Genomic DNA, 113,906 nt, shown 5'->3' with positions numbered 1-113,906 from the left:
TAGGCGGCGCGCTCGTCGGGGTGCGGCGCGAGATCGGCGTGGGGGAACGCCTCGGCGAGATACGCGCAGATCGCGGCGCATTCGGTGACGGTCTGGCCGTCATGGACGATCGTCGGAACCTTGCCCATCGGATTGATCGACACGAACGGCTCGGCCTTCATCGTCGACGCGTAGTCGAGGACTATGGTCTCGTATTCGGCGCCGACCTCCTCAAGCATCCATCGGGCGATCCGGCCGCGGGACATCGGGTTGGTGTAGAGCGTTAGCGTCATGCGACTCTCCTGAGAACGGATCGTGAACGAAAGTCGCATGGAGAGGAGCCGTGGTCAAGCGACTGGCTAGTGCAGCGAGCTTGTTCTCCAGCGAAGGCGGGAGAACAAGGACGCGGAATGCCGGGTTCGGTACAGGCCCCTCACCCTCCCCCGTTAAACCAGCGCCTTGTCGAACAGCGCGAGCATGCGGGCCCAGGCCTTGTCCGCCTGGACGGCGTTGTAGACCTTCGAGTCGGGCGGGCACCAGCCGTGCATCGTGCCGGCGTAGACCTCGATCTCGGCAGGGAGTTTCGCGGCGGCAAACGCCGTGCGGAGCGTGTCCTTCTCGGTCGGGGCGCGGGCGTCGTCGTTGGCGGCGATCGCGATGAGGTATTGCGCCTTCATCTGCGGGATCAGGAGGTGCGGGCTGTCGGGCTTGTCGGTGACGAAACCGCCGCCATGGAACGTCGCGCCTGCGCGGATACGGTTCGCCACGGCTGCAGCGGTGCGCATGACCATCGGGCCGCCCATGCAATAGCCGGTGGTGGCCATGCCGCGCTTGCGATCGACCTGCGGTTGCGCGTCGATGAAGGCGGTGAAGGCTTTCGCGTCGCGGACCGTGCCTTCGGACGTGAGCGCGTCGCGGAACGGCGCGATACGGGCGCGGACGGCGGGCTGGTCGTAGGACTCGCCGGGGGCGAGGAACGGTGCCTTGGTCGAGCGATAGAACTGGTTGACGACGAGCACCGCATAGCCCGATTGCGCGAGCCGGTCGGCCATCTGGCGGAAGGCGGGGCGGAGGCCCATGATGTCGGGCCAGACCAGCACGCCGGGATGCTTGCCGGTCGCGGGTGCGACGAAATAGGCGTCGGCCTTGCCGTCGGGCGTCGTGATCGACACGTCGCGGCCCTTGATGACGGCAGCGTTCGCGGGGGCGGGCAGCAACATCGTCAGCCCCATCGCGCCGGTCATCACGCCGAACTGGCGGCGCGAGACGCCGGCCAGATAGGCTTCGTTATCGTCTGCGGTATGCTCGTCGCACATGGGCCTATCCTCTTGAATTTGGCCGCATGCTAACTCAGGCCGCGCGCCACCACCATACGCCATCTTCGGTGTGCCGGGTTGCTCGACCTTCGACTTCGAGGCGGCGGAGATGGGCTAGGGCTTCGCCGGTCGCCATGCCGAGCACGTCCTGCCCGATCGCGCGGCGGAACAGGCGGCCGAAACAGTCGACGGCGCGTCGCGGTTCGGCGAGGAAGACGGCGAGTTCGTCGAGACGCTCGCGGTGTTCGCGGTCCATCGCCTCGAGGCGGGTGTGGAGGCCGGTGAACGGGTCGCCGTGGCCTGGGAGGACGAGCAGGTCGGCGGGCAGCGTTTTCAGCTTGGCGATCGACGCGAACCATTCGCCCAAAGGATCGGCGTTCGGTTCGGTGACGCCGAGCGAGACGTTGGGGCTGATGCGCGGGAGGACCTGGTCGCCGGCGATGAGGATGCCGCCGGCTTCGTCGTACAGGCACGCGTGTTCGGGGGAGTGGCCGGAGCCGGTGACGATGCGCCAGTCGCGCGCGCCGATGGTGAGCGTGTCGCCGTCTTCGATGCGGGTGTAGCTGAGCGGGAGCGGCGTGATGATCTTGCGGAAGCCGGCCCAGCCCTTGGCGGTGGCGTGGTCGATCTGTGCGGCGTCCCAGCCTGCGCCGCGCCAGAAGGCGAGCATTTCGTGGGGGACCGAGTCGCGGGCGTCGGCGGCGAGCATGCGGGCGGTCAGCCACTCGGCTCGGGTCATGATCAAGGGGGCGGAATGATGATCGCACATCCAGCCGGCTAGGCCGATATGGTCGGGGTGGAAGTGGGTGCCGATCATTTGCGTGATGCGGGTGTTGGCTTTGGGGCCGCTGAAGATGGCTTTCCACGCGTCGCGCGCGGCCGCGGTGTTCATGCCGGTGTCGACCAACGCTTCGCCGTCGGTGTCGGTGAGGAGCCAGCAGTTTACGTGGCGTAAGGGGCCAGGGATGTGGAGGCGGACCCAGCCTATGCCGGGGGCGACCTGCATCGTGCCGCCTACTTCAGGTTCTGCGCCACCAAACGGGTAGGTCAGCCCTTTGTGACTGGTCGGCGCGAAATTGGTATCGGGTGCGGTTGCCATCCGTTGCAGTTAGCAACTGGATGTGGCGCGAGATAGCCCAATGCCGCTCTTGCTATCCTCCCCCGCCAGGGGGAGGTGGCGCCGAAGGTGTCGGAGGGGGAGGACACGGTGCAGAGGTTGGCGCTTGCCTCCCCCTCCGTCTGGCAAGTGCCAGCCACCTCCCCCTGGCGGGGGAGGATCAGGTTGGGGTTTTCTCTTGAGACGAAGGAACCTTGTTTCCCCGCGAAGGCGGGGACCCAGACTGGGCTCCCGCCTTCGCGGGAGAACATGGAGGTGCGGACTGTTCGACACCACGGCCGCCGCCTTGTGCGTCGGCTAATCTCGCTAGCCGTATCGTATGAGGAGGGCGCGAGCCCACCCCCTGCCCCCTCCCGCTTGCGGGAGGGGAAGTGCCGTCAGCGCTTGAAGGGGTCGTCGAACAGCGGCTTGACGGGGAGGACGCCGCCGTCTGCAACGAACTGTGCGTCCGCGGCCGCCTGGGTGCGCTCGGCGCGGAGCTGCTGGAGAAGGACTTCGCGATCGCCTTCGAGGCGGGTGTCGGTCGGAGCCTCCATGCCAGCGGCCTTGGCCGCCTTTGCCACCGCGGCATCGAGCTCGCGCTGCGAGGTCAGGCCGAGCGTGACCGGGTCCTTCGGCGTGATGTTGGCGATGTTCCAGTGGCTGCGATCTCGGATCGCCGCGATCGTCGTGCGGGTCGTGCCGATCAGCAGCGAGATCGCGCCGTCGGTGATCTCCGGATGATTGCGGATGATCCACGAGATGCCGTCGGGCTTGTCCTGGCGCTTCGAGACCGGCGTGTAGCGCGGCCCCTTGGTGCGGCGGACCTGCTCGGGGCCCTTGATCATCTTGAGCTGGTAATCGGGATCGGCGGCACCCTTGTCGATCTCGTCCTGGGTCACTTCATGGGCGCGCACGGGATCGCGGCCGGTGAGCTTGGTCGAGGTGGTGTCGTCGGCGATCGCCTGGATCTCGAGGATGTGCAGGCCGCAGAAGTCCGCGATCTGCTCGAAGCTGAGCGCGGTATTGTCGACCATCCAGGCGGCGGTCGCGTGGGGCATGAGCGGCTGGGCCACGGCGGAAACTCCGTAAAAATAGAAAGGGCCGCCCCTTTCGGAGCGGCCTGACATGGGAGAGACTTAGTGCGCGCCGGGGCAACAGGCAAGCGAACAAGCTCAGGCGGCCATGAGCTTTCCTTCGAGGGGAACGAGCGCGTGGAGGAACTGGCGGGCGCTGGCGGGCCAGCTGTAGCGCGCGGCATAGGCGGCGCAGGTGACGCTGTCGCGAGTGAGCGCGGTGGCGATGGCCGTTTCGAGGTCTTCGTGCATCGCGCCGACGCGGTCGTCGAGGACGTCGATCGGCCCGGTGACTGGGTACGCCGCGACAGGGGTTCCGCAGGCGAGCGCTTCGATCATGACGAGGCCGAACGTGTCCGTGCGACTTGGGAAGACGAGGACGTCGGCAGTCCGGTACGCGGCGGCGAGGTCGAGGCCGGAGCGTTGGCCGAGAAACACAGCGTCGGGGAAGCGGCGGGCGAGCGTGGCGCGGGCTGGGCCGTCGCCGACGACGACTTTTGTGCCGGGGTGTGCCGAGGACAGGAACGCCTCGATGTTCTTCTCGACCGCGACGCGCCCGACATAGAGGAGGATCGGGCCGGGCAGCGCTGCCATCTCGGGATCGCGCGCGCCGTCGAGGCCGAACTGCGCGAAGTCGACGCCCCTGCCCCATTCGCGGACCTGGTGCAGGCCTTGGGCGGCGAGCGTTGCCGCGACCGAGGGCGTGGAGACCAGGATCGATTGGGCGGGGCGATGGAACCAGCGGATGTAGCGCCAGATCCAGTCGGGGTTCGCGCCGGTGCGAGCGGCGATATAGTCGGGGAATTGCGTGTGATACGCGCTGGTGAACGGTAGCGCGCGGGCGAGGCACCAGTTGCGGGCGGCTAGGCAGACCGGTCCTTCGGTGGCGAGGTGGATCGCGTCGGCGCCGAAGGCGGCGAGCATGCGGCCGACGGCACCCGAACGCGCGAAGGCTAGGCGGATCTCGGGGTAGGTCGGGCATGGCATCGAGGCGAAGCGTTCGGGGGAGACTACCAGGACCTCGTGGCCGACGGATTCGAGCTCGCGCTGGACCGACTGGAGGGTGCGGACGACGCCGTTTACTTGCGGGCTCCAGGCGTCCGTGACGATCGCGATACGCATCGGCTTATCTCCATTTTGCCCCTCTCCCATGGGGAGAGGGAGGGGCCCGCCGCACTTGCGGTGGGAGGGTGAGGGCACGCGCTGAACGCCGTCGGGGACCGTGCCCTCACCCTCGCCGCTGCGCGGCTTTCCCTCTCCCCTGCGGGGGAGAGGGGTTTGAGTCAGGCGGCTAAGGTGACGACCTTGTCCTTCTCGCGGGCGGCGATTTCGTCGCCCCAGTGGAGGAGCTCCATTCGGCCGTCGAAATGCTCGACCAGCGCCGTGCAACCTTCGACCCAGTCGCCGTCGTTGTAATAGGCGATGCCGGCGATCTCGCGCATTTCGGCGGTGTGGATGTGGCCGCAGACGACACCTTCGACGCCGCGGACGCCGGCCGCGTGCGCGACGACTTCCTCGAAGTGCGAGATGAAGGCGACTGCGTTCTTGACCTTGGCCTTGGCGTGCTTCGACAGCGACCAATAGGGCATGCCCATCCGGCGACGCGCGGCGTTGACCCAGCGGTTGAGGCCCATCAGCATCGTGTAGGCGGCGTCGCCGATGTGCGCGACCCAGCGATGCGCGAGCGTGATCGCGTCGAACTCGTCGCCGTGGAGGACCAGCAGGCGGCGCCCGTCCGCCGTCTCGTGGATCGCGTTGCGACGGATCGAGATGCCGCCCAGGTCGAGCCCCGAATATTGGCGGAACACCTCGTCGTGATTGCCGGGAATGTAGACGACGCGGGTGCCGCGCTTGGCGCGCTTGAGCAGGCGCCAGATCACGTCGTTGTGCGCGGCAGGCCAGTAGAATTTCTTCTTGAGCCGCCAGCCGTCGATCATGTCGCCGACGAGGTACATCGTCTCGCTGTCGACGTGATCGAGGAAGTCGTTGAGCATCCCGGCGTTGCAGCCGCGCGTGCCGAGATGGACGTCGGAGATCCAGATCGTGCGGTACTGCCGCCGCTCGACGACCGGCTCTGGTACGGCGGGCCGGGAATGGATGAAGTCGGCGATATCGGTGATGTCGGCGCCAACGAAGCTAGATGGCGAAAACGTCGTAATGGCGTTCATGAGCCTGCCCCCGCAAAACTATCCTTGTCGCGAGTATTAGGCGAGTATTGTTACACGGTGGTCGCAGTCCGGTGACTGTTCTAAGTCAGCGGATCTGTCGTGTTTATAGCCGGAACAAGGTCAGCATGTTTCCCCGTGAAGGCGGGGATCCAGACTGGGCACCCGCCTTCGCGGGAGAACAAGTTTTGGGTCGGGTAGCGCTGTGAGGCCTCACCCCGGCGGAGGCCGGGGCCCAGTTGGAGAGGTGGCAATAACGAAGCGCGCCGCTCCCTTGCTTAGCGTCCCCGACTGGGCCCCGGCCTTCGCCGGGGTGAGGTAGTGGGGGTGGTGGCCGTTTGCCCCTCCCCTCACTCCATCGTCAGGACGATCTTCCCGACGTGGTCGCCTGCTTCCATCCGCGTGTGTGCTGCCGGTGCATCTGCGAAGGCAAACACGCGGTCGATCACTGGCTTCAGCTTCCCGGCCTCGACGTGTGGCCACACCGTCCGTGCGAGTTCGTCTGCGACCAGCGACTTGAACGCGGTGTCACGCGGGCGGAGCGTGGAACCGGTCAGCGTCAAGCGGCGGCGCATGATCTCGAACAGGGGGACGGTCGCCATCATGCCGCCCTGGACCGCGATCGACACGTGGCGGCCGTCTTCCGCCAAGCATTGGAGATTGCGCGGGACGTAGTCGCCGCCGACCATGTCGAGCACCGCGGCGACGCCCTTGCCGCCGGTGATCTGCTTCACGCGCTCGACGAAATCCTCCGACTTGTAGTCGATCGCGTGGGTCGCCCCGAGGCTCAGCGCGGCTTCGCACTTCGCCTTCGAGCCGGCGGTGACGATGATGTCGATGCCGAACACGTTGCACAGGCCGATCGCCATCGTGCCGATGCCCGAAGTGCCGCCGTGAACGAGGACCGTATCGCCTTCCATCGCGTAGGCGCGCTCGAAGAGGTTGGTCCAGACGGTGAAGAGCGTCTCGGGCATCGCCGCCGCCTCGACCATCGTCAGCGCCTGGGGGACGGGCAGGCACTGGCCGAACGGCGCGACCGCGTATTCCGCATAGGCACCACCGGAGATCAGCGCGCAGACGAGCTGGCCGACCTGTTCGTCGCCGACGCCCTCGCCGACCGCGACGATCGTGCCGGAAATCTCCATGCCGAGGATTGAGGGCGCCCCCGGCGGCGGCGGATACTTGCCCTGGCGCTGCATGACCTCGGGGCGATTCACGCCGGCCGCGGCGACCTTGACGAGCACCTCCCCGTGCCCCGGCCTGGGCACGGGACGGTCGACCAGAACCAGGACTTCGGGACCGCCGGGCTGTTCCGGATCGATCGCCTTCATGACGTCGGGTACACCTAAGTTACTGGATTGGTTTTCGGGTATCGCGGTCATCGCTCGTCACGTCCCTTTAGATTTCCGCGCCTTATTGACATCACTCTGGTGCGGGTCAACGTTACAGATCTTATGGAACTGGAAGACACCCCCTCCCGTCCCGACGACCTGCTGGACGCACTGGTGCGACAGGACCTCGATCCGTTGTCGGTCGCCGAACTCGATGCGCGGATCACCGTTCTGCAAGGCGAGATCGCGCGCTGCCAGTTGAAGAAGGACCGCGCAGTCAGTCACCGCGCCAGCGCCGACGACCTGTTCAGGCGGTGATCGCGCTGCCCGCCTCCACAAGCGTCGCATTTAGGCAGCGCAGGAACGGACGAGGCCGGGTTCAAGTGCTTGATGCGACCGATATCAGTTCCGACATAGTGGCAAAGGGCTCGCGTTCTCGCGGCCCGACAGGAGTATTGTAAATGCCATCATTTGCACCCGCCCTCGAGACCACGCTGCACAAAGCGCTCGAGGCGGCATCGTCCCGGCGTCACGAATATGCGACGCTGGAGCATCTGCTGCTCGCGCTGATCGACGACGAACATGCGTCGAAGGTCATGACCGCGTGCAATGTCGAGATCGGCGATCTGAAGAACACCGTCTCGCATTACCTCGACAGCGAACTCGATGCGTTGAAGGTCGATGCAGCGACCGACCCCTCACCTACCAGCGGGTTCCAGCGCGTCGTCCAGCGCGCGATCCTCCACGTCCAGTCCTCGGGCCGCGACGAAGTGACTGGCGCCAACGTGCTCGTCGCCTTGTTCAGCGAGCGCGAGAGCTATGCCGTCTACTTCCTGCAGCAGCAGGACATGAGCCGCCTCGATGCGGTCAGCTTCATCAGCCACGGTGTCGGCAAGGGCGGGCAGCAGGCGACCGAAGCATCCACGCCAAAGGGTGCGGACGACGAGAAGCCGGCCAAGGGACAGGAGAAGGGCAAGACGGAAAGCGCGCTCAAGCAATTCACGGTCGACCTCAACGAGAAGGCCAAGAACGGCAAGGTCGATCCCCTGATCGGGCGCGGGCCGGAGGTGGATCGCACGATCCAGATCCTGTGCCGCCGGTCGAAGAACAACCCGCTGTATGTGGGCGATCCCGGCGTCGGGAAGACCGCTATCGCCGAGGGCCTGGCGCGGAAGATCGTCGAGGGCGACGTTCCCGACGTACTGTTGCCTGCTGTCATCTACTCGCTCGACATGGGCGCGTTGCTGGCGGGTACGCGGTATCGTGGTGACTTCGAGGAGCGCTTGAAGGCGGTCGTCAACGAGCTCGAGAAGCTACCTGATGCCGTGCTGTTCATCGACGAGATCCACACCGTGATCGGTGCTGGCGCGACGAGCGGCGGCGCGATGGATGCTTCGAACCTGCTCAAGCCGGCTTTGTCGGGCGGCACCATTCGTTGCATCGGTTCGACGACGTACAAGGAGTTCCGCAATCACTTCGAGAAGGACCGCGCGTTGCTGCGGCGCTTCCAGAAGATCGACGTGAACGAGCCCACGATCGAGGATACCATCAAGATCCTCGCTGGCCTGCGCTCGGCGTTCGAGGATCACCACAACGTCAAGTACACGCCCGATGCGATCAAGTCGGCGGTCGAGCTGTCGGCTCGGTACATCAACGATCGGAAGCTGCCGGACAAGGCGATCGACGTGATCGACGAAGTCGGCGCGATGCAGATGCTGGTGCCGCCGAACAAGCGCAAGAAGACGATCACGCCCAAGGAGATCGAGCAGGTCATCGCGACGATGGCCCGCATCCCGCCAAAGTCGGTCTCAACCGACGACAAGCTGGCTCTGGCCACGCTCGAGACGGATCTGAAGCGCGTGGTGTTCGGTCAGAATGCGGCGATCGAGAAGCTCAGCTCGGCGATCAAGCTGGCGCGGGCGGGTTTGCGCGAGCCCGAGAAGCCGATCGGCAACTATCTGTTCACCGGGCCTACGGGTGTCGGCAAGACCGAAGTCGCCAAGCAGCTCTCGACGATCTTGGGCATTCCGCTCCAGCGGTTCGATATGTCCGAATATATGGAGCGGCATTCGGTCAGCCGTCTGATCGGTGCGCCTCCGGGCTATGTCGGGTTCGACCAGGGTGGCCTGCTGACCGATGCGATCGATCAGAATCCACACTGCGTCCTGTTGCTCGATGAGATCGAGAAGGCGCATCCGGACCTGTTCAACATCCTGTTGCAGGTGATGGATAACGGGCGGCTGACCGACCAGCATGGCAAGTCGGTCGATTTCCGCAACGTCATCCTGATCATGACGACCAATGCGGGTGCCAGCGACATGGCGCGCGAGACGGTCGGCTTCGGCAATTTGTCGCGCGAGGGCGAGGACGAGGTGGCCGTGACGAAGATGTTCACGCCGGAATTCCGCAACCGTCTCGATGCGGTGGTGCCGTTCGGGTACCTGCCAACCGAAGTGGTGGCTCGGGTGGTGGACAAGTTCATCCTCCAGCTCGAATTGCAGTTGGCGGACCGCGGCGTGCACATCGTCCTCGACGACGAGTCGAAGGCGTGGCTCACGACCAAGGGCTATGACAAGCTGTACGGCGCACGGCCGATGGGTCGCCTGATACAGGAGAAGATCAAGCAGCCGCTCGCCGAGGAACTGCTGTTCGGCAAGCTGGTCCACGGCGGCGAGGTGACGGTTAAGATGAAGGACGGCGCGCTGTCGTTCGCGATCGAGCCCGCCGCGCCGAAGAAGCCCAAGAAGAAGGGCAAGACCGAGACGGTCGACGCCAGCTGAGTCGCTGATGAGATTCGTCTAAGAAAAAACCGGCCGGGGCATTCCCGGCCGGTTTTTTATTGTCCGTGGTGGACGCGATACCCGGCTCGGCGTCGTGATCGTTACCTGGCCTCGGGTTCGCCGCGCTGCGGAACCGTCATGAGCGTAGGGGCATCGACGACGAACCGATCCAGCACGCCATCGGCGATCTTGATCGGGCCATCGAAGCGGGTGGCGCCGGGTATGCTCTGGACGGCCGCCGCTTCGGCTGCGCGCCGTTTCGCATCCGCAAAATAGCCGACCGCGGCGGGACTGTCCCGATCGACGGCTTCGAGACCTGCGACGGTCAGCTGAAGCGCACGCCCCCATAGCTGCATCGCGTCCAGCCAAGGGCGAGACTGAGCGGCAAACCCCGCATCGACCGTACCCGACCGGATGATATCCGGCGCAGCGGCGAACCCGGCGGCGTACCTGCCGAGTTCCGCGAGTGCCGTCTGTCGCGCGATATCGTCGCCGTCCGCAATGGCCTCGCGGACGTGATCGAGCATCGCCTTCAGCCGCGGTGCCTGATCCTGCCAGGGTTGGCTGCCAAAGGTCGGTGCCATGTGCTGCGTGTCGAAGAAGGTCAGCAAGGCGCCCGTGGCCCCTTCGTCACCACCCGCCAGCGCGCGGGCCGCGGCATGCCAGGTTCGCTCGGCATCATAGCCCGTGTCGTTCCAGCCGAACGCGGCCACGCCGGTGACCGCGACGCGACTCGGCACTTCCTGGTTCATCGGGTTGGACAAGATCCCGGTGAGTTCGCCCGACAAGCCGGCTTCGCGCCGGATATAGGGGGCAAGCAGGAGCCGACCGGTCGTCTGCGCGTAATCATTGACCGGATAATTGTCCCACAGCAGCGTCTTGCGACCGAACGCCTTGGTCGCGGCGCGGGCGTCGGGGATCGAGATCGCCGGAGGCACGACATCGGTGCCGGTCCACTGGACCACGATGCGGGGATCCAGATGCTTGCGCAAAGCCGCCTTGTACGGCGTTTCCTTTGCATCGTAATATTCGGTCGGCACCATGATCAGAGGCCGCGCGGCAGGATCCTTGGCGGAAAGGCTTGCCTGTACCGCGTTCAGCAAGCGCGCCTGCGCGACGCCCGCCGCCTCCGCGCCCGACGGACCAAAAGCCGCCTTGTCCTTCTCGCAGTTCCACTTGGTATATTCGATGTCGTCGAGCGCGACGTAGAAACTGCCTACCCCGATCGCGCGCATGGCGTCGAACTTGCGCTCCATCGCCGTGATATCCGCGGGATCGGAAAAGCATACCGATGGCCCTGGGGATACGGCGTAGACGAAATCGATATGATTGCGCCGCGCCGTTCCCGCCAACGCCTTCAGCGATGCCAGTGTCGCGGCCGGATAGGCCTCCCGCCACCGGTCCCGCGCATAAGGATCGTCCTTGGGGCTGTAAACATAGGTGTTCGCCTTCACCGTGGCGAGGAAATCGAGGTGCTTCGCGCGATCCGCCATCGACCAGGGCGCGCCGTAGAATCCTTCGATCGTACCGCGGATCGGCATCGCCGGATGATCCTGGATGACGAGAGCGGGAATGTCGCCTCGCGCGGCCAATTGTCCAAACGTCTGTACGGCATGAAACAGTCCGTCTGCGTCGTGGCCGGCCAACGTGACGACACCGCTGTCGCCGCGGGCGATGCTCGCGATCGTATACCCCTCGGCATGATCGTCGATCGATGCGTGGCTGGCCGCCAGTGCCTCGCGAACCACCGCGGCGTCGCCAGTGCCAACGACGACATGAAGCCTGTCGGGCGACGACGGTACGCGCTTCGCCATCGTTATTTCGGCTACCCCGGCTGACCGCAGGACGTTGCGGACACGCGCGACCGTGTCGGGGTCGGTGCCGCCGGCAACGACGAGTACCGCCGACGTGCCGAGGCGGAATTGCGCCGATCCGAGATCGATCAACACCGGAGCGGGAAAGATCGCCGGCCGTTTCGGCGCTCCAGCCCATGCCGGTGCGACGCCGGGTCCGGCTACGCCCGATACCGCGATGAGCACAGAGGACAGGCCGACGAAATTCACCATTTTGCGCGTCATTCCGGCCTCCGGTATCTGATTGGTATTGATAGCGGTCTACGTGACTGGAAGGATCGCGGCAAGCAAAGCGCGCAGACCGCGCCGCCGCTTGTAGGGCTCTACCGACATTGCCCTTTTCGCCGGCACCGCTGCTCGCGTGCGTCCGAACCCATGTTACGCGACACAATCCTAACCTGTGGCAGCGTGCGGTTATGCCTATTGGACGTTTTACAGATCGCCTTCTTTACGTTTAATTTTCGAAGGCGCCTTAACTGTACCGCATGAGATCCAGGTTCTGCCTACACTGGCTGATCGGCGTCGTCCTGATGGCGCTGGCGATGATGGGTGCATCGCCTGCCGATGCACTGGCCGGGCGCGCGCTGTCGGTTTGCCTGCTGCCCGCGACCCCTGGATTGCGGGCGGACGACCTGTTCCGGACGCCCTCGCGGTTCGACTGCACGACGCCGCAATCCCGCTATGGCGCGGGCGATTTCTGGATCATGTCGCAGCGACTGCCAGTGGACGTGGCGAGCACACCGAAGCTCAGCGCGCGCGCCGCCAGCGTCTGGCAGGACCGCGTCACGCTGTACGTTCTGTATGCGGACGGCGCGATTCGCCAGACCGGGTTTACCAGTCGCACTGCGGGCCGCCATCTCAAGCTTGGCGCGACGCTGTCACTGGCGCTGCCGCAACACGAAGCCCCACCCGTCCGCCTGCTCTGGCATGTCGAGGGCGCGGCCAACCTTCGCGGGGTCGTACTCGGAGCGACGCTCGCCACCGAACAACAGGCGGCGGAAAGCGAGATCCTGCTCGCCGCGCTCTATGCCAGCTTCGGCGGCATGGCGATTGCGCTGATTGTCTACAATCTCGCGTTGTGGGGCGCGCTCCGCCAGGCGTTCCAGCCGGTCTATTGCCTGCTCGTCCTGTGCCTGCTCGGCTATGCGTTCTCGTCGTCGGCCGCGCTTGGTCAAATGGTGCCGGGCCTGGACAACAATGTCCGGCTGCGGATCAACGTCGTGCTGCTCGCCATCTGTGCGAGCATGGCGTTGGTGTTTGCACGGGCCTTTTTCGAGCGCGCCGTCTTCGAAGGCTGGTTGCGGCCGGCGACCACGGCGGCGCTGACGATCCTGGCGACGACGAGCATCGGCTTCGTGCTGCTGGCCCCCTGGCAAATCTTCTGGCTCGATCGCCTCTTGTCACTCGGCTACCTGCCGCTGATCGCGCTGGTGCCTGCGATCCTGTACCGGGCATGGGGGGTGCGCAGCAGCTATCTGTGGATGTTCACCCTGGCCTGGGGCGTGCCGATCATCTTTGCGAGCCTTCGGGTCGTGAACGCGCTGGGGTTCATGTCGTGGAGCTTCTGGATCGACAATTCGACGATGGTGTCGATGATGCTGGAGGCGTTGCTGTCGAGTCTGGCGATCGCATACCGGATCCGGCTGTTGAGCCTCGAGCGCGACGAGGCGCGACTGCAGGAGATGGCGGCGCAGTTGCTGGCCGATACCGAACCGCTCACAGGGCTGCTCAATCGACGGGCATTCCTGAACCGGGCCATCGGGCGGCCGGGCGATCAACTCCTGCTGATCGCAGATGTCGATCACTTCAAGCGCGTCAACGACACGATCGGCCACGACGGCGGCGACGAAGTGCTTCGCGTGATCGCGCGCGCGCTGCGCAATGCGGTGCCCCCCGGCGCGCTGGTGGCGCGAATCGGTGGCGAGGAGTTCGCGATCCTGATGGATGCCGCGACGCCTATCCCGCCCGACCTCATACTGGAACGACTGCGCAGCCAGCGAATGCCGTTCGACATCGCGGTGACCGCCAGCATCGGCTGTTGCACCGGGCCGCTGTTGCGCGAAACGGACTGGAAGGCGCTGTACCGCGGCGCCGACCGTGCATTGTTCGCGGCGAAGGGCGCCGGACGCAACCGATCGCGCGATGCCGGCGTGTTACCCTTGGCCGCGTGAGCCTCGACACGTCGTTCATTCGTACGCCGCGTGCCGGGGGTCGGTCGATCCTTGACCCTCGTCGCGTGCCTGCGCCATAGCGGCGGCCATGGACACGCCGATCGAAGACCTCGCGTTCGAGGATGCATTGAAGGAACTCGAGCTTATCGTCGGGAAGCTGGAAAGTGGCGACACGCCGCTCCAGCAGGCGATCGAGTTGTACGAGCGCGGCAACAAGCTGCGCCAGCGTTGCGCCGACCGGCTCGATGCGGCGCAGGCGCGGATCGAGGCGATCCGGCTCGACGGCGACGGCAAGCCTGCCGGCGTCCGCCCGTTCGCGGCGGGCTGACGCGGTGAGCGGGATGCCCGTCACGCTCGATGCCGCGCTTGCCGAGGTCTCGGCCGAGATCGATCGGCAATTCGACCAGCTGCTGACCATTCCGGACGATCCGCGCGGCGACCTGTACCGCGCGATGCGGCATGCGGCGATCGGCGGCGGCAAGCGGCTGCGGCCCTTGCTCGTGTTCGCGACCGCCAACCTGTTCGACGTGGCGCGCGAATGCTCCGCACGGGCGGCGACGGCGATCGAGGCGATCCACGTCTATTCGCTGATCCACGACGACCTGCCGTCGATGGACGACGACGACATGCGGCGCGGCAAGCCGACCGTGCACAAGGTGTTCGACGAGGCGACGGCGATCCTGGCGGGCGACTGCCTGCACGCGATGGCGTTCGAGATCCTGGCCGATCCGGCGACGCATGCCGATCCGTTCGTGCGGATCGAACTGGTGATGGACCTCGCGCGCGCGTCTGGGCCCAACGGTATGGCCGGTGGCCAGAAGATGGATATCGAGGCCGAGAATACGCGCTTCGACCTCAACACGGTCACGCGGTTGCAGCAGATGAAGACGGGTGCGTTGATCTCGGCATCGGTCGAGGCCGGGGCGATCCTGGGGCGCTTACCGCCGGAAGGTCGCGTGGGCTTGCGCGGCTATGCGCATGATCTCGGGCTCGCGTTTCAGATCGCCGACGACCTGCTCGATGCCGAGGGCGACGAGGCCGTGGTGGGCAAGTCGCTGCGCAAGGACGAGGTCGCGGGCAAGGAGACGTTCCTGTCGCTGCTCGGGCCCGAGCGTGCGCGCGAACAGGCACGGATGCTGGTCGACCAGGCGGTCGCGCATCTGCACAGCTATGGCAAGGAAGCCGACCTGTTGCGGGATATCGCCCGCTTCGTGCTCGAGCGCGACCGCTAGAACTACAACCGGGGAGATCGGCATGACGGCACGGATTGGGGTTTATCCCGGGACCTTCGATCCCGTCACCCTGGGTCATATGGACATCATCCGGCGGGGCGCGAAGCTGGTCGACCGGCTGGTAATCGGGGTGACGACCAATCCGTCCAAGTCGCCGATGTTCACGATCGAGGAACGGATGGCGACGGTGCGACGCGAGGTCGCCGGGATCGGTGGCGATATCGAGGTGGTCGCATTCGATTCGCTGCTGATGGACTTCGCCGAGCGGCAAGGCGCGAAAGTGATCGTCCGCGGCCTGCGCGCGGTCGCCGATTTCGAATACGAGTATCAGATGGCGGGGATGAACCAGCAGATCAATCCGCGCGTCGAGACGGTATTCCTGATGGCCGATGTCGCGTTGCAGCCGATCGCGAGCCGGCTGGTGAAGGAAATCGCGCTGTACGGCGGGAATATTGCTAAGTTCGTGCCGGAATCCGTGCGCGAAGAGGTGGTTGCGCGGGTCGAGAAGATGGGCCGCAAGGGAAGCTGAGTTCCTTCGCCCATCCCTGGAAGGCAGGGGTTGGGGGTGGGTAGGGTTCCGCCTGATCGAACGGTCGTGGTTCAAGCGGGCCTACCCATTCACAGCCCTTCCCTTCCAGGGAGGGAGCAGTGATCCCCCCTCACGTTCAGATTGGCGCAAGCGGGGATTTGCTCTAAGTGGCGGCAGCCTGGTTGCGCCGGGCCTCTTTCGAGTGGGAATTTGATGCGCTTTTTCGTCGGAATGTTCGCGTTGCTCGGGTGCCTGGTCACGGTGCCGGCGGATGCAGCGCAGAAGAAGAAGGACGTCGTGGTCGCCGAGGAGCGCAAGACGCCGCCGTTGACGACCGACACGCAGAATTTGTTGCTGCTGGATCTGTCGACCGGCGGGCGCGTGACGATCTGGCTGCGGCCCGACGTCGCGCCGCTGATGGTCGAGCGGATCAAGACGCTCACCCGCCAGCATTTCTATGACGGGCTCGCGTTCCACCGCGTGATCGACGGGTTCATGGCGCAGGGCGGCGATCCCAAGGGCGACGGCACCGGTGGCTCGACGCTGCCCGACGTGAAGGCGGAGTTCAACTACCTGCCGCACGTCCGCGGTGCCGTATCGGCGGCGCGGTCGGACAAGGAGGACAGCGCCAACAGCCAGTTCTTCATCGTCTTCCAGCCGCGGCTGAGCCTCGACAAGAAATACACCGTGTTCGGTCGCGTGCTCGACGGGATGCAGTATGTCGACGCGATCGAGCGTGGCGAGCCACCGGCGAACCCGTCGCGGATCGTCCACGCCTATATCGCGGCGGATAATCCTCCGGCGTATATGGCTGGGCCGCCTGCCCCCGCGCTCGGTGCACCGGTGACGTTGCCGGGTACGGCTTCGGGGCCGAACGCCGCCAAGCCAAAGCTCGCGCCGGCCGTTCGCAAGGCGCCGGTAAAGAAGGCTCCTGCAAAGAAGTGACTCCACGTTGAACGTCGACCTTTTCGACTTCGACCTGCCGACCGACAATATCGCGCTCCGCCCCGCGGCGCCGCGCGATGCTGCACGGATGCTGGTGCTCGAAGGTGACGCGACCCGCGATGCGGGCGTGTCGGACCTGCCATCGCTGCTGCGGCGCGGCGACATGCTCGTGTTCAACGATACGCGCGTGATCCCCGCGCAGCTCGACGGGCGGCGGGGCGACGCCAAGATCGGCGCGACCTTGCACAAGCGCGAGGGGCCGCGGCGCTGGCGCGCGTTCATTCGCAACGCACGGCGACTACACGACGGCGACGTGATCGAGTTCGGCAACGGCGTCAGCGCAGCGGCGGTCGATCGCGAGGACGACGGCAGTTACGCGCTGGTGTTCGCGGGCGACGAACCGGTCGAACTGCTGCTGGAGCGCGCGGGCCACATGCCCCTGCCCCCGTATATCGCTGGCAAGCGCCCGACCGACGCCCGCGATGCGGACGATTACCAGACGATGTTCGCGTCCGAGCCGGGTGCGGTCGCGGCGCCGACGGCAGCGTTGCACTTCACGCCGAAGTTAATGGCGGCGCTCGAGGCTGCGGGGATCGAGCATGCGACGCTGACGCTGCATGTCGGCGCGGGCACGTTTCTGCCGGTCAAGGCGACCGATACGACCGAGCACAAGATGCACGCTGAGTGGGGCCGGATCGATGCCGCCACCGCCGACCGGTTGAACGCGGTGCGCGCGAACGGTGGTCGTGTGATCGCGGTCGGGACGACGTCGTTGCGGCTGATCGAGAGCGCGACCGGTGAGGACGACGTAATCCGCCCCTTCGACGGCGACACTGCGATCTTCATCACGCCGGGATACCGGTTCCGCGGCATCGACGGCTTGATGACCAATTTTCACCTGCCGCGCTCGACGTTGTTCATGCTGGTGTCGGCGCTGATGGGGCGCAAGCGGATGCAGGCGGCCTATGCACATGCGATCGCTGAGAAGTATCGCTTCTACAGCTATGGCGACGCCTCGCTTCTGCTGCCATGACGGGCGGCATGCTGCTCGCTCTCGCTTTGCTTCAGGCCATCGTCGCTTCACCGCCGCCTGCAGGTACGCCACAGCCGCCCGCGACGATCTTCGCCGAGCCTGCCGCGCTGTTCATTGCCGCATGCGACGCGAACGGCGATGGCCGCGTCACGCAAAGCGAACTGACCGCGTGCGTCGCGCGGAGCTATGCCACCGCCGAGGGCGCTGCGACCGGATCGATCGGATACATTGCCTTTGCCGACTGGGCGCAGGCGTGGCTCGGCGATCGAAACGCGTTGCCGAGCCCGTTCGAAGTCGATCGCGACGGCGACAACCGGATCACGCTCGCCGAACTCCAGGCGCGGTTCGCGCAATTCTTCACGCGGTTCGACCGCGACAAGGACGGCGTGCTGACCCGCGCCGAACTCATCACCATCCGCGGTGCGCCGGCCGGCGATCGCTACGGCATCCGCAAGAAACGTTGATACCATGACCCGCCCCCGCTTCGACTTCACGATCTCCGCCACCGACGGCAAGGCGCGCACGGGCGTCATCGCGATGCAGCGCGGCGACATCCGCACGCCGGCATTCATGCCGGTCGGCACCGCCGCGACCGTCAAGGGGATGAAGCCCGCCGATGTGGTCGGTGCGGGCGCGGATATCATACTCGGCAATACTTATCACCTGATGCTGCGGCCCGGCGCCGAGCGAGTCGCACGGCTCGGCGGGCTGCATGCGTTTTCGGGCTGGTCGAAGCCGATCCTCACCGACTCCGGCGGCTATCAGGTTATGAGCCTCGCGGACCTGACGAAGCGCTCCGAAGAAGGCGTCTCGTTCAAGTCACATCTCGACGGCACGCGACACCTGCTGAGCCCCGAGCGGTCGATCGAGATCCAGCGGCTGCTCGGTTCGAACATCGTCATGGCGTTCGACGAACTGGTGCCGACGACCTCGACGCGCGAGGTGCAGGCGGCAGCGATGGAGCGATCGATGCGCTGGGCGAAGCGGTCGCGCGCGGCGTTCGATGCCGGCGAAAAGCATGCCGAGAACAACGCGATCTTCGGGATCCAGCAGGGTGCGCTGAACGAGGGCTTTCGAAAGTCGTCAGCGGATGCGCTGATCGATATCGGCTTCGACGGCTATGCGGTTGGCGGGTTGGCGGTCGGCGAAGGCCAAGAGGCGATGTTCGGCTGCCTCGACTTCGCGCCGGGCCAGTTGCCGGTCGAGAAGCCGCGCTACCTGATGGGGGTCGGCAAGCCCGACGATATCGTCGGCGCGGTCGAGCGGGGGATCGACATGTTCGATTGCGTGATGCCCACGCGGTCTGGTCGCACCGGCCAAGCCTTTACGCGCACCGGGCCGATCAACATCCGTAATGCTAAGTTCGCCGAGGACATGGGGCCGCTCGATCCGGCCTGTCCCTGCCCGGTCTGCGCGACCTGGGGTCGGGCGTACCTGCATCATCTGGTCCGGTCGGGCGAAATGCTTGGCGCAATGCTCATGACGGAGCATAACATCTGGTTCTACGAAGCGCTGATGGCGGATCTGCGGGCGGCGATCGCCTCGGGGACGCTGACGCAGTTCGCGAATGATTTCCGCGCGATGTATGCGCGGAAGAGTGAAGGAGAGCCCAAGTGACCATCAAGATCGACAGCGACACCCCGAACGAAATCCTCGCCGCCGCCAAGGAAGCAAAGCTGCAGGCCGAAGCCGCCGCGCATAACGCCGCCGCGAAGGCGAAGAGCTGGCCGCTCGCGAAGATCGGCCTGGGTGTCGGCATCGGCTCCGCGGCGATCGCCGGCGCGGTGCTGTTCGCGAACCGCAACAAGTAAGGATCTTCATGCGCCTCTTCCGCTCCGCGTTGCTGCTGACCGCAGCATGTCTTCCCGTAGCGGGGGTGGCGCAGACCGCACCTGTCCCAACGCAGGTTTCGGTAAAGCCGATCGCCTATACCGAGCGCACCCTGCCGAATGGCCTGCGCGTCTATGCGATCCGCGATACCGGTACGCCCAATGTGTCGGTGCAGGTGTGGTACGATGTCGGATCAAAGGACGACCCCAAGGGCAAGTCCGGGTTCGCGCACATGTTCGAGCACCTGATGTTCAAGTCGACGCGCAACCTGGTGTCGGAGCAGATGGATCGGCTGACCGAGGATGTCGGCGGCTACAACAATGCGTCGACCAATGACGACTATACCAATTATTACGAGGTAATTCCGGCCAACCACCTCCAGCGGCTGTTGTTCGCGGAGGCCGACCGGATGGCTAGCCTCGTCGTCGAGCCCAAGAGCTTCGGGTCGGAGCGTGACGTGGTGAAGGAGGAACTTCGCCAGAGCACGCTGTCGCGGCCGTACGGCAAGCTGTTTTCACTCTATTATCCGGCGCTCGCGTATTCCGCGCACCCCTATGCGCGCGGGACGATCGGCAGCCTGGAGAATCTGGAAGCCGCCGGGATCGACGACGTCCGCGCCTTCCACGCGACCTATTATCGGCCGGACAATGCGATTCTGGTCGTGTCGGGTAACTTCGATCCGGCGCAGTTGAACAACTGGGTCGACCAGTATTTCGCGGGCATCAAGAAGCCTTCCGCTGCCATCCCGCGCGTGACGGTTGCCGAGCCCGCGCGAACGGCGGCGGTGAAGCGGACCGTGTACGAGCCGAACACGCCGCTTCCCGCCGTGCTGGTCAGCTATCACCTGCCGCCGGACCGCGACGCGGATATCCCTGCGCTGATGGTGTTGAAGGCAGTGCTGGCGACCGGCGAGAGTTCACGCCTGTACGAGAGCGTCGTGTACCGCGACCAGCTTGCGCAGTCGGCCGAGGCGTTCCTCGATACAAAGCAAGCGACCGGCAACATGGTTGTCTACGCGATCCTCGCAAGCGGCAAGACGGTCGAGGCCGGTGAAGCTGCGTTGAAGCGCGAGATCGCCCGGTTCCGCGATGCGCCGGTGACCGCGGCTGAGCTCGCCGAGGCGAAGAACGAAATCCTGACTCAGTCGATCCAGTCGCGCGAGACCGCCGAGGGCAAGGCGAGCACTCTGGCTGCGGCGGTGCTGATCGACGGTGATCCGCGGGCGGCTGACAAGCAGTTGGCGGCGATCTCGCGGGTGACGGCGGCGGATATCCAGCGTGTCGCGCGGAAATATCTTGGCGACAACCAGTCAGCGACGATCCGGTACATGCCGATCGCGGCAAAGCCTGCGGGCGGTATCGCCGATACGATCACGATTGCGCCGACGGTGCAGGTCGCGGACCTGAAGGCGCCGGCGAATATCGAGATCGTGACGCCTGCGCCCGAAGGCCAGCGTGTCCAGCCGCCTGCGCCGAGCGCACCGGTATCGCCGACGATCCCGCAGCCGGTGGAGGTACGGCTGGCCAACGGCATGCGGCTGGTGACCGTCGAGCGGCATGACCTGCCAATCGTCACCGCGTATCTGGTGACGGCTGGTGGTGCGGCGACCGATCCCGCGAACCGCGCCGGCGTCAGCAGCCTGTCGGCGGAACTGCTCACCAAGGGTACGAAGACGCGGTCGGCGACACAGATCGCGCGCGCGGTCGAGGGACTTGGCGGATCGATCGGCAGTTCGGCTGGCAGCGATGGCGCAGCGGTAGACGTGACTGTGAAGTCGGACCAGCTTGCGCCCGCGATGGCTATCCTCGCCGACGTCGCGATCAATCCGGCCTTTGCGCCCGAGGAGATCGAACGCGCGCGGACTCAACAGGTCGACGCGGTGACGCTGGCGTTGAAGGACCCGGCGCAGGTCGCGGGCCTGGTTGCGGATCGTGCGGTGCTTGGTGCGTCGCCTTATGGCGCGCCGAACGGGGGCACGCCGCTATCGTTGAAGGCGATCACGCGGGCCGATATCACGGCGGCGTATGCGCGAAGTTTTCAGCCGGGCCAGGCGACGCTGATCATGGTCGGCGATGTCACCGCGGCGCGTGCCAAGGCCTTGGCGGAGGCGCAATTCGGTAGCTGGAAATCGAGCGGCGCAGCGGCGGCGAACGCTCCGCAGGTCGCGTACCCGAAGCGGCGCGTAATTGTGGTGGACATGCCCGAAGCGGGTCAGGCCGGCGTCGTGGTTGCCCGGCCGGCGATCGCGCGCTCGGACGCACGCTATTATCCGTTGGCTGTCGGCAACACGGTGCTTGGCGGTGGCTTCTCGTCGCGGTTGAACCAGGAGATCCGGATCAAACGTGGGCTGGCCTATGGCGCGGGCAGCGGACTCGATGCGGGGAAGACGCAGGGCACGGTCGCGGCGCGGACGCAGACCAAGAACCCGACCGCCGCGGAAGTGGTGACGCTGATCGCCGCCGAGATGACGCGGATGGGGGCGTCCCCGGTGCCTGCGGCAGAGCTCGACACGCGCAAGGCCGTGCTGGTCGGCAATTTCGGGCGCGGAATCGAGACGACGTCGGGCGTTGCCGGTATCCTCGGCGCCTATGTCCAGAACGGCGTGCCGCTAGGCGAGCTCCAGCGCTACACCGGTGCGGTCGGCGCGGTCGATCCGGCGGCGGTGCAGGCCGCGGCGGTCGCCTTGCTCGATCCGAAGGCAGCGAGCATCGTCGTGGTGGGCGACGCCAAGCAGTTTATCGAGCCGCTGCGCAAAGCCTATCCGAACGTCGAGGTTATTCCCGAAGCTGCGCTGAAGCTGGACACTGCAACCTTACGGTAAGCGATTGGCGCTACGGTGACTGTCCGTCCCGCGGTGGGACGGATGGAATCCGTGCGCGATCGATCCGGCCAAATCGGCTATGCCGGACGTTAGTAACGCTCGATAGGGCTGGTACGAGGTAAGCGGTTGCGCGTTCGGTTGCAGACGGTTCGGCTGATGAAGCGCATCTGGGCGGCGATGGTCGTCACGGTGCTGATCATCGGCGCCGGAATTTCTGCGCATGCTGCGCTCCGGGCGATGTCGGCGCGAAACGCGGCGAACGACCGCGCCAGCGCCGCCTCTCCGGCCACGGTTCCATCCCCCGCCGCTACGCTGGCCGAGCAGGAGATCGCCGCCCCTGCGGCTGGTGTTACGGGAACCATCGACCTCCCCAACCTTCCGATCCCGGCCGACGCCACGCTCGACGCGGGTATCGTCCCGGCACGGCCCTTCTCGATGGCCGGCGCATCGGCACTGGACCGCGATCGCGCGCTGCAATGCCTGACTGCCGCGATCTATTACGAAGCGGCGTCGGAACCCGATGCGGGCCAGCAGGCTGTGGCACAGGTCATTCTCAATCGTGCGCGGCATCCGGCATTTCCGGGGACGGTATGCGGCGTGGTGTACCAGGGCTCGGAACATGCCGGCTGCCAGTTCAGCTTCGCGTGCGACGGCGCGATGGCGCGGGTGCCGGCGCGCGCCGCCTGGGTGCGCGCGGCTCGCGCGGCCGGCATGGCGCTCGCCGGCTATGTCTATGCGCCAGTCGGGCTGGCGACGCACTATCATACCTATGCCGTGACGCCTGCTTGGAACCGGAGCATGGTGATGACCGACGTCGTCGGTGCACATTTCTTCCATCGGTGGAAGGGGTATTGGGGTACTTCGGCTGCGTTTAACCAGCGCTACGCTGGCGGCGAACCGGTGCCTGGGCCGCATATGTCCGTGCAACCAATCGCACCGCCGACGCCGCAGATGATCGCTGCTGCGACTGCGGGGGCGGTGTCCGTGCCAGTGCCGGCTACGGTGGTGGCGAATGTTGCGCAGGCCAAGGCCGCTACTCAGGCACCGGCAGTACCGGCTGTTTCCGACATGCTTCCACCAGAATCGCAGATCCTCGACCGGTGGAAGGATTCGGGTAAGCCGCTGAAGTAGGCCGCCGCGATCACTTCCACGGTACTGTGTCAGGGGTGTTCAACGGATGCCTTCTGGCAGCCAACTTGCTAGACAAAGAAGTTGGTTCACGAAGAGGCGCAGAGGACGCGGAGGTGTTGCGTTCTGGGTTGAGCTGCGGATATCACATTTGATTTCGGGAACCTGCGGTTCAGCTAGAAGCTCCGCCCTCTCTGCGCCTCTGCGCCTCTGCGCCTCTGCGCGAACCATTCTGTCTAAAGATCACAAAGAAAAACCCGGATGCATCGCTGCACCGGGTTTTTCTTTCAAACAAATCGAACCTCGGAGATTCCGCTTACTCTGCGGGGACCATCGACGGGGTGCCGATCATCATGCGTTCGCCACCGGGAGGGGCGGCTTCGCGGGCGGCGCGGAGGATCTGGGTGCGTTCGGCGCGTGAGGCCATGTCGTCCCAAGCCTTTTCGGCGCGGCGGCAGCGGTCACGGACGTTGTCGAGGAGGGCGGCATCGCCGTTGCGACGCTCTTCATCAGCGCGGGCCCGGTAAAATTCTGGATTATCGGCCATGCTGGTGCGCTCCTGCGGGAAATTTCAAAGGGGTGATGCGGCGACCGTTATGGCCACCGCATCGCAACCGAGATCAGGTCGGCGGACCGTAATCCGCCAGCGAGATCAATCGGCTGGCTGGAGGTTCACGGCCGACTGCTTGCCACGCTTGTCGGGCTCGAGCTCGTAGGTGACGCGCTGGTTCTGGTTCAGCGTCGGCATGCCGGCGCGCTCAACCGCGGTGATGTGCACGAATGCATCGTTGCCGCCGCCATCCGGCGCGATGAAGCCATAGCCCTTGTCGGCGTTGAAAAACTTGACGGTTCCGGTGATAGCCATGAAGTGGCTCCTTCTTAGTAGAGAGTAACCCGACGTTCGGGCGACCCGTGCCGCGGAGCAGGGAAAGAAGGAGAAAGGTGCCGCAAAGCGCCAAGAACCGTCGATATGCGACTGTAGCTGAGCGCTATATGGGCCAAGACCGCCCGAATTGCAAATCTTACCGGTAAAATGGGTCAAGAACTGCACCGATTACCGCAGATATTATTTTCGCGCGCGGCGCCGGTAGCGACGAGAATTCAAAACGACCGGCGCCGATATTTCGACGCCGGTCGAGGGACTTAACGGCAGCGGGTCTCGTTGCTGGACCGGTCGATTGCACGGCCGGCTAGAGCACCGCCCGCAGCACCGAGGACGGTACCGAGCAGGCCCGAGCCGCCCGGAGCGATGACGTTGCCGAGCACACCACCCGCGACTCCGCCGACGATCAAGCCCGTGGTGCCATCGTTGCGGCGGCAATAATACCGGCCGTCGTTGCCGCGGTAGACGCGTTCGTTGCGCGACAGGCGGCGCTCGCGGTAGCGGCGGTCGTCGCGGTAATAGCGGCCGGCGTCGTAGCTGCCATAGGCGGGATCCGGCCGGTTATAGTCGTAGGAGCGATAGCGCGGGTCGACGCCGTAGCGGCTGCCCCCGTCGCCGACGCAGCCGGCAACCAAGGTGGAGGCGGCCAGCAGGCCCAGCATCGCAACGCGCATTTCGTGTCCTTTCAGAGGGTTGATACTGCAACCGCAATGCTCGGCGCCGGGATTTGGTTGCCGGCGCCGAAACACCGTCAATCCTTGAGGTTTGCCGGCACGGTGCCGCCGTTCTTCTCCAGCTCGCGCATCACGGCCTTGATCAGCCACATGTTCATCTCCGCGCTGCCGTCCTTCGCGCCGGTATAGCCGAGCTCGGTGGCGAGCTCCTTGCGGTTGTCGAGGCTCGAATCGAGATCGAGAAGCTTCATCAGGTCGACGATCGAGGTGCGCCAGTTGAGGTCCGATCCCTTCTTCGAGGCGATGCCCGAGAGAACGGCTTCGACGTCGACTGCCTGGGCGGGCGCGGCCTGCGGAGCCGGGGCTGTGGGCGCCGGTGCGGCGGGTGTCGGTGCAGGCTGTGCGGCAGTGGTCTGCGGCGCGGGCGCCGGTGCGGGTGTAGCCTTGGGCGTGCCGAAATGACCGCTGCCGAGCGGACCCTTCTCACCAAAGATGGCGGACTTGATCTTGCTGAAGATGCTCATGGGGGTTCCCGTCGAGTAAAGGAGTGACGGCGGGAGAACGCCCGATACGGGAATTGGGTGCAGGCCCGGCGAGCCGCAGCGGCGGATCGTCCGCGCCTTGCGACTGATCGGGATCGGCGGCGGCTGGCGCAGTCCGTTGCGGCTCGGGCTCGGGCTCCGGTTCGATGTCGGGTGGGCGCGGCGGATCGAACGCCCAGGCCAGCCCCGCGACGCGGCGCGCATCGGTGGTGCCACTGGCTTGCGCTGCTTCTGCGTCGACCAGCCCCGCGTCGATCGCAAAGCCGACGAACCACGTGTCGCGGTCCGCGCTCTCGGTGACGACACGCTCGGCGATCTCGCGGTCGCGCGGCGCTTCGAGGATAATCCCCTCGTCGTCCGAACATTCGCGGCTGTAGTCGTCGTCGCCGAACGCCCCGTCCTCTTCGCCGAAATAGGGCCGCGGCGGGGGGAAGCAGGTGCGCCACCGCTCGGCGACATGGTCGTACCAGACCGGACAATCGCCGATGCGACCCTCGTGCATATCCGAGTGAAGTATAGGAAGTGCCGACGCTGGCGCGGTTTCCGCGGCAGGCGTGGGTGCGTTGGGGGGTGCGTCGGGGAGCGCGTCGGGGGGCGCGGCGGCGGGAGGCGTTTCGGGCTCCGGTTCGGGGGCGAGGCGGAGCAGGCCGGCGGCTTCGGCGCGCGCCCATTGCGCGGCGGTCCAGCCGGCGCGGGCGGCGGGATCGAGATCGCTGACGTCGATCCCGGACGCGACGCCGGCGGCGCTGCGCAGCCAGCGGTCCGCGCGGGCGAGCGCGAGGATCGGCGCCATTGCCGCTTCGGCTGCGCTCGGCGCTGATCCCGTTCCTGGCCCTGCCCCCGCCCCCGCCTGTATGGCGTCGGCATCGAGACGTTCGCCGAGGAACAGGCCGGCGCGGGCGGGGCCGGCGTCGCGCGCGATGATGTCGAGGAAGGCGTCGAATTCGGCGGCGACCATCCGGGTGGCGGCGTTGGCGGTCTCGGTGGCGTCGGCGTGGCGGTCGAGCCGGTTAAGCAAGGACATGGCGAGGCGGTTGTCGTAGCGGTGGCGCTCGATCACTTCGCCGTCGGGCCTGGTGACGCGCTCGGTCTGGCCGGCGATCGCGCGGAGGAAGAGCGTTTCGGCGACGATCGGCCGCGCGACCAGCTTGGCGGCGTCCCAGCCGAGCGCGAACGCTGCGCCTGCCGCGCGACGCCGCAGCGTGTAGGCGGCACCGGGCGAGAGGCCGACGCTGGCGCTGGCTTCGTCGACGGTGGCGCCCTCGGCGATGCGCTCAAGGAAGCCGCGCTGGCGATCCGGGGTCCAGCCGTCGCTGCGCTGGGTGTAGCGGGTCGGGGTGGCTGGGATGTAGGCGCGCGGGGCGGGATCGGCTTGCGCGGCGGGGTCGGCTTGCGGGGGGGCGGGGTGATCGGGGGCGGTTTGCGGGGGGGGCTTCGGGTTCGCCGGTTTGCTCGGCGCCTTGGTCGATGCCGTGGTCCTGGAGAGCGGCGGTCACTTGCGCATGGTCCGGGCAAGCGCGGTCCAGCGGTCGCGGTTGGCGGCGATCTCGGGCGATACGGGGATGCGGGTGCCGATCCGGCCGGCGTCTACATGCGCTTGCCAGGCGATGACGTGGCGGACCGCGTCTGGGAGGTGGTCGGGGATTGGGGGTTCGTACCGGGGCCGGGGGGCGGGCGTGGCGCGCGTGGCGATGTAGCATGGGTGCGGGTCGGCCGGGGTGGGTGCGTTCGCCATGATCGATCCTCGTTGCGGAGAGGACCGATCAGGTATGCCGGGGGGGGGGGGGGGGGGGGGGGGGTGGGGGGGGGGGGGGGTGCGGGATGCGACGGCGGTTGGAGCTGCTGCCTTGTTCCCCCGCGAACGCGGGGGCCCAGGAGCCACGATCGCTGTCCTGCTTGGTGCTGGGCTCCTGCCTTCGCAGGAGAACGAGGATGAGGGTTATGCCCTCCCCCGTCATGCCGGACCCTTCGGCTTTGCTCGGAAGAGCCTTGTTCCGGTATCCACCGTTTCGCACATCGCCGCTATCGAGTTCGGGGGACCGTGGACCCCGGAACCGGTCCGGGGTGACGGAGTGAGGGTGGTGGCGTCGGGATCAGCGTCGACCGTCGGGCTTTTCCGATCCTCCCCCGCCAGGGGGGGTGGCACCGCAGGTGACGGAGGGGGAGGACACGCAACGAAGGTAATCACCCCCTCCCCCTCCGTCTGGCAAGCGCCAGCCACCTCCCCCTGGCGGGGGAGGATCAGGAAGGCGCGTCAGCCGAGCGTCGAACCGCGATCCGCGGCGAACGACGGGGCTGGGCCGGTGGCGGGGCGGAGCGACTCGCGCTCGGCCTTGGTGGGGACCGCGGTGGGATCGGGGCGGAAGGCGTCCGGCGCGCGATCGGTCGCACCCGGGCGGTGCTTGTCGAGCGCGAGATCGGGCGCAGCATGCTCGGCGGGGTTGGCCTTCGAGCGCAGGAACACCGCCAGCAACGCACCCCCGAGACCGATCGCCGCGGCCCCGATCGACAGCGCGTTGATGCCTAACGTCTTCGACTTGGGCTTCGGGGCGTGCTTGTCCGGGTGATGGGGCTTTGGCATAGGTTTGTCCGGTGTTGTTGGTCTGGCGGGTTCAACGAGTTGGGGTGGTAGCCTGTTCCGCTGATGGACTTGACGATAGCACCTGTCCGTCGCACCTTCTCACCATGACGCTCGCCGGCTTTCCCCGCATCTCGATAGACCCCGGCGTTTGCGGCGGTCGGCCGGTTGTCACGGGCACGCGTGTTCGGGTTACCGACGTTCTCGAAATGCTGGCGGGCGGCGCGACTATCTCGGAGATCGTTGCCGACTTTCCGTATCTTAGCGAAGCCGATGTGCAAGCGACATTGGGCTATGCAGCAGCGACGACCGATCATCCGGTGGTGCTGGCCGCCGAATGAAGTTCCTCGTCGATGCGCAGCTACCTCCGGCCTTGTGCAGGTGGTTGCGCGATCGGGGCGAGGACGCGACGCATGTTTCGGAGATCGAGATGCTTGCCGCGAGCGATCGGGCCATCGCCGCTCGCGCCGAGGCGGATGGATCGGTGCTGGTAAGCAAGGACGACGATTTTGGCTATCTCCGGCACCCGGACCGGTTCGCCCTGTTGTGGCTCCGCTGCGGCAACGCGTCCAATCGCGCGTTGCTTGCATGGCTTGAGCCACGATGGGATCAGGTCGTGATGTTACTTCGGAACGGCGAACGGCTCGTGGAAGTTCGCTGAGAGGATAAGGTCTAGGACAAGGAAAGCCGCCGCGTCGCTTTATTCGTCCAGAGGAGCGGCAGCGTCAACGCCGCTTGTGTTTGTCGATGATCGCCTGCGCCATTGCCATTACCTCAGCGTGAGGAATGCTGGGTGTGTCCGACTTCATTGCGCGCTCTACCTTGGCGCGGAACCACGCGTCATACGCGGCCGCGTCTTCGCTGGTCGAGCACTCCGACTCGGTGGGGGCTAGGTCGGGCATGCAACACAATCTAACTGACTACGGTCGAGTTTCAAAGCCAGTATCCCGGCAGCCTAGAAAACCAACTAGACTATGATTTCGAGTTCTTTAATTTTCCGAACTCAACATCATCGGTCACTATACCACACAACTTGGCTACCCATTCGTCCGAATAGGTGTAGTCCTTGTGGGCGACATGATAAGTACAAAATTTCGGATTCGTACCGCTTGGTGTTAATGATCCAGGTTTAGGACGGACGCCGAATTTTCGCCATGCCTGGGTGTGGTTATGTGAGCTAAAATGTTTGCCCGTCTTCTCCACTACCTTCTTAACTACCGAACCTGCCCTGTGCGGCCAATTTTCATCTGCCGCAACCTTCTGAACTAATACGTTGTGAGGATTTCCGTCTCCGAGCTTATTAGAGAACGTAAAATGGGCATCGCCCTTCGACGCCTTCTCCAGTGAATAACTAACCTTAAATTGGAAATCAGGGTCAGACATTTCATCGTCGGTAAACATTTTACTCAATTGTGCGTCGATCGATTGAACTGGCCCCGCAACCTCTGCCTTCTGAAGCATCGCTGCCTGATCAATCGACATTTTAGAAATCTGAATTGCATATGACAAATCTTTGCCCAGAGAAACGCGCTCTCCAAACAGCTCGCATAATGACTTTTCGAAGTTCAAGCAGTTAGCTTGAAATATTGCGTAAAATGTCTCGCCGATCGCTGCAAGAGTTTTGTGCTCAACTGCATCCCTAATTATCTTCATTGCTTGAAGATTATTAACCGATCCAACAGCGATTGGGACGTCCTGCCTTTTTATCATCTGACCGAGCAGGAATGAGCTTCCATCTTTATGGGTAATGACGCCGTCTCGACGAATGTAAAATTCGTGAAGTAAATACGTCCATGCTATGTTCGACAGGACCGCAAATACCTCAACCTTAAAACGAAGAAGCGGCATATTGAAAATCTGAATCGCCAGCATCATCGCCTCCCGAGCGCGAACTAAGCGTTCATTCTCGAACGGTGACAAGCCTGTCTGCAGATCGATAAGAGATTTTTCCAATGTGAACCGCTCGATCTGCTCATCGGTCGCGGGCAATATCTCCAATTTTTTAACATCACTAATTCGGCCAAAATTTACGGTCGGATCGCGGCCAGTATTGATCAAAGCATGAATGTCTTGGTTGCGGTGACCTTTGCCCAAGAGCGCCTTAACAATCTGCTTCTCAAGAGCGGTCATTGAAGGCGTAAGCATATCGTCTCCATGCGGCTAAGCATGAAGCTGACATACCACGCCGCGACCTTACAAGGAGATTCTGTGCCTTACTCCGCCGCAACCGCCCGCTTCTCCAGCAACGGAGCCAGATACTTCCCCGTGAAACTCCCCTTGGCCTTCGCGACCTTCTCCGGCGTGCCTTCGGCGACGATCTCGCCGCCCTTGACGCCGCCTTCGGGGCCCAGGTCGAGGACCCAGTCGGCGGTCTTGATGACGTCGAGATTGTGTTCGATCACGACGACCGTGTTGCCTTGCTCGACCAGCGCGTGGAGGACTTCCAACAATTTCCGCACGTCTTCGAAGTGGAGCCCGGTGGTGGGTTCGTCGAGGATGTAGAGCGTGTTGCCGGTGGCGCGGCGCGAGAGTTCCTTGGCGAGCTTGACGCGTTGCGCTTCGCCGCCCGAGAGCGTCGTCGCCTGCTGCCCGACCTTGACGTAGCCGAGGCCGACCTCGACCAGCATCGCCATCTTGTCGCGGATCGGGGGGACCGCCTTGAAGAACTCGGCGGCGTCCTCGACCGTCATGTCGAGCACGTCGGCGATCGAATGGCCCTTGAACTTCACCTCGAGCGTCTCGCGATTGTAGCGCGCGCCGTGGCAGACGTCGCAGGTGACGTAGACGTCGGGGAGGAAGTGCATCTCGATCTTGAGCACGCCGTCGCCCTGGCACGCCTCGCAGCGGCCGCCCTTGACGTTGAAGCTGAAGCGGCCGGGCTTATAGCCGCGCGCCTGCGATTCCGGCAGGCCGGCGAACCAGTCGCGGATCTGCGTGAAGCTGCCGGTGTAGGTGGCGGGGTTGCTGCGCGGGGTGCGGCCGATCGGCGACTGATCGATGTCGATGACCTTGTCGAGATACTGGAGGCCGGTGATCTTGTCGTGCTTGCCCTGGACGATGCGCGCGCCGTTCAGCTCGCGCGCGGCGGCGGCGTAGAGCGTGTCGATCGTGAAGCTCGACTTGCCCGAGCCGGAGACGCCGGTGATGCAGGTGAAGGTGCCGAGCGGCAGGCTGGCGGTGACCCCGCGCAGGTTGTTCGCGACCGCGTTGTGGACGGTGAGCTTCTTGCCGTTGCCTTTGCGCCGCGTTGCCGGGACGGGGACTTCGCGGGTGCCGTTGAGATAGTCGGCGGTGATGCTGCCCTTCGACTTGAGGATCTGCTTCAGCGTGCCCTGCGCGACGACCTGGCCGCCGCGAACGCCGGCGCCGGGACCCATGTCGATGATGTAGTCGGCGGTGCGGATCGCATCCTCGTCATGCTCGACGACGAGCACGGTGTTGCCGAGATCGCGCAGACGGCGGAGCGTCTTGAGGAGCATGTCGTTGTCGCGCTGGTGCAGGCCGATCGAGGGCTCGTCGAGGACGTAGAGTACGCCGGACAGGCCGCTGCCGATCTGCGACGCGAGGCGGATGCGCTGGGATTCGCCGCCGCTGAGCGTGCCGCTGGTGCGATCGAGGTTGAGGTAGTCGAGGCCGACATTGTTGAGGAAGCCCAGCCGCTCGACGATCTCCTTGAGGATGCGTTCGGCGATCGCGTTCTGCTGGTCGCCGAGATGCTGCGGCATGTCGGTGAAGAATGCGAGCGCGTCGACCACCGAGAGATGCGTGGCGTAGGAGATGTCCTTCATCGCGATCTTGACCGCGAGCGCTTCGGGTTTCAGGCGCGCGCCGCCGCAGACTTCGCAGGGGGCGGCGGACTGATACTTGCTCAGCTCCTCGCGCATCCAGGCGGAGTCGGTCTGGAGCATGCGGCGGTTGAGGTTGCCGATGACGCCCTCGAACGGCTTGCTGACGTCGTATTTCTTCTTGCCGTCGATGAAGGTGAGCGTGACGGGCTTGCCCTTCGAGCCGTGCAGGATGGTGCTCTGGACCTCTGGCGGGAGGTCGGACCAAGGCGTCTCGATGTCGAACTTGAACTCGCGCGCGAGGCTGCCGAGGACCTGCATGTAATAGGGCGACGGCGGGTTGGATTTCGCCCAGGGGACGACTGCGCCCTTCTTGATGCTGAGCATGTGGTTGGGGACGACGAGGTCTTCGTCGAACAGCAATTTCTCGCCGAGGCCGTCGCAGGCCGGGCATGCGCCTTGGGGAGCGTTGAACGAGAACAGGCGCGGCTCGATCTCGGAGATGGTGAATCCGCTAACCGGGCAGGCGAATTTCTCGGAGAAGACGATGCGGCCGTCGGGGGCGTTGTTGCCGAGGATTTCCGATTTTGGCGTGTGCGGCTCGACCGGGTCGGCGGGGTCGACATAGGCGAGGCCGTCGGCGAGTTTCAGTGCGGTTTCGAACGACTCCGCGAGACGGGTGGCGATCTCGCCGCCCACGACCAGGCGATCGACGACGACTTCGATGTCGTGCTTGTACTTCTTGTCGAGCGCGGGGGCTTCGTCGATGTCGTGGATCGTGCCGTCGATGCGGACGCGCGCGAAGCCGGCCTTCTGCCACTCGGCGAGTTCCTTGCGGTACTCACCTTTCCGCCCGCGGACGACGGGGGCGAGCAGGTACAGGCGCGTGCCTTCGGGGAGCGCCATGACGCGGTCGACCATTTGGCTGACGGTCTGCGCCGCAATGGGCTCGCCGGTGGCGGGCGAGTACGGGATGCCGACTCGCGCCCAGAGCAGGCGCATATAGTCGTAGATCTCGGTGACGGTGGCGACGGTCGAGCGCGGGTTGCGCGACGTCGTCTTCTGCTCGATCGAGATCGCGGGGCTGAGGCCCTCGATGTGGTCGACGTCGGGCTTCTGCATCAGTTCGAGGAACTGGCGGGCATAAGCGCTGAGGCTCTCGACGTAGCGGCGCTGGCCCTCGGCGTAGATCGTGTCGAAGGCGAGGCTCGACTTCCCCGAGCCCGAGAGGCCGGTGATCACCGTGAGCGTGTCGCGGGGGATGTCGATGTCGACGTCCTTGAGGTTGTGCTCGCGCGCGCCGCGTACGGAAATCTTGGTCAGCATGAGGCTGGTTCTACTTCTGTTCTGATCGGGAGACTAGTGGGAGAGATAGGAATGCATGAGGCCGGGTGCCAGTTCATCCGGAACGATCGATTGCGCGACGATCGGCTGGGAGGCTTACATCCGGCTTGCAACCGGGCGGGGTATTGATGACAACCGGCGGCGGTACGGCGTGCAGCGGGATGATACGATGAGGACTGATTTTCGATGCCGCTGATGGTGGCGCTGATCGCAGCCGCAGCGCTGGCCGAGCCCGCCGCGACCGCGCCTTTGACGCCAGTGGGCAAGTGGAACGTCGACTACGGCGCGACGGCCTGCATGCTGGGTCGCACCTATGGCACCGACAAGGCGGAGACGATCCTGGCGCTGCGCAGGGCACCGTTGGAGCCCACGATGGACCTGATGATCTATACCAACGATCGTAGCGCGACGATGCGGCTGGGACAGGCGGCGGTCAGCGTCGTCGGCGGGGGGACGGGCGAAAGCCGGTACGAGAGTTATCCGACCCAGGCTTCGGGAAAGCGGATGACGCGCATGCCGGTCGACGTCGCGCTGTTCGAGACGCTGCCGGCCGATGCCGTCCTGAAGATCATGCCGGACAAGATGCCAGGATGGGCGTTCGCCTTGCCCCACGCGAAGGCAGCATTCGAGGCCTTGGCCACATGCAATGATGCGACGGTCAAGCTGTGGGGGATCGACCCGACCGAGCGTTCGCGGATCGCGCAGCCCGCCGCGCCGACGACCTCGCCTGCGTATTGGATCTCGCCCGAAGACTATCCGAAGACCGTGCTCGGCAAGGGCGCGCAGGGGACGTCGACCGTGCTCTGGACGATCGGTGTCGACGGGCGGGTCGCCGATTGCCGGACCGTGGTGAAGAGCGGCGAAGTCGAACTGGACAAGGCGGCCTGCACTGCGATCACCAACCGCGGACGCTATAGTCCGGCGCTCGGCTTCGACGGCAAGCCGATGATCAGTCACCTGACGCGCAAGGTGACGTGGCGATTGCCGGGAACGTGGTCGGGACGCAACTGACCGTCTGCAAGACGATGACAGGTCCCTACCGTCGCGGGGTTGCGCTGCTTCATTGGTGTATTATCTTTATCGTACACACGAACGGAAGCGCACAGAGGACATCATGGGCAAGAAGAAGGACGAGCGTAAGCGGCGCGAGCGCGAGGCCGAGATGGTGGCGGCACGCAACCCCGAGGCCGCCGGGCATCAGCATCACGAGCACGACGGCGCTCGGCACGAGGATCGCAAGCACGACGACCGCAAGGCCGAAGACCACAAGGCTGGGGGCCGCAAGCACGAAGGCGGCACGGCGTTTGCCGGGATCGCCGCCACGATTGCCCGCCAGATGGGAACGCCGGTAGGTCGACAGATGATCGCGGCAGGCCTGATGGCCGCGGCGACGGCGATCTCGAAGCATGACGCCAAGTCGAGTGCTCGGCCGACGCCGCCTGCCCCGCCCTCCCCCGCCCCGTCTTCACCCTCGCCCTCGGGGTCGCCGCAGGCTGAGCCTGTAGCGTCGAAGGTCGAGCCGGACGTGGCTGCCGAGCCGACCAAGCCGCAGGGCAAAGGCCCGTTCGCTGGGGATACGCCGGAGCCGCCGCGTAGCGAGACGAATGCGCTGCCGCCGGAGTTCGCCAAGGTGCTGGACTCGGTCACGGTGGGACTCGAACGGTTGTTCGTCGGGTTCGGCAAGCCGACCGGGAAGAAGGATCCTCCCGCCGGTTGAGTTCGTGGCTCGCGACGCCGCTGCTGGCGTTGCGAGCCGGTAAAGCTGGTCAGGCGGCTTTAGTGCCGATGGACCAGAAACCCGGACGTGTGAGACGCCGCACGTGTGTCGGTCAGGTCGCGATAATGGGACGCGACCTTGCAGCCAGTCGGACGGTCCATTCTCCGCCATCGGCGGTGCATCGGCGGGGCGCCTGGACGACTTGCCGTCGTCGCACACACGGTTCGTCCTGTTTGTAACGCCTAATTAAATCTGACGCATATCCGTAATCCCGCTGTCCCGGGCCCGCCATAGGCGCTGCCTCGGGAGTGACGATCGATCGATCTCACTAAGGGGTTTCAGGATGACGAACTTTTCGAGCCGCTTCGCGCGGCTGTTGTGTGGCGCCGTCGGCGTGGGCGCGCTGGGCACCGTTCCGGGCGCGGCCGTCGCGCAATCGCTGGTAGCCGCCGGTGCCGAACCCGGTGCGACGCCCTCCGCCACCGACGCCGCGGACCCCGCGCCCGCCCCCGAGCCCGCCCCCGCGGCAAGCGGACAGGACGACCCGATCGTCGTCACCGGTGCGGCGACGCGGTCGGTCACGCAGGTCAGCGGCATCGACATGCAGAAGATCCTGCCGGGTGTCAGCCCGTTGAAGGCGCTGCAGACGTTGCCCGGCGTGACGTTCCTCACCGCCGATCCATGGGGCAACAACGAGCAGAACATCTCGTTGTTCGTCCACGGCTTCAATGCGCAACAGCTTGGCTATACGCTCGACGGCCTGCCGCTGGGCGACCAGAATTACGGCAATTACAACGGCCTGTCGCCGCAGCGCGCGATCATCTCCGAGAACGTGGCACGCGTGACGCTGGCAAGCGGCGCGGGCGATCTCGGGACCGCATCGACGAGCAATCTGGGCGGGACGATCGATACGTTCTCGAGCGATCCGCGCAAGGATCTTGGTGCGCAGGTCGACCAGACGCTCGGCAGCCATTCAACCTCGCGCCTGTTCGCGCGGATCGACAGCGGGACGTTCGGCAACGGCAACAGCTTCTACATATCGGGCTCGCGACAGAAGGCGAGGGCGTGGGATTTCGACGCAATCCAGGGCGGCTACCAGGCCAACGCCAAGTTCGTCCACGACGACAGCAACGGCAAGCTGACGCTGTACGGCGCCTATTCGGACAAGACCGAGCCGAACGAGGATTCGACCGTCATCACCACCGCGACGCAAGGCACCGCGCCATATGTGCGCCCCTTCGTCTATCCCGATTTCGGCGCGATGCTCGCCTATCTCAACTCGGGCGCGTACAAGGCGGACGGCGCGAACTATCGCAATTATTACGGCGTGGCGGCGCGTACCGATTACCTCGGCTACGTCAAATACGACTGGAACGTCAGCGACCGCGTGACCTTCTCGAACCAGGCCTATTACCACCACAATGACGGCGTCGGCGTCATCGGCGGCCCGATCGACGTCGCCGGCCTGCCCAAGCTGTTCTCGTTCTATTACCCCGGCCAGAACCTGACGACCGTGTTCGGCGGTTCGGGGCTGGCGACGCGCACGACCGAATATCGCATCGATCGCGAAGGCCTGGTCTCCACCGTTGCGCTCGACCTGGGCGCACATCATGTCGAGTTCGGTGCGTGGTACGAGCACCAGAGCTCGTCCGCATATCGTCGCTGGTATCCGTTCCCGGTCAACGATCCGAGCACGCCGTACCAGCGCCCGGGCGACGAACTGACGCCGCTGATCACGCAATATCACAGCGAAGTGCGCGTCGACGAATACCAGGCGCATATCCAGGACAGCTGGAAGCTGCTGCCGACGCTGACCGTGCTCGGCGGGGTCAAGAGCACGTTCCAGAACGCGTCGCAGCGCGTGCCGACGCAGCCGATCCCGGGATCGTTCACCGGCTCGGTCGCGCTGCCGGTCGGCACGATCGACACGCACAAATACTTCCTGCCACAGCTCGGCGCGCTGTGGGACGTGACGCCCGACGACCAGGTGTTCGTCAACGTGCAGAAGAACATCCGCCAGTTCCAGACGAGCGCGGCGGCGGGGCTGTCGCCGTTCGCGCTGGGCAGCCAGGCGGCGTTCGACCTGTTCAAACAGGACGTCGAACCGGAGACGAGCTGGACGTACGAGGCGGGCCTGCGGGCGCATCATGCGCTGAACCTCGGGCCGCTCACCGGGTTCGAGGGTCAGATCAGCGTGTACCATGTCGATTTCAGCAACCGCCTGCTCGGGATCAGCCCGAACCCGGTGGTGACCGCGGTCGTCAGCGGCGCCGCGATCCTGCAGAACGTGGGCGCAGTGAAGACCGACGGGTTCGACGTCGCCGGCACGTTCCGGTTCGGCTCGCATTTCTCGTTCTACGACGCGCTGTCGTACAACAACTCGCGCTACGAGGAGAACTATGTCAGCGGGACGACCACCGTCGCGACCGCGGGCAAGAAGGTACCGGGCAGCCCGGACTGGCTGAACAAGTTCACCGCGTCGGCCAATTACGGCATCTTCGACGCGCAGCTGGTCGGGGATTATATCGGCAAGCGGTTCGCGACCTACACCAACGACCTGTCGGTGCCGTCCTACTTCACGCTGTCGGGGCGGATCGCGGCGCGGGTGCCGCTGGCGGAGGGACAGATCGTCCGGACCGCGACGGTGAGCCTGAACGTGACGAACATCACCAACAAGCGGGCGGCGTCGACGCTGAGCATCGGTGCGGCGAGCGGGACGTTCAACCAGTTCCCGGTTTCGCCGCGGCAGTGGTTCGGGACGATTAGCGTCGGGTTCTGATGCTGGGGGGGCGTGGGGCGGCGTGGTCTGTCACGCAGACTCGACCGCCTGTCTCGTGCTCCTAGTTCCCCCGCGAAAGCGGGGGCCCAGGGTTCGGAAGGCTGACGCTTCCGGGCTCTGATCCCCCGCGAGAGTAGTCTCTCGTTCGGCGCGTGATCGGTACTTAGCTGGGCTCCCGCGTCCGCGGGATAACGGGGCTGACCTAAGAGGTCAGTCCCACTGCCCTGAAGAACCGGCAACGGGCCTGCTTGGCCGGACAGGGGCAAAGCCCCTGTCGTCGGACGCGGCTTTTGGCCGCGCCGGCCGATCTGACCGCTTTATAGCTCGGCCGTAGCTTGCGCTACGGCCTTGCGCGGTCAGATGTGTATGGGCTTGCCCTGAACCGCCATCGCCGCCTCCTTGATCGCCTCGGCATGCGTCGGATGCGCATGACACGTGTAGGCGATGTCTTCGCTGGTCGCGCCGAATTCCATCGCGATGGCGGCTTCGGCGATCAGCGTTCCCGCCAGCGAAGAAACGATCCAGACGCCGAGGACGCGGTCGGTCTTGGCGTCGGCGATGATCTTCACGAAGCCGTCGGTGTCGCGGTTGGTCTTGGCGCGGCTGTTCGCGGCGAACGGGAACTTGCCGACCTTGATGCCACCCGATTCTGCGGTCTTGTCGCGCGCCGCCTCCTCGGTGAGGCCGACACCGGCGATCTCGGGCATCGTGTAGACGACGCTCGGGATGACGTCCTCGTTGACGATGCCGGTCTGGCCGGCGATGTTTTCCGCGACCGCGACGCCCTCGTCCTCGGCCTTGTGCGCGAGCATCAGGCCGGGGATGCAGTCGCCGATCGCCCAGACGCCGTCGACCTTGGTGCGGAACGAGTGGTCGGTCTCGATCTGGCCGCGCTTGTTGAGCTCGAGACCGATGGCTTCGAGGTTGAGGCCGTCGACGTTGGCCTTGCGACCGATCGAGACGAGCACCGCGTCGGCGGTCAGCGTCTCGGATGCGCCACCGGCGGCGGGCTCGACGGTGACGGTCGCGACGCCATCAGCGACGGTCACGCCGGTGACCTTGGTCGAGAGCTTCAGCTCCATGCCCTGCTTCTTGAAGAGCTTGGCGGTCTCGCGGCGGACTTCACCGTCGAAGCCGGGGAGGATCTGGTCGACGAACTCGACGACGGTGACCTTCGCGCCGAGGCGACGCCAGACGCTGCCGAGTTCGAGACCGATCACACCGCCGCCGATGACGACCATGTGCTCGGGGACCTTGGGGATCTCAAGCGCGCCGGTGCTGTCGACGACGGTCTTCTGGTCGACTTCGACGCCGGGGAGCGGCATGACGCTCGAGCCCGTCGCGATGACGATGTTCTTCGCGGTGACCTTCTGGCCGGCGATCTCGACGGTGTGCGCGTCCTGGAACGCGGCCTTGCCCTTGAGCCAGGTCACCTTGTTCTTCTTGAACAGGAATTCGACGCCGCCGGTGAGTTCCTTGACGGCCTTGGCCTTCTCGGCGTGCATCTGGTCGAGGTTCAGGGTGACGCCCTGGAAGTCGATGCCGAACTTCGTCATGTGGCCGCCCTTGGCCTCCTCGTAGATCTCGGAGGCGTGGAGCAGCGCCTTGGACGGGATGCAGCCGACGTTGAGGCAGGTGCCGCCGAGCGTGTCGCGGGACTCGGCACAAGCGGTGCGCAGGCCGAGCTGCGCTGCACGGATCGCCGCGACGTAACCGCCGGGGCCCGCACCGATCACGAGGACGTCATAGTCGTAGTCAGCCATTGTCTCTAATCCCGTTCATCATCATGCGAGGACCCGAATGGCCCCACAGCCGGCATCCGCGCAGGATGCCGCAAATCGGCGCAGGGCAGGAACACCCTGCAAGATATATTCGAGCGCCTCTGGTCCTTCATTTAGGAAGGAATCCGCGAGATACACGTCCTGAGCTGCCATCGCCGCGGGATCGTACCGTTGCGCCAAACTACCGTCGTCCAGCGATTTGAGCGCCGCATCGAATGTCACCATGCGCTCGGGCGGCACGATCGAATATTCGAGCGAGCCGATACCGTCGCTGCTTTGCATCGGCGTTTCCTCGGCGATGATCCCGAGCGCGTGCCCCATCCCATAGGCTTCGCCGGTCAGCATAAAGTGCAGCGCCTGCCACGCCTTGTCGAACTCGACGAGATCCTGTTCCGGCGCGGCGTCGTCGAAAACGAAATCCGGAACGCCGCGTGGGTCGGCTTGAAGACGCGCAATATCGGCAATGGTGGCCCGACGGAGGTACATTACCATGCCCATCGGGCCAGTCTCCCTTAAAGGTCGATCAGGATGCGCGTCGGATCCTCGATCGCGTTCTTGAGCGCGACCAGGAACGTCACGGCTTCGCGGCCGTCGATCAGGCGGTGGTCGTAGCTGAGCGCGAGGTACATCATCGGGCGGATCACGATCTGGCCGTTGACGACGACCGGGCGCTCCTCGATGCGGTGGAGGCCGAGCACGGCGGACTGCGGCGGGTTGATGATCGGGGTCGACATCAGCGAGCCGAACACGCCGCCGTTCGAGATCGTGAAGGTACCGCCCTTCATCTCGTCCATCTTGAGCGCGCCTTCCTTGGCACGCTTGCCGAAGTCGCCGATCGTCTTCTCGATCGTCGCGACCGACATCTGGTCGGCATCGCGGATCACGGGGACGACGAGGCCGCCCGGCGACGAGACCGCGACCGAGATGTCGGCGTAATCGTGATAGACGATGTCATCGCCGTCGATCGATGCGTTGACCGACGGGATGTCGCGCAGCGCCATCGTCGCGGCCTTCACGAAGAAGCCCATGAAGCCCAGGCGAACGCCGTGCTTCTTCTCGAACAGGTCCTTGTACTTGGCGCGTGCCTCGATCACCGCGGTCATGTCGACGTCGTTGAACGTCGTCAGCATGGCCGCCGTGTTCTGCGCTTCCTTGAGGCGCTTGGCGATCGTCTGGCGGAGGCGCGTCATGCGCACGCGTTCCTCACCGCGACCCGATGCGGCGGCAGGGGCTGCTGCCGGAGCAGGCGCTGCGGCGGGCGCAGGTGCTGGCTTGCTCGACGCGGCGGCGGTCACGTCTTCCTTGGTGATGCGACCGTCGCGGCCGGTGCCCTTGACCGTGCCGGGGTCGACGCCGTGCTCGAGCACCGCGCGGCGGACCGACGGGGAGAGCGCAGCGGGGGAGTCGCTGGTGCCGGCGCCGGGCTGGTCGCCATAGCCTGCGCCGGACTCGTCCTTGGCGGGAGCGGCGGGCGTTGCGGTCGCGGCGGGCTCGGGCGCCTTGGCGGGGGCAGCAGCGGCGCCGTCACCGGAGTCGATCGTGGCGAGCATTGCGCCGACCTGCACGGTGTCACCGACGGCGACCGCGTGCTGGCCCATGACGCCGGCGACCGGCGACGGGACCTCGACCGAGACCTTGTCGGTCTCGAGGCTGGCGATCGGCTCGTCGACCGCGACGGGATCGCCGGGCTGCTTCAGCCACTCGCCGAGGGTGGCTTCGGTGATCGATTCACCCAGGACGGGGACGGTGACTTCGGTTGCCATGTTTGCTTCTACCTTTTGTGCTCCTGCGGACGCAGGGGCCTAGGGTTACTCTGCCGCACCCTGGGTTCCTGCTTTCGCAGGAAAACAGGGAGCGGGTTCAATCAGTTTGCGCGGGTGCGGCGGATTTCGTCGCGGACGGAGTGGCCAAGCGCGTCGGCGACGAGCGCGCCCTGTTCTGCCTGGTGACGCTTCATCAGGCCGGTCGCGGGCGATGCCGAGGCGTTGCGCCCGGCGTAGCGCGCGCGCTTCACGCGGGAATCGACCGTTGCCAGCGCCTCCTCGATCAGCGGCTCGACGAAGAACCAATAGCCGTTGTTCTTCGGCTCTTCCTGCGCCCAGACGATCTCTTCCAGGTTCGGCATCCGTGCGACGCGCTCGGCGATCGGGTTGCCGGGGAAGGGATAGAGCTGTTCGACGCGGACGATCTGCGTGTCGGTGTCGCCCGCTGCGTCGCGTGCCTCGATCAGGTCGTACGCGACCTTGCCGGTGCACAGGACCAGACGCTTCGTATCGACGTCGGCGGCCGGATTGGTATCCGACAACAGGCGGCGGAAGTGGCTGTCGCCCTGGAAATCCTCGGCGTTCGACACGGCCAGCTTGTGCCGCAGCAACGACTTCGGCGTCATCACGATCAACGGCTTGCGGAAGTTGCGGTGCATCTGGCGGCGAAGCAGGTGAAAATAGTTCGCCGGGCTGGTGCAGTTCGCGACCTGGATGTTGTCGTCCGCGCACGACTGAAGGAAACGCTCGGGACGTGCCGAGCTATGCTCTGGCCCCTGCCCTTCGTAACCATGCGGGAGCAGCATCACGAGACCGTTGGCGCGGAGCCACTTCGACTCGCCGGACGTGATGAACTGATCGATCATGATCTGCGCGCCGTTGACGAAGTCGCCGAACTGCGCCTCCCAGAGGACCAAGGTCTTCGGATCGGCAAGCGCGTAGCCGTACTCGAAGCCGAGCACGCCGTATTCGCTGAGCGGGCTGTCGAGCACTTCGAAGCGGCCGTGCTCGATCTCCTGCAACGGCACGTACTTGTGCTCGTCGGTCTGGTCGACCCAGACGGCGTGGCGCTGCGAGAATGTGCCGCGACCCGAATCCTGACCGGACAGACGGACGCCGTACCCTTCCGAGAGCAGGCCGCCGAATGCGAGGGCCTCGCCGGTCGCCCAGTCGAAGCCCTTGCCCGACTTGAACATCTCGCGCTTGGCATCGATCACGCGGTTGAGCGTCTTGTGGATCTTCACGCTGTCCGGGATTGTCGTCAGCGTGCGGCCGAGCGAGTCGAACAGCTTCTGGCTGAGCCCGGTCTCGACGTTGCGGCGTGCCGACGCGCCATCGGTCGGCGCGCTGAGGCCGGTCCAGCGACCGCCGAACCAGTCGGCCTTGTTGGGCTTGTACGAGGACCCGGCTTCGAACTCGCCCTCGAGGCGGAGCGTGAACTGCTTCACGTTCTCGTCGATCCAGGGCTGGTCGATCACGCCTTCCTTGATCAGGCGATCGCCGTACACCGACGAGACACCGGGATGCTTCCGGATGATGTCGTACATCAGCGGCTGCGTGAAGGATGGCTCGTCGCCCTCGTTGTGGCCGAAGCGGCGATAGCACCACATGTCGATGACGATGTCGCGGTGGAACTTCTGGCGGAATTCCATCGCCATCTTAGTTGCGAAGGTGACCGCCTCGGGATCGTCGCCGTTGACGTGGAAGACCGGCGCCTGGACGCCCTTGGCGACGTCCGACGGGTAGGGCGACGAGCGCGCGAACTGCGGCGAGGTCGTGAAGCCGACCTGGTTGTTGATGATGAAGTGGACGCAGCCGCCGGTATTGTAGCCGCGGATGCCCGAGAAGCCGAGGCACTCCCAGACGATCCCCTGCCCCGCGAACGCCGCGTCGCCGTGGATCAGCACGGGCAAGCTCGCGACATGATCCTTGAGATCGTTGTTGAGCGTCTGGATCGCGCGCGTCTTGCCGAGCACGACCGGGTCGGCGGCTTCGAGATGCGACGGGTTGGCGACCAGGCTCATGTGAACCTTGTGGCCGTCGAACTCGCGATCGGTGCTGGTGCCGAGGTGATACTTCACGTCGCCCGAGCCACCGATGTCGTCGGGGTTGGCCGAACCGCCGGCGAATTCGTGGAAGATCACGCGCAACGGCTTGGCCATCACGTTGGCGAGCACGTTGAGGCGACCGCGATGCGCCATGCCGATGACGAGCTCGCGCACGCCCATCTGGCCGCCATATTTGATCACGCTCTCAAGCGCGGGGATCATCGATTCGCCGCCGTCGAGCCCGAAGCGCTTCGTGCCGACATACTTCTTGCCGAGGAACTTCTCCCACTGCTCGGCCTCGATCACCTTGGTGAGGATCGCCTTCTTGCCGTCGATGGAGAATTCGATCGCCTTGTCCTGGCCCTCCATGCGCTCCTGGAGGAAGCGGCGCTCCTCGACGTCGGAGATGTGCATGTATTCGAGGCCGACATTGCCGCAGTAATTCTTGCGCAGCGTGTCGACGAGCTCGCGGATCGAGACCCATTCGAAGCCCATCGTGCCGCCGAGATAGACCTTCCGGTCGATGTCGGCGTCGGAGAAGCCGTGATATTCGGTCTTCAGATCCTCGGGCATCTCGCGCTTCGAAAGGCCGAGCGGATCGAGGTTGGCGGCGAGGTGACCACGGACGCGGTAGGTGCGGACGAGCAGCTGCGCGCGGATCGCGTCGGCAGCGGCCTTGGCGATCTCTTCCTTCGAGACGGGCGCGGGGGCCGCTGCGGCGGGGGCTGGTTTCCCCTTTGCAGGCTTGGGCGCGGGCTCCATCTGAGTCGGATCGAGTGCCGCGGTCAGGTCATCCGTGGTGGTGAGCGGCCAGCGGGCGCTCTCCCAGCTCGGGCCCTGCGCGGAACCTTCGAGACCCTCGAAGAACGCGCGCCAACCGGATTCGACCGAGGCCGGGTCCGCGTTGAACTTGGCGTAGAGCGTCTCCACGAACGCCGGGCTGACGCCGGCTGCGATATCGCTGAAATCCTGGCCTTCGTAGCCCATCGTTCTCGTCCTCAGTGTCCCTCTCCCCGCGGGGGAGAGGGAGGGGCCCGCCCGCACTTACGGGTGGGAGGGTGAGGGCACGGGCGGTCACGTGCCCTCACCCTTCCGCTGCCCCAGAACCCCATGAAAGTGCTACTTTCACGGGAGCCCTTCGGCAGCTCCTTCCCTCTCCCCGAACGGGAGAGGGGTAGTCAGCTCAGCCCTTCAACACGCTCAGCAGCGTCTCGCCGAGCAGGCTGGGGCTTTCCGAAACGCGGATCCCGGCAGCTTCCATCGCCGCGATCTTGCTCTCCGCGTCGCCCTTGCCGCCCGACACGATCGCGCCGGCATGGCCCATGCGACGGCCCGGAGGCGCCGTACGACCGGCGATGAAGCCTGCCATCGGCTTCGACCGACCGCGCTTGGCTTCGTCGCGAAGGAACTGTGCCGCCTGCTCTTCTGCGTCGCCGCCGATTTCGCCGATCATGATGATCGACTGGGTCTCGTCGTCGGCGAGGAACAGCTCGAGCACGTCGATAAAGTTCGTGCCGTTGACCGGATCGCCACCGATGCCGACCGCGGTCGTCTGACCAAGGCCTGCGTTCGACGTCTGGAAGACGGCCTCATAGGTGAGCGTGCCTGAACGGCTGACAACGCCGACCGAACCCTTCTTGAAGATCGAGCCGGGCATAATGCCGATCTTGCACTCGCCGGGGGTCAGCACGCCGGGGCAGTTCGGGCCGATCAGGCGCGACTTGGAGCCCGACAGCGCGCGCTTGACCTTGACCATGTCGAGGACGGGAATGCCCTCGGTGATCGCGACGATCAGCTCGATCTCGGCGTCGATTGCCTCGAGGATCGAATCGGCGGCGAAGGGAGGCGGCACGTAGATGACCGACGCGGTCGCGCCGGTCATGGCCTTGGCTTCGGCGACGGTGTTGTAGACGGGGAGGTCGAGGTGGGTGGTGCCGCCCTTGCCGGGCGTGACGCCGCCGACCATCTGCGTGCCGTATTCCAGCGCCGCCTTGGTATGGAAGCTGCCGGTTTCGCCGGTCATGCCTTGCGTGATGACCTTGGTGTTCTTGTCGACGAGGATGCTCATCTTGTCTCGTTCCTTACCACCCCGGCGAAGGCCGGGGCCCAATTGGGAAAGCGGTCATGGTAGTGCGATGCGATCGTAAAGGTCGTCCCAAGAGGGATTGAAACCGTTGATCTCACGCAGTTTCCAGTCTCGCTTCCACTCCTTCATGTGCAGCTCGCGCTGCCGGGCGGCTTCCCAACTACCGGCTAACTCATACCAGACGAGCAGCTTGCAGTCGTATTTCTTCGTGAACCCGGCAACGACGGCGTTGCGGTGTTCCCACACGCGCTTCGCCAGGTTCAGCGTCGAGCCGAGGTAGATCGTACCGTTAAACCCACTTGCCATGATGTAGACGAACGCTTGTTCTTCCATCAGCGGGGCCTTCCCAATTGGGCCCCGGCCTTCGCCGGGGTGGTGCGATCCTTACCTCACCTCAAATCAGTTCAGCGAACCATCGATGCCCTTGCAAGCGACGATCAGCTCCTTGACCGCATCGACCGACACGGTGAGGTTCTGCTTGGCTTCGTCATCCAGCTTGATCTCGACGATCTTCTCGACGCCGCCAGCACCGATCACCACCGGCACGCCGACGTACAGATCGGTAAGGCCGTACTCGCCCGACACATACGCCGCCGCCGGCAGCACGCGCTTCTGGTCGTACAGATACGCTTCGGCCATCGCGATGCCGCTGGTCGCCGGCGCGTAGTAGGCGGAGCCCGTCTTCAGCAGCGCGACGATCTCGCCGCCGCCGCCGCGCGTGCGCTTGACGATCGCGTCGATCTTGTCCTGGCTCGACATGCCCATCGCGATGAGATCCGGCACCGGGATGCCCGACACCGTCGAGTAGCTGATGACCGGGACCATCGTGTCGCCGTGGCCGCCGAGCACGAAGCTGGTGACGTCCTTGACCGAGACCTTGAACTCGTCGGCGAGGAAGTGGCTGAAGCGTGCCGAGTCGAGCACGCCGGCCATGCCGACGACCATGTGATGCGGCAGGCCCGAGAATTCGCGGAGTGCCCACACCATCGCGTCGAGCGGGTTGGTGATGCAGATCACGAACGCGCCGGGTGCGTTGGCCTTGATGCCCTCGCCGACGGCCTTCATGACCTTGAGGTTGATGCCGAGCAGGTCGTCGCGGCTCATGCCGGGCTTGCGGGCTACGCCTGCGGTGACGATGATGACGTCTGCGCCGGCGATGTCGGCGTAATCGTTCGAGCCGGTGATCTGCGAGTCGAAGCCTTCGACCGGGCCGCACTGCGACAGGTCGAGCGCCTTGCCCTGGGGGATGCCCTCGGCAACGTCGAACAGGACGATATCGCCAAGGCCCTTGAGTGCTGCGAGGTGCGCGAGCGTACCGCCGATGTTACCGGCGCCGATCAGCGCGATCTTCTTGCGAGCCATTCCAATCCGTCTCCGTCTGATGTGCGGGGTGATTGGTGACGCCGGTTACGCGCATTATCCCGCTACGGCAACCGCTAAAAGGACAAAAGCGGGTTATTATTGCGAGTGGTTCGCATGTGCAATAAGCTTAGAGGTGGCCCTCGGCGAGATAATCCTCGGAGCGCATCTCTTCGAGGCGGCTGATCGTGCGGTCGAATTCGAAGCGCCCGTCGCCGCTTTCGTAGAGGTCGCCGGGTTGCGCATCGGCGGCGGCGAGGAGCTTGACCTTGTGCTCGTACAGCGCGTCGATCAGCGCCACGAACCGCGCGGCCTCGTTGCGGTTTTCGGGGCCGAGCTTGGGGATGCCGACGAGGATGACGGTGTGGAATTTCCGCGCGATGGCGAGATAGTCGGCCACGCCGCGGGCTTCTCCGCACAGCTTCTTGAAGCTGAACACCGCGACGCCCTTGAGCGACTTGGGCACTCGGAGCGTGCGGCCCTGGACGATCAGGTCTTCGGCCGGGACGTGCTCGCTGTCGTCGGTCGAGAAGTCGGTGAGGCGGAAGAATGCGGCGGATAGTTGCGCGGTCGCCTCGGGGCCGTTGGGAACGAGCCAGGTGTCCTGGCTGCCGAGACGGTCGCGGCGATAGTCGACGGGGCCGTTGAGCGGGAGCACGTCGAGGCGCTGCTCGATCGTCGCGATGAAGGGCAGGAAATGCTCGCGGTTGAGGCCGTTCTTGTAGAGATCGGCGGGCGGGCGGTTCGAGGTGGTCACGATGGTCACGCCGCAATCGAGCAGCGACGTCACCAGCCGCGACAGGATCATCGCGTCGGGGCTGTTGGTGACCATCATCTCGTCGAACGCGAGCAGGCGCGTTTCGTCGGCGATCGCGGTGGCGACGGGGACGATCGGATCGCCGACTTCCTTGCGGCGCTCGGCGGCGATGCGCGCGTGGACCTCGAGCATGAACTCGCCGAAGTGGACGCGGCGCTTCTTCTCGACGGGGGCGTTGGCGAAGAACAGGTCCATCAGCATCGACTTGCCGCGGCCGACCCCGCCCCAGAGGTAGACGCCGCGGGGGTCGGGTTTCTTGGAGAAGCGGGCGAAGAAGCCGGTGGATTTTGGGGTGGCGAGTTCAGTGGCGAGGGTGTTGAGGCGCGCGGCGGCGGCGGCTTGTTCGGGATCGGGGCGGAGTTCGCCTGAAGCTACGAGTGCTTCGTAGGCCTTGAGTACCGTCATTTCCGTTCCCCCGCGCAGGCGGGGGCCCAGGCCCCCAGGCGTTGTATGTGTGGCTCCTGGACTTCCGCGTGCGCGGGAGAACAGAGAAATGCCGGTGCTATCTGGCAGTCGGCTTGCGGATCGTGGCCGAGAAGGCGGCGATCTTGGTTTCGTCGTCCCCTTGCACCACGAGGCCCCGGAGGAACAAGAGGCGGCCGGTTTCCTTGAGGACCTCGACCTGCGCCTCGATCGGCTCACCGATGCGGCCGCCGCCGATGAATTGGGTGTTGAGGTCGAGCGTGACCGCGGTGCCGGCGGTGATCAGGCCGAAGCCTCTGGCGGCCGCGAACAAGGCTACGTCGATGAATGCGAGGAGCGCGCCGCCGTGGACGTTGTTCTGGAGGTTCGAGTGGCGATGCTCGGGGGTGATGCGAACGCGGACGGTGTGGCCGTCGACACGGTAGAGCATGGGGCCGAGCAGGGTGTTGAAGCGGGTGGGGTCAGAGAGCGACCAGCTGCGCCAGCCTGGGTTGGCCGGGTCTTCGGCTTCGACGAAATGGGGCTTGTCCGTCATAATTTCCGTTCGTCCCGAGTAGACATCGAGCTTGTCGAGATGGCGTATCGAAGGACATGTACCTCGATGCGAGCTCTCGACTACGCTCGATCTCTACTCGGCACGAACGGGGTGGGGGGAAGGCAGGTCTTACCCCCCCCCAAAAGTCGGGAAAGGTAGGCCCTCCCCCAACCGAAGGGATCAGACGATCCGTTCGGCTTCCATCTTCTTGATTTCGGCGATCGCCTTGGCGGGGTTCAACCCCTTGGGGCACGCGTTGGCGCAGTTCATGATGGTGTGGCAGCGGTACAGGCGGAACGGATCTTCGAGTTCGTCGAGGCGCTCGCCGGTCATCTCGTCGCGGCTGTCGGCGAGCCAGCGATAGGCCTGCAACAGGATCGCCGGCCCCAAGAACTTGTCGGCGTTCCACCAGTAGCTCGGACACGAGGTCGAGCAGCAGGCGCACAGGATGCACTCGTACAGGCCGTCGAGCTTCGAACGGTCTTCCGGCGACTGGAGGCGTTCCTTGCCCGAGGGCGGCGGGGTGACGGTCTGCAGCCACGGCTTGATCGACGAATATTGCGCGTAGAAATGCGTGAAGTCGGGAACGAGGTCCTTGATCACGTCCATGTGCGGCAGCGGCGTGATCTGGACCTCGCCCTTGCAATCCTCGATCGCGGTGGTGCAGGCGAGGCCGTTCTTGCCGTTAATGTTCATCGAGCACGAGCCGCAAATGCCCTCGCGGCAAGACCGGCGGAAGGTGAGCGAGGAATCCTGCTCGCTCTTCATCTTGATCAGCGCGTCGAGCACCATCGGGCCGGTATCGTCGAGATCGAGCGCAAACGTATCGTAGCGCGGGTTCTCGCCAGAATCCGGATCGTAGCGATACACCTTGAACGATTTCAGACGCTTGCTGTCCCCCGAACCCTGGCTGGTCGAGGCGTGCTTGACGCCCTTCTTGACGACGCTGTTTTTCGGGAGCGAGAATTCGGCCATTGCGAGCGGTCCGTCCGTGGTGTGATTATAGGTTGTCAGAGCCGATACATGACAGGGGCCCTCCCCGCAAATCCTTAGCTTCGCGGGTGCAACATGCGTCACACCCGCCGTCGCGTTACCTGCGCGTGCCGGGTCAGATGATGTCGAGGACGAGCCCCAGGTCGCGGGCTTCCTCGGCTTCGATATACCAGTTGGAGGGGGCCTTCTTCTTCAACTCCTCGAGCGACACCTTCGAGCCCTCGACGATCGCGCGGAAGCCTTCCTCCTGGATGTTGATCGAATCCTCGATCTCGTGAAGCTTCGCCTTGAGCGTGTAGGAGAGCGTGTTGAGCGGGCCGTTGAGCTCGATCGTGCTCTGCATCTGGCGCTCGTGGATCATGATGCGGCTGTTGCGGGTGAGGAAGCGGCTGTCGACCGGGAAGGCGGACATGAAGGTCGCGCCGGCGGAATAGACCGCGACCTTGCCCAGGAAGAGCGTCTCGCGGCCGGTATATTCGCGGAGGAGGCGGATGTTATCGCCCATCGCGCGCGCGACTTCCGGGTCGCCGCCGAGCGTGGTGATCGAGACGACCAGCGGGCCTTCGGTGGGGGCGGCGGCGAGTTGCGACTTGAAATTGTCGTACATCGCGTCGTCGACGGGGCCGTGGAGGTGGATGTGGGGGGCGGCCAGCAGCGGGTAGTTGCGGGCGTTCGAAGCGGGGGATGTGTCGGTCATGCCGCGGCAAACTTTTGCGGGGGCGGAGGGTTCCGGTTGGGTTACCGCACATCAGCATATTCGCAGTTTCGTGGTAACATTGTTGGCACAGATCATCGGTGGTATCGGTGTGGCGAAGAGGATGTACGATGCGGACGTCGTTACGGAAGATGGGCAATTCGACGGGGATGATCGTACCACGGTCGATCCTGGGGGCGATCGGCGTGACCGCGCTCGATCCTACGGTCGGGAGCGAGACTCAGAAGACGCGACCTTGCCTGGTCGTTTCACCGGACGAGATGAACGATCACCTGCGGACCGCGATCGTCGCGCCGTTGACGACGGGGAGCCATCCGGCGCCGTTTAGGGTCGTGGTGACATTCAAGGGTACGAGCGGGCTGGTACTTCCGGATCAGATGCGGACGATCGACCGGGGGCGGTTGATCAAGCGGATGGGGCGGATCGATGCGCGGACGCTTCGCGAGGTGCTGGATGTTTTGGGGGAGATGTTTGCGGTCTGACGCGGCGGTTGGGATCGCGGCGCTTTCTTCGCCCCCCCCCTGGAAGGGAGGGTTTGGGGGTGGGTCGGGTTCTGCTCGACGTTGTCGTGGTGGCTCGAGGGGGCCGACCCACCCCCGGCCCCTCCCTTTCAGGGAGGGGGGCGTCGTGGGGTTGATGGTGCGTTCTGGTGGCTTGCCGGTTTGGGGAGGCGTTAGGCTTCTCGGCTTGTCCGCTTGTACTGGAGGATCCAGCCTACGAGGCCGCCGGGGACGCCGCCTACTAGCGAGAACAGCGCATAGAAGGTGATCGCTATCTTCTGAGGTTCTTCGCCGATACCGCGGGGTTCGATGGCGAAGACGTAGATTGCGGTCAGTAGCGCGACGACCGCCGGCCAGAGAAAGCCGGCGATCATCGGTTGGAAGCGCGTCAGGAGCCCCACCGCGACGGGCACCAGGAACCCGATCGCGATGATGGCCCAGGTCATTAGTATACCCGCTTCTTGGGCTTGATGTAGTCGATGTCGTCGGTGAGCGTGTAGTCGTGGACCGGGCGGAAATCGATCTTGGTCTCGCCGCCCTTGCCGCCCCAGCCGTTGAAGGTGGTGATGGTGTGCTTCATCCAGTTCGCGTCGTCGCGCTCGGGGAAATCCTCGTGCATGTGCGCGCCGCGCGACTCGGTGCGGTTGGCCGCCGAGTTCATCGTCACCACCGCTTGGCCGATCAGATTGTCGAGCTCCATCGTCTCGACCAGATCGGTGTTCCAGATCATGCTGCGATCCTTCACCGCGACGTCGGTCATCCGGCTGTAGATCCCGGCCATCTTCTCGACGCCCTGGTTGAGCAGTTCGGTGTCGCGGAACACCGCGCAATGCTTCTGCATGGTCTGCTGCATGTCGAGACGGATCTGCGCGGTCGGCGACCCGCCGCTTGCATTGCGGAAGTGGTCGAGACGCGTCAGCGCGAGGTCTTCCGAACCCTTTGGCAGCGGAGCGTGCGCCGTACCGGGCTTCAGCGTGTCCTTGATCCGCAGGCCGGTCGCGCGGCCGAACACCACGAGATCGATCAGGCTGTTAGACCCGAGGCGGTTGGCGCCGTGGACCGAGACGCAGGCCGCTTCGCCGACCGCGAACAGGCCGGGGACGACCGCGTCGGGGTTGCCGTCGACGAGGTTGACGACCTCGCCGTGGAAGTTGGTCGGGATGCCGCCCATGTTATAGTGCACGGTCGGCGTGACCGGCAGTGGCTGGCGCGTGAGATCGACGCCCGCGAAGACTTTCCCAGTCTCGGTGATGCCCGGCAGGCGCTCGGCAAGCACCTTCGGATCAATGTGATCGAGATGCAGGAAGATGTGGTCGCCGTTCTTGCCGACGCCGCGGCCTTCGCGCATTTCGAGCGCCATCGAGCGGCTGACGACGTCGCGCGAGGCGAGGTCCTTCGCCGACGGAGCATAGCGCTCCATGAAGCGCTCGCCCTCGGAGTTGGTCAGGTAACCGCCCTCACCGCGTGCGCCCTCGGTGATGAGAACGCCCGCGCCGTAGATGCCGGTCGGGTGGAACTGGACGAACTCCATGTCCTGCAACGGCAGGCCGGCGCGGAGCACCATCGCATTGCCGTCGCCAGTGCAGGTATGCGCCGAGGTCGCCGAGAAATAAACGCGGCCGTACCCGCCAGTGGCGAGCACGGTCTGGTGGCTGCGGAAGCGGTGGATCGACCCATCTTCCATGCACAGCGCGATGACGCCGCGGCAGACGCCGTTTTCCATGATCAGGTCGAGCGCGAAATACTCGACGAAGAAGTCCGTGTTGTACTTCAGGCTCTGCTGATACAGCGCGTGAAGCATCGCGTGGCCGGTACGATCGGCGGCGGCGGCGGTGCGCTGGACCGGAGGCCCCTCACCCATGTTCTGCATGTGGCCGCCGAACGGACGCTGATAGATCGTGCCGTTCTCATTACGGCTGAACGGCATGCCGGCATGTTCGAGCTCGTAGACCGCCTGCGGGGCTTCGCGGCACAGATACTCGATCGCGTCCTGGTCGCCGAGCCAGTCGGAACCCTTGACGGTGTCGAACATGTGCCAGGTCCAGTGATCCGGCGAGTTGTTGCCGAGCGACGCGGCGATGCCACCCTGTGCTGCAACGGTATGCGACCGGGTCGGGAAGACCTTGGTGATGCACGCGGTCTTCAGGCCGCTCTCGGCGATGCCCATCGTCGCGCGCAGGCCGGAGCCGCCGGCACCGACGACGACCGCATCATAGGTATGATCGATGATCTTGTAGGCAGCTGACATTACGCGGGAGCTCCGGAGAAGGCGACCTTCAGGATCGCGAACAGGGCGATGCCGCCCAGCGTGAAGGTGAACAGGTTGAGGAGGATCATCGTCACGACACGGCTTTCGTCGTGCATGTAATCCTCGATCACGACCTGCAGACCGAGACGGAAGTGATAGAAGACCGACAGGATCAGCAGCGCCATCGGCACCGCGACCCACGCCGATTGCAGCCACAGATGGACTGCGGCGTAATCATAGCCGGGCATCCGCGCGACCGAGATCATTAGCCAGAGCATGAGGAACAGGTTCGCGCCCGCCGTCAGGCGCTGCTGCCACCAGTGATGCGCGCCGTGTTTCGCGCTGCCTAGGCCGCGGACGCGACCGATTGCCGTACCCGAACCCATCACTTGATCCCCATGTAGAGCCAGAACACGACCGTCAGCGCGACCGAAGCGACCATCGTCGCGATCGCGCCCATCTTGTTCCGCTTCAGTTCGTAGCCCGCGCCGGTGTCGAGCACGAAGTGGCGGATGCCGGTCATCATGTGCTGGAACAGCGACAGCGTCAGCCCGACCGCGACGATATAGCCGAGGATGTTGAGCCGGCCGGTGTCGGTGGTGAACACGTCGACGAAGGTCGCATAGGCCTGATCGCCCGACGCGATCGCGGCGAGCCACCAGACGAGCAGGATGCTGCCGACGGTCGCCATCCCGCTGCCGGTCACGCGGTGCAGGATCGAGACCAGCATGTGCGGGCCCCATTTATAGACCTGCAGATGGGGAGATAGCGGGCGTGCCGGGTTGCGCGATGCCAAGGGCGGAGTCCTCGAACCAGAAGATGACGAACCAAGAACAGCTTGGTCCAGAATATATAGATCGGGCGACCTATTAGCCACCGCGTGCTGCGATGCAACCCATTGGGGGCGGTCCGATAACCCATGACACCGCGGGCCAGTACGGTTGCCAAATGATTCATGATGGTGGGCACCGCGTAGCCGATCCCTAACCCGCCCTTAAGATATGCCGTGTAGCGCTGTCCGGCACCTTCGATCCGGAGTTCATCGTCTTGACCACCACCGACCTGCCGGCGCCCGGCGTGATCGCGGCCTCCATCGACCTGATGGCACGCCTGCGGGTGTTCGACTTCGATGGATCGCTGGGCGGTGCAAGTCGCGAAGTCTGGGCGGCGCTCGCGCCCGAGATCACGCATGTATCCAAGGCCTTCTGGGAACAATGGCTGCGCTGTTTCTCCGACGAGCGGATCTGGGCGCCGCACGAGACCGAGCAGATGATCGAGGTCGGCTGCACCTTCCTGCGCAACCGCTTCCTCGACACGAGCGGTCGGGCGTGGGTCGAATCGATCGAGCGTTCGGTCGCGTCGGCCTATGTCGCCGACGTATCCCCGATGGCGCTGCTGTCGATGATCAGCGCCAGCGACCGTGCCGCGCTGGAGGTGCTGATGCGCCGCGTGGACCGGTCCGATCCCAAGTTGCCGGTGTATATCGATACGCTGATGCGGCTGTCCGCGCTGGAGGGCGAGATCACCGTGGCGATCTATAATGCGTACAGCACGCACTCCGCACGGGTCGCGCGCGATACGCTGGCGGCGGAGTTCCGCGACGGGATCGCCGCGATGGTCGAGACCGCGACCGACGAGGGGCACATGCTCCGCGAACAGGCGATGCGCAGCTCGGCGTCGACGCGGGCGGTGCTGGGCAAGGCGAGCGAAGTCGCGGCGGCCGCCGAACAGTCCGCGGTGGCGATGCGCGAAGCGGCGCAGACCGCCGCCGGGCTGATCCGGGCGATCGAGGATGCGCGGACCGAGGTGGAAGCCGCGGCCGAGATCGCCAATCGCGCGTCGGTGCAGGCTGGCCAGGCGGTCGGCATGTCGGAGACGCTCAGCGATCATGCCAAGTCGATCGAATCGATCCTCGGCCTGATCCGCGATATTGCGGGACAGACCAACCTGCTGGCGCTGAACGCGACGATCGAGGCGGCACGCGCCGGCGATGCCGGGCGCGGGTTCGCGGTGGTGGCGCAGGAAGTGAAGAGCCTCGCCAACCAGACCGCGCGCGCGACCGACGACATCGCCGCGAAGATCGCCGCGATCCAGTCGGCGACGCGCTCGACCGTCGATACCAACGCCTCGATCAAGTCGACCGTGGCCGAGGTGCAGGAAAGCGCCGACCGCATCCGCTATGCGATGGAGGCGCAGGCGCAGACCGTCACCGCGATCACCGCGGCGGTCGACGAGACCGCGCTGGCGGCGGATTCGATGTCCAACACGATCGCCGCGATCCGCGAGGATACCGAGACGGTCGCGACCGAGATCGACGGCGTCGGGCGCGGGTTCGACGTGCTCGACACCCGGCTCGGCAATCTGAAGACCAGCGCCGGCGACTTCGTCGCCAAAGTCGCCGCATAAGCGATCGCGAGATGACGAGTATGAATAGCGTCGCGGCCCTGCCCGCGCGATCGGGCCGTTCACTGCGCGACCGCGTCCGCGACTATGACTGGGACGGGCTGATCGGGCCGGCCTGCACCACGCTGAGCGCGCTGCTCGACGAGGACGATCATCGCCGGATCGGCGAGATGTTCTGGCGGCATTACCTGTCGCTCGACGCGGTGCGCCACATCGCCTCGCAGATCACGCCGGAGCGGCTCGAGCGGCGGATCGCCCAGAACGCGACCTATGCGCGGATGCGGTATCTGTCGCCGTACGATCCGACGTGGGAAGCGATGGCGATCGCGTATGCCGACGAGTCGCGGCGATCGGGTATACCGTTGCCCGCCCTGCTGTCGGCGGCGGCGTTCGCGCACAGCGCCACGCTCAACCTGATCGTCGATCGGTACGGTACCGATGCGGCGACGATGCGGATCGTCGCCGACGTGGTCCAGCGGATCGCCCTGATCGAGGCGGACATCATGGTCTCGCATCTCGGCGCGACCGATGCGGCGGCGGCGCAGACCGAGCGGCGAACGCGGGCCTCGGACTTTCGTGGCAGCATCGCCGCATCGATCGAGCATACCGCCGCGCTGGGCGCGCGCATCCATGTCCAGGCGACCGGCGCGTCGGCCTCGACTCGCGGGATCCTCGGCAAGGCGAGCGAGGTCGCGGCGGCGGCGGAGCAGTCCGCGCTGGCGATGCGCGAGGCGGCACGCACCTCCGCCGGCCTGATCCGCGCGATCGAGACCGCGCGCAGCGAAGTCGAGGTGGCGGCCGGGATCGCCGATCGCGCCTGTGCGCAGACCGGCGAGGCGGTCGGCATGTCGGAAGCGCTCAGCGAGCATGCGAAATCGATCGAATCGATCCTGGGGCTGATCCGCAGCATCGCCGGGCAGACCAATTTGCTCGCGCTGAACGCGACGATCGAGGCGGCACGCGCGGGCGATGCCGGACGCGGCTTCGCGGTGGTGGCGCAGGAGGTGAAATCGCTCGCCAGCCAGACCGCGCGGGCGACCGACGACATCGCCGCGAAGATCGCGGCGATCCAGGCGGCGACTGCGGCGACCGTGGCGACGAACGCGGGGATCAAGGCGACCGTCAGCGAGGTCAAGGACAGCGCCGACCGCATCCGCCACGCGATGGAGGCACAGGCGCACACCGTGACGGCGATCACCGCCGCGGTCGACGAGACCGCGCTGGCCGCGGATGCGATGTCGTTCACGATCGCGACGATCCGCGCGGATACCGAGGCGGTGGCGACCGAGATCGACCGTCTCGGCCATGCGTTCGGCGAGGTGGACGAGCAGCTTGGCGTATTGCGCGGCGCCGCGGACGGGTTTTCGGCTAGCGTTGGCTGAGGACCGGGCGGAAGAAAGATAGAATGTTTCGCGAAGAGGCGCAGAGGACGCAGAGACCTTGGCGGAACCGTAGGTTCTCTCAATATCACGTAAGTGTGCAACACCCGCCCAACGCACATCGTCTCTGCGTCCTCTGCGCCTCTGCGCGAACCCGTTCTTCTCTCGGGCTCAGGTGACGGAGACGGCCTGCGGCGCTAGAGCACGGGGATGACCATTCTTCTTACCGGCTCCAGTCGCGGTATCGGCGCGGCTATTCATGCGGCGCTGAGCGATGCGGGCGCGTCCGTCATTGGGCATGGGACCGCTAGCGGTATCCCGGCTGACTTTAGCGATCCTGCGGGGCCGACCGCGTTGTGGAACGCTGCGCTGGAGCAAGCTGGCGGTACGATCGATGTGTTGATCAACAACGCGGGGGTGTTCGAGGCGGCACCGCTCGCCGATGACGACTGGACCGCGCAGTGGGAGCGGACGATGCGGATCAATCTGACCGCGTCGGCCGAGCTTTGCCGGTTGGCGGTGCTGCATTGGCAGGCTCGGGGTGTTGGGGGGCGGATCGTGAATATCGCGAGCCGGGCGGCGTATCGCGGGGATTCGCCGGCGCACTGGCATTATGCCGCGTCGAAGGCGGGGATGGTGGCGATGACCAAGACGATCGCCCGGGGATATGCTCGGGAGGGGATCCTCGCGTTTGCGGTCTGCCCTGGGTTCACGATGACCGGGATGGCGGAGGATTATCTGTCGAGCCGGGGCGGCGATGCGTTGCTGGCGGATATTCCGCTCGGGCGGGTTGCGGCGCCTGACGAGATCGCGGCGGCGGCGAAGTTTCTAGCGCTGGAGGCGCCGGCTTCGATGACGGGGTCGGTGATCGACGTGAACGGGGCGAGCTATGTCCGATAGTTGGAAGCTCACCCTCCCCTGCACGCGCGCGGAGGCGGAGGCGATCGATGCGAGCGACGATCTGACGATCGACGGCGTGCTGATGACCACCGAGGAGATCGAGGACGACGTCGAGTCGTGGCGGCTCGATGCGTATTTCGAGCATGAGCCGGCGGCGGATACGGTCGCGGCGGTGCGCGCGCTGGTGCCGAGTGCGGCGGGGGCCGAGATCGCGGTCGAGCGGTTGGGCGATGCGGACTGGGTGACGATGAGCCAAGCTGGGCTCGAGCCTTTGTCGGTCGGGCGGTTCTTCGTGCACACCGGGGCGCATGCGGGCGCGGTGCCGGCGGACAGGCGGGCGTTCCTGATCGAGGCTAGCCGGGCGTTCGGGACGGGGCATCATGAGACGACGAGCGGGTGTCTGGCGATGCTCGACGGGTTGGCGGATGCTTCGTTTGCGAACGTGATCGATATCGGGACGGGGACGGGGTTGCTGGCGTTTGCGGCGGCGCATCTTTGGCCTGGGGCCAGGGTGATGGGGACGGATATCGATCCGGTCTCGATCGATGTGACGGCGGAGAATGCGGCGCTCAACGGGGTCGAGGGGATCGACCTCGTTGTGGCGGACGGTACGCTGGACGATGCGATCGTGGTTCGCGCGCCGTATGATCTGGTGATCGCGAATATTCTGGCGGGGCCGCTGGTGTCGATGGCGCCGGAGATCGCTTCGATTTCGGATGTGGGGGCGACGATTGTTCTTGCCGGGTTGCTGGAGACGCAGCGGGCTGGGGTCGTGGCGGCGTATGAGGCTTGCGGGTGTTCGCTCGAGGCGGTCGACCGGCGGGGGGACTGGTCTGTGCTTCGGTTGCGGGCCGGGGCGGAGAGGTTCGTGGCGGAGGGGCCGTTCGATCCCAAGGGGCGCGATGGGTGGGCGCTGGATATTTGAGGGCTGTGGATATTTGAGTAACTGCCCTCCCCCCAGAAGAGTGTTCCCCCGCGAAGGCGGGGGTCCAGTCTGGGCCCCCGCCTTCGCGGGGGAACAAGTTGGAAAGGGTTGCCCTCACCCCATCTCTGCCGCCACCCCGGCGGAGGCCGGGGCCCAGTTGGGTGAACCCTTGCGATAGAACCGCACCGCTATCCCAACTGGGCCCCGGCCTTCGCCGGGGTGGTGTCCTCCCCAGGGTAGTGGCATTTGTGAGCGAAGCTTATGCGGTCTCAGCGGACGCCTTCGACTTCGCGTAATCCTGCGTGCCCTCGGTAATCACCACATCGCCCGGTTCGATCCGTGCGACGGGGATATCCGGAAGCGCCTTCAGCTCTTCGTACAGCGGCGCGAAGTCCGTCTCGACCGTCAGCCGCAGCAACTCCTCGAAGCTCGGGATGACGAAATAGTTCTGCTGGAAATCGTCGATCCGATATTCGGTCCGCATCACCCGCGCGAGATCGAGCGCAATGCGGTTGGGGCTTGGGTCGTCGAGCGCAAACCGGGTTTCCGCGTAGCTGGAGACGATGCCGGAGCCGTAGATGCGCAGGCCTTCGGGTTCCGCGATCAGCCCGAACTCGACCGTGTACCAGTAGAGCCGGCCGAGATACTTCAACGCGTCGAGCCCCAGCGCGCGCTGGCCGCCGCGGCCGTAGGCGGCGAGGTAGTCGGCGAAGACGGGGTCGGCCAGCATCGGGACGTGGCCGAACACGTCGTGGAAGACGTCGGGTTCCTGCAGATAGTCGAGTTGGTCGGGGCGGCGGATGAAGTTGCCGGCGACGAAGCGGCGGTTGGCCATGTGGTCGAAGAACACGTCGTCGGGGACTAGGCCGGGGACCGCGACGACCGACCAGCCGGTGAGCTTGGTCAGGCGTTCGGACAGTTCCTCGAAATCGGGGATGCCGGGCTTCGACAGCTTCAGCACGTCGAGCCCGCGCAGCCAGGCGTTCGACGCGCGGCCGGGGAGCAGCTTCGACTGGCGCGCGAACAGCGTGTCCCACGTCGCGTGATCCTCAGCGGTGTAATCCCCCCAGTTCTGCGGGATCGTCCAGTCGGGCGCGCCTTCGGGCGGGGTGCTCAGTACGTGTGTGTCATTGGCCATGCGGCTGGTCTAGCATGACGGAATGAAGACGGAAACGCGTTGGGTTAAGTGGATTATTTGGGCGATCGCCGCGGTGTTCGGGGTGGTGGCGAGCTATGCGGTGGCGGGGCTGGTCGGCGGGTCGATCCCCAGCAATCGCGACTGGCGGGCGCCGGCCGAGGGCGTGCATATCTTTGTCGAGAGCAACGGCGTGCATACCGGGATCATCGTGCCGAAGGTCGCCGCCGGGGTGGACTGGCGCGGGGTGGTTCGGGCGGAGGATCTTCGCGACCCGCGGTATGGCGCGTTCGATCATGTGGCGTTCGGGTGGGGGGAGAAGACGTTTTATCTGGAGACGCCGACCTGGGCCGACGTGAAGCTGCGGACCGTGGTCGGCGCGGCGTTCGGTAGCACGCGGACGTTGATGCATGTCGATCATCTGCCGAGGCCGCGTGCCGGGGATGGGGCTCGGGAGATCGTGGTGACGCCCGCGCAGTATCGGCGGTTGGCGGCGTATATCCGGGCTAGCTTTCGGGATGGGGGTGCGCGGTATCGGGGGTATGCCGGGTATGATGCGTTTTATGAGGCTAACGGGCGGTATAGCGCGGTGCGGACGTGTAATGCGTGGACGGGGGATGCTCTGCGGTTTGCAGGGGTTCGGGTTGGGTGGTGGACGCCGTTTCCGGTTACTGTGATGGGGTGGTTTTAGGGGCTGTGCTCCCGAGAGTTTGTTCTCCCGCGAAGGCGGGAGTCCAGACTGGGCTCCCGCCTTCGCGGGAGAACAAGGAAGTCAGGGAACATTGGCTTGGGGAACCACCCCGGCTTAGGCCGGGGTCCAGTTGGGGGACGTTGCCGACTGAGCGCAGCGCTACGTTACTTCTGTTTCCCACCTGGGCCCCGGCCTTCGCCGGGGTGGTAGAAGGGAGGTCAGCTTCCCGCGCGATACCCTTGGTACTGCCCGCATTCCGAGCGTTGCGGGTCGCGCTTGCAGCGCTTCGCGAGTTCCTTGCGCTGCTTGCCTTCTTCGGCTTCCTGCTTGCGCATCTTCTTGCCGTAGTTGCGGTCCGATTCTTCCTGGCTGGTGGTGGTCCAGTCGACCGCCTTGCCGGCGACCTGGAACGGCGCCTTCACGATCGAGGTTGCGGTGCTGATGCAGCCACTTACGAGGAACGGCAGGACCGCGAGTACGGGAAGAACCTTACGCATTTACTTTACTCCTGCGCGCACAGTTCCCTGGGCTCGGTCACGCGCTTGGGCTCCGTATAGCGGAAAATCGGTGAAGAAACCGTCGATACCTTGTGCAAGTCCTGCGTCGATCTCCGCGGCGATGTCGCCGTGGGCGGCGGGGTCGGTGCCGCGGCGGAAGCGGGTCGGTTCGAAATAGTTTTCGGCGCGGTAGGTCCAGGGGTGGACCCGCAGGCCCGCCGCGTGGGCGTCGGCGACCAGCGTGGTGGGGGTTGCGTCGGTCCAGAGCATGCTCTTGTTCGGGCCGATGCCGTAGGCGTAGGCGGCGACCGCCTTCAGACCCTCGGGCGTGATCATCGCCTTGTAGCTCGGCTGCGCGCCGTCGGCGGGACCGCCCTCCCCGTCCATCAGCTGGATCAGGCGGACCTTGGTCATCTTGTGGAGGCGCTGGAGGTTGGCGACCTCGAACGACTGGATGAACACCGGCGCTTTCGCCGAATCCCAGCCGGCCTCGCGCAGTTCGGCGACCAGTTTCGCGTCGGTCGGGTGGCCGATCTTCGCGAAATAGGTCGGATGCTTGGTCTCGGGATAGATGCCGATCGTCCGGCCCGTCTCGGTCGTGCGGCGCTTGGCGAGCGCGATGATCTCGGCGAGCGTGGGGATCTGGAATTGGCCGTCATAGGCGGTGTTCGCGGGGCGGAGCTTCGGCAGGCGTTCCTTCGCACGCAGCGTCTTCAATTCGGCGAGCGTGAAGTCCTCGACAAACCAGCCCGTCATCGTCTGGCCGTCGATCGTCTTGGTGGTTTTCCGCGCGGCGAACTCGGGGTGGTCGGCGACGTTGGTCGTCTCCGCGATGTTGTTCTCGTGGCGCGCGACGAGGACGTCGTCCTTGGTCGGCACCAGATCGGGCTCGATGAAGTCGGCGCCCTGATCGATCGCGAGCGAGTAGGCCGCCAGCGTATGCTCGGGCCGCAGACCGCTCGCACCACGGTGCGCGATGACGATCGGAGGCGACAATCGGGGAGAAGCTGGCGTCATCGCAACAGCTTGCCCGCTCAGCGCTATGAACGCCAGCGTACCAACACGTGAGAGCTTGTCGCAATAGGAAACGATCGGTCGCATCGGCGTTGAGTCCTCGAAATCCGTACATTCCCGGCACATTCAACCAGGGGCACCGCCATGCATTTCACGATCAATGGTCAATCATATGACGCCGAGCCCGATATTCGCACGTCGGTGCTCGACCTGTGCCGCGAGCATCTCGGGCTGACGGGCTCGAAGAAGGGCTGCGATCATGGCCAGTGCGGTGCGTGCACGGTGCTGATCAACGGCCGCCGGGTCAATTCCTGCCTGACGCTCGCGGTGATGCACCAGGACGACGAGATCACGACGATCGAGGGCATCGGCCAGCCGGGCAACCTCCACGCGTTGCAGGACGCATTCGTGCGGCACGACGGCTATCAGTGCGGCTACTGCACGCCGGGGCAGATCTGTTCGGCGGTCGGCATGCTCGACGAGGTCAAGAAGGGCTGGGCCAGCCATGCGTCGGGCGACCTGACCGATCCGAAGTTCGACGATGCCGAGATTTCCGAGCGGATGAGCGGCAATCTGTGCCGCTGCGCTGCCTACCCGAACATCGTCGATGCGATCCGCGAAGTCGGTGGTGCCGAGCCCGCCGGCCGGACCGCGGACGAGAAGGATGCCGCGATGGAAGCCAACGCGCGCGGGGAGCTGGTGGCATGAAGACCTTTACGTACGAGAAGCCCGCGACGCCCGAGGCTGCGGTCAAGGATATCGACACGAGCGGCGCCAAGTTCATCGCTGGCGGCACCAATTTGCTCGATCTGATGAAGTTGCAGGTCGAGACGCCGGACAAGCTGGTCGACATCTCGCGGCTCGATCTCGCGAAGATCGAGGAGCGCGAAGATGGCGGGCTGACGATCGGTGCGCTTGTGCCGAACAGTGATCTCGCAGCGGATCGCCGCGTCGTCGCCAAATACGAGGTGCTGAGCCGCGCGTTGCTCGCCGGTGCGAGTGGCCAGTTGCGCAACAAGGCGTCGACCGGGGGCAATCTGCTTCAGCGGACGCGGTGCTATTATTTCTACGATACTGCAGCTGCGTGCAACAAGCGTGAGCCGGGCAGCGGCTGTTCGGCAATCGGCGGTTTCAACCGCATCTTGGCCGTGCTGGGGACGAGCGAGCATTGCATCGCGACGCACCCGAGCGACATGGCGGTGGCGATGCGCGCGCTCGACGCGACGATCGTGACGCTGAAGGCAGACGGCGATCGTCGGCGGATCTCGATCCACGATTTCTATCGCTTGCCGGGCGATACGCCGCAGATCGAGAACGCGCTCGAAGCGGGTGAATTGATCACGCACATCGAGCTGCCGGCGCCGGTCAAGGGCAAGCAGGAATACCGCAAAGTTCGTGACCGTGCGTCCTATGCGTTCGCGCTCGTCTCGGTAGCGGCGATCGTCGACGTGCAGGACGGCGTGATCGCGTCGGCCTCGCTCGCGTTCGGCGGGCTTGGGCCGATGCCGTGGCGCAATCCGGCGGTCGAGGCGGCGCTGGTCGGCAACGCGCCGTCCGATGCCGTGTTCGAGGCTGCGGCGACGGCGCTGTTGGCTGATGCCAAGGGTTACGGCTCGAACGACTTCAAGATCCCCCTCGCCCGTCGCACGCTGATCGCGACGCTGCGCAACGTCACGGGAGCATAAGCATGTTTGGTCTTGGCACTACGAATAGCCTGACGATGGACAAGCCGCATCCGGACAGTCTTCTGGATACAGGCGTCCAGGGCGTCATCGGCAAGCCGCTCGATCGGATCGACGGTCCGCTGAAGGTTACGGGCACGGCGACCTATGCCGCGGAATACCAGTTCGCCAACATGGCGTACGGCGTGCTGGTCGGGACGAAGATCTCGGCGGGCAAGGTCGTTTCGATCGACGTCGACGCGGTCAAGGCGATCCCCGGCGTGATCGACGTCGTCACCGACTTCGACCAGTTCATCCGCGTCTCGGCGCAAGGCGGCGCGACCGACGCGCCGACGCAGGGCGTGAAGGACATCGCGTTCTTCGGCCAGATCGTCGCGATCGTGCTCGCCGAAAGCTTCGAGGTCGCGCGCGATGCGGCGGCGCGCCTGCCGATCGAGTATGACGAGGCTGAGGGTCAGTACGACTTCGCCGCGCACCGCGACGAGACCCGGACGCCGCCGGACGACGCGACGCCCGCGCATTTCAAGCAGGGCGACGTCGACAAGGCGATGGCCGAGGCGGCGGTGACGATCGACTCCACGTATGTCACGCCGAGCCAGAATTCGGCGGCGATGGAGCCGCATGCCTCGACCGCGGTGTGGGAAGAGGACGGCTCGCTGTCGCTGTACGGCGCCTACCAGATGCCGACGTCGGATGCGCAGCAGCTGGCGAAGTCGCTGGGGCTGTCCGAGAAGAAGGTACGGATCATCGCGCGCTATATCGGCGGCGGGTTCGGATCGAAGCTCGGCATCGCGCCGGAGAGCGTTGCGGCGGCGATCGCGGCGAAGCAGCTTGGCCGTCCGGTCAAGGCGGTGATGTCGCGGCCGCAGGTGTTCGAGGCGACGGTGCGGCGCTCGAATACCGAGCAGCGCGTGCGCCTCGCGGCGGATGCGGACGGCAAGCTGTCGGCGATCGGTCACGAGACGCTGACGTCGAACCAGTCGACCGAGGATTATTTCGAACCCGCGGGCATTGGCACGCACCTGTTGTACGGTGGTGAGAACCGGTTGATCACGCATGAAGTGGTCGATGTGAACTTCGTACTGTCGGGCTCGATGCGCGCGCCGGGCGAGGCGGTCGGGATGCTCGCGCTGGAGGGCGCGATGGACGAGCTGGCCGAGAAGCTCGAGATGGATCCGATCGAGCTGCGCAAGCGCAACGATCCGAAGATCGACCCCGAGAAGGACGTGCCCTATTCGTCGCGCAATCTGACGCGTGCGCTCGACGAGGGTGCGAAGAAGTTTGGGTGGGACAAGCGCCAGAAGGCCGGCACGCGGCGTGAGGGCGAGTGGCTGATCGGCATGGGCGTCGCTTCGGCGGTGCGCGGCAACATGATGATGGAATCGTCCGCCAAGGTCGAGATCCATCCGGATGGGTCGGCGACGGTGTCGTCGGCGATGACCGATATCGGCACGGGCAGCTACACGATCCTGGCGCAGATCGCGTCGGAGATCCTGGGGATCCCGGTCGAGAACATCACGATGTCGCTGGGGGATACCAATGATCCTCCGGCGGCTGGGTCGGGCGGGTCCTGGGGTGCGACCTCGTCGGGGACGGCGGTTTATCTCGCGTGCGAGATGCTGCGCGGGAAGCTGGCTAAGGCGGCGGGAGTCGACGAGGACGGCCTGACGCTCAAGGACGGCAACGCGATCGGCGACAACCGCTCCACGCCTATCGGCGAGCTGGTCGGCAAGGGTCTCGAGGCTACCGGGCACATCAAGCCGGGCAAGCAGGAGAAGGAGACGACGCAGGCCGGGTTCGGCGCGCATTTCGCGGAGGTCGCGGTCAACGTGGTCACCGGTGAGACGCGGGTGCGGCGGATGCTCGGGTCGTTCGCGGCGGGGCGCGTGCTCAACGCGAAGACCGCGCGGTCGCAGTGCCTCGGCGGGATGACCTTCGGGATCGGCGCGGCGCTGACCGAGGACCTGATCCACGACACGCGGACCGGCAAGCTGGTGAACCACGATCTGGCGGAATATCACGTGCCGGCCAATGCCGACATTCCGCAGATGGACGTCCACTTCGTCGACGAGCGCGACATCCATGCGAACCCGATCCACGCGAAGGGGATCGGCGAGCTGGGGATTTCGGGCGCGGGTGCGGCCGTGGCGAACGCGGTGTTTAATGCGACGGGGATCCGGGTGCGCGAGTTCCCGATTACGCTGGATAAGCTGCTGGATCAGTTGCCGGCTGTTTGAGGGCTGACGATACCATAGACAGGTACCACCCCGGCGAAGGCCGGGGCCCAGTTGGGGGACGAAGATAACGAAGGATCGTCCTCCGTTATCAAGACCTATCCAACTGGGCCCCGGCCTTCGCCGGGGTGGCGGTTGAGAGGATGCGTAGCGCCCTCGTCAAACGCCCCCGCCCTACCCATATCCTTCGCTCCACCCGAGGACCGCAGAATGAACGAACACGTGATGGATGCGGCGTTTCGGCCGGGTGGTCTCGACCGCGCGAAGCAGGGCGTTCTCGGGCTCGGGCTCGACCGGATCGAGGGGCCGGCTAAGGTCACCGGCGTGGCGGACTATGCGTATGAGGGCACGCCCGACGGCATCGCCTATGCCGCGATCGTCGGCACGCCGGTTGGCAGTGGGCGCATTCTGGGCATCGACGTGAGCGCCGCCGAGGCGCTGCCCGGTGTCATCGCCATCATCCATAACGACCCGCGCATGCCGGCGGGCGAGTCCAACTCGCGCGCGATGCCGCTATTCGATACCGACGTCATTCTCCACCTCGGCCAGCCGGTCGCGATCGTCGTTGCCGAGGACCAGGCGATCGCGCGTGATGCCGCGGCGCTGGTCGTGGTTCGCACCGAGGCGGGCAAGGATCGGTTCGACGTCGAGGCGCAGCCGGTCGATACCGCGCCGAAAATCGGCTTCCTGCCGCCGATCGACAAGGGCGATCTCGACGCGGTGATGGGGGGCGCGGCGGTGACGTTCGATCGGACCTACACGACGCCCGTGCATTTCCCCGCCGCGCTGGAGCCGCATGCGACCACCGCGTGGTGGGAGGGCGACAAGCTGACCGTGCGGTCGAGCAACCAGGTGATCGGCGGTGCGCGCAAGACGATCGCGAAGGCGCTGAAGATCGATGCGGACAAGGTGCGCGTGTTGGCGCCCTACGTCGGCGGCGGGTTCGGTGGGAAGACCGGCGTCGGTCCTGAGGCGATCCTCGCGGCGATCGCGGCGGAGGTCGTCGGACGGCCGGTGAAGGTCGCGCTGCCCCGTCGCCAGACCGCGTACATGGTGCATCACCGCTCGCATACGACGCAGCGGATCCGGATCGCGGCCGACGCAAACGGCGTGATCCTCGGCATGGGGCATGAGAGCGTCGTCGCGCAGAACGACGATGGCGAATTTCTCGAGCCGGTGCCGTTCGGGACGCTGCCGCTGTACCGGGGCGACGCGCGGCGGTTCAAGACCGACCTCGTCCGCGTCGACCTGCCTGCGAGCGGCGCGGTCCGCGCGCCGGGCGAAGCGGTCGGGACGTTCGGGGTCGAGTGCGCGATGGACGAGCTCGCCGAGCAACTCGGGATCGATCCAATCGAACTGCGGCGGCGCAACGAGCCCGAGACCGATCCGGTGAGCGGCAAGCCGTTCTCCACGCGGCGGATGCTCGATTGCTACACCCAAGGCGCCGAGCGGTTCGGCTGGCCGGCGAGCGTACCCGCGCCGGGCTCGGTGCGCGACGGCGAGTGGCTGGTCGGGATCGGCATGGCGGCGAGCCTGCGCGGCAACTTTACCGTCGAGGCGCAGGCGCGCGTGCGGCTGGAGGCGGACGGGCGCGCGACGGTCGAATGCGACATGACCGATATCGGCACGGGGACGTACACCATCCTCGCGCAGACCGCAGGCGAGATGCTCGGGCTGCCGGTGGCCGAGGTAAATGTCCGGCTCGGCGATACCGACTTCCCGCCGAGCGCTGGGTCGGGCGGGTCGTTCGGGGCCGGCAGCGCATGTTCGGCGGTGGTGCTGGCGTGCGAGGATATCCTCGGCGAACTGGCGTTGCGGATGAACGCCGCGCCCGAGGACCTGAGCCTGCACGATGGCTGCGTGAGCGCTGGCGGGCGATCGGTGAAGCTTGCTGATCTGGTCCGCGGTGAGCCGATCATGGCGATGGGCAAGACCGGGCCGGGTGCCGAGAGCAAGCGCACCAGCCAGGCGAGCCACGGCGCGCACTTCGTCGAAGTCGCGGTGAACGCGGTGACGGGCGAGACGCGCGTGCGGCGGATGCTGGGCGTGTTCGATGTCGGGCGGGTGCTCAATCGCAAGACCGCGACGAGCCAGATCACCGGCGGGATGACGTGGGGGATCGCCTATGCGCTGAGCGAGGAGGGCATCGTCGACACGCGGACGGGGGCGTTCGTGAACCCCGATTTCGGCGAGTATCATGTCGCGGTGAATGCCGACATTCCGCAACTCGAAGTGCATTTCATCGAGGAGATCGACGACTCCGCGAACCCGGTGGGGGCGAAGGGCGTTGGGGAGCTTGGGATATCCGGCGCGGGGGCTGCCGTGGCGAATGCTATCTACAACGCGACGGGGGTGAGGGTTCGGGACTTTCCGGTGACGCTCGACAAGCTGCTCGAAGGGTTGCCTGCCGTCTGATCCTCCCCGGTACGGGGAGGGGGACCGCGCCCCTCGGCGTGGTGGAGGGGGGGCGACCCCAAGCGTAACGTCTGCGGCTGGCCCCCTCCACCAGCTGCGCTGGTCCCCCTCCCCGCGTGCGGGGAGGATTAGAAAGAGAACGAGACATGGCCGAAAACGATAGCGTGCTCGCTGCTGCGAAGACCTGGAAGGGCGAGAAGATGGCGATCGCCACGGTCGTCTCGACCTGGGGATCCGCGCCGCGCCCCAAAGGGAGTCACATGCTCGTCCATGCCGATGGGCGGTTCGAGGGATCGGTGTCCGGCGGCTGCGTCGAGAGCGACATTCTCGCCACCGCCGCCGAGGTGATCGCAGGGGCGCCGTTCCAGGTGCGCAACTACGGCGTGGCGGATGCGGCGGCGTGGGAAGTCGGGCTGCCGTGCGGCGGCGAGATCGCGGTGATGGTGCAGCCGGTGTCCGCCGAAGGGTTCGATCCCGAACTGTTCGACCGGATCGCCGATGCGCGCGATCAGGGCGATGCGCTGACGGTGACGACCGACCTCGCGACCGGGCACAGCGACGCGCGGCCGCTGGAGACGGGCGAGGTGTTCGTCAACCGCTACGACCCGCCGCGCCGGCTGTTGATCGTCGGCGCAGTGCAGATCGCGCAGGCGTTGGCGGGGCTCGCGCGCGAACTCGGAATCGAGACTATCGTGATCGATCCGCGCGCGCGCTTCCTGACCGAGGAGCGGTTTCCCGGCGTGACGCTCGACGATCGCTGGCCGGACGAGGCGATCGCCGCGCTTCGCCCCGGTCCCTCGACCGCGGTCGTGACTCTGAGCCACGACATCAAGATCGACGATCCCGCGCTGATTGCCGCGCTCGCGTCCGATGCCGCGTATGTCGGCGCGCTCGGCAGCCGCAAGAGCCATGCGGCGCGGCGCGAGCGGCTTGCCTCGGAAGGCGTTACGGCGGAGAACATCGACCGGATCGATGCGCCGGTCGGGCTCGACATCGGCGCAATCGGACCGTCGGAAATCGCGCTGTCGGTGGCCGCGGCGATGATAGGAGCGTTCAATGATCGCCGCTGAAAACGTCTTCCTCATCCTCCTCGCGGCCGGGCGCTCGGAGCGGTTCGGCATCCCCAACAAGCTCGAGGTGCCGTTCCTCAACAAGCCGCTCGGGATGCACGTCGTCACTGCGTTCGAGAACATTCCGTTCAAGCGGCGGCTGGTCGTCACCGACGGCTGCAAGCTCGATTTCATCAGCCATCATTTCGAGGTGGTACATAACGATGATCCGTCGTCGGGGATGTCGCAGTCGGTGAAGCTCGGCGTGCAGTGCGCCAAGGACGAGGGTGCGGAGGCAGTGCTGATCGCGCTGGCGGACATGCCGCGCGTGACCGCGGCGCATATCTACCGGATGCTCGATGCCGCCGACAGCGCGGACGCGGTGGTCGCGTCGAGCGATGGCGAGAAGCCCTCGCCCCCTGCCCTGTTCGGGCGCGAGCGGTTCGATTTCCTGCTGACGCTCGACGGCGATGCGGGTGCGCGCGATCTGGTGAAGGCGGGGCGGCACGTGGTGACCGCACCCGCCGAGCTAATCGATATCGATACGCCCGAGGATCTGGACCGGCTGCAGGCGCTGGTCCGCGATCCCAAGGCGGCGATCACTCGTGCCTTAACGCGTCGATAGGGTTCATCGCCGCCGCGCGGCGCGCGGGGAAGTAGCCGAAGACGACGCCGATTACCGCGGAGATCGCGAACGCGAAGATGTTGATCTCGGGCACGAACAGCCACTGAACCTTGATCAGCGGCGCGATGATCGCGATCGCGGCCTGCGCGACGATCAGCCCGATGACGCCGCCGAGACACGACAGCGCGATCGCCTCGACGAGGAACTGCAACAGCACCTCGCGCGCGACCGCGCCGATCGCCAAACGGATGCCGATCTCGCGCGTGCGCTCGGTCACCGACACCAGCATGATGTTCATGATCCCAATCCCGCCGACCACCAGGCTGATCCCGGCGACCGCGGCGACGATGCCGGTCAGCAGGGTCGTGGTGCCGGTCAGGGTGTCCGAAATCTGCTTGGTGTCGAAGATGTTGAAGTTGTTGTCCTGCCCCGCGGCGAGGTGGCGGCGTTCGCGCAGCAGGTCGGTCAGCGACGCCTGGACCTGTTGCGTGTCGTAGCCCTGATCGACGCCGACGAGGATCGCCGCGACGTTCTGGTTGCCGGTGAAGCGGCGCTGGACGGTCTTGATCGGCATGACCACGACATCGTCCTGGTCGCCGCCGAAGCCCGCCTGCCCGCGCGTGCTGAGCGTGCCGATCACGTCGCACGAGATGTCGTTGAGACGGATCCGCTGGCCGATCGGATCGGCGCCGCGGAACAGGTTCTGGATGACGGTATTGCCGAGGATGCAGACCGCCTTGCCTGCCGCTTCCTCCTGACTGGTGAACACGCGACCGCCGGCGAGCGGCCAGGGCTGGACCTCGAAATAGGCGCCGGTGGTGCCGTTGATCGTGGTGCTCCAGTTGGCGCCGTTGTAGATCGCGGTGGCGCTCCGCTGTTCGGTGGGGGCGACCGCGGTGACGCCGGCGATCTGCCGCGCAATCGGGTCGATGTCGTCCATCTTGAGCGGCGGCGGCGGCGGCCCGCCACCCCCGCGGCCGAAGCCCTGGCCGGGACGGATCTGGAGGATGTTGGTACCGAGCGACGAGATCGACTGCTGGACCGCGGCGGTGGTCGCCTTGCCGAGCGTGACCATCGTGACGACCGCACCGACGCCGATGACGATGCCGAGGATGGTGAGGAACGACCGCAGCATGTGGCGGCGGATCGAGCGGAGCGCGAGGACGAGGGTTGTGCCGAACATGATCTAAAGCCCCTCCCCTTCAGGGGAGGGGTTGGGGTGGGGAAGCCGCCAGTTCACGCGCGCCGGTAATGATCGGGCAACCGAAAGAACGTGAAGGAGAACACCTTCTGCATTGCTCATGACGTCGACGTTGGTCACCCGAACAGTCGTGAATCCCAAGTCCTGCATCGAGGCGTCCCTGTTCCGATCTGTCGCTTGGTCGTGGGTGTGGCCATCCACTTCGAGGATGAGGCCGATCGCAGGACAGAAGAAGTCGAGGATGCGACTGCCGAGCACAGCCTGTCGCCGGAACTTGAAGCCACCCAATTGGCTATTGGATACGCCGCGCCACAAGCGCTTTTCTGGCTCGGTCGGTTCTCGACGCATATGCTTCGCGTGGACGGCCAGCGTCGCTCCCCACCCCAACCCCTCCCCTGAAGTGGAGGGGCTTTTCGGGGCCACGCAGCTCACGATACCACGCTTTCGCCTTGGCGGTGCTGGCTTTCGATGCGTTCTACCAGGCCGTCCTTGAAGTGGACCACCGTCCTGGCGAATGCGGCCATGTCGGGTTCGTGCGTGACCATCAATACCGTGATGTTTTTTTCGGCATTCAACCGCGTGAGCAGCTGCATGATCTCGATCGAGCGTTCGCTGTCGAGGTTGCCGGTCGGTTCGTCCGCTAGCAGCACGTCGGGGCTGGTCACCAGCGCGCGGGCGATCGCGACTCGTTGTTGCTGGCCGCCGGACAGCTCCGCGGGGGTGTGGTCCCACCAGTCGGCGAGGCCGACCGTGTCGAGGCTGGCCATCGCGGCATCGCGTCGCGCGCGCTTTTCGTCGCCGCGGTAGAGCAAGGGGAGTTCGACATTTTCGAGCGCGGAGGTGCGCGAGAGGAGGTTGAAGCCCTGGAACACGAAGCCGAGGTGGTTGCGGCGGAGCAGCGCGCGCTGGTCGCGGTCGAGCGTCTCGACATGGTGGCCCTGGAACGTGAACGTCCCCGCGCTCGGCACGTCGAGGCAGCCGAGGATGTTCATCGTCGTCGACTTGCCTGACCCCGACGGCCCCATCACCGCGACGAAATCGCCCGCCGCGATGTCGAGATCGACGCCCTTGAGCGCCTGGAACATCGTCGCGCCGGTGCCGTACGTCTTGGTGACGCCGCGCAGACTTATCAGCGGGGGCGGATTACTGGCCACCACCCGCACCCTTGCTGGCGCCGCCCGCCCGGCGCGGAGTCTTGGTCGTGTCGGTGCCGGTGGCGAGCTGACCGATGATGACCTGCGCGCCGGGCTGGAGATTGCCCGACAGGACTTCGGTCATCGTCCCGTTGGTGTCGCCGGTCGTGATCTGCACCGGCTGCGGCGTGCCGTCGGCGCCCTTGATGTAGATCGTCTGCTGCGAACCGCGATCGAGCTTGGCGGTGCGGGCTGCCGGACCGCCCGCGCCACGCCGTGGCCGGAAGGTCAGTGAGCCGGCGATGCCGCCGCCCGAATCCTTCGCACCGTCCGCGCTCGGCTTGAAGCGCAACGCCGCGTTGGGAACGAGCAGGACGTTGCGCTTGTCCGAGGTGATGATGTCCGCGGTCGCGGTCATGCCCGGGCGCAGCGTCAGCGACGGGTTCGCGACGGTCAGGTCGGCGGCGTAGGACACCACCTGGCCGGTGGATGTCGTCGCCGTGGTCGTGGTCGACGAGGTTGCCGAGCTGACCGTCAGGTTCGAGCCGAGATCGACGCGCGTGATCGTCGCGGGAAAGGTCTGGCCGGGGAACGCATCCACCGTGAAGCTGGCCTTCTGGCCGATCTTGACCTCGCCGACATCGGCTTCGTCGATCGCGACCTCCAGTTTCATCTTGGTGAGGTCTTCGGCGATCACGAACAGCGTCGGCGTGTTGAACGACGAGGCGACGGTCTGGCCGGGATCGATCTGGCGCGCGAGCACCACCCCCGTCACCGGCGAGCGGATGATCGCGCGGGCACGCTGAGTCTGGTTCTGCGCGAGGAGCGCGCGGCTGGCGACGACGTTGGCTTCGGCGACCTTCTGTGCCGCGACGGCGCGGGCGTAGTCGGCGCGGCCGGTCTGGAGCTCGGTCTTCGACGGCACGCGGCCACCCGAAAGGCGCGAGACCTCTTCGAGACGGTTCAGCTGCGCGCGCGATTCGGCGACGGTGGCCTGTGCCTGCGCGACCTGCGCCTGGTTCGCCGCGAGCTGCGCGCTGGTCTGGCGGATCTGGTCGTCGAGCTGTTCGGGATCGATCAGCGCGAGCGGCTGGCCCGCGGTGACGCGGTCGTTGACGTCGACGACGACCTTGGTGACGAGGCCCGACAGCTGCGAACCCACCGTGACCTGCGTGGTCGGGGCGAGCTTGCCGGTTGCCGAGACGCTGACGGTCAGGTTGCCGCGCTGGGCGGCCTGCGTCGAATATTGCGTCTGCTCCTTCGCGCCGAAGCACTTCGCGAGCAGCAGGCACAGCAGGACCACGCCGACCGCGATCACGACCCACTTTATGTAGCGTTTCCAGGGGGCCTGCGGCTTTACGCCGAGGAAGTCGTCGATCGATGCGTCGGCCATCAGCGTGCCTCTGGATTGGATATGGGCGCTTGCGGGATCACGGTGGAGTCCCAGCCGCCGCCGAGTGCGGCATAAAGTGCGATCAACGCGGTGGCCGCGTCGGCGCGCGCTTGCGTCGCCCCGTTGCGCGCGGACAGGAGCGCGGTTTCCTGCTGGTTGAGCGTGGTGAAATCGGTGAGGCCGGTGCGGTATTGGCTACGGCTGAGGATCGCGGAATTGTTCGACGCGTCGAGTGCGATCGCAAACTGGCGCTCGCGTTCCTGCGCGGTCTGCAGCGCGACGACCGCGTTCTCGACGTCTTCGAGCGACGTCAGCACGGTCGACTTGTAGAGCGCGAACGCACCATCGGCGGCGGCTTCGCTGGTGCGGACCTGCGAGCGGAGACGCCCGCCGTTGAAGATCGCCTGGGTCAGCCCGGCGAACAGGCTGCCGGTGATTGCGTCGCCGATGCTGCCGATCGAGGTCGCGTTGGTGTTCAGATTACCGGTGATCGCGAGCGCGGGATAGAGCTGCGCCTTGGCCACGCCGATCCGCGCCGTCGCGGCGGCGAGCGCGCGTTCGGCTGAGCGGATGTCGGGACGCTGACGCAGCGTGTCGGCCGGGATGCCGACGCCGACTGCGGCGGGGCCGGTCGGGATTGCCTTCGCGGGCGCCATCATCGTCCGGAGCGCGCCGGGCGCCTGCGCGGTCAGCACGCCGATCCGCGCCACGGCGGCGGCATATTGCTGGTCGAGGCTGGGGATCGTCGCGGCGGTCTGCGCGCGCTGGGCGCGGGCCTGTTCGGCGTCGACGCTGGAGACGAGCCCGGCCTGGACGCGGAAGCCGGCGATCTCGAGATTGTCGTCCTGGATCGCGAGCGAGGCACGGGCGTTGGCGAGCTGCTGCTGGTAGAGTCGCGCTAGGACGTAGTTGCGCGCGACCTCGCTTTCGACCGAGATGAGGACGGTGGCGTAGTCGTAGCCCGACGCGGCGTACTCCGCGCGGCTCGCCTCGACGGTGCGGCGGATCTCGCCGAACACGCCGACCTGGTAGCTGGCGCTGGCGCCGAGCGTGAAGCTGTTCGCGCCGCCGCCGCCGGTATCGACGACGGTACCGTCGGGCAGCGTGAACGAGCGTCCGCCACCGCGGACGTTCTCGTTGCGCTGATAGCCGGCCGAGCCGTTGACCGTCGGAAGCAGCGACGCGCGGTTCTGGAGCAGGCTTTCGCGGGCCTGGCGGAGGCGGGCGACGGATTGTGCGAGGTCGAGGTTGGCGGCGGCGGCCTGCTCGACGAGCTGGCCGAGGACGGGGTCGTCGAATTTCTGCCACCAGCGGGTCAGGTCTTCGGGCTTGGTCTCGGGAGTGACCGAATAGGCGTCGGGGACGCCCAGCTCCGCGGCGGCCTTGGGGTGGTAGTCCGGGCCGACGGTGCAGCCGGCTAGCAGGACGGCCGCGGAGACGGGTGCGATGAGGAGGGCGCGGACGCGGGACATGGTTGGCAGGCTTGGCCAAGCGGCTGGAGCTAGTCCAGCGGTTTTGTGTCGCGAGGTGTCGCAGGTGGGTTGGATTGGAGGGGGGTGGGGGCTTCAACTGGCGCCGTCTACGCGTACTTGCCTAGCTGCTATCCCGATGGAGCGTTTGATGCGCCGTTTAACGTGGGCCACCCCCTGCTAATTTGTTCTCCCGCGAAGGCGGGAGCCCAGTCTGGGTCCCCGCCTTCGCGGGGAAACAAGGTCTCTGGCCTTAAAGGGAGTGAGATGCGCATCCTTTGACGCTTCCCCGGCGGAGGCCGGGGTCCAGTTGGAACGTCTGAGGTAATAGCGCGCAACGTGCTTCATTGCCGTCCCCCAACTGGGCCCCGGCCTTCGCCGGGGTGGTAGGACGCGACAGGAACATCGGGGTCAGCCTCCGCCTTGTTCTCTCGCGGCGACGGGGGGCAGGCTTACGGACGGTGTACTGCTAGGTCATGGGCCCCCGCGTTCGCGGGAGAACAGTGAGGGACTGCCGTGCTCCACCCCTCCCCACCCCCAAAGAATCGAACCGCACCCGTTCCAATTTTGCAGTGCAGCGGAACGGAGCGGTGGCGCTATGGGTTCAGGGATGATGCTAGCCGAACGCCAGCCCGCGACTGATGTCCTCGCGCCGCCCCTTGCCGTGCCCGACGCCGTGAGCCTTTTCTTCGATTTCGACGGGACGCTCGTCGATCTTGCCGCGACGCCGGATGCGGTCGTCGTCGACCAGATCCTGCTCGACACGCTCGATACGCTCGCCGAGCGCTTTCCCGGTCGCGTCGCGATCATCAGCGGGCGGTCGATCGCGCAGCTCGACGCGATGCTCGGCCGCCACGCGCATTTGTTCGCGGTCGCGGGCAGCCACGGGGCCGAAACGCGTACGCCCGATGACGGCCATGTTGCCGCTGAGCGCCCCGCTTCGCTCGAAGCCGCCGCCGGCGCGTTCCGCGACTTCGCCGACGCCAACGGGCTCGTCTACGAAGCCAAGAGCCTCGGCGCCGGGCTGCATTATCGGATGGCGCCGGACTTCGAACCCGCCGCCGTCCGCCTCGCCGAAGACTTAGCCGTCACGCACGGCCTCACACTTCAGCGCGGCAAGATGATGGTCGAACTGCGCACCCCCGGTGACAAGGGCGCTGCCCTCCGCAACCTGATCGCTGCGCCGGCGATGGCGGGCAGCGTGCCGTATTTCTTCGGCGACGACGTTACCGACGAGGACGGGTTCGAGGCCGCGCGCGATCTTGGCGGGGCGGGCGTGCTGATCGGTGAGCAACGGCCTACCGCCGCCACCTACCGCCTGAACGACGTTGCCGCACTTCGCGACTGGATTGCTGCCATATTGGAAACACCCATGTTGGAAACACGATGACCGCACCTATCCAAAAGGCCGACATGAACCTGTGGCCGATCGGCAATTGCCAGGTCTCCGCACTGATCGACAAGACCGGCACGTTCGTCTGGGGCTGCGTGCCTCGCGTCGACGGCGACCCGGCGTTCTGCGCGCTGCTTGGCGGCGATGCGCCCAAGACCGGGTTTTGGGCGATCGAACTGGAGGGCGGTGCGAAAACCACGCAGGCCTATATCCGCAACACGCCGATTCTGGTGACGCGGCACGAGGACGAGGCCGGCAACGCGGTCGAGGTGATCGATTTCTGCCCGCGCTTCGTGCGCGAAGGCCGCACCTATCGCCCGACCAGCTTCGTCCGGATCGTCAAACCGGTGGCCGGCTCGCCACGCATTCGCGTTCGGATGCGCATCGCGACGAACTGGGGGAAGCCGACCGAACACACGCAGGGATCGAACCACATCCGCTTCCTGATGGACGACCAGACGCTGCGGCTGACCACCGATGCGCCGGTCGGGCATATCGTCGGCGAGAACTGGTTCCGGCTCGAGCGGCAAATGCACCTGTTCCTCGGCCCCGACGAGAGCTTCGCGGGCGTGCTGCACGAGGCGGCGGAAGCGATGCTGTCGCGGACCAAGGACGAGTGGCGGCACTGGGTGCGCGGCCTCGCGACGCCGGTCGAGTGGCAGGACGTCGTCATCCGCGCCGCGATCACGCTGAAGCTGTGCCAGCACGAGGAGACCGGCGCGATCGTCGCCGCGCTCACCACCTCGATCCCCGAGCATGAGGGCTCGGAGCGCAACTGGGACTATCGCTACTGCTGGATCCGCGACGCCTATTATACCGTGCAGGCGCTGAACCGGCTGGGTGCGCTCGACGTGCTCGAAGGCTATCTCGAATATCTGCGCAACATTGTCGACGCGTCGAAGGGCGGCCATGTCCAGCCGCTCTACGGGGTCGGCGGCGAGGCGACGCTGATCGAGAGGATCGAGAGCGACCTGCCCGGCTATCGCGGCATGGGTCCGGTGCGCGTCGGCAACCAGGCGTACGAGCAGATCCAGCACGACGCGTACGGTCAGATCATCCTGTCCGATGTCCAGGCGTTCTTCGACAAGCGGCTGTTCCGGATGTCGAGCGAAGAGGATTTCAAGAGCCTCGAACTGGTCGGCGACCGTGCGTGGGAAACGTACGACAAGCCCGACGCAGGGCTGTGGGAGCTGCGTACCAAGGCGCACGTCCACACCTATTCGGCGGCGATGTGCTGGGCGGCGTGCGATCGGCTGGCCAATGCCGCCGAGGTGCTCGGGCTCGAGGATCGTCGGACGTTCTGGGAAGAGCGTGCCAACACGATCCGTACGACGATCGAGCAATCGGCGTGGCGCGAGGATACACAGCGAATTTCGGCGACGTTCGGTGGCGACGATCTCGATGCGAGCCTGATCCAGCTGCTCGACCTGCGCTTCTTCGCGCCCGACGATCCGCGGTTCCAGTCGACGCTGAAGGCGGTCGAGGAGGGTCTGCGGCGCGGCAGCCACATGCTGCGCTATGCGACCGAGGATGATTTCGGCCTGCCCCATACCGCGTTCAACGTCTGCACCTTCTGGCTGATCGAAGCGCTGCATGCGACCGGCCGGACCACCGACGCGCGCGCGCTGTTCTGCGAGATGGTCGCGCGGCGGACGCCGGCCGGGCTGCTGTCCGAGGACATCGACCCGAACACCGGCGAGCTGTGGGGCAATTATCCGCAAACCTATTCGCTGGTGGGGCTGATCAACTGCGCGGTCCTTCTCAGCAAGCCGTGGAGTGCCGTCCGATGAGCCGCCTCGTCGTCATCTCGAACCGCGTCCAGTCGGTCGACGCGCCTTCGGGCAACCAGGGTGGCCTCGCGGTCGCGTTGCTCGCCGCTCTGCGCGAAAAGGGCGGCGTGTGGTTCGGCTGGTCGGGATCGACTACCGAGACCTTCACGGGGCACATCAATTTCCAGCAGGGCAAGGGCGTCACCACCGCGACGATCGACCTCGAAGAGCAGGATTTCGACGAATATTATAATGGCTATGCGAACCGGACCTTGTGGCCGCTGTTCCATTACCGGATCGACCTGACCGAGTTCGAGCGCGATTTCTCCAGCGGCTATGCTCGCGTCAATAAGCGGTTCGCGGAGACGGTGCTGCCGTTGATCGAACCCGAGGATCTGGTGTGGGTCCACGATTACCACCACGTCCCGCTTGGGCAGGAACTGCGCAAGCTCGGCGTCGAGAACAAGATCGGGTTCTTCCTCCACATTCCGTGGCCGCCGATGGCGATGCTGCTGTCGCTGCCGAGCCACCGCGCGCTGGTCGAATCGATGTTCGCGTACGACGTGATCGGTTTCCAGACGCAGGACTGGCTCGACAGCTTCCTGCACTATGTCACCAGCCAGCTCGACGGCGTGGTCGGCGAGGATGGCTGGGTGACGGTCGGCGATCGCACGATCAAGGCGATCACGACGCCGATCGGGATCGAGACCGCGGACTTCGAGAAGTCGGCGAACAGCGACGCGGCGCGGCATGCCAAGGAGCGGATGTACATGTCCGCGACCGGGCGCAGCCTGATCGTCGGGGTCGACCGGCTCGATTATTCGAAGGGGCTTGCCGAGCGGTTTGCGGGCTACGAGCGCTTCCTCGGGTCGCATCCGGACCGGCGCGGGCTGGTCTACATGCTCCAGATCGCGCCGCCTTCGCGCGAGAAGGTCGATACGTACCAGGAGATCCGCGCGAACCTCGATTCGATGTCGGGGCGGATCAACGGCGAATATTCGGATATCGACTGGACGCCGATCCGCTACGTCAACCAGGGTTTCCCGCGTGACGTGCTGGCGGGGATCTACCGCGCGGCGCGCGTTGGGTTGGTGACGCCGTTGCGCGACGGGATGAACCTCGTCGCGAAGGAATATGTGGCGGCGCAGGACCCCGAGGATCCGGGCGTGCTGGTGCTGTCGCACTTCGCGGGCGCGGCGACGCAGTTGAAGGACGCGGTGCTGGTCAATCCGTACAGCCCCGAGGAAATGTCCGACGCGATCGACCGGGCGCTGAAGATGCCGCTGGCCGAGCGCAAGGCGCGGTGGGAGAAGCTGATCGACAACGTCCGCAAGGAGGACGTGATGTGGTGGTGCGAGCTGTTCATCACAGCGCTGGAGGCAGTGCCCGAGCACGTCGAGGCCTGACTCCTTGGCCCTTTGAATGGGGGGGAACGCAACTTCTTGCCCCCCTCCCTGGAAGGGAGGGGTTGGGGGTGGGTTGGCTAGTTTGTGTCAACACACCTGGGACTATGCGGAAGCCGACCCACCCCCGGCCCCTCCCTTCCAGGGAGGGGGGAAGTCAGGCGCGGCTCACTGGGTCCGGCGCCATCAGTAGGCGGTTGCGCGGGATGGCTTCGGGCATTTCCTCGCGGATATACTTCAGCAACGCCTCGCGCACATCACACCGCAGATCGAACGCGATCGCCGCATCTTTCGCGGTCATCAGCCCGCGCAGTTCGATGCAGTCCGTCTTCACGTCCGTCACCTGAAGGTTGTAGAACCTCTTATCCCAGCGCGGATTCGACGTGACGATCTCGCCCAGCTTCTCGCGCAACCTCGGCACGTCCGCGGACGGGTCCAGATACCAGAACACCGAGCCCATCAACTGGCTGGTCTCGCGCGTCCAGTTCTGGAAGCTCTGTTCGAGGAACTTCGACACCGGCACGACGAGGCGGCGCTCATCCCAGATCTTGATGACCACGAACGTCAGGTTGATCTGCTCGACCCGCCCCCATTCGCCGTCGACGATCAGCACGTCGTCGATCCGGATCGGCTCGGTGAACGCCATCTGCACGCCGGCGATCAGGTTCTTCAGCGCAGGCTGAGCCGCCGCACCGACGACGAGGCCGGCGATACCCGCCGACGCCATCAGCGTGACGCCGATCGAGCGAATGCCGGGGACGCTGAGCAACATCAGGCAGACGCTGACGAAGATGATGAAGAACGTGCCTATCCGCCCGAGGATCGCGGCCCGCGTGCGTTTCCTTCGGGCACGGAGGTTGTCCTCGACCGAGATGTCGGCGCGGATCTCGATGACGTCCTGGAACGCGCGCAGCGCCGCGACCGCGAGCCAGCCGAGCAACCCGGGAACGAGGAAGCCGAGCAGCTGTTTCCACAAATCCTCGATGTCGTTGTCCATCGGCAGGATTCGCGAGACGAACGCGACCGCGACCGAGACGAACACCGCGCGTAACGGGCGGCGGACGCGGGCGAGGACGAGGCCGTCGGTCTTGGCGGTCGAGCGACGCTGCGCGTGGCCGCCGATCCGCATCGTCAGCCAATGCGCGACCAGCGCGACGAGGACGGCCGCCGAGACGACGGCGACACTCTCCAGCCAGACCCATTCGGGGGGTATGTGGAGCGATCTGAACATGCGCATTTGAGCGAAACGATTGGGTGACGGCGGATGTTCCGCTGCAGTGCAGCATTTTGGTCGGTGGTGAACTTAGGTCGGCCATCTCATCAAAAAACAACCACCCCGGCGGAGGCCGGGGCCCAGTTGGAAAGGTGGCAGTAACGACGGGCCGTCCGCAGTTAATCCCGTCCCCCAACTGGGCCCCGGCCTCCGCCGGGGTGGTGACGCTTTTTGCTGGCGATTACGAACAGCCCCAAACGATACCCAATGACGCCCCGCCCCGATCATGCCAGAACCACCCAACCATGATCGCCCAGAGAATCAGACACTTCCTGAGCGAAGAGGACTGGCAGTTCGCCGAACACGAACGCCCCGTCCTCCCCGGCTCCCCCGGCTCGCCACTCCACCCGCGCCACCGCCAGATCGCCTACGCGCTGATCGGCATCCTGCTCGGCCTGACGGTAGGCTTCGGCAACGCGCTGATCAGCGCCAACACCTACACGCTACAGGGTGCGCTCGGGCTCGATCCTGCCGAAATTGCCTGGCTGCCGACGGTCTACGTGATGACCAACGTCAGCATAAACCTGCTGATGATCAAGTTCCGCGCGCAGTTCGGCCTGCGCCCGTTCGCGATGATCTTCCTGATCCTCTACGTGCTGATCACGCTCGCGCACCTGTTCGTCCACGGCTTCGCGACCGCGATTGCGGTGCGCGCCATCAGCGGGATGGCGGGCGCCGCGCTGAGCAGCCTGTGCCTCTATTACGTGATGCAGGCGCTTCCCGCGAAATGGCGGTTGAAGGCCGTCGTGCTCGGCATCGGCATTCCGCAATGCGCGACCCCGCTCGCGCGGCTGTTCTCCCCGGACCTGCTGGCGATGTCGCAGTGGCGGACCTTGTACCTGTTCGAACTCGGGCTCGCGCTGCTGTCGCTCGCAGCAGTCGCCGCGCTCCGCCTCCCGCCGACGACGCGGAGCAAGGCGTTCGAGCCGCTCGACTTCCTGACGTTCGTGCTGTTCGCCGGCTCGACCGCGTTGTTCGCCGCGGTGCTCGGGCTCGGGCGGATCGTGTGGTGGACCAACGCGCCGTGGATCGGCTGGGCGCTGATCGTCGCGATCCCGATGTTCGCCGCGGCGATCGTCGTCGAGCATCACCGCGCCAACCCGCTGCTCAACACCCGCTGGCTGGGCAGCGCCGATATCGTCCGGTTCACGATCGTCATCGTGATGGCGCGGATCGTGCTGTCGGAGCAGACCTATGCGTCGGTCGGGCTGCTCACCGTGCTGGGCCAGAACAACGACCAGCTTGTGCCGTTCTTCCTGATCATCTTCGTCGCGTCGGTCGCCGGCGTGATTGCGAGCGCGGTGACCTTGGACGTCGAGCGGCTCGGCCACCCGATCATGCTGGCGATCGGCCTGGTCGCGGTGGCGGCGTGGTTCGATTCCTACGCGACCAGCCTCACGCGCGCGCCGCAGATGTACGTGACGCAGGCGATCATCGGCTTCTCCGCGACGTTCTTCCTCGGGCCCGCGCTGCTGTTCGGCATGACCCGCGCGCTGAAGGAAGGTGCGGGGCACATCATCAGCTTCATCGCGCTGTTCGGGATCATCAATTCGCTCGGCGGGCTCGGCGGCACCGCGTTGCTCGGCAGCTATCAGGTGATCCGCGAGAAGGCGAACAGCGTCGCGCTCGTCCAGCAGATCTCGCCGACCGACCCGATCGTGACGCAGCGCATCGCCGCGGGTGGCGCCGCGGTCAGCCGGGTGATCGTCGATCCGACCCTGCGCAATGCCGAGGGCGCCGCGATCCTCTCGCAAACCACGACGCGGGAGGCGAACGTGCTTGCGTATGACGACGTCTTCCGGTTGATCGCGGTCCTCGCCGGCGGCACGTTCGGATATCTGCTGTTCCTGCTGGCGAGACGCGCGCGACGCGAACGACGGGCGGCGCTGGAGGGGACGACATGAGCGACGCACGCAGCCCGGTGGCCGAGGGGCCGGCGACCGAAGAAAAGCAGGCGGAGGTGGCCGCTGCACCGGCCGCCCCGGTCACGCCGGTCGGCTCTGGCTGGCGACCGCAACCGCCCAGCCGCAACGTCATCGTCATCATCGCTTTGCTCGCGATCGCCGGCGTGTGCGCGGTGCTCGCGGCGTGGCGTCTGCCCCCGTTCGCGACGAGCTATCAGTCGACCGACAACGCCTATGTGCGCGGTCGGACGACGGTGATCAGCCCGCAGGTCAGCGGCTATGTGACGCAGGTTCTGGTGCGCGATTTCGCCGATGTGAAGCAGGGCGATCCGCTGGTGAAGATCGACGACCGCATCTACCGCCAGCGCGTCGACCAGGCGCAGGCGCAGGTCGACGCGCAGGCAGCCACGCTCGCCAACAGCCGGCAGACGGCCGCCAGCCGCGAGGCGACGTTCGCGGCGCAGGACGCGGCGGTCGCCAATGCCGAAGCGCAACTGATGCGCGCGCAGGCCGACATGGCGCGCGTCAACGACCTCGTGACGGACGGCTCGGTGTCCTTGCGCGAGCGTGACCAGACGCTGGCGGCGTTGCGCCAAGCGCAGGCGCAGGTCCGGCAGGCCAAGGCCGCGCGGGAGATCGCGCGGCAGGATATCCGCACAGTCGAGGTCGGGCGTGGTGGCCAACAGGCGGGTGTCTCGGGCGCGGAGGCGGCACGACAGCTTGCCCGGATCGACCTCGCCAACACCGTGATCCGCGCGCCGGAAACGGGGCGGTTGAGCGAGGTCGGCGTGCGGCTCGGGCAGTATGTGACGGCCGGGTCGCAGCTCATGTTCCTGGTGCCGCCGGAAACGTGGGTGATCGCGAACTTCAAGGAAGCGCAGACCGCGAAGATGGTGGTTGGGCAGCCGGCGTCGTTCACGGTGGACGGGTTGGCGAACGCGCGGCTGACCGGGCATGTCGAGCGGATCTCGCCGGCGGCGGGGTCCGAGTTCGCGGTGCTGAAGGCGGACAATGCGACGGGGAACTTCACCAAGGTGCCGCAGCGGATCGCTGTGCGGATCCGGGTGGATGGGGGGCAGCCGCTGAGCGCACGGTTGCGGCCGGGGATGTCGGTGCAGGCTCGGGTGGATACCGCTGGTGGGCCGGGGGTGCGGTGATGGGCAACGATCGTCGCGGACTTCTCTCCTCACTGAGGCGTGCTGGTAGCGGACTTTTCCCCTCCGCGAGCCGTGGTCGTCGCGGATTTCTCCCCTCCCTGGAAGGGAGGGGCCGGGGGTGGGTCGCTCTCAAGGGAACGCCGTCTCCTGCCCCAAGCCTACCCACCCCCAACCCCTCCCTTTCAGGGAGGGGGGAAGCCGTGACGCGCCCGCTTGCTACCGTGTTGGCGGAGGTCGGCACCGTGGCGCGTGTTACCGCTCCGGCCAGGGCTATCACTATGGCACACGCCTCCACCCCGGCGAAGGCCACCACTCCGGCAGGGGCCATCGCACCAGCGGACGCCACCACCCCGGCGGAGGCCGGGGCCCAATTGGGGAACGGGGGTAATGAAGCGCAGTCCGCCCTCACCGCGACCTTTCCAATTGGGCCCCGGCCTTCGCCGGGGGGGAAGCGTTTTGCGCGATCGTCTTCGCTCAGGTGGTACGATCCGGTAAGAGCGGGATCAGCGAGAACCGCCGCCGCCCTCACCCTCGCCCTCCTCGCCACCGCCTGTATCGGCCCCCGCCCCGAGGCCCCAGCGACCACCGCAGTAACCCCGCCCCCCGCATGGCGCACCGCGCTCGGCCCCGGGGCACCGATCCGTGCGGACTGGTGGAGCGCGTTCGGCGATCCCGTCCTCACCAATCTCGTCGCCCGCGCGCTCGCCAACAGCCCCGACCTCGGCTCGGCCGCCGCGCGCATCGACGAAGCCCGCGCCGCCGCACGCCTCGCCCGCGCGCAACAGGCCCCGCTTGTCAGCGGCTCCGCCCCCAGCACTACCGGCCAGACGGTCAGCCCGCTCGGCACACCCTCCGACGCGATCGGCGCGCAGCCGGGGGTGGCGATCAGCTACGACCTCGACCTGTTCGGTCGCCTCCGCCTCGCGAGCCAGGCCGCCCGCGCGCAGTTGCTCGCCAGCGAAGCCGCGCGCGACACGGTGAGGCTCGGCATCGCGAGCAGCGTCGCGACCGGCTACATCACGCTCCGCGCACTCGACCTCCGCCTCGCCGTCGCGCGCCAGACGCTCGCGGCGCGCGCGGAAGGCTTGCGCATCGCCCGTCGCCGCGCCGAGACCGGTTACACCTCGAACCTCGAACTGCGGCAGGCAGAAGCGGAATATCACGCCACCGAACAGCTCGTCCCCGCCGCGCAGCTCGCAATCAGCCGGCAGGAGAACGCGCTCAGCCTGCTCCTTGGCGACACCCCGGGCCCGATCCCGCGCGGCCGCACGCTCGACCAGCTCGCGGCCCCCGCAATCCCCGATGGCCTGCCCGCCGACCTGCTCCGCCGCCGTCCCGATCTGTATCAGGCCGAGCAGACGCTGGTCGCCACCGATCGCTCGCTCGACAGCGCCCGCGCGGCGATGTTGCCGAATCTCGCGCTGACCGGCTCGGCGGGCGTGGTGCTGTCGAGCGCGCTCGCCAACCCGATCGCGGTGTTCTCGCTCGGTGCGAGCGTCCTCAGCCCCATTTTCGACGGCGGGCGCTTGGGGGCACAAGCCGACGCCGCCACCGCGCGCCGGGACCAAGCCGCATTCGCCTACCGCCGAACCGCGTTACAGGCATTCCGCGAGGTCGACGACAGTCTGGCGGGCGTGCAACGTTCGGGGCAGCAGGCGGTCGCGCTTGCCGGGCAACGCGATGCGCTCGCCGGCGCGCTCCGCAACGCGTCGAACCGCTACCGCGCGGGATATTCCGCGTATATCGATCAGCTCGATGCGCAACGCGGACTGCTGACCGCAGAACTGTCGCTGGTGCAGGCGCGCGCGGATCGGCTGACGGCGTATGTGACGCTGTACCAGGCAATGGGCGGCGGCTGGTCGCGGGCGGATGTGGAGATCGTCGAACATTAATGTTCCCCCGCGAAGGCGGGGGTCCAGGGTCAAGCAGCGCAGCGTTCTTGATCCTGGGCTCCCGCTTTCGCGGGAGAACAGGAAGCGGGCGGGTATGCGCTCGATCGATGCATTTTCCTGCCACACTTCGCCCGTAGAGCCTCACCCCATGAAGGCCATCATTCTCGCCGCGGGCCACGGATCGCGGCTGCTGCCGTTGACGCTGACCACGCCGAAATGCCTCGTGCAGGTCGGCGGTCGCGCGATCCTCGACCATCAGCTCGACGCGGTCGCCGCGGCGGGTTTCGAGGGCGCATTGATCGTCGGCGGCTACCGGATCGACCAGATCGAGGCGCACCTCGCGGCGCGCGACGGCGGCCTGCCGACCGAACTCGTCTTCAATCCGTTCTGGTCGATCGCCAACAGCATCGGCAGCGTTTGGGCGTCCCGCGCGTACCTCGACGCACCGTTCGCGCTGATGAACGGCGACACGGTGTTCGATCCGGCCATCCTCCGCACCGCGATGACCGGCGGCAGCGACGGCACGACCTTGCTGGTCGAGCCGCTTGCTGACGCGGGACTCGACGACATGCTGGTGGAGGCGGACGGCGACCGGGTGATCGCGGTCGGCAAGCACCTCGTCGGCCACGAGGCGACCGACCGCTCGCTGGGGCTGATCGTGTCGCACGGCGGCGCCGCCTATGCCGATGCCTTGCGCGCGGTGATCGGCGAGGAGAACGGCATCCACGCCTATCATCACGCCGTCGTCGCGCGCGTCGCGCAGACGGCCGGCGTACGCGCGGTCCGCATCCCGGCCAATGTCCAGTGGCAGGAGATCGACCGGCCCGAGGACATCGCGCTCTGGGAACGCGATCACCGGCCATGACCACGCCCCGCCCGAAGGGAAAGGTCGCCTTCCTGTTTCTCGGCGAGACGCTGCTGATCCCGCATCTCTATCCGATCGTCGAGGCGCTCGCCGCGAGGTCGGACGTGCCGATCGAGCTTTGGGTGAGTACGTCGGTGCACGAGTCGTTGCTGACGCGGTGGACGGCGCCCTTTCCTACCGTCCGCATTCGCCGTGCGCCGGGGTTTCGCGTCGTTGCTGACGACGGCAGCGGGCGTAATCCGGTGCTGCCGGCGAAGATGCCAATGCTGCTCCGGCTGCTGCCGTATCTGCGCAGCGCGAGCATCGTGGTGTGTGCCGAGCAGACGAGCCTGTGGATCCCCCGGCTGTTTCCGATGCGCGCGAAGTTCGTGAAGACTTCGCACGGCGTCGGCTCGATGAGTGCGCGCGACGATCCGCGGCGGCGGGCGGCGGCGTTGACTCTGGTGCCGAGCGAACTGGAGCGGCAAACCTATCTCGACCGCGGGTTCGCGCCCGAGCGGTTCGTCGCGACGGGCTATGTGAAGGCCGACTTCACGCACCGGACGCACGCCGCGCCGCCGTTCGCGGATAGCCGGCCGGTCGTCCTGTATACGCCGCATTGGCAGCAGCATCGCTCGTCGTGGTGGCGCTGGGGGGCGGAAATCGTGCGTCGGCTGGTCGCGGACGGGCGCTACAATCTGATCTTCGCGCCGCATCAGCGACTGGTCGAGCGTGCGCCCGAGGTGGCCGATCTGATGCGCGAGATCGGGGACTTGGCGCATGTGCACTGCGACATCGACGGGTTTGCGATGGTCGACGGTAGCTATACCGGCGTGGCGGACGTGTACCTGGGCGACACGTCGAGCCAGGTGATCGAGTTTCTGATGCGGCCGCGGCCTTGCGTGTTCCTCAATGCGGGGGGTGTCGCCTGGGAGGGCGATCCGAATTACGCGATGTGGGTTTGTGGTGAGGTGGTTGGCGATGTCGCGGATGTGGTGGCGGCGGTGGACCGCTCGGCGTTGCGGCACGCTGGGTACGCAGCGGTTCAGGCGGAGTTTGCCGGGCGGTCGCTCGGGGCGGTCGAAGGGGGCGCGGCGAGAGCTGCGGGGGAGATCGTTCGATTGCTGCAGGCCACGCCCGCCAGCTAAAACTCCACCACCCCGGCGGAGGCCGGGGCCCAGTTGAGGGACGTCGCTAACGACGGACTGCGCGCAGTTACTGCGGACATTCCAACTGGGCCCCGGCCTCCGCCGGGGTGGAGTAGCTGGTTGGGGTATGCTCTCGCATTACCACCCCCTCTCGCTTTCACGACCAGATCGGGTAACGGGTGCGACATGGTAGATTCGACAGCCCCCACGCCAGCGCTCCGGACCGTCCGGGCGAACGACACGCTGCTCTGGGGCATGACCAATGCCGAGCGGATCCGGCGGATCGGCGTCGCGCAAGGCCTAGCAAAGGATCCCGACGGCGACACCGGCCCGGTGATCCTCGCCAACCTCGCCTATGCGTTCGACCCGATGTGGATCGCGTACCTGAAGACGCGGCCGGGCACCGTCGTGACTCGCACCGGCGTCCCCGTGCTCGCGCATGTCCGCGACGCCGACGAGCGTGCGCGGATGACCGCGGCGATGCTCGGCGAGGCACCGCTGGTGACCGGGCTGACGGTGATCGCCGCCGAGGCCGAGGAAGGCATCTTCAACGAGGCGTTGCGCAAGCGCGAACGCCCGTTCGCGGAATTGCTTACCCCTGCGGCGGTGCCGGCGATCGAGCGCGCGAGCTATGTCGGCGCGTACAAGGGCGTCACCGACCTGCTGACCAAGTATCTGTGGCCGGAATGGGCGCTGGCGATCACGCGGGTCTGCGCGCGCGCCGGAATCACGCCGAACCAGGTGACTGCGCTCGGATCGGTGCTGTGCATCGTCGCGACCGTGGCGTTCTGGTATGGCTGGTTCTGGACCGGGCTCGCTACGGGTCTGTTCTTCATGGTACTCGACACCGTCGACGGGAAGCTGGCGCGGTGCACGATCACGTCGTCGAAGCTGGGCAATGCGTGGGATCACGGGGTCGACCTAGTCCATCCGCCGTTCTGGTGGTGGGCCTGGGCGGCGGGGTGTGCGCCGTATGGGCGACCGCTCGAGGACGGCGTGTTCTGGGCGGTGATCGGGACGATGCTGTTCGGCTATGTCGCGCAACGGCTGATCGAGGGGGCGTTCATCGTCCGGTTCGGGATGCACATCCACGTCTGGGAGCGGTTCGACAGCTGGTTCCGGCTGATCACCGCGCGGCGGAACCCGAACATGGTGATCCTGTTCGCGGGCCTGCTGGTGACGCGGCCGGATTGGGGGATCATTGGGGTGGCGGCGTGGCCCGCGATCTCGCTGGTGGTGCATCTGGTACGGCTGGTGCAGGCGATGGCGCGCAAGGCCAAGGGTGAGACGCTGACGAGTTGGCTGGCTTGAGCGCTTCGCGGGGTCGCATACTTGCTAACGCCGACTTCCCTCCCTTCCGTTCGTCCTGAGTAGCCATCGAGTAGCTGCTCTTGCAGCGTATCGAGAGGGCGTATCGGAGGACAGGTTGGCGCGGGAAACGCATGCTTCGATACGCGCCCTCGATACGCTTCTGCGAAGCTACTCGGTCGCTACTCAGCACGAACGGAAAGAGGGGTGGGCCGACCGATCCACCAGAGGCAGTAGATCGCCAGCGCATACAGGAACCGGCTGTAGTCGCGTTTCCCCGCACGGTGATCGGCGAACACCTTGTCGACCGCGCCGACGCGCCACATTCCCTGCTCACGCACGCCGCTGTCACGCCAAAGCTGCTCCGCATACGCGCCGAAATCGCCGGCGAACCACGCCGCCAGCGGCATCTGGAAGCCTTGTTTGCGGCGATCGAGGATCCCTTCCGGCAACCACGGCGCGATGGCCTGGCGGATCACGTATTTCCCGACCTTGCCGTGCAGCTTCATGTCCGCGGGCATCGACAGTGCGAGGTCGACCATGCCCTGCCCCAGCATCGGCACGCGCACCTCCAATGAATGCGCCATGCTCGCGCGGTCGACCTTCGTCAGCATCGCGCCGGGCAGGTTGAGCGCGAGGTCAGCGAGCCCGAACTGCTCGAGCGTGTCGGTCGAGATCGCGTCGGGATCGGGGAAATATTCCGCGACCAGCGCGGCGATCCCGCCCTCTTCCTCGGCGATGAACTCGGCCGAGAATATTTCGCGGCGGAACGCCTCGTTCGTAATTTGTGTCTTGGCGAAGAACCGCGCGATGCCGTTCGGGAGTGCGGCGCTGCCGGTGGTCTTCCGCCAGCGCTGCAACACCGCGTTGGCGTGACGCGACGGCAAGGTCGGCACCGCGTCGAGCGCACGCGCCAGACGACGCAACGGCGCGGGCAGCGCACCGATCCGCCGTTCGGTCGCGTGGCGCTTGTAGCCGAAGAACAGCTCGTCCCCGCCATCGCCCGACAGCGCGACCTTGACCTCCTGCGCGGCGATCTGGCTGACGTACCAGGTCGGCACCGCAGACGGATCGGCGAATGGCTCGTCATAGCAATGCTGGACCTCGGGCAGCATCGCCTGCGCATCCGCCAGTTCCAGCGTGCGCGTGACGTGGTGGCAGCCGAGATGCCGCGCGATCGCCTCGGCATGCGGCGATTCGTCGAAGCGCGGGTCGGGAAAGCCGATCGTGAAGGTGCGGACCGGCCGATCCGAGACCTGCGTCATCGCCGCGACCACCGCGGACGAATCGACGCCGCCCGACAGGAATGCGCCGACATCGACGTCCGCGACCATCTGCTTGCCGATCGTGTCGAGCCATTCGTCGCGGAACCGCTCGATCCACTGCGCCTCGGACCGAGGTTCAGCGGGATGATAGGCGGGCGTCCAATAGGCGCGCATCGTCGGCAGACCGCCTGCCTCGATCGTCATCACATGGCCGGGCGGTAGGGTCCGGACCTGAGCGTAGATCGAGCGCGGGGTGCGGACATGGCCGAAGCTGAAATAATCGTGGAGCGCGCGGCGATCGACGTCGAACGCCATGCCGGGGAGCAGCGTCAGCGTCTTCAGTTCGGAGCCGAACGCGAACCCCGCGGCCTGGTCGGTATAGTAAAGCGGCTTGATCCCGATCGGATCGCGCGCCAGCGTCAGGCGACGCGCGTGCGTATCCCACACCGCGACCGCGAACATGCCGTCGAGCCTCGCCCAGACGTCGTCGCCCCAGCGTTCGTAGCCGGCGAGGATGACCTCGGTATCGCCCGCGCTCTCGAACACGCGACCCAGCGCCTGCAACTCGCGCCGCAATTCGCGGAAATTGTAGATTTCGCCGTTGAAAACGAGCGCATAACGGTGGTCGGGCGAGTGGAACGGCTGGTGGCCGCCCTCGATGTCGATGATGCTCAGCCGACGCATCCCGAAGCCGAAATCGCCATCGGTCATCACGCCCTGGTCGTCGGGCCCGCGGTGGAGGATCGCGTCGCACTGCGCCGTAACAAGGCGGGGCGAGACGACACCGCCACCTCGCGCGTAAAGGCCGGCAATTCCGCAGATGACGAACGATCCCTCGCATGACGGCGGCACCGCCGCCCGATCGCGCGCGGTCTAGGAGCCGCCTGTCGCTTTGTCACCTCCGGGGTCACCTCCGGGGTCACCTCCGGGCGCCCCGTCCCCTCTTCACACCCAACTGCCCCCGCGCATCTTGCCGCACCTTCGATCGCGCTCTAGGGGCCGGTCGCAGATGGTTCAGGACCCCGCTCCTTCTCCGGCCCCGGCGGATGCGCCGGCACGCGCCGGCACGACCGGGATTTTCCGGGCGGCAGCGCGCAACCTCGGCTGGCTGCTCGCCAGTCGCAGCGTGCTGGCGATCCTGTCGCTCTTCTATCTCGGGTTCGCGACGCGCACGCTGGGCGTCGTCGATTTCGGCCGGTTCGCGCTGATCTCGGGTGCGGCGCAGGCGCTCGCCACGTTCGTCGGCTTCCAGACTTGGCAGATCATCGTCCAATACGGCGTCGAACCGATGCAGCATGGCGACACGCCGCGGCTCGCACGCCTGCTCCGGTTGTCGGCGATTCTCGACATCTGCAGCGCGCTGGTTGGCGCCGTGCTGACCGTCGCGATCCTGTTCGCCTGGAGCGACGGGTTCGGCATCCCGCCCGACCTGATGCGCGACACGCTGATGTTCGCGGTGGTGCAGCTGATCACGATCCGCTCGACCCCGCTCGGCATCCTCCGGCTGCGCGACAAATTCTCGCTGTCGGCGGTGGCGGACAGCATGACGCCGATCATGCGATTCGTCGGCGCGGGCGCGGCGATGCTGTTCGAACCGACGATCCGCGGCTTCATGCTAGCCTGGGCGCTCGCCGAGATCGTCACCGCCGCGACCTACTGGATCATGGTCGCGAAAAGCGGCGACCTGCGCCTGCTCGCGAGCGGCCGCGGCAGCTGGCAGCAGGTCCGCGACGAGAACCCCGGCATCGTCCGCTTCTCGCTCAGCACCAACGCCAGCGCGACATTGGGCCTGTCGAGCAAGCAGATCCCGCTGCTACTGGTCGGCGCGTCGATCGGCCCGGCGGCGGCGGGTGCGTTCCGGCTGGCGACGCAACTGGCGCAGGCGCTCGCGAAACTGTCGCAGATGCTGTCGCGCGCCGCCTTCCCCGAGATCGTGCGCGCGGTGCGGACTGCCGAGCCGTCGCGCCTGCGCCGCATCCTGATCCGGACGATGATCGCCAGCACCGCGGCCGCGCTCGTCATCCTCGCGGTCGTCGCGCTGGTCGGCGAGCCGATCCTGAAGCTGGTCGGCGGCAAGTCGTTCGGCGGCGCGTACCCGGTCTTGTTGTGGCTCGCCGCCGCCGGGTGTTTCGACCTCGCCACCGTCAGCCTCGACACCGTGATGACCGCGCTGCACCGCGCCGGCACGGTGTTCGCGATTCGCGCGGTCGGGGTCGGCCTGCTGTTCGTGGCGGCGTTCGCGCTCATGCCCACCTATGGTTCGGCGGGCATCGCCGCCGCGGTGGCCGCGGGGTCGGTGGCGGTCGCGATCCTGCTGGGGTTTGCCGCAGCGCGAATGACACGCACGCGCGCCGAAGCGTAACCCGCACGGCGAAGGCGTTTTCGATAAACGCCTCGTTCACGTCGCAAATGTCATCTGCGCGCCGCTCTATCGCCACTATTTTCGAGTTTTAGTCAGTCGATGAACCACGTATTCCTTCTCGCGCTCGGAGCCGTCGCGGTGCTCGCGCCGGTCCAGGCTCATGCCGCCGAAACCTGCCAGGGCACGCCTGGCAACGGCAACGCCAAGCTGGTCCTCGAGGCGACTACGCTGCACAGCGCCGCCGGCGAGGTCGCCTTTGCGATCTATCCCGACGACAAGTCCCGGTTCTTGGCGAAGGGCGCGAAGGTCGGTCGTGCCCGCGTATCGGCCGCGTCGCCGCGCGCCTGCTTGTGGATGAAGCCGGGGCATTATGCGATCGCGCAATATCACGACGAGAATGGCGACCATAAATTCAACCGGACGCTGTTCGTGCCGAAGGAGGGCTTCGGCTTCTCCAACGATGCGCCGACCTCGATCGGGCTGCCGTCGTTCGACGCGGTCCGTACTGCCCTGCCCGCATCCGGTACCGTCGTACGGATGAAGATGCGGTACCGCCAATAACCTTCGTCCGGTTCGCGTCCGACGCGGAACGGAAATCTTGCTGACACAAATTTGTAGCGGTTCTGTACCGTGACGGGTATCTCTATATCGTGGCTGATGCTGTTTCGAACTTTGATGCCTTTGGCAGGCACTCGCTCTCCCCTCCCGTGGCACCCGCCTGGTTGCCCGAGGGGATGTTCGATTCGTCCGCGTCCGAGCGGACCAGCGTGAACCCGCGCGACGCCGCCGCGAAGATCCGTACCGGCATCATCTGCAACCCCAAGAGCCATCGCAACCGTAGCAGCGTCGAGGCGACCAAGCCGTTCCTGTCGGGCACCGTGCTTGCGGTAACCCCGCGCACCCAGGCCGAGCTGGCCGAAGTGCTGACCGATTTCGCGCGCCACGGCATCGAACTGCTGGTGATCGACGGCGGCGACGGCACCATCCGCGACGTGATGACCGCCGCCGCGCGCGTCTGGACGGGTGCCGCACCGCGTGTCGCGATCGTGCCGTCGGGCAAGACCAACGCGCTCGCGCTCGATCTCGGCATCCCGGATAGCTGGACGCTCGATCAGGCCCTCACCGCGGCACGTCACGGTCGCGTCAAGCTGCGCAGTCCGGTCGAGGTCATCCGCAAGGATACGGGTGCCAAGCTGTGCGGCTTCCTGCTCGGTGCCGGCGCATTCGTCGATGCAACCGCCCTTGCCCAGCGCACGCACCGCGCAGGCGCCTTCAACGGCGTCGCGGTCGGGTTGGCGCTGTGTTGGGCGATCCTCCAGACGCTGTTCGGCGGCGCCAGCAGCGCGTGGCGCAAGGGCAACCGGATGGGCATCCGCTTCCAGTCGCGCGGCGACGAGGGCGTGCACGCGGCCGGCAGGAACGCCGACACCAATCGCGCGCGCTACATCCTGCTCGCCTCGACGTTGAAGCGCATGCCGATCGGCATCCGTCCGTTCGGCGTGCCGCGCGCCGGGCTGAAGACGCTGGTGGTCGATGCACCGCCGCGCTGGCTCGCCGCCGCGACACCGCTGATCGTCGCCGGTTCGCCTGCCGCCTGGCTCGATCGCGCCGGCTATCACCGGATCGATTCGCCGAGCTTCGACCTGTCGATCGATTCCGGCTTCATCCTCGACGGCGAAGTCTATCCGGGCGGCGACCTGACCGTCCGCGAAGCGCGCGCACTCAGTTTCGTCGTTCCGTGATCACGCTCGGCGACGTCGTCCGCCGCCAGTTGCACGTCCCCACCATCCCCGCGGTCCGCGACGTCGCAGCTTTGCTCGCTGACGGTGCCCCCGAGACCGCGGCCGTGCTGTTCTACGGCTCGAACCTGCGCACCGGCGAAACCGAAGGCGTGCTCGATTTCTACGTGCTGACCGCCGGCCCGCCCGAGCGGGGCATGTGGCCGACCGTCAGCTACCGCGAGTTCGACCTCCACGGCGAGACGCTGCGCGCGAAGATAGCCACCATGCGTCTTGCGACGTTTGCGAAGGCCGCGGCAGCGCGGACGCTCGACACGACGATCTGGACCCGGTTCGTGCAGCCCTCCGCGTTGGTCTGGGTGCGCGATCCGGACACCGCGACGAAGGTGGCCGCCGCGATCGGCGACGCGGCGAAGTCGGCCGCACGCTTTGCCGCCGCGCTCGGCCCCGAAACGGGGACGGCCGACGACTATTGGCGCGCACTGTTCCGCCAGACCTATGCCGCCGAACTCCGCGTCGAACGCAAGGGGCGCGAGGGGCAAATCCTCGGCTTCGATCCGTGCCGCTACGCCGAGCTCCTGCCGCTCGCCTGGACCGCGGACGGCATCGCCTATCGCGATGAGGCCGGCACGCTGAAACCCGAACTGGCGTCGGGCCAGCGGCGCGCCCTCCTCCAGGCCTGGGGACGCCGCCGCTGCGCGGGCAAGCCGATCAACGTCGCCCGCCTCGTCCGCGCCGCCTTCACTTTCGAGGGTGCCGCCCGCTACGGCATCTGGAAGGTCGAGCGGCATACCGGCGTGTCCGTGGCGCTGACGCCGTGGCGCGAGAAGCACCCGATCCTCGCGGCGCCCGGCGTGTTCTGGCGGGTCTGGCGCGCGCGAGCGCAGACCGGGGCCAAGCCGATATGAGCGCCACGGCCGGCCAGGGCTTCAACGCACTGATCCTCGCCGGATCGCGCGGCGGCGTCGATCCCGTCGCGGCCTATGCAGGCGTCTCGCACAAGGCGCTGATCCTGCTCGACGGCCAGACCCTGCTCGCCCGCGTCGCGCACGCGTTGCGAGACGCAGGCGCAACCCGGATCGCGGTCTCGGTCTCCGACGATGCGGTCCGCGCCGCCGCCACTGCGCTTGGCCTTACCGTCCTCACCGCCGCGTCCGGCCCCAGCCACAGCGTCCGCGACGGCATCGCGGCGCTCGGCACGCCACTGCTCGTCACGACGGCAGACCACGCGCTGCTCCAGCCCGAATGGATCACCCGCTTCCTCGCCGACAAGCCTGCGGGCGCGGATGTCGCCGCCCTGCTCGCGCGGCAGGACGTGATCGAGGCCGCCGCGCCCGGCACCCGCCGCACCTATCTCCGCTTCGCCGACGGCGCCTGGTCGGGCTGCAACCTGTTCCACTTCGCCACCCCCCGCTCGGTCGCCGCGCTCGATCTCTGGGCGCAGGTCGAGGCGGATCGCAAGCGGCCTTGGCGGATCGTCCGCCGGCTCGGGATCGGCACGCTGCTCCGGTACATGTCCGGCCGGCTGACGCTGGTCGCCGCGCTTGCCCACCTGGGACGCCTCGCCGGTCTCGACGCGGCTGCGGTCGCGACCCCGTTCGGCCTCGCGGCGGTCGACGTCGACAAGCCCGCCGACCTCGATCTGGTCCGGGACCTGATCGCGCGTTCCTGAGGCCGTACGACCCGAGAGGTATCGCGCACTTTCGCGGAGAAATTGCCTCAGGCTACCGCTCCCCCCTGTCCCCGAACCGCGGCTTGGTGCAAAGCGCCGCGCATGCAGACGCTCGCGACCCAAGCCGCCCCGACCGCCACCACCGCGCCCGCGATCGGCATCTACGGGAGTGCGGGCCGCATGGGCCGCGCGATCGTCGACGCGATCGAGTCCGCCGGCGCATCGCTCGCGGGTGGCGTCGACGCGCGCGAGGACCCGAACCCGATCGCCCGGATCGCGGACGTGCTGGTCGACTTCTCGACGCCCTCCGCGGTCGAGGCGCACCTCGCTGCCGCGCGTACCGCTGGTACCGCTATCGTGATCGGCACGACCGGCCTGTCGCCGCAGCACCAGTCGATGATCGACGACGCGGCGAACGACATCGCGATCCTTCAGACCGGCAACACCTCGCTCGGCGTCACGCTGCTCGGCATCCTCGTCCGCGAGGCCGCCGCGCGGTTGGGTCCCGACTGGGACGTCGAGATCGTCGAGATGCACCACAAGCACAAGGTCGACGCGCCGTCGGGCACCGCGCTGCTGCTCGGCGACGCCGCCGCCAGGGGACGCGGGTCGTCGCTCGCCGAACTCCGCGTCGACAGCCGTGCAGGTCTCGTCGGCGCGCGGACCGAAGGCACGATCGGCTTCGCATCGTTACGCGGCGGGTCGGTGATCGGCGACCACAGCGTCATCTTCGCAGGCGAAGGCGAGCGGATCGAACTCAACCACCGCGGGGACGATCGCTCGATCTTCGCGCGCGGCGCGGTGCGGGCGGCGATCTGGCTCGCCGGCCAGCCCGCCGGCCGCTACCGGATGGGCGACGTACTCGGGCTGTGAGCGTGTGAAGAAGGCCGACGTCATCGAGTTCTATGCGCGTCTGGCCGAGGCCGATCCGCACCCCGAGACCGAGCTGGAATTCGTCAACCCGTACACGCTCGTCGTCGCGGTCGCCCTGTCGGCGCAGGCGACCGACGTCGGCGTGAACAAGGCGACGCGCGCGCTGTTCCGCGAGGTCGACACGCCTGCGAAGATGGTCGCGCTCGGGCTCGAAGACCTGAAGCGTCACATCAGGACGATCGGGCTCTACAACACCAAGGCGAAGAACGTCATCGCGCTCTCGCAGATGCTGATCGACGACTATGGCGGCGAAGTGCCCAACGATCGCGCCGCGCTCGAACGCCTCCCCGGCGTCGGGCGCAAGACCGCCAACGTCGTCCTCAACGTCGCGTTCGGCGCGGAGACGTTCGCGGTGGACACGCACATCTTCCGCGTCGGCAACCGCACCGGCCTCGCGCGCGGCAAGACCCCGCTCGCGGTCGAACTCAAGCTCGACAAGGCGACCCCGCAACCGTTCCGCCTCCACGCGCATCACTGGCTGATCCTGCACGGCCGCTATGTCTGCAAGGCGCGGACGCCCGAATGCTGGCGCTGCATCGTCAGCGATCTCTGCGCCTACAAACCCAAGACCCCACTGCCGAAGGGGCGATCGGCTGCGGGATCGCCACCGGAGGTCGCCTCCGATCCGGCAACCGGCGCGCCCTGATCGCGAAAACGTCTGGCGCACCCCGGTTTGCTTTGCTAGGCGGACCGTCCGGCACCCGTAGCTCAGCTGGATAGAGCGCTGCCCTCCGAAGGCAGAGGCCACTGGTTCGAATCCAGTCGGGTGCACCAAGTTTTCAATGACTTAGTTAAACGGTGGTTTGCTTGTACGGAAAATGTATGGAAAACCTACATTTTTAGCATGATGCCTGTTGCGCGCTTTTCCAGCCGATTCGCGGCAGGTCTGAGCGGTTGACTGATACCACCGTGCGTTGTGCAAGTCGCGCGTGGGGCGTCGACGCGGCATCAATCGCAACTATATCTAATGGTGCAGGCCGCACTGACGGCCGCGGCAATTGATAAGGAATAGGCGCCGGCGTCGGATTGCCGTGCGCTCGAAGCGCAAAAGTGCGAAATACATCGGCTACTGGCAAGAAGGCCCTGGATAACGAGTTGCTCCACGATGCCGTGTCCCGGGTCGTACGCATCCGATAGCGGCCGCGGGTTGACGGCTATCGGAGCGGGGCTGGTGCGTCAGTCCTTGCCGAGGAAGGCCCCGAAACCTTCTTCGGCCAGCGCGCTTTGGAAGGCCTCATCAGCGTCGCGATCGGTTTCGAACTGGTCGTCCCAGACGATTGAGGTGTTGTAGTCGTTGACCACTTCGAGAGACCATCCTCACTCGGTAGCTAGACGGACGATGTGGACTTCCAGTCGCCTGCCGCCTTGCTCGATCGACCGGTTCAGCGAAGATTCGATCAGTTCGGGTTCGGGTTGGGGATCAGTCATCAGGCAGCCTCTTGCACGAGCGGCGTTTTACGAAGGCGGGTCCATTCCCAAGGCAGCAGCTCGTGAAGCCGGGACTGCGGCAGATCGGCGATACCGACAAGTACGTCGGTAAGCCACGCGAGCGGATCGACGCCATTGAGCCTGGCGGTGCCGATCAGGCTGTACATCATCGCCGCGCACTCACCGCCACGATCCGAGCCAACGAACAACCAGGCTTTCCTGCCGCGCGCTACGCTGCGCAGCTCTCGCTCGGCCGCGTTATTCGTCAGGCAGATCCGACCGTCAGCGAGGAATGTCGTGAACCCCGTCCAGTCGTTGAGCAGATAGGCGATCGCTTTGGCGACGGCATCGTGACGCGACAGCATGCCGGGCTTTTCCCGCGTCTAGGTTTCCAGTGCTTGGATCAGGGGTGCGACGCGTTCCTGGCGTACGCTCAGGCGCTCACCGGCAGTCCGCCCGTCGATCTCTCGCTTGATCGCGAAGATCTGGTCGATCCACTCCAGAGCCTCCTTCGCCATCGGCGAGACGAGCGGCACGCCGCCCTTCTGCCGCTTGAGCTGACGCGCCACCTCGGCCAACTCGAAGAACTGCCGTCGGGCGTGAGCCCAGCAGTTTGCCCGCGTCATTAGTTTGTCAGCCCAGCCATTTCGGAACATGTCGTTGAAGCCGGCATAGCGGTCGACCTGCAAAATGCCGGTATAGCCAGCGAGATGTCTGCGAGGATGTTCGCCTTTCCGGGTTCGCGAGTAATAGCACAGCACTGCCGGCGGTGCTGGACCGCCGAACGGGCGGTCGTCACGCACGTAATCCCAAATCCGCGCGACGTCGGTCTTATACTTCGCCACCCGCGGGACGGTGGTGTCGTCGCCGTGGAGGCGTTCGGCCGTAAGGACGTGCGCTTCAATTAGCAGGAACAATGGCCTGGCAGCTACGCTCACTGCGCCAACCTGATCTGCGAGCGTCGACAGGCTCGTCTGAGGGAGATGGTATATCCACGACGTGCCTGAGCGAGGTCGCCACCCCGCTCAGGCGGCGGATGTGAGGCCGTTCGACAGGCTGGTCGTCAAAAAGACCGTTCCTGAGCAGGGCCGCATCCGTCTTCCCAAACCCCGAACAGTTGCTTGGGGCCGTTACGGACCCCGCACGACAAGCCTGGGAGACTGGATCATGTCACAGCCCGACCTCTTTGTCGGCATCGATGTTGCTAAGACGAACTCGTTATCCACCTTCATCCGACCGGGATGCTGTGGCGGGTCGCCAACAGCAAGACCGGTCTTGCCATGCTCGGCCGCAAGCTCACCCGGCTTGCCGGTACGGCCTGCCTGCGGATCGGCTTCGAGGCGTCGGGCGGTTACGAGCGTAAGCTTACTATCCTGCTCGATAGGCTGGCGCTTGCCGCCTATCTTCTAGATCCGGCACGGATGCGCAGCTTCGCCCGCGCCTAGCGACAGCTGGCCAAGACCGATCCGCTTGATGCTGCGGTAATCGCACGCTGCCTTGCCGCGCTGCACGCCGAACTCACGCCCCATGTCCATGACCCCGAAGCCATCAGGCTTGCCGAGCATGTTCGTCTGCGCGACCTCGCCGTCGCCCAGGCGGTTCAACTGGGCAACCAGCTTTAGAGCGTCGCTGATACCGCCATGCGTCGCCTCACCGTCGCCCAGACCGCGCGGCTCAAGGCGTTGGCCTTATGGATCGAAAAAGCCATCGCCGTCGTCATCGCTGCCTCACCCGATATGGCAGCACGGGAGGCATTGCTACGCACCGCACCCTGCGTTGGACCAATCGTAGCCGGATGCCTTCGGGCGCGCATGCCCGAACTCGGACGCCTCTCCAGCCGTCAGGTTGCAGCCCTTCCCGGTCTGGCGCCGTTCGATCGGCAAAGCGGCAAGACCAGCCGGCCTGAACGCTGCTCGGGCGGCAGGCCAACCGTCAGACGCTCGCTCTACCTGGCAGCGCTCACCATCGCGCGCTGAGGCAAAGGGCGCCTCGCTGCGACAACCAGTCGGCTGCGTGAAGCCGGCAAACCTTTCAAGCTCGCGATCGTCGCCACCATGCGAAAGCTCCTCATCACGCTCAACGCCATGGTCAAAAACAACACCGAGTATCGCAGTGCCTGAACACAGTTGCTCAAGGAGATGCCCACGCTCTCGAGGCCATCGCACTGACTGTTGAGCGGCTGGTCCAGACCGTATTTTTGAAAGATCAAACTGGCTAGAAAGTGCGGCCCGAACATACCCCTCGGGGTGACGTGGAACGGCGCCGGTGGCTGGCTGGTCTTCTCGCACCGACGGCAAGAGACCTTTTCCCGCACGGTTTGAATCACCTTGTGGCGGGCGGGCACCTTTTCGAGCGTCTCGGTGATATCGGCCGGAAGATGGCTGAGGTCGGCTGACCCGCAGCAAGGGCACAGGTCGGGCGCCGGGATGACGACCTGTTCGCGCGGCAAGCCTGGATCGAAGTCGCGGCGGGTGGACCGGACGCAGGTGAACGCGGTCACCATCGTCGCTTTGGCGGAAGCTATTGCGCCGAGCCTCTCGGCTTCGGCAGCGTCCGCCTCGAGTTCCTCGAACGTCAGTTCCAGCTGGTCGATCAGCCGACGGCTGCGCTCCGAGCTGGCGCCGTATTTGTCGCGGCGCATCTTTTCGTTCATCCACTCGAAATGAGCATTGCGAGCTAGCAGATCGGAGTTGATCGCTCTGACGCGCGCCGCTTCGGCATTGAGTGCGTTGGCCTGAGCCTTTTCCGCGAGATCACGAGCGACCGCCAGTTCGGTGCGAAGCTGCAAAAGCTCGTCGCAGGCATCGCTCGAAAGCATACCCGATTATACCAGAACACCCTTGAGGAACCTACGGTTTTTCGCTGATTTCAGCCGCTTTTCTCATCTCGGCTGCCGTTGGAATTTGTTACCCAACCTGGGTCGGACGCCACGTTTCCTGCGGGTTGCGCCAGTCGATACCTTCGAACAGGCACGCCATCGCCGAGCCCGAGATCGTGACTGTGCCGTCCTTTGCAGCCGGCCACACGAAGCGCCCTCGCTCCAGCCGCTTGGCGTACAGCGACATGCCCAGCCCGTCATGCCACAGGATTTTGCACAGCGACCCGCCCATCCCCCGGAACACGTACAGGTCGCCGGCATGGACGTCCTTGTTCAGCGCTTGTTGAACCTGCAACGCGAGCGAACGCATGCCACGCCGCATGTCCGTGTGACCCAACGCCAGCCAAACTTTCGCGCCGTTCGGAACAGGTATCATCGGATCACGGACTTGAGCACCGCGGCCACCTGATCTGGCGACGCTGATGCGAACGGGATCGCTCCCCGCCATAGCAAACACAGTATCCAGCAGCGCCGGGGCAGCCGTGGTCCTCACCATCCTTAAAACAAGGTACGCACCCAAGTGGAAGGCCCGAGCATTGTCTAAAGGGTCGCTCGAGGAGCGCCCTCACGGCACTTGGAGGGAGGGGTCCTTCCACCTGGCATCCGACCGTTCGAGGAACGCCCGGTACTAGCGCGCAAATAAAATCATTGTGAGGGAAAGGCGCGAACCGCAAAACTGCGTGCGTTAAGGGCGGTCATCAACATTAATCGCCCTCTCCTTACTCCGCACCCCACAAGCTACGATAGGTTTGAACTAAATGTAACTAAATTTGGATATTTGATGAAATAGTTATTGTGACGATGACACATCGTCATTCTATACATTTCGTGAAATCTCCACTTTGCCCGGTATACATAAAGCTTCGCCGCCATTTTGCCGAAGGAATTGTGAAGCGCCCGATCCCGGCATCACCGTTGGTGGTATAGTTTTGCCAAACGCTGCCCGGCGTCTTCCAATAATCACCTCCCGCCGACACAACGTAGCGATTACCACCAGGCTTCCCGGCTACCACGCGGCTCTGAAACACGACCAAAATGCCGCTCACATCAGCGCCATCGATCGCGACACGCCCTTGTGCGGGCCAAAAATGAAACGGACGCACTGAGTCTAGTTTCACTCTTGTTCTGTTTGGCAAGAACTCAACGTCAGCTGCAACGCTTTCATTGCGATCAAAATTCGGCAGAAACAGTCGGCCTTGAATCTGGTCTGTTCGGGACACCAGCTTCCAACGCTGGGTTCGACGACTGAGAACGTAAGCTCGCAAATCGCGAACCTCAATGGCAGCGGGCACGATGGGATCGCCGCCCTCTTGAGGAAAAACCTGCCCCCAAGGAACGAATGCCGAGTATTGCTGAGCATTGTTGCCTATTCCAACACGACCATGCGTGCGCCAGTTCATGAAGTGGTTCACGCCGCGTGGCAGCGCTTCGCCAGCTGATGAAATCGAAAGGAGCGCTTGGCGGCGGTCGTTCGCAGAAAAGGATTTGGCTAGCGTGGGACAAGACGAGTGTCCGGCAGTAGAGACGCCGGCTGTCAGAACAAAAAAAGCTGGCAACAGAAATGCCATTGACCGCCGAACTTCATGCTTGAAAATCATGCTGGTTCCTCGCGCTGAATGTCGGACTCCAATATATTGCCACGAGCATAAAGGCCTGCACCAGCAAAAAGTAGAACCATCGAAGAAAAGTTATCGATCATATTATCCGTAAAAGAATAAATAACATATACTGTAAATAGAGACTTGGTAATCTTGCTAGGCAATCGTAAGATTATGATGATCAATAGAGTCAAAAAGCAAATGAGGTTAAATACGCCAAATTCTACAAGGACTCTGAGATAGTCGTTATGTGGGACCAAAAGTGCAGTTGTAATGAGCTTGCTTTGCCCAGGCCCATATCCGAACAAAATATGATCAAGGCCGGCGCTACTGTAGATTTGCCAAATTTCCACCCAGTGCTTGATCCGAAAATAGCCGGACACATCCGTGGATCCTGCGCGCCGAACGATTTCACCGTAACTCATTAGGCCGATTACGGTAGGACCAAGTAGAAACAAATCACGATAAAGCGGGCCAATTACATCGACCGCGCGCTGCAAAAGCCCAATGAAGTAGGCAACCGCCCCGATGACTGCACCGCCGACCAGGACACCAAGCGACGCCAAGTTTGGTCGAATATTCCAAACTGCCACGGCAGCGCTGCTCGCCAGCATCGGGCCAATTTTGCCAAGAAGCAGGCAGGATAACATTTGGATCGGGATCGCCAGCCAGCCCAGTATGGGAACCAGGCAAAATATCAGCGCAGTGAAATAAATAGTGGCTGCGTTGCGGGTCTGGAAATATGAGAATGAAGCTTCTTCCAGAACTGTGCTACCGGTGTATACCCGGCTACCGATAGGCAGCAGTATCAGAGGAATGATAAGAAGTACGGCCGCGGACGACCAGCCCATTATACCACGTTGCGGAGAAATTGTGCCGGCGAAGAAAAGTACGTAGAGCGACATATATTTAAGAAAATCAACCGGATCAGTTTTTCCTACGTTGACGATAAGAGTTCCCGCTAGTGCGACAGTTAAAAGAATGAGAAGCGCGCCGTAACGCGATAGGATTTCCGGCGACGTCAGCACGTTAAAAAGTAAATAGATCACGACTATAGCCGAAAACGCGTTGCCAACCAAGCCAAGCGCGCCGTTGCCCGTCGCGTGATACAGTAGCATCATCAATGAGTTGATGATGACGATCCAGTTCAACCGCCACGGCAAGGTTGCGGTTCCGGTTGATTGTGCCATACCCGCTTCTTGTAGCAAGAGGCGGGGAGGCGCAAGCGCTAAGGACGCGCGGGCGCATCCCCCTTCGCGTTGCGAGGATCCGGCATTCTCAGTGGCGATCCCCGTTAAGCTTGGGCTGGCAAAAGCATTGTAACTGCTTCAGCTTCCAGGGGGAGTTGAGGGAAGGCGCCGAAACGTTCCCAGCGCATTTTTGAGTAGCCATAGAGGGTTAGACCTCCAAGTAAGTGCGGAAAGACGCAGGTTGCGATAGTTCGGTAGCTTACGCCTGCCGGCAACAAGCGCGCCAAGGCGAGCTAGTACTGCGCGTTTACGATCGCGCTGATAGGGCTGCATCAGTTCGATCTCGCCTACGCGGAGGGGCTCAAGCTCGACCCGCCCCTTGTGCGTCAAGTCAGCGAGCAGCGCCTGCCCGCGTGCGGTTCGTACTATTACCAAACTACGCCCATCGCGTTCCGCAAAATCGGGATAGCCATCCTTGCCATACCAAGCGTCGGCACAGACGATATCGGCAAACTCGCCGGTACCGTCTGGGCAAATCTTGCAGCGAAACTGCAGGTTGCGGCTCAGCACCGTACCCCAGCTACTGTTGTAGTCCATTGTTGCCTCAGACCCGTCGAAGCGGGTCGCGCGCGTAAGGCCTGGCCAGCCACGGCCGCGGAATTCAAACTTGCTCACCTCTGCCGCTTCAACCTCCAGCTTCTTCAGTACTGCCAATGCGCCAAACCGGCTCGGCACGCCGGCGCAAAAGAAGGAGAGCATATACGGCACTTGCAAGTCGATCCGCGGATCAATCCGCGCCATCCGCCGCAGTGCGACAACATCACATGGCTTGCCGATAAAGACGAATTTCTTGCCGGTTTCTAGATAGACGTTGAGCTTCGCCAATGGGCTTGATGGTGCATAGCGCGATCCGGCGCCCGCCAAAATTCCTTTCCTATCGAAGCTCGGGCTAGTGACGTTACCAAGCGGCTCGTCGGGATCTGCCTGGGTATGGACTACGAAGTCCACCGCCTTGCTTTCGATCAGGTCGATTGCAATCTGCGATAGTACCCCGCCCGAGGAGCCACGGTACCGAACCTCTGCGTCCGTAGAATTGCCAGTCCAAATATCTAGAATTGGCCCCCACACGTCGTCGTAGGGCCGGTCAACTGCATCTTGCTCTACCGAATATCCGCTGCAGATGGCCTCGAGCTCGGGCTGTGGCGCGGATTGCGCAACTTGCGGTCGTGACGGTCGCGCGAAACCCCGTTCGTTCAGTTTCATCGTCACCTCGGGCAGGTTTGCGCAGGCACCGCAACCTAAGCACAAGTTCGACCGCACAACTTCTTCAACTGAAAGCATCTTAACCTCTACTTTATAACGATAGCGGGGGCTTTTGTTACGACGCGGCCAGCGCGCGGAGCACGCCACGATAATCCAGCCAACGATCACCATGCTTCGCGCTACGTAACAGGTGGTTGATGCGGCTTGCATCGGCGCGATCAAGGATTGCGTCGATGATCTCTAGATCGTCAGGGCGCAAGCGGTTACCGAAACGTGCGCGCAGCTGAGCCATGCTGTTGTAAATCGACGCTGCCTGCATCGCCCAAGTCCGCTGACGCATGGCAAGTTCGCTTGGCAGTGAAGTAAGGAATCGTAGCGCCTTAGCCGCCCTCCGCTCGCCGACATGGGCCAGGCCGATGCTGTTCGATCCGTGCTGCCGATACTGCACCAGCGGCATGTCGACATGTCCGATATGGCCGAAGAGTGAGGCTACCTGGATCAGCCAATGATCGTGAATATCAACTTTCGGAAACGGCAATGCGAGATCGAGAAGCGCACGGTTCATCAGCATCGCGCAGCCTGGTACGTGGTTGTTGATCACGAAATCGCGGAAGAATGCGGCCTGCCCTGATTTTATAGAAGAGCGGAAGTAGGAGGAATTGATCACGTCCAACTTCTCACCAACGATCGCTAGGTCGCAAAAAGCCAGTGCGGGCACACTCTTGCCGTATCGCACCTCAAGGCCGGCCACGCATTTTTGAAGTAGTGAGATCTTAAGCGGGTCCCACACATCATCTTGGTCGGACAGGGCAATATAAGGTGCCTCAGTGCAACGCAGGGCGTTTTCGAAATTTCGTACGATGTCGCGCTGCGGATCGAGCGGAGCAATCGAAATATCGAGCTGATTTTGCGCTGCGGCGATTACCCCGAGCGTATCGTCGCTCGATCCGTCATCCGACACATAAATTCGAATGTGTGGATAAGTCTGTTGAGCAAACGAAGCGAGCTGTTCAGGCAAGTATCTCGCGCCATTATACGTGGCGAGCGCGATATCAACCCGTGTCGGTTGCTCGCTCATGTTGCGCTCCTCGTCATATGCCGCCAGCAGCGCCGGATCCCATCTTCCAGCGATATCGCCGGGTTCCAGCCAAGTGCACGCTGCGCTTTGGCAATGTCCAGTACGATCGCTGGCGGGTCAAAGGCGCGGGCGGCCGTATGGTGGCGGCGAATCTGCTTGCCGGTGATGTTCTCCACTGCGGTGAGTATTTGTAGCAGTGAAGCGCCTTTACCGCTCCCGCAGTTAAATATCCCAGTCGCGTCCTGATCTATGCCTCGCATCAGCAGGTCGCACAGATCGTCGATGTAGACAAAATCGCGTACCGTCAAACCATCACCGAATATCGTCGCCTCATCGTTGTCGGCGGCAAGCTTTAGGATTGTACTAATAAATCCCAGGAAGTTACTTTCAGTCTGACTAGGCCCATAAGGATTGGCCGGTCGAACTATCAGTGGTCTAAATCCATGAAGTTGTTCATAGAGGCCTAGATAGCGCTCGACGGACCCTTTGACGATGCCATAGGAGCTGATTGGCCATTGCGGATGTTCCTCATCCATCGGCGAATATTGAGGCGCGCCATAAACCGCACCGCCCGACGAGAGATAGACGATCCGTCTTACAGCTGCCGTTTTCATGGTCTCGAGCAGCTGAATGTTGGGTACCAGATTGCCGTTGACGTCGCCGAGCGGATCACCTGCCGAACTTGCCGGTGTCGAAACGGACGCGAACTGGCAGACGACATCGATGTTACGTAGCAGCCCAGGATCCTGAATTAGCCGCTCCATACCGCCCTCGAGCCACTCCGCAGCGCCAGTGGATTTGTGCTCGGACCAGCGCGAAACAATCGTGACCTGATGGCCCTTGTTGACTGCATGCCGAGCGAAGTGGCGCCCGATGAAGCCGCTACCGCCTATTAGAATTATGCGCACGGATTGCCACCTCATAAGCTTTGATGATGTCGCTATAGGCTATCTCGTCACGAAATAGATCATCTGACCAGTTTTTGGCAGCTTTGCCCATGCGGCGGGCGAGATTCTCGTCACAAGCTAGCGAATTCATCGCGTGGGCCAATTCCTCAACATTATCGGGATCGAAGATTAGCCCTCGCGTACCGTGGTCGACCAGCTCAGTTATTCCGCCCCGACGAGCGCCGATTACTGGCCTGCCAAAAGCAAACGACTGATTGATGACATAAGGAAAATTTTCATGCCAGATCGACGGCACCACGACGAACCGAGCATGCTGTAGTATCTCGTCGAGTTCGGCACCCCATTTTGGACCAAGAAACTGCACGTTGGTGAGGCCAAGGGAAGCCGCTTGCGCCTTGAGTCCGGCGAGGTCAGGGCCGTCGCCGATGACCTTGATCGAAAAATCTGAAACCAGCGCCGCTGCCGCGACCAACCGGTCGACGCCCTTCTCGTCGATCAACCGCCCAAAATAGAGCCCATAAGGATCGTAGCGATCAGCCGCTGTATATTTGCGCGAATCGAACGGATTACGCAGCTTAGACCACGAAATTGAACGGTGTGGCCAAAAGTCGGTTGTGACGCTGGCTAAAAAATCACTGGAGAACGTGAAATGGTCAAAGTGATCATAAACATTCATTGATGCATGAACATAGGCTTCTACCATACTAGCAACAGATAAGGCGAAACTCCCCTTACAGCACCTATTTCTTACCGCGCTATAGAACTTCTTACCTTTGCAGTCGTAGCAGATGTGGTTATGATGGAATAGCTTATAATTTGGGCAAATATGTTTATAGTCGTTAAACGTCCCAACGACGGGAATGCCAAGCTCCTTCGCCGCGAAGACGATTGATGGGCTAAGGTGTACATTCATAGCAAAGACGTGAAGAACATCTGGCTGAAACGCTTGCAATGCAGCCTTGACTATCTTCTTCTTTTCGCGGTCGTAGATCGCCGCGGGCAGGCTGCGCAGCTTCGCTAGCGCGCCGGGCGCGTCATAGGCAGGCGCCTCCAACAGCAATCCGTTCGGCACGCCAATTAGATCCGCCTCTTCGCCGGTCGCGATCATCAGCGTTTCGTGATTGTTCTCGCGCAATACACGTTCAGACTCCCGGAAAAACACATCAGCACCACCGGTTAACCGGATAAACTTGTGAGCAAGGGCGATACGCATGTTCACAATTCCTCAACGACGTGCGAATCGACCCGCACACTCACCGCCGCCACACGACCGAAATGGCGTGGGCCTTCAATAATTCTTCATGGCAATTTTGCTCGCTTGCTGCAATGCAATATACCAGATGCTAGAAACGCGTTGAAAGTCCGATAAGCGGAATGCAGAATGGCTTTTGATTGTTCTTTCTGGTTTTTATAATTCGCAATGTATCATGCATTTGCGTTGTGCATGGTGGCTTCGCGAGCTAATTTTTGAAAGGGGATGCGCGTTGATGCGTTCGTTGAGAATCGGTTTGTTGTGGCATCAATTTGGTAGACCGAACTTGGGTGTCGACGCACTCAGTCGGTCGAATATTGCTATATTGAGAGCGGCAGCGGCAGCGGCAGGGGCAAAGCCTCACTTCATATTGTTTGGCAAGCCAGGCGAAGATTTAACAATTGCCGATGATATCGAACTTGGCCCGTTTCTACGCGTCCGTGATCTAGCTACTGCCAATACTCGTAATTATAGAAACGAACTTAATAAGTGCGATCTTATAGTCGACATATGCGCGGGTGATGGGTTCACCTCGATATACGGACGATTCCTATTTAGTCTGCAGGCGATTACCAAATATCTTGCTATTCAGTCAGGTCGCCCCTTGGTATTTGCACCGCAGACCATTGGACCGTTCGATAGTGCCTGGACTCGATCAGCAGCTCGCTGGATATTTAACCGTGCCAAAATAACATTCGCGCGAGACGGTATGTCATCACTCGCATTCAAGGATCTTGGCGTAACTGCGCCTCTTGAGGAGGTAATCGATGTCGCCTTCCGCTTACCTTTTGAGTCCGCCAAGGTTAAAAATCAAGGTGAAGTGATCAAGGTTGGTATTAATGTCTCTGGCTTGCTCTACCGTCACGGCGACCGCTTCGGTTTAACGCTTGATTACCCCGAGCTTAATCGACGACTAATTACTGCGTTCGGTGCAATGCCGAATACCGAGGTGTGGCTTGTGTCGCACGTCCATCACGATGCCGGTGATGCGGAAGACGATTTTACCGTCATTAATGAGATCGCTCAGCAGTTTCCAGGCGTGAAAATAGCGCCAAAGTTCGAAAATTCGGAAGAAGCTAAGTCTTGGATTGTCAATCTCGACTTCTTTACCGGCGGCCGTATGCATGCCTGCATCGGCGCCTTCTCGTCGATCGTACCGGTGATGCCGATAGCCTACAGTCGCAAATTCAACGGGCTATTTTCCACCCTTAATTATCCGCACGTCGTCGATGGGCGTTGCGTAACCACCGATGAGGCGATGACGATGCTCATTGCAGGATTTAATGGGCGTGCGACGTTACGCGACGAACTGGTCCGCAGCATGGCCGAAATTGTTAAAGTGCGACTCGATCGCTATCAGGGCGTCATGGCCGATATTCTAAAGGAATTACCGACGGCCGCATAATATAAGGCGCCTGTGCACTGAATCATAGGCATATGATTTGATCAAGAACGTAAATTGTAAGCGCTCAAAAATTAACGTGCCTCTATCCGATTAGCACGAAGTGCCTGAGGCACGTTAATTCTGTTTAAATCTGAGCCGCGACTAGTACTGCAACTACCGTTAAAGTTAATACCATGCTCCCGAGAACATGGCGGCCGCCCAATCCTGTTCTCATCAAGGCTGTTCCCAGAAATAGGAAGGGCGGCACAGCCGATAGGGCTAATATCCACGTCGATGAAGCTAGGCCGAATTTCGGCATAACGAGAAGGGTCGTCCCGAACAGCACAGCAATTGATGCCACGCTGTTAATCAACCGCGCCCTTATCCGTCCAAGAGCAACCAATTGCACGCCATAGGCGGAAGCCGCAAGGCGTAGACAAGCAAATACCGCAAAACCGGGCCACAGCGGTTGTAGCGCACGATACGCATTGCCGTATAACAAATCGGTGAAAGCCGGCGCAACAAAGGTGAACCCAAGACCGCTTAATACCGCGAGACAGGTGAACTCCCAAGTCAGTCGCGTCGCGTTGCCTCTGTATTCGACATCGCGCCCATGAGTCCGCGCCGCCACCAAGCTCGGGAGGTAAACTGTAGATAGCACCACCGCGAAAGGTACAATGACTTGCACTAGCCGGGCGCCCGACTGGTAGATACCCATGTCGTGTAGACTCAGGAATACTCCAAATAGTAATACGTCAATCTGCGTCGCGAGACTGGTAAGGCAACTGTCAGCAGCATAACTCGATGCACGACGGCCAGTACTGACAATGCCGCTCCAGTTGCTGGTAAAAGGATTGCCTAGCCAGCGCCTCAAGGTAACAAGCACTAGTAAGAGGTACCCGAGCCGGGTGACAAAAAAGGCAATAGCTACTGGCATGACAGCACCCGTCAATGCAGCGACACCGCCTACTAAAACCAGCATGACGACACTACTCGCAATGACCGTTTTTGCTTCTAGGTCAAATCGCCCATTAGCGCGCGCCGCGACCAACGACAGCTCACCGAAGGAATAGGCTAGTGCCCCTGCGAACACGAACCCATAAATCAGTAGTCGATCAAAGGGCATCAGGAAGGTCAGAGCCAATCCTCCCACGAGCACAATGAGGGCAGCGAGCAAGCCCTTCACCGCCAGTGCGTCAGCCATGATCTGCGCGGATTGGTCCGGCACAGCGGCAGCATCGCGCAACGCGGCAGTGCCCAACCCAAAGTCAGTCAAAATTCCCATGAAGGCGGTGTAGGCCATTGCTGTCGCGATAAGCCCAAACGGCTCTGGATGGAGGTAGCGTGCCAGCAGTACAAAGGTCAGCAGGCCACCCGCCATTCGCGCTAGCGTCGCAGCCATCATCATAGCCTTGTGACGGTTCGCGACGTGTCGAACTTTTTCCGAAGTAGCCGTCAGTGTGCGCGTGTGTCTCATTCCACGCGGTTCGTGTGCTTCGTTTCTTCGGCCACGATCAGTTCGTGGTAGGCAGCCAAGATTTTTGGCCACGTGAACATTTCTGCCCAGCGACAGTGGGCGGCTTCGCGCATTTCCCGCCGCAGTGTTTCAGACGTAATTATTGCTTCAATTTGCCGTTCACACTCTTCGATACTGGTGAAATAGCGTCCAGCATCGCCCGCGACCCATCGGTTGAAAACGTTGTCATGTGCAATAATTGCGTTTCCGGCCCCTAGCGCTTCAACTAGCGAAGGATTGGTACCCCCGACCTGATGCCCATGGAGATACGCAATTGAATGCAATCGTAATGCCGATAAAATAGAGCGATCGTAAATACCACCGGTAAAAACTACCTCTGGACTCGCTGCTTCCAGTACCATTGCCTGATACGGATCTGTTCTGTCGTAGCCTCCGAGCAATGCGAGCTTTACGCCACGCGACTTTGAGGAGAAGGCCTTTACAATCTCTAGAACCAAATTCTCGGGTACTGCGCGAGCTATCAAAGTAAAGAACAGACCTGGCTGCAAGCCAAGAGCTTCTAGCGGGCTAGGATCAGCGTCAACGATCTTATCGCTGCCGTATGGGATGGTTGCAATTTTTGATCGCAAAACACGTGTCGCAAGATGATCGGCTATCGCTGGGTGATCAGCGATCAAAGTCGATCCAGACCAAGCGGCTAATCGCTCATTCAACCATAAGTAAGCCCTAGGAGCCCAAGAGTATTTCGCACGTTTCCATTCAAGTCCGTCCATATTGATAAGGTTTAGACGGCCTCTCATGCGGAGCCACGTCGAAAGAAATCCTGTATTGTAACCGAGAGTCAATATGGTACCATCACGACTTTCGACATCATGAGTGCACTTTATGTCAAATTCAATCGTTCCGGCCGATCCGGTTCGTTTTACAGGGATATGAATGCGGTGAATCCCCTGCCACTCATCTTCTACTATCTTGCCTGACACGCTTCCTTGGCAGTAAACCGTCACACGCCAGCCACGCTCTATAAAGTAAGGTGCAAGTCGCTCTGCGAAGGTCTCAAAACCCCCGTGAGCTGCTGGTAGGCCGCGTATGCCAAGAATGATCAGATGGAGAGGCAAGATCGTTCCCAATATCTACTCGGATTTGAACGCGGTGAAGCCACACGGCTCCGTCGAAGCATGTTTGCACATACGAATTAACCCAATATAATCGGCGGCAATAGTAAAAAACCCGTCTTTTGCAATGCAGCATATCGCGCAATATTGACAGCTCTTAAAAATTAGATTTCCCCTGCTGCCGACTAACGAGAAAACGTAATAGTGCTGAGTTATCTTGCTTTTGATTCTAAAGTGACGTCCAAGGCATGCAAAATGGCGCGTCCGTAAGCGGTTTTCTTGAAGCGTTCGCCAGCTTCGCGCGCCTGATCCGTAGTGATGAATCCTTGGTGAAACGCGATTTCTTCCAAGCAGGCGACCTGAATCCCCTGCCGGTGCTGGATCGTGCGGACGAACTCACTGGCTTCGAGCAGGCTGTCGTGGGTGCCGGTATCAAGCCAGGCATATCCACGGCCCATCTGTTCGACGAACAGGTCGCCGGCGTCCATGTAGAGGCGGTTGAGATCGGTAATCTCGAGTTCGCCGCGCGCCGACGGCTTCAAGTCGCGAGCGAGTTGCACGACGCGGTTGTCGTAAAAATACAGCCCGGTGACCGCGTGGTTTGACTTGGGGCTCTCAGGCTTTTCCTCGAGGCTGATCGCCTTGCCGCCTTCGCCGAACTCGACCACGCCGTAGCGTTCGGGGTCCTCGACGCGGTAGGAGAACACCGTCGCACCGCTCTTACGCTCGACCGCGCTCGCCAGCAGATCGGTGAGGTGCGCGCCGAAGAAGATGTTGTCGCCGAGCACCAGCGCGACATTGTCGTCGCCGATGAAGTCCGCACCGATCGTGAACGCTTGGGCGAGACCCTCAGGCTTGGGCTGTTCGGCATAGGCGATCGTCAGGCCAAGCGCCGCCCCGTCACCGAACAGGTTCTTGTAATTGCCGATATATTCGGGGCTTGATATAATCAGGATGTCGCGAATGCCGGCGAGCATCAGCACCGACAGCGGGTAGTAGATCATCGGCTTGTCGTAGACCGGCAGCAGCTGCTTGTTGACCGCCAGCGTAGCCGGATGGAGGCGCGTGCCTGAACCGCCTGCGAGAATGATGCCCTTCACGCGCGTGTCTCCTTGTTGGATGCCCCGAGCAGTTCGTCGAGGATGTTGCCGAGCGCGGTCTGCCACGCAGGCGGATGGATGCCGTAGTCGCGGGTGATCGCGTCGTGGCTGAGCAGCGAATTGGCGGGTCGCGTCGCCGGCGTCGGGTATTCGCTGGTGCTGATGCCCTGCAC

105 protein-coding genes, 1 tRNA gene and 2 pseudogenes (2 of these 108 running past the window's edge) are annotated in these 113,906 nt (G+C 64.7%); 51 read left to right on the top strand and 57 right to left on the bottom strand.

The annotated features are described in order from the left end of the window. The 7 genes from BM244_RS00825 to BM244_RS00795 form a co-directional block, all read right to left on the bottom strand. Positions 1 to 272 carry the beginning of a glutathione S-transferase family protein gene (locus BM244_RS00825; RefSeq protein WP_093396826.1) on the bottom strand. The gene continues 346 nt to the left of window position 1, outside the view, so the window shows 272 of its 618 coding nt (coding positions 1-272); its start codon is at positions 270 to 272; its stop codon lies beyond the left edge, outside the window. A 153-nt stretch (positions 273 to 425) separates the two neighbouring features. After that, positions 426 to 1,295, bottom strand: coding sequence for a dienelactone hydrolase family protein (locus BM244_RS00820; protein ID WP_093396824.1), 870 nt, complete (start codon positions 1,293 to 1,295; stop codon positions 426 to 428). Between the two features lie 34 nt (positions 1,296 to 1,329). Then, entirely contained in the window at positions 1,330 to 2,394 is a 1,065-nt protein-coding gene (locus BM244_RS00815) for an MBL fold metallo-hydrolase (RefSeq protein WP_093396823.1), read from the bottom strand. Between the two features lie 395 nt (positions 2,395 to 2,789). After that, the gene (locus BM244_RS00810) at positions 2,790 to 3,467 is read right to left on the bottom strand and encodes a DUF1013 domain-containing protein (RefSeq protein ID WP_055873545.1); all 678 of its coding nucleotides are present in this window, start codon (positions 3,465 to 3,467) and stop codon (positions 2,790 to 2,792) included. Positions 3,468 to 3,566: 99 nt separating this feature from the next. After that, on the bottom strand, positions 3,567 to 4,589 hold the full coding sequence (locus BM244_RS00805; RefSeq protein ID WP_093396821.1) for a glycosyltransferase family 4 protein: 1,023 nt from the start codon (positions 4,587 to 4,589) through the stop codon (positions 3,567 to 3,569). Between the two features lie 161 nt (positions 4,590 to 4,750). After that, positions 4,751 to 5,635, bottom strand: coding sequence for a UDP-2,3-diacylglucosamine diphosphatase (locus BM244_RS00800; protein WP_093396820.1), 885 nt, complete (start codon positions 5,633 to 5,635; stop codon positions 4,751 to 4,753). 347 nt (positions 5,636 to 5,982) lie between these two features. Further along, entirely contained in the window at positions 5,983 to 6,963 is a 981-nt protein-coding gene (locus tag BM244_RS00795; RefSeq protein ID WP_093396818.1) for an NAD(P)H-quinone oxidoreductase, read from the bottom strand. A gap of 123 nt (positions 6,964 to 7,086) precedes the next feature. On the opposite strand from BM244_RS00795, the gene BM244_RS00790 reads away from it, so the two are divergent. Beyond that, positions 7,087 to 7,281, top strand: a complete 195-nt coding sequence (locus BM244_RS00790; RefSeq protein WP_093396817.1) for a DUF1192 domain-containing protein — start codon at positions 7,087 to 7,089, stop codon at positions 7,279 to 7,281. A 143-nt stretch (positions 7,282 to 7,424) separates the two neighbouring features. Beyond that, positions 7,425 to 9,743, top strand: a complete 2,319-nt coding sequence (clpA, locus tag BM244_RS00785) for an ATP-dependent Clp protease ATP-binding subunit ClpA (protein ID WP_056060577.1) — start codon at positions 7,425 to 7,427, stop codon at positions 9,741 to 9,743. Positions 9,744 to 9,844: 101 nt separating this feature from the next. On the opposite strand, the gene BM244_RS00780 is transcribed toward clpA, so the two are convergent. Continuing rightward, a complete protein-coding gene (locus tag BM244_RS00780) occupies positions 9,845 to 11,821 on the bottom strand; it encodes a glycoside hydrolase family 84 protein (protein ID WP_093396815.1) in 1,977 nt (658 codons plus the stop codon). A gap of 260 nt (positions 11,822 to 12,081) precedes the next feature. Between BM244_RS00780 and BM244_RS00775 the strand changes: the two genes are divergently transcribed. From BM244_RS00775 to BM244_RS00725, 11 genes are all read left to right on the top strand, one after another. Beyond that, complete coding sequence (locus BM244_RS00775) at positions 12,082 to 13,767, top strand: GGDEF domain-containing protein (protein WP_093396814.1); 1,686 nt, start codon at positions 12,082 to 12,084, stop codon at positions 13,765 to 13,767. An 88-nt stretch (positions 13,768 to 13,855) separates the two neighbouring features. Then, positions 13,856 to 14,095, top strand: coding sequence for an exodeoxyribonuclease VII small subunit (locus tag BM244_RS00770; RefSeq protein WP_056060585.1), 240 nt, complete (start codon positions 13,856 to 13,858; stop codon positions 14,093 to 14,095). Between the two features lie 13 nt (positions 14,096 to 14,108). Further along, entirely contained in the window at positions 14,109 to 14,999 is an 891-nt protein-coding gene (locus tag BM244_RS00765) for a polyprenyl synthetase family protein (protein WP_093396812.1), read from the top strand. Positions 15,000 to 15,021: 22 nt separating this feature from the next. Continuing rightward, entirely contained in the window at positions 15,022 to 15,528 is a 507-nt protein-coding gene (gene coaD / locus BM244_RS00760) for a pantetheine-phosphate adenylyltransferase (protein WP_093396811.1), read from the top strand. 213 nt (positions 15,529 to 15,741) lie between these two features. Next, on the top strand, positions 15,742 to 16,473 hold the full coding sequence (locus BM244_RS00755; RefSeq protein ID WP_093396809.1) for a peptidylprolyl isomerase: 732 nt from the start codon (positions 15,742 to 15,744) through the stop codon (positions 16,471 to 16,473). Positions 16,474 to 16,480: 7 nt separating this feature from the next. Beyond that, positions 16,481 to 17,506 (top strand): tRNA preQ1(34) S-adenosylmethionine ribosyltransferase-isomerase QueA, encoded by a 1,026-nt coding sequence (gene queA, locus BM244_RS00750; RefSeq protein WP_093396808.1) that lies wholly within the window; start codon positions 16,481 to 16,483, stop codon positions 17,504 to 17,506. A gap of 8 nt (positions 17,507 to 17,514) precedes the next feature. After that, complete coding sequence (locus BM244_RS00745) at positions 17,515 to 17,970, top strand: EF-hand domain-containing protein (RefSeq protein WP_254784194.1); 456 nt, start codon at positions 17,515 to 17,517, stop codon at positions 17,968 to 17,970. A gap of 4 nt (positions 17,971 to 17,974) precedes the next feature. Next, positions 17,975 to 19,123, top strand: coding sequence for a tRNA guanosine(34) transglycosylase Tgt (gene tgt, locus BM244_RS00740; protein WP_093396805.1), 1,149 nt, complete (start codon positions 17,975 to 17,977; stop codon positions 19,121 to 19,123). Next, complete coding sequence (locus BM244_RS00735; RefSeq protein WP_254784193.1) at positions 19,120 to 19,317, top strand: hypothetical protein; 198 nt, start codon at positions 19,120 to 19,122, stop codon at positions 19,315 to 19,317. The genes tgt and BM244_RS00735 overlap by 4 nt, the downstream gene beginning before the upstream one ends. 8 nt (positions 19,318 to 19,325) lie before the next feature. Next, on the top strand, positions 19,326 to 22,157 hold the full coding sequence (locus BM244_RS00730) for a M16 family metallopeptidase (protein ID WP_093396803.1): 2,832 nt from the start codon (positions 19,326 to 19,328) through the stop codon (positions 22,155 to 22,157). A 156-nt stretch (positions 22,158 to 22,313) separates the two neighbouring features. Then, positions 22,314 to 23,288, top strand: coding sequence for a cell wall hydrolase (locus BM244_RS00725; RefSeq protein ID WP_093396802.1), 975 nt, complete (start codon positions 22,314 to 22,316; stop codon positions 23,286 to 23,288). Between the two features lie 313 nt (positions 23,289 to 23,601). Here BM244_RS00725 and BM244_RS00720 read toward each other — a convergent pair whose 3' ends face one another. From BM244_RS00720 to BM244_RS00690, 7 genes are all read right to left on the bottom strand, one after another. Beyond that, a complete protein-coding gene (locus BM244_RS00720) occupies positions 23,602 to 23,832 on the bottom strand; it encodes a hypothetical protein (protein ID WP_056060610.1) in 231 nt (76 codons plus the stop codon). 105 nt (positions 23,833 to 23,937) lie between these two features. Beyond that, on the bottom strand, positions 23,938 to 24,150 hold the full coding sequence (locus tag BM244_RS00715) for a cold-shock protein (RefSeq protein WP_031394996.1): 213 nt from the start codon (positions 24,148 to 24,150) through the stop codon (positions 23,938 to 23,940). 278 nt (positions 24,151 to 24,428) lie between these two features. Then, positions 24,429 to 24,842, bottom strand: a complete 414-nt coding sequence (locus BM244_RS00710) for a glycine zipper 2TM domain-containing protein (RefSeq protein WP_139226837.1) — start codon at positions 24,840 to 24,842, stop codon at positions 24,429 to 24,431. A 77-nt stretch (positions 24,843 to 24,919) separates the two neighbouring features. Next, the gene (locus tag BM244_RS00705; RefSeq protein ID WP_093396800.1) at positions 24,920 to 25,366 is read right to left on the bottom strand and encodes a DUF3597 domain-containing protein; all 447 of its coding nucleotides are present in this window, start codon (positions 25,364 to 25,366) and stop codon (positions 24,920 to 24,922) included. Continuing rightward, entirely contained in the window at positions 25,326 to 26,444 is a 1,119-nt protein-coding gene (locus tag BM244_RS00700) for a hypothetical protein (RefSeq protein ID WP_093396799.1), read from the bottom strand. Before BM244_RS00700 ends, BM244_RS00705 begins: the two co-directional genes overlap by 41 nt. Before the next feature lie 432 nt (positions 26,445 to 26,876). After that, positions 26,877 to 27,119, bottom strand: a complete 243-nt coding sequence (locus tag BM244_RS22520; RefSeq protein ID WP_139226836.1) for a hypothetical protein — start codon at positions 27,117 to 27,119, stop codon at positions 26,877 to 26,879. A gap of 519 nt (positions 27,120 to 27,638) precedes the next feature. Continuing rightward, positions 27,639 to 27,965, bottom strand: a complete 327-nt coding sequence (locus tag BM244_RS00690; RefSeq protein WP_093396796.1) for a hypothetical protein — start codon at positions 27,963 to 27,965, stop codon at positions 27,639 to 27,641. A 104-nt stretch (positions 27,966 to 28,069) separates the two neighbouring features. On the opposite strand from BM244_RS00690, the gene BM244_RS00685 reads away from it, so the two are divergent. Together BM244_RS00685 and BM244_RS00680 are read left to right on the top strand one after the other, a co-directional pair. After that, positions 28,070 to 28,303, top strand: a complete 234-nt coding sequence (locus tag BM244_RS00685) for a DUF433 domain-containing protein (protein ID WP_093396795.1) — start codon at positions 28,070 to 28,072, stop codon at positions 28,301 to 28,303. Continuing rightward, a complete protein-coding gene (locus BM244_RS00680; protein ID WP_093396793.1) occupies positions 28,300 to 28,623 on the top strand; it encodes a DUF5615 family PIN-like protein in 324 nt (107 codons plus the stop codon). The genes BM244_RS00685 and BM244_RS00680 overlap by 4 nt, the downstream gene beginning before the upstream one ends. A 64-nt stretch (positions 28,624 to 28,687) precedes the next feature. Here the strand turns inward: BM244_RS00680 and BM244_RS00675 are convergent, their stop codons facing one another. The 3 genes from BM244_RS00675 to uvrA all read right to left on the bottom strand — a co-directional run bounded on the left by BM244_RS00675 (position 28,688) and on the right by uvrA (position 33,073). After that, complete coding sequence (locus tag BM244_RS00675) at positions 28,688 to 28,864, bottom strand: type II toxin-antitoxin system RelB family antitoxin (RefSeq protein WP_093396791.1); 177 nt, start codon at positions 28,862 to 28,864, stop codon at positions 28,688 to 28,690. Positions 28,865 to 28,934: 70 nt separating this feature from the next. Next, the gene (locus BM244_RS00670; RefSeq protein ID WP_175517981.1) at positions 28,935 to 30,092 is read right to left on the bottom strand and encodes a DUF3644 domain-containing protein; all 1,158 of its coding nucleotides are present in this window, start codon (positions 30,090 to 30,092) and stop codon (positions 28,935 to 28,937) included. Between the two features lie 83 nt (positions 30,093 to 30,175). Beyond that, positions 30,176 to 33,073, bottom strand: coding sequence for an excinuclease ABC subunit UvrA (gene uvrA, locus BM244_RS00665; RefSeq protein ID WP_093396788.1), 2,898 nt, complete (start codon positions 33,071 to 33,073; stop codon positions 30,176 to 30,178). Between the two features lie 204 nt (positions 33,074 to 33,277). Here uvrA and BM244_RS00660 point away from each other — a divergent pair, with 204 nt between their 5' ends. From BM244_RS00660 to BM244_RS00650, 3 genes are all read left to right on the top strand, one after another. Next, complete coding sequence (locus tag BM244_RS00660) at positions 33,278 to 34,102, top strand: energy transducer TonB (protein ID WP_093396787.1); 825 nt, start codon at positions 33,278 to 33,280, stop codon at positions 34,100 to 34,102. Positions 34,103 to 34,205: 103 nt separating this feature from the next. After that, positions 34,206 to 34,808, top strand: a complete 603-nt coding sequence (locus tag BM244_RS00655) for a hypothetical protein (protein WP_093396785.1) — start codon at positions 34,206 to 34,208, stop codon at positions 34,806 to 34,808. A gap of 343 nt (positions 34,809 to 35,151) precedes the next feature. Next, entirely contained in the window at positions 35,152 to 37,587 is a 2,436-nt protein-coding gene (locus BM244_RS00650) for a TonB-dependent receptor (RefSeq protein ID WP_093396784.1), read from the top strand. A 356-nt stretch (positions 37,588 to 37,943) separates the two neighbouring features. Here the strand turns inward: BM244_RS00650 and lpdA are convergent, their stop codons facing one another. The 11 genes from lpdA to BM244_RS00595 all read right to left on the bottom strand — a co-directional run bounded on the left by lpdA (position 37,944) and on the right by BM244_RS00595 (position 50,089). Beyond that, positions 37,944 to 39,350, bottom strand: a complete 1,407-nt coding sequence (gene lpdA, locus BM244_RS00645; protein WP_093396782.1) for a dihydrolipoyl dehydrogenase — start codon at positions 39,348 to 39,350, stop codon at positions 37,944 to 37,946. A gap of 21 nt (positions 39,351 to 39,371) precedes the next feature. Then, positions 39,372 to 39,866, bottom strand: a complete 495-nt coding sequence (locus tag BM244_RS00640; RefSeq protein WP_093396781.1) for a DUF1877 family protein — start codon at positions 39,864 to 39,866, stop codon at positions 39,372 to 39,374. Positions 39,867 to 39,880: 14 nt separating this feature from the next. Beyond that, positions 39,881 to 41,131: a 2-oxoglutarate dehydrogenase complex dihydrolipoyllysine-residue succinyltransferase gene (gene odhB, locus BM244_RS00635; protein WP_060524044.1), complete on the bottom strand. Its 1,251-nt coding sequence runs from the start codon at positions 41,129 to 41,131 to the stop codon at positions 39,881 to 39,883. Between the two features lie 101 nt (positions 41,132 to 41,232). Next, complete coding sequence (locus tag BM244_RS00630) at positions 41,233 to 44,166, bottom strand: 2-oxoglutarate dehydrogenase E1 component (protein WP_093396779.1); 2,934 nt, start codon at positions 44,164 to 44,166, stop codon at positions 41,233 to 41,235. Positions 44,167 to 44,362: 196 nt separating this feature from the next. Continuing rightward, a complete protein-coding gene (sucD, locus tag BM244_RS00625; protein ID WP_093396778.1) occupies positions 44,363 to 45,247 on the bottom strand; it encodes a succinate--CoA ligase subunit alpha in 885 nt (294 codons plus the stop codon). Between the two features lie 54 nt (positions 45,248 to 45,301). Further along, positions 45,302 to 45,598, bottom strand: a complete 297-nt coding sequence (locus BM244_RS00620; RefSeq protein ID WP_093396776.1) for a GIY-YIG nuclease family protein — start codon at positions 45,596 to 45,598, stop codon at positions 45,302 to 45,304. Between the two features lie 66 nt (positions 45,599 to 45,664). Then, positions 45,665 to 46,627, bottom strand: a complete 963-nt coding sequence (gene mdh / locus BM244_RS00615) for a malate dehydrogenase (protein ID WP_093396775.1) — start codon at positions 46,625 to 46,627, stop codon at positions 45,665 to 45,667. A gap of 127 nt (positions 46,628 to 46,754) precedes the next feature. Beyond that, a complete protein-coding gene (gene zapE, locus BM244_RS00610) occupies positions 46,755 to 47,846 on the bottom strand; it encodes a cell division protein ZapE (protein ID WP_093396773.1) in 1,092 nt (363 codons plus the stop codon). Between the two features lie 97 nt (positions 47,847 to 47,943). Continuing rightward, entirely contained in the window at positions 47,944 to 48,399 is a 456-nt protein-coding gene (locus BM244_RS00605) for a PaaI family thioesterase (RefSeq protein WP_093396772.1), read from the bottom strand. A gap of 180 nt (positions 48,400 to 48,579) precedes the next feature. Beyond that, on the bottom strand, positions 48,580 to 49,374 hold the full coding sequence (locus BM244_RS00600; RefSeq protein ID WP_056484561.1) for a succinate dehydrogenase iron-sulfur subunit: 795 nt from the start codon (positions 49,372 to 49,374) through the stop codon (positions 48,580 to 48,582). A gap of 133 nt (positions 49,375 to 49,507) precedes the next feature. Continuing rightward, positions 49,508 to 50,089: a ClpP family protease gene (locus BM244_RS00595; RefSeq protein WP_093396769.1), complete on the bottom strand. Its 582-nt coding sequence runs from the start codon at positions 50,087 to 50,089 to the stop codon at positions 49,508 to 49,510. A 128-nt stretch (positions 50,090 to 50,217) separates the two neighbouring features. Here BM244_RS00595 and BM244_RS00590 point away from each other — a divergent pair, with 128 nt between their 5' ends. Next, positions 50,218 to 50,589, top strand: coding sequence for a type II toxin-antitoxin system PemK/MazF family toxin (locus tag BM244_RS00590; RefSeq protein ID WP_254784192.1), 372 nt, complete (start codon positions 50,218 to 50,220; stop codon positions 50,587 to 50,589). Positions 50,590 to 50,780: 191 nt separating this feature from the next. Here BM244_RS00590 and BM244_RS00585 read toward each other — a convergent pair whose 3' ends face one another. From BM244_RS00585 to sdhC, 4 genes are read right to left on the bottom strand one after another with little or no spacing between them, the layout of a single operon-like run. Beyond that, on the bottom strand, positions 50,781 to 51,053 hold the full coding sequence (locus BM244_RS00585) for a hypothetical protein (RefSeq protein ID WP_093396768.1): 273 nt from the start codon (positions 51,051 to 51,053) through the stop codon (positions 50,781 to 50,783). Then, complete coding sequence (gene sdhA, locus BM244_RS00580) at positions 51,053 to 52,855, bottom strand: succinate dehydrogenase flavoprotein subunit (protein WP_056047438.1); 1,803 nt, start codon at positions 52,853 to 52,855, stop codon at positions 51,053 to 51,055. The genes BM244_RS00585 and sdhA overlap by 1 nt, the downstream gene beginning before the upstream one ends. Then, the gene (sdhD, locus tag BM244_RS00575; RefSeq protein ID WP_060524023.1) at positions 52,855 to 53,241 is read right to left on the bottom strand and encodes a succinate dehydrogenase, hydrophobic membrane anchor protein; all 387 of its coding nucleotides are present in this window, start codon (positions 53,239 to 53,241) and stop codon (positions 52,855 to 52,857) included. Before sdhD ends, sdhA begins: the two co-directional genes overlap by 1 nt. After that, positions 53,241 to 53,651, bottom strand: coding sequence for a succinate dehydrogenase, cytochrome b556 subunit (gene sdhC, locus BM244_RS00570; RefSeq protein WP_093396766.1), 411 nt, complete (start codon positions 53,649 to 53,651; stop codon positions 53,241 to 53,243). The genes sdhD and sdhC overlap by 1 nt, the downstream gene beginning before the upstream one ends. 266 nt (positions 53,652 to 53,917) lie before the next feature. On the opposite strand from sdhC, the gene BM244_RS00565 reads away from it, so the two are divergent. The 4 genes from BM244_RS00565 (at position 53,918) to BM244_RS00550 (ending at position 58,462) form a co-directional block, all read left to right on the top strand. Beyond that, positions 53,918 to 55,261, top strand: a complete 1,344-nt coding sequence (locus tag BM244_RS00565; protein ID WP_093398002.1) for a methyl-accepting chemotaxis protein — start codon at positions 53,918 to 53,920, stop codon at positions 55,259 to 55,261. Between the two features lie 11 nt (positions 55,262 to 55,272). After that, positions 55,273 to 56,640 carry a methyl-accepting chemotaxis protein gene (locus BM244_RS00560; protein ID WP_254784191.1) on the top strand — a complete coding sequence of 456 codons (1,368 nt, stop codon included), beginning with the start codon at positions 55,273 to 55,275 and terminating at the stop codon, positions 56,638 to 56,640. A gap of 207 nt (positions 56,641 to 56,847) precedes the next feature. Continuing rightward, positions 56,848 to 57,537: an SDR family NAD(P)-dependent oxidoreductase gene (locus BM244_RS00555; protein WP_093396764.1), complete on the top strand. Its 690-nt coding sequence runs from the start codon at positions 56,848 to 56,850 to the stop codon at positions 57,535 to 57,537. After that, positions 57,527 to 58,462, top strand: a complete 936-nt coding sequence (locus BM244_RS00550) for a 50S ribosomal protein L11 methyltransferase (protein ID WP_093396762.1) — start codon at positions 57,527 to 57,529, stop codon at positions 58,460 to 58,462. Before BM244_RS00555 ends, BM244_RS00550 begins: the two co-directional genes overlap by 11 nt. Before the next feature lie 259 nt (positions 58,463 to 58,721). Here BM244_RS00550 and phhA read toward each other — a convergent pair whose 3' ends face one another. Next, positions 58,722 to 59,600, bottom strand: coding sequence for a phenylalanine 4-monooxygenase (gene phhA, locus BM244_RS00545; protein WP_093396760.1), 879 nt, complete (start codon positions 59,598 to 59,600; stop codon positions 58,722 to 58,724). A 22-nt stretch (positions 59,601 to 59,622) separates the two neighbouring features. Between phhA and BM244_RS00540 the strand changes: the two genes are divergently transcribed. Next, positions 59,623 to 60,288, top strand: coding sequence for a TIGR02117 family protein (locus BM244_RS00540; RefSeq protein ID WP_093396759.1), 666 nt, complete (start codon positions 59,623 to 59,625; stop codon positions 60,286 to 60,288). 218 nt (positions 60,289 to 60,506) lie between these two features. Here BM244_RS00540 and BM244_RS00535 read toward each other — a convergent pair whose 3' ends face one another. After that, positions 60,507 to 60,785 (bottom strand): hypothetical protein, encoded by a 279-nt coding sequence (locus BM244_RS00535; protein WP_093396757.1) that lies wholly within the window; start codon positions 60,783 to 60,785, stop codon positions 60,507 to 60,509. Continuing rightward, positions 60,786 to 61,802 (bottom strand): glycerophosphodiester phosphodiesterase, encoded by a 1,017-nt coding sequence (locus BM244_RS00530; RefSeq protein ID WP_093398001.1) that lies wholly within the window; start codon positions 61,800 to 61,802, stop codon positions 60,786 to 60,788. A 141-nt stretch (positions 61,803 to 61,943) separates the two neighbouring features. Between BM244_RS00530 and BM244_RS00525 the strand changes: the two genes are divergently transcribed. The 6 genes from BM244_RS00525 to BM244_RS00500 all read left to right on the top strand — a co-directional run bounded on the left by BM244_RS00525 (position 61,944) and on the right by BM244_RS00500 (position 69,804). Beyond that, positions 61,944 to 62,507 (top strand): 2Fe-2S iron-sulfur cluster-binding protein, encoded by a 564-nt coding sequence (locus BM244_RS00525; RefSeq protein ID WP_082441359.1) that lies wholly within the window; start codon positions 61,944 to 61,946, stop codon positions 62,505 to 62,507. After that, positions 62,504 to 63,484, top strand: coding sequence for an FAD binding domain-containing protein (locus BM244_RS00520; protein WP_093396756.1), 981 nt, complete (start codon positions 62,504 to 62,506; stop codon positions 63,482 to 63,484). The genes BM244_RS00525 and BM244_RS00520 overlap by 4 nt, the downstream gene beginning before the upstream one ends. Before the next feature lie 2 nt (positions 63,485 to 63,486). Continuing rightward, entirely contained in the window at positions 63,487 to 65,718 is a 2,232-nt protein-coding gene (locus BM244_RS00515) for a xanthine dehydrogenase family protein molybdopterin-binding subunit (RefSeq protein ID WP_093396754.1), read from the top strand. A 207-nt stretch (positions 65,719 to 65,925) separates the two neighbouring features. Beyond that, on the top strand, positions 65,926 to 68,130 hold the full coding sequence (locus BM244_RS00510) for a xanthine dehydrogenase family protein molybdopterin-binding subunit (RefSeq protein ID WP_093396753.1): 2,205 nt from the start codon (positions 65,926 to 65,928) through the stop codon (positions 68,128 to 68,130). A 146-nt stretch (positions 68,131 to 68,276) separates the two neighbouring features. Next, entirely contained in the window at positions 68,277 to 69,200 is a 924-nt protein-coding gene (locus tag BM244_RS00505) for an XdhC family protein (RefSeq protein ID WP_093396751.1), read from the top strand. Next, positions 69,187 to 69,804: a nucleotidyltransferase family protein gene (locus tag BM244_RS00500; RefSeq protein WP_093396750.1), complete on the top strand. Its 618-nt coding sequence runs from the start codon at positions 69,187 to 69,189 to the stop codon at positions 69,802 to 69,804. Before BM244_RS00505 ends, BM244_RS00500 begins: the two co-directional genes overlap by 14 nt. Here the strand turns inward: BM244_RS00500 and BM244_RS00495 are convergent. From BM244_RS00495 to BM244_RS00475, 5 genes are all read right to left on the bottom strand, one after another. Further along, positions 69,779 to 70,987 carry an ABC transporter permease gene (locus tag BM244_RS00495; protein WP_056047392.1) on the bottom strand — a complete coding sequence of 403 codons (1,209 nt, stop codon included), beginning with the start codon at positions 70,985 to 70,987 and terminating at the stop codon, positions 69,779 to 69,781. The genes BM244_RS00500 and BM244_RS00495 overlap by 26 nt on opposite strands. Before the next feature lie 3 nt (positions 70,988 to 70,990). After that, entirely contained in the window at positions 70,991 to 71,353 is a 363-nt protein-coding gene (locus BM244_RS00490) for an endonuclease domain-containing protein (protein ID WP_093398000.1), read from the bottom strand. Positions 71,354 to 71,433: 80 nt separating this feature from the next. After that, positions 71,434 to 72,090: an ABC transporter ATP-binding protein gene (locus BM244_RS00485; protein ID WP_093397999.1), complete on the bottom strand. Its 657-nt coding sequence runs from the start codon at positions 72,088 to 72,090 to the stop codon at positions 71,434 to 71,436. Positions 72,091 to 72,148: 58 nt separating this feature from the next. Next, on the bottom strand, positions 72,149 to 73,531 hold the full coding sequence (locus tag BM244_RS00480; RefSeq protein WP_093396748.1) for an efflux RND transporter periplasmic adaptor subunit: 1,383 nt from the start codon (positions 73,529 to 73,531) through the stop codon (positions 72,149 to 72,151). Beyond that, positions 73,531 to 75,003 (bottom strand): efflux transporter outer membrane subunit, encoded by a 1,473-nt coding sequence (locus BM244_RS00475; RefSeq protein WP_093396747.1) that lies wholly within the window; start codon positions 75,001 to 75,003, stop codon positions 73,531 to 73,533. Before BM244_RS00475 ends, BM244_RS00480 begins: the two co-directional genes overlap by 1 nt. A 607-nt stretch (positions 75,004 to 75,610) precedes the next feature. Here BM244_RS00475 and otsB point away from each other — a divergent pair. Genes otsB through BM244_RS00460 form a run of 3 tightly spaced genes read left to right on the top strand, consistent with a single transcriptional unit; the run spans position 75,611 to position 79,568 of the window. Then, complete coding sequence (gene otsB, locus BM244_RS00470; RefSeq protein WP_254784190.1) at positions 75,611 to 76,390, top strand: trehalose-phosphatase; 780 nt, start codon at positions 75,611 to 75,613, stop codon at positions 76,388 to 76,390. Beyond that, on the top strand, positions 76,387 to 78,183 hold the full coding sequence (locus BM244_RS00465) for a glycoside hydrolase family 15 protein (protein WP_093396745.1): 1,797 nt from the start codon (positions 76,387 to 76,389) through the stop codon (positions 78,181 to 78,183). Before otsB ends, BM244_RS00465 begins: the two co-directional genes overlap by 4 nt. After that, positions 78,180 to 79,568 carry an alpha,alpha-trehalose-phosphate synthase (UDP-forming) gene (locus BM244_RS00460; protein WP_056060743.1) on the top strand — a complete coding sequence of 463 codons (1,389 nt, stop codon included), beginning with the start codon at positions 78,180 to 78,182 and terminating at the stop codon, positions 79,566 to 79,568. The genes BM244_RS00465 and BM244_RS00460 overlap by 4 nt, the downstream gene beginning before the upstream one ends. Positions 79,569 to 79,722: 154 nt before the next feature. Here the strand turns inward: BM244_RS00460 and BM244_RS00455 are convergent, their stop codons facing one another. Continuing rightward, on the bottom strand, positions 79,723 to 80,802 hold the full coding sequence (locus tag BM244_RS00455; protein WP_093396744.1) for a mechanosensitive ion channel family protein: 1,080 nt from the start codon (positions 80,800 to 80,802) through the stop codon (positions 79,723 to 79,725). Between the two features lie 281 nt (positions 80,803 to 81,083). On the opposite strand from BM244_RS00455, the gene BM244_RS00450 reads away from it, so the two are divergent. The 6 genes from BM244_RS00450 (at position 81,084) to BM244_RS00425 (ending at position 89,094) form a co-directional block, all read left to right on the top strand. After that, positions 81,084 to 82,742, top strand: coding sequence for an MFS transporter (locus BM244_RS00450; protein WP_093396742.1), 1,659 nt, complete (start codon positions 81,084 to 81,086; stop codon positions 82,740 to 82,742). Continuing rightward, positions 82,739 to 83,899 (top strand): HlyD family secretion protein, encoded by a 1,161-nt coding sequence (locus BM244_RS00445; protein WP_093396740.1) that lies wholly within the window; start codon positions 82,739 to 82,741, stop codon positions 83,897 to 83,899. The genes BM244_RS00450 and BM244_RS00445 overlap by 4 nt, the downstream gene beginning before the upstream one ends. A gap of 200 nt (positions 83,900 to 84,099) precedes the next feature. Next, positions 84,100 to 85,791: an efflux transporter outer membrane subunit gene (locus BM244_RS00440; protein ID WP_254784189.1), complete on the top strand. Its 1,692-nt coding sequence runs from the start codon at positions 84,100 to 84,102 to the stop codon at positions 85,789 to 85,791. Between the two features lie 148 nt (positions 85,792 to 85,939). Beyond that, positions 85,940 to 86,656: a phosphocholine cytidylyltransferase family protein gene (locus BM244_RS00435; RefSeq protein WP_093396739.1), complete on the top strand. Its 717-nt coding sequence runs from the start codon at positions 85,940 to 85,942 to the stop codon at positions 86,654 to 86,656. Beyond that, positions 86,653 to 87,783 (top strand): hypothetical protein, encoded by a 1,131-nt coding sequence (locus BM244_RS00430; RefSeq protein ID WP_093396737.1) that lies wholly within the window; start codon positions 86,653 to 86,655, stop codon positions 87,781 to 87,783. The genes BM244_RS00435 and BM244_RS00430 overlap by 4 nt, the downstream gene beginning before the upstream one ends. Before the next feature lie 186 nt (positions 87,784 to 87,969). After that, positions 87,970 to 89,094 (top strand): CDP-alcohol phosphatidyltransferase family protein, encoded by a 1,125-nt coding sequence (locus BM244_RS00425; RefSeq protein WP_093396736.1) that lies wholly within the window; start codon positions 87,970 to 87,972, stop codon positions 89,092 to 89,094. A 179-nt stretch (positions 89,095 to 89,273) separates the two neighbouring features. On the opposite strand, the gene asnB is transcribed toward BM244_RS00425, so the two are convergent. Continuing rightward, positions 89,274 to 91,208: an asparagine synthase (glutamine-hydrolyzing) gene (gene asnB, locus BM244_RS00420; protein ID WP_254784188.1), complete on the bottom strand. Its 1,935-nt coding sequence runs from the start codon at positions 91,206 to 91,208 to the stop codon at positions 89,274 to 89,276. 157 nt (positions 91,209 to 91,365) lie between these two features. Here asnB and BM244_RS00415 point away from each other — a divergent pair, with 157 nt between their 5' ends. The 8 genes from BM244_RS00415 to BM244_RS00380 all read left to right on the top strand — a co-directional run bounded on the left by BM244_RS00415 (position 91,366) and on the right by BM244_RS00380 (position 97,836). Continuing rightward, the gene (locus tag BM244_RS00415) at positions 91,366 to 92,718 is read left to right on the top strand and encodes a lipopolysaccharide biosynthesis protein (protein ID WP_093396734.1); all 1,353 of its coding nucleotides are present in this window, start codon (positions 91,366 to 91,368) and stop codon (positions 92,716 to 92,718) included. 99 nt (positions 92,719 to 92,817) lie between these two features. Next, positions 92,818 to 93,279 (top strand): DUF2141 domain-containing protein, encoded by a 462-nt coding sequence (locus BM244_RS00410; protein ID WP_093396733.1) that lies wholly within the window; start codon positions 92,818 to 92,820, stop codon positions 93,277 to 93,279. A gap of 173 nt (positions 93,280 to 93,452) precedes the next feature. After that, a complete protein-coding gene (locus tag BM244_RS00405; RefSeq protein WP_139226835.1) occupies positions 93,453 to 94,460 on the top strand; it encodes a diacylglycerol/lipid kinase family protein in 1,008 nt (335 codons plus the stop codon). Continuing rightward, on the top strand, positions 94,457 to 95,365 hold the full coding sequence (locus tag BM244_RS00400; protein ID WP_093396730.1) for a hypothetical protein: 909 nt from the start codon (positions 94,457 to 94,459) through the stop codon (positions 95,363 to 95,365). Before BM244_RS00405 ends, BM244_RS00400 begins: the two co-directional genes overlap by 4 nt. Then, on the top strand, positions 95,362 to 96,129 hold the full coding sequence (locus BM244_RS00395; RefSeq protein WP_093396728.1) for a nucleotidyltransferase family protein: 768 nt from the start codon (positions 95,362 to 95,364) through the stop codon (positions 96,127 to 96,129). The genes BM244_RS00400 and BM244_RS00395 overlap by 4 nt, the downstream gene beginning before the upstream one ends. A gap of 102 nt (positions 96,130 to 96,231) precedes the next feature. Further along, positions 96,232 to 97,002: a 4-hydroxy-tetrahydrodipicolinate reductase gene (dapB, locus tag BM244_RS00390; protein WP_093396727.1), complete on the top strand. Its 771-nt coding sequence runs from the start codon at positions 96,232 to 96,234 to the stop codon at positions 97,000 to 97,002. A 4-nt stretch (positions 97,003 to 97,006) separates the two neighbouring features. Continuing rightward, entirely contained in the window at positions 97,007 to 97,708 is a 702-nt protein-coding gene (nth, locus tag BM244_RS00385) for an endonuclease III (RefSeq protein WP_093396725.1), read from the top strand. Positions 97,709 to 97,759: 51 nt separating this feature from the next. After that, positions 97,760 to 97,836, top strand: a tRNA-Arg gene (locus BM244_RS00380). Positions 97,837 to 98,238: 402 nt separating this feature from the next. Here the strand turns inward: BM244_RS00380 and BM244_RS23740 are convergent. Together BM244_RS23740 and BM244_RS00370 are read right to left on the bottom strand one after the other, a co-directional pair. Then, the gene (locus tag BM244_RS23740; protein WP_302847229.1) at positions 98,239 to 98,364 is read right to left on the bottom strand and encodes a hypothetical protein; all 126 of its coding nucleotides are present in this window, start codon (positions 98,362 to 98,364) and stop codon (positions 98,239 to 98,241) included. A gap of 125 nt (positions 98,365 to 98,489) precedes the next feature. Beyond that, positions 98,490 to 99,467: pseudogene (locus tag BM244_RS00370) on the bottom strand (IS66 family transposase); the annotation flags it as partial. Between the two features lie 264 nt (positions 99,468 to 99,731). On the opposite strand from BM244_RS00370, the gene BM244_RS00365 reads away from it, so the two are divergent. Genes BM244_RS00365 through BM244_RS00355 form a run of 3 tightly spaced genes read left to right on the top strand, consistent with a single transcriptional unit; the run spans position 99,732 to position 100,466 of the window. After that, entirely contained in the window at positions 99,732 to 99,935 is a 204-nt protein-coding gene (locus tag BM244_RS00365) for a hypothetical protein (protein ID WP_093396724.1), read from the top strand. Positions 99,936 to 99,941: 6 nt separating this feature from the next. Beyond that, a complete protein-coding gene (locus BM244_RS23845) occupies positions 99,942 to 100,112 on the top strand; it encodes an IS110 family transposase (protein ID WP_368086055.1) in 171 nt (56 codons plus the stop codon). 18 nt (positions 100,113 to 100,130) lie between these two features. Next, positions 100,131 to 100,466: a transposase gene (locus BM244_RS00355; protein ID WP_093396721.1), complete on the top strand. Its 336-nt coding sequence runs from the start codon at positions 100,131 to 100,133 to the stop codon at positions 100,464 to 100,466. Positions 100,467 to 100,648: 182 nt separating this feature from the next. On the opposite strand, the pseudogene BM244_RS00350 reads toward BM244_RS00355, so the two are convergent. From BM244_RS00350 to BM244_RS00320, 8 genes and pseudogenes are all read right to left on the bottom strand, one after another. After that, a pseudogene (locus BM244_RS00350) lies at positions 100,649 to 101,308 on the bottom strand (IS66 family transposase zinc-finger binding domain-containing protein); the annotation flags it as partial. 88 nt (positions 101,309 to 101,396) lie between these two features. Continuing rightward, positions 101,397 to 101,744, bottom strand: a complete 348-nt coding sequence (gene tnpB / locus BM244_RS00345; RefSeq protein ID WP_093396719.1) for an IS66 family insertion sequence element accessory protein TnpB — start codon at positions 101,742 to 101,744, stop codon at positions 101,397 to 101,399. Between the two features lie 436 nt (positions 101,745 to 102,180). Beyond that, positions 102,181 to 102,966 carry a hypothetical protein gene (locus tag BM244_RS22515; protein WP_139226834.1) on the bottom strand — a complete coding sequence of 262 codons (786 nt, stop codon included), beginning with the start codon at positions 102,964 to 102,966 and terminating at the stop codon, positions 102,181 to 102,183. Beyond that, positions 102,963 to 104,156: a hypothetical protein gene (locus BM244_RS00340; protein ID WP_139226833.1), complete on the bottom strand. Its 1,194-nt coding sequence runs from the start codon at positions 104,154 to 104,156 to the stop codon at positions 102,963 to 102,965. The genes BM244_RS22515 and BM244_RS00340 overlap by 4 nt, the downstream gene beginning before the upstream one ends. A gap of 138 nt (positions 104,157 to 104,294) precedes the next feature. Continuing rightward, the gene (locus BM244_RS00335; RefSeq protein WP_217649067.1) at positions 104,295 to 105,590 is read right to left on the bottom strand and encodes a Coenzyme F420 hydrogenase/dehydrogenase, beta subunit C-terminal domain; all 1,296 of its coding nucleotides are present in this window, start codon (positions 105,588 to 105,590) and stop codon (positions 104,295 to 104,297) included. After that, a complete protein-coding gene (locus BM244_RS00330; RefSeq protein WP_093396716.1) occupies positions 105,535 to 106,497 on the bottom strand; it encodes a glycosyltransferase family 2 protein in 963 nt (320 codons plus the stop codon). Before BM244_RS00330 ends, BM244_RS00335 begins: the two co-directional genes overlap by 56 nt. Continuing rightward, positions 106,494 to 107,405: an NAD-dependent epimerase/dehydratase family protein gene (locus BM244_RS00325; RefSeq protein WP_175517979.1), complete on the bottom strand. Its 912-nt coding sequence runs from the start codon at positions 107,403 to 107,405 to the stop codon at positions 106,494 to 106,496. Before BM244_RS00325 ends, BM244_RS00330 begins: the two co-directional genes overlap by 4 nt. After that, positions 107,380 to 108,618 carry a glycosyltransferase family 4 protein gene (locus BM244_RS00320; RefSeq protein ID WP_093396713.1) on the bottom strand — a complete coding sequence of 413 codons (1,239 nt, stop codon included), beginning with the start codon at positions 108,616 to 108,618 and terminating at the stop codon, positions 107,380 to 107,382. The genes BM244_RS00325 and BM244_RS00320 overlap by 26 nt, the downstream gene beginning before the upstream one ends. Positions 108,619 to 108,892: 274 nt before the next feature. Between BM244_RS00320 and BM244_RS00315 the strand changes: the two genes are divergently transcribed. Further along, the gene (locus BM244_RS00315) at positions 108,893 to 110,062 is read left to right on the top strand and encodes a polysaccharide pyruvyl transferase family protein (RefSeq protein WP_254784292.1); all 1,170 of its coding nucleotides are present in this window, start codon (positions 108,893 to 108,895) and stop codon (positions 110,060 to 110,062) included. 124 nt (positions 110,063 to 110,186) lie between these two features. On the opposite strand, the gene BM244_RS00310 is transcribed toward BM244_RS00315, so the two are convergent. The 4 genes from BM244_RS00310 to rfbD all read right to left on the bottom strand — a co-directional run. Continuing rightward, a complete protein-coding gene (locus tag BM244_RS00310) occupies positions 110,187 to 111,443 on the bottom strand; it encodes an oligosaccharide flippase family protein (protein WP_175517975.1) in 1,257 nt (418 codons plus the stop codon). A gap of 71 nt (positions 111,444 to 111,514) precedes the next feature. Next, positions 111,515 to 112,636 carry a DUF1972 domain-containing protein gene (locus BM244_RS00305; RefSeq protein WP_093396709.1) on the bottom strand — a complete coding sequence of 374 codons (1,122 nt, stop codon included), beginning with the start codon at positions 112,634 to 112,636 and terminating at the stop codon, positions 111,515 to 111,517. A gap of 209 nt (positions 112,637 to 112,845) precedes the next feature. Beyond that, positions 112,846 to 113,733 (bottom strand): glucose-1-phosphate thymidylyltransferase RfbA, encoded by an 888-nt coding sequence (gene rfbA / locus BM244_RS00300; protein WP_093396707.1) that lies wholly within the window; start codon positions 113,731 to 113,733, stop codon positions 112,846 to 112,848. Then, positions 113,730 to 113,906 carry the 3' end of a dTDP-4-dehydrorhamnose reductase gene (gene rfbD, locus BM244_RS00295; RefSeq protein WP_093396706.1) on the bottom strand. 747 nt of this gene lie beyond the right edge of the window, so the window shows 177 of its 924 coding nt (coding positions 748-924); the start codon falls outside the window, past its right edge — the gene reads right to left on this strand; the stop codon is at positions 113,730 to 113,732. Before rfbD ends, rfbA begins: the two co-directional genes overlap by 4 nt.

Origin of the sequence: Sphingomonas sp. OK281, assembly GCF_900115295.1 — a bacterium.
Lineage (GTDB): Bacteria > Pseudomonadota > Alphaproteobacteria > Sphingomonadales > Sphingomonadaceae > Sphingomonas.
Note: the sequence above shows the minus strand (reverse complement) of the source record. Positions and strands in the feature narration are given on the sequence as shown.

Excerpts from the sequence above, each read along its gene's own strand:
- BM244_RS00330 (WP_093396716.1), bottom strand. The coding sequence starts at position 106,497 with ATGAGCGAGCAACCGACACGGGTTGATATCGCGCTCGCCACGTATAAT.
- tgt (WP_093396805.1), top strand. The coding sequence starts at position 17,975 with ATGACCCGCCCCCGCTTCGACTTCACGATCTCCGCCACCGACGGCAAG.
- tnpB (WP_093396719.1), bottom strand. The coding sequence starts at position 101,744 with ATGATACCTGTTCCGAACGGCGCGAAAGTTTGGCTGGCGTTGGGTCAC.
- BM244_RS00690 (WP_093396796.1), bottom strand. The coding sequence starts at position 27,965 with ATGCCAAAGCCCCATCACCCGGACAAGCACGCCCCGAAGCCCAAGTCG.
- BM244_RS00395 (WP_093396728.1), top strand. The coding sequence starts at position 95,362 with ATGAGCGCCACGGCCGGCCAGGGCTTCAACGCACTGATCCTCGCCGGA.
- BM244_RS00480 (WP_093396748.1), bottom strand. The coding sequence starts at position 73,531 with ATGGCCGACGCATCGATCGACGACTTCCTCGGCGTAAAGCCGCAGGCC.
- BM244_RS00520 (WP_093396756.1), top strand. The coding sequence starts at position 62,504 with ATGAAGACCTTTACGTACGAGAAGCCCGCGACGCCCGAGGCTGCGGTC.
- BM244_RS22515 (WP_139226834.1), bottom strand. The coding sequence starts at position 102,966 with ATGATTTTCAAGCATGAAGTTCGGCGGTCAATGGCATTTCTGTTGCCA.
- BM244_RS00595 (WP_093396769.1), bottom strand. The coding sequence starts at position 50,089 with ATGACCGACACATCCCCCGCTTCGAACGCCCGCAACTACCCGCTGCTG.
- BM244_RS00805 (WP_093396821.1), bottom strand. The coding sequence starts at position 4,589 with ATGCGTATCGCGATCGTCACGGACGCCTGGAGCCCGCAAGTAAACGGC.
- BM244_RS00655 (WP_093396785.1), top strand. The coding sequence starts at position 34,206 with ATGGGCAAGAAGAAGGACGAGCGTAAGCGGCGCGAGCGCGAGGCCGAG.
- BM244_RS00365 (WP_093396724.1), top strand. The coding sequence starts at position 99,732 with ATGCTGTGGCGGGTCGCCAACAGCAAGACCGGTCTTGCCATGCTCGGC.
- BM244_RS00505 (WP_093396751.1), top strand. The coding sequence starts at position 68,277 with ATGGCCGAAAACGATAGCGTGCTCGCTGCTGCGAAGACCTGGAAGGGC.
- BM244_RS00310 (WP_175517975.1), bottom strand. The coding sequence starts at position 111,443 with ATGGCTGCGACGCTAGCGCGAATGGCGGGTGGCCTGCTGACCTTTGTA.
- BM244_RS00670 (WP_175517981.1), bottom strand. The coding sequence starts at position 30,092 with ATGACCGCTCTTGAGAAGCAGATTGTTAAGGCGCTCTTGGGCAAAGGT.
- BM244_RS00490 (WP_093398000.1), bottom strand. The coding sequence starts at position 71,353 with ATGCGTCGAGAACCGACCGAGCCAGAAAAGCGCTTGTGGCGCGGCGTA.
- BM244_RS00600 (WP_056484561.1), bottom strand. The coding sequence starts at position 49,374 with ATGGCCGAATTCTCGCTCCCGAAAAACAGCGTCGTCAAGAAGGGCGTC.
- BM244_RS00755 (WP_093396809.1), top strand. The coding sequence starts at position 15,742 with ATGCGCTTTTTCGTCGGAATGTTCGCGTTGCTCGGGTGCCTGGTCACG.
- BM244_RS00720 (WP_056060610.1), bottom strand. The coding sequence starts at position 23,832 with ATGGCCGATAATCCAGAATTTTACCGGGCCCGCGCTGATGAAGAGCGT.
- BM244_RS00540 (WP_093396759.1), top strand. The coding sequence starts at position 59,623 with ATGAAGACGGAAACGCGTTGGGTTAAGTGGATTATTTGGGCGATCGCC.
- BM244_RS00425 (WP_093396736.1), top strand. The coding sequence starts at position 87,970 with ATGGTAGATTCGACAGCCCCCACGCCAGCGCTCCGGACCGTCCGGGCG.
- BM244_RS00715 (WP_031394996.1), bottom strand. The coding sequence starts at position 24,150 with ATGGCTATCACCGGAACCGTCAAGTTTTTCAACGCCGACAAGGGCTAT.
- BM244_RS00320 (WP_093396713.1), bottom strand. The coding sequence starts at position 108,618 with ATGCGTATCGCCCTTGCTCACAAGTTTATCCGGTTAACCGGTGGTGCT.
- BM244_RS00355 (WP_093396721.1), top strand. The coding sequence starts at position 100,131 with ATGCGTCGCCTCACCGTCGCCCAGACCGCGCGGCTCAAGGCGTTGGCC.
- BM244_RS00590 (WP_254784192.1), top strand. The coding sequence starts at position 50,218 with ATGCGGACGTCGTTACGGAAGATGGGCAATTCGACGGGGATGATCGTA.
- BM244_RS00820 (WP_093396824.1), bottom strand. The coding sequence starts at position 1,295 with ATGTGCGACGAGCATACCGCAGACGATAACGAAGCCTATCTGGCCGGC.
- phhA (WP_093396760.1), bottom strand. The coding sequence starts at position 59,600 with ATGGCCAATGACACACACGTACTGAGCACCCCGCCCGAAGGCGCGCCC.
- sucD (WP_093396778.1), bottom strand. The coding sequence starts at position 45,247 with ATGAGCATCCTCGTCGACAAGAACACCAAGGTCATCACGCAAGGCATG.
- BM244_RS00450 (WP_093396742.1), top strand. The coding sequence starts at position 81,084 with ATGATCGCCCAGAGAATCAGACACTTCCTGAGCGAAGAGGACTGGCAG.
- odhB (WP_060524044.1), bottom strand. The coding sequence starts at position 41,131 with ATGGCAACCGAAGTCACCGTCCCCGTCCTGGGTGAATCGATCACCGAA.
- BM244_RS00585 (WP_093396768.1), bottom strand. The coding sequence starts at position 51,053 with ATGACCTGGGCCATCATCGCGATCGGGTTCCTGGTGCCCGTCGCGGTG.
- BM244_RS00460 (WP_056060743.1), top strand. The coding sequence starts at position 78,180 with ATGAGCCGCCTCGTCGTCATCTCGAACCGCGTCCAGTCGGTCGACGCG.
- BM244_RS00315 (WP_254784292.1), top strand. The coding sequence starts at position 108,893 with ATGCGTTCGTTGAGAATCGGTTTGTTGTGGCATCAATTTGGTAGACCG.
- BM244_RS00340 (WP_139226833.1), bottom strand. The coding sequence starts at position 104,156 with ATGGCACAATCAACCGGAACCGCAACCTTGCCGTGGCGGTTGAACTGG.
- BM244_RS00335 (WP_217649067.1), bottom strand. The coding sequence starts at position 105,590 with ATGGTGATCGTTGGCTGGATTATCGTGGCGTGCTCCGCGCGCTGGCCG.
- BM244_RS00680 (WP_093396793.1), top strand. The coding sequence starts at position 28,300 with ATGAAGTTCCTCGTCGATGCGCAGCTACCTCCGGCCTTGTGCAGGTGG.
- BM244_RS00705 (WP_093396800.1), bottom strand. The coding sequence starts at position 25,366 with ATGAGCATCTTCAGCAAGATCAAGTCCGCCATCTTTGGTGAGAAGGGT.
- BM244_RS00780 (WP_093396815.1), bottom strand. The coding sequence starts at position 11,821 with ATGACGCGCAAAATGGTGAATTTCGTCGGCCTGTCCTCTGTGCTCATC.
- BM244_RS00515 (WP_093396754.1), top strand. The coding sequence starts at position 63,487 with ATGTTTGGTCTTGGCACTACGAATAGCCTGACGATGGACAAGCCGCAT.
- BM244_RS00815 (WP_093396823.1), bottom strand. The coding sequence starts at position 2,394 with ATGGCAACCGCACCCGATACCAATTTCGCGCCGACCAGTCACAAAGGG.
- BM244_RS00790 (WP_093396817.1), top strand. The coding sequence starts at position 7,087 with ATGGAACTGGAAGACACCCCCTCCCGTCCCGACGACCTGCTGGACGCA.
- BM244_RS00725 (WP_093396802.1), top strand. The coding sequence starts at position 22,314 with ATGAAGCGCATCTGGGCGGCGATGGTCGTCACGGTGCTGATCATCGGC.
- BM244_RS00550 (WP_093396762.1), top strand. The coding sequence starts at position 57,527 with ATGTCCGATAGTTGGAAGCTCACCCTCCCCTGCACGCGCGCGGAGGCG.
- BM244_RS00500 (WP_093396750.1), top strand. The coding sequence starts at position 69,187 with ATGATCGCCGCTGAAAACGTCTTCCTCATCCTCCTCGCGGCCGGGCGC.
- otsB (WP_254784190.1), top strand. The coding sequence starts at position 75,611 with ATGATGCTAGCCGAACGCCAGCCCGCGACTGATGTCCTCGCGCCGCCC.
- BM244_RS00525 (WP_082441359.1), top strand. The coding sequence starts at position 61,944 with ATGCATTTCACGATCAATGGTCAATCATATGACGCCGAGCCCGATATT.
- BM244_RS00745 (WP_254784194.1), top strand. The coding sequence starts at position 17,515 with ATGCTGCTCGCTCTCGCTTTGCTTCAGGCCATCGTCGCTTCACCGCCG.
- BM244_RS00775 (WP_093396814.1), top strand. The coding sequence starts at position 12,082 with ATGAGATCCAGGTTCTGCCTACACTGGCTGATCGGCGTCGTCCTGATG.
- BM244_RS00630 (WP_093396779.1), bottom strand. The coding sequence starts at position 44,166 with ATGGGCTACGAAGGCCAGGATTTCAGCGATATCGCAGCCGGCGTCAGC.
- BM244_RS00685 (WP_093396795.1), top strand. The coding sequence starts at position 28,070 with ATGACGCTCGCCGGCTTTCCCCGCATCTCGATAGACCCCGGCGTTTGC.
- BM244_RS00795 (WP_093396818.1), bottom strand. The coding sequence starts at position 6,963 with ATGAAGGCGATCGATCCGGAACAGCCCGGCGGTCCCGAAGTCCTGGTT.
- uvrA (WP_093396788.1), bottom strand. The coding sequence starts at position 33,073 with ATGCTGACCAAGATTTCCGTACGCGGCGCGCGCGAGCACAACCTCAAG.
- lpdA (WP_093396782.1), bottom strand. The coding sequence starts at position 39,350 with ATGGCTGACTACGACTATGACGTCCTCGTGATCGGTGCGGGCCCCGGC.
- BM244_RS00650 (WP_093396784.1), top strand. The coding sequence starts at position 35,152 with ATGACGAACTTTTCGAGCCGCTTCGCGCGGCTGTTGTGTGGCGCCGTC.
- BM244_RS22520 (WP_139226836.1), bottom strand. The coding sequence starts at position 27,119 with ATGGCGAACGCACCCACCCCGGCCGACCCGCACCCATGCTACATCGCC.
- BM244_RS00475 (WP_093396747.1), bottom strand. The coding sequence starts at position 75,003 with ATGTCCCGCGTCCGCGCCCTCCTCATCGCACCCGTCTCCGCGGCCGTC.
- sdhD (WP_060524023.1), bottom strand. The coding sequence starts at position 53,241 with ATGGGTTCGGGTACGGCAATCGGTCGCGTCCGCGGCCTAGGCAGCGCG.
- BM244_RS00495 (WP_056047392.1), bottom strand. The coding sequence starts at position 70,987 with ATGTTCGGCACAACCCTCGTCCTCGCGCTCCGCTCGATCCGCCGCCAC.
- BM244_RS00510 (WP_093396753.1), top strand. The coding sequence starts at position 65,926 with ATGAACGAACACGTGATGGATGCGGCGTTTCGGCCGGGTGGTCTCGAC.
- BM244_RS00640 (WP_093396781.1), bottom strand. The coding sequence starts at position 39,866 with ATGGGCATGGTAATGTACCTCCGTCGGGCCACCATTGCCGATATTGCG.
- BM244_RS00465 (WP_093396745.1), top strand. The coding sequence starts at position 76,387 with ATGACCGCACCTATCCAAAAGGCCGACATGAACCTGTGGCCGATCGGC.
- BM244_RS00405 (WP_139226835.1), top strand. The coding sequence starts at position 93,453 with ATGTTCGATTCGTCCGCGTCCGAGCGGACCAGCGTGAACCCGCGCGAC.
- BM244_RS00605 (WP_093396772.1), bottom strand. The coding sequence starts at position 48,399 with ATGACGGACAAGCCCCATTTCGTCGAAGCCGAAGACCCGGCCAACCCA.
- BM244_RS00555 (WP_093396764.1), top strand. The coding sequence starts at position 56,848 with ATGACCATTCTTCTTACCGGCTCCAGTCGCGGTATCGGCGCGGCTATT.
- BM244_RS00430 (WP_093396737.1), top strand. The coding sequence starts at position 86,653 with ATGACCACGCCCCGCCCGAAGGGAAAGGTCGCCTTCCTGTTTCTCGGC.
- coaD (WP_093396811.1), top strand. The coding sequence starts at position 15,022 with ATGACGGCACGGATTGGGGTTTATCCCGGGACCTTCGATCCCGTCACC.
- BM244_RS00765 (WP_093396812.1), top strand. The coding sequence starts at position 14,109 with ATGCCCGTCACGCTCGATGCCGCGCTTGCCGAGGTCTCGGCCGAGATC.
- BM244_RS00660 (WP_093396787.1), top strand. The coding sequence starts at position 33,278 with ATGCCGCTGATGGTGGCGCTGATCGCAGCCGCAGCGCTGGCCGAGCCC.
- BM244_RS00410 (WP_093396733.1), top strand. The coding sequence starts at position 92,818 with ATGAACCACGTATTCCTTCTCGCGCTCGGAGCCGTCGCGGTGCTCGCG.
- clpA (WP_056060577.1), top strand. The coding sequence starts at position 7,425 with ATGCCATCATTTGCACCCGCCCTCGAGACCACGCTGCACAAAGCGCTC.
- BM244_RS00445 (WP_093396740.1), top strand. The coding sequence starts at position 82,739 with ATGAGCGACGCACGCAGCCCGGTGGCCGAGGGGCCGGCGACCGAAGAA.
- BM244_RS00530 (WP_093398001.1), bottom strand. The coding sequence starts at position 61,802 with ATGACGCCAGCTTCTCCCCGATTGTCGCCTCCGATCGTCATCGCGCAC.
- BM244_RS00730 (WP_093396803.1), top strand. The coding sequence starts at position 19,326 with ATGCGCCTCTTCCGCTCCGCGTTGCTGCTGACCGCAGCATGTCTTCCC.
- BM244_RS00770 (WP_056060585.1), top strand. The coding sequence starts at position 13,856 with ATGGACACGCCGATCGAAGACCTCGCGTTCGAGGATGCATTGAAGGAA.
- BM244_RS00710 (WP_139226837.1), bottom strand. The coding sequence starts at position 24,842 with ATGCGCGTTGCGATGCTGGGCCTGCTGGCCGCCTCCACCTTGGTTGCC.
- BM244_RS00800 (WP_093396820.1), bottom strand. The coding sequence starts at position 5,635 with ATGAACGCCATTACGACGTTTTCGCCATCTAGCTTCGTTGGCGCCGAC.
- BM244_RS00415 (WP_093396734.1), top strand. The coding sequence starts at position 91,366 with ATGGTTCAGGACCCCGCTCCTTCTCCGGCCCCGGCGGATGCGCCGGCA.
- BM244_RS00455 (WP_093396744.1), bottom strand. The coding sequence starts at position 80,802 with ATGCGCATGTTCAGATCGCTCCACATACCCCCCGAATGGGTCTGGCTG.
- dapB (WP_093396727.1), top strand. The coding sequence starts at position 96,232 with ATGCAGACGCTCGCGACCCAAGCCGCCCCGACCGCCACCACCGCGCCC.
- BM244_RS00535 (WP_093396757.1), bottom strand. The coding sequence starts at position 60,785 with ATGCGTAAGGTTCTTCCCGTACTCGCGGTCCTGCCGTTCCTCGTAAGT.
- BM244_RS00675 (WP_093396791.1), bottom strand. The coding sequence starts at position 28,864 with ATGCCCGACCTAGCCCCCACCGAGTCGGAGTGCTCGACCAGCGAAGAC.
- BM244_RS00560 (WP_254784191.1), top strand. The coding sequence starts at position 55,273 with ATGACGAGTATGAATAGCGTCGCGGCCCTGCCCGCGCGATCGGGCCGT.
- mdh (WP_093396775.1), bottom strand. The coding sequence starts at position 46,627 with ATGGCTCGCAAGAAGATCGCGCTGATCGGCGCCGGTAACATCGGCGGT.
- sdhA (WP_056047438.1), bottom strand. The coding sequence starts at position 52,855 with ATGTCAGCTGCCTACAAGATCATCGATCATACCTATGATGCGGTCGTC.
- BM244_RS00620 (WP_093396776.1), bottom strand. The coding sequence starts at position 45,598 with ATGGAAGAACAAGCGTTCGTCTACATCATGGCAAGTGGGTTTAACGGT.
- zapE (WP_093396773.1), bottom strand. The coding sequence starts at position 47,846 with ATGACGGTACTCAAGGCCTACGAAGCACTCGTAGCTTCAGGCGAACTC.
- BM244_RS00435 (WP_093396739.1), top strand. The coding sequence starts at position 85,940 with ATGAAGGCCATCATTCTCGCCGCGGGCCACGGATCGCGGCTGCTGCCG.
- BM244_RS00485 (WP_093397999.1), bottom strand. The coding sequence starts at position 72,090 with ATGTTCCAGGCGCTCAAGGGCGTCGATCTCGACATCGCGGCGGGCGAT.